Below are 100502 nucleotides of genomic sequence, written 5' to 3'. Positions count from 1 at the left end.
GCCCGACTCAAGCGCCACCGCGGCGTGGCCACCCGCTACGACAAGCTGGCCGTCCGGTTCCAGGCCGTCCTGACCATCACCATCATCTGCGAATGGCTCTGACCGGGCTTATGAAACACGCCTTAGGTGCATGTACTCGAGCTGCTCGAGCGACGTGATGCCGAGCAGCGAGTCGCCGGCGGCGAGGCGGTCGTCCAGGAAGGTGAAGGGGCGCTGCGGATCCATCGACACAAGCCAGAGGGACAGCTTCGCCATCTCCACGGCCATCGGGTTGATGTCTACTCCGTACAGGCAGTGCTCGATGATCTGCCGTCGCGCCTCGATCACCAGCGGATCCTCATCCGGGTCCACCGGCCGATCGACCCGGCGCTGCTGGTAACGACGAATCCGCTCGTCGTTCTCCCGCGTCCAAGCCTCGACAAGGTGGTTGCCGAGGTAGCGGGCCGCTGCGACCAGGAAGGCAGCGGAACCCATAGCAATGTCTGCCACTTTGAGCGACAGGATCTGCTCGCTCGTCTTTGGCTTCCATTGGTTTGTGTCTGCCGTCTGCAACGGCCCCGGCTCATACACGAGTGGTTCCAGCGCGCCCTCGACAACGTCCTCGGCTAGCTTCCGGGGGGTGTAGTGGGTGCCGGTGTTGCGACGCAAGGCCGACTCGGTGACGAAGAGAGCCCCGGGCAGGATCACCACGGGGAGGCCCCGCAGGTCCTCGCGGAGGATCCCGGAGAAGGGCAGTAGCCGCTCGGAGAGCTCGTAGTCGCCGCCGGTGACGGCGAGCAGCTTCTTGCGGGCCTCCTCGCGCTCCACCCCGTCGATCGGTGCCAGCTTTTTGATCAGCGCCGCAACCGACCCGATCTTCGAGTCCTTGTACTTCTCGGCGAGCGCCTTGGCCAGCGCCGGCACGTCGAGATTCCGCTCGCGCAGCGCCTCCAGGTCGGCGAGCGCGACCTCCTCCTCCAGCCCCTCCTTGCCGATCAGCCCGACGGTCACGTCCTGGGCCCGAAAGCCCTCGAAGGAGAGCAGACCCTCGTAGACGTACCCGATCTGCTCGACGTCGAGGGTGCGGAAGCTGACCGTGCGGCGCTCCCGCGACCGGCCGGTGCCGACCTCGACGTACTGCACCGAGCGCAGCATGTGCAGCACGGTCCGGTCGTCGATGGTGAGTGGCATCCACGGCGTCGCGTCGGGGTCGAAGAGCGAGCCGTCGTGGCCGTGCAGCTTCAGGCGGGGGTGGTCGATGCCGTGGTAGACGGCGTTGAACAAGGCCAGCAGCCGGTGCCAGGCGGCGGAGCTGTGCTCCAGGTCCTCCTCGCTGCCCTCGGTGACCCGCTGCTCCAACTCTTCGCAGAGCCGCCCCGCCGAGTACGCCGTCGCGTAGAGCTCGTTGTCGGCGGGGAGCAGCTTGCGTTCCTCGGCGAAAAGCAGAAAGACGATCCGCATCATCACCGCGACCGCGCCGCGGTAGACCTCGTGCGCCTCGACGTCCGCGAGGCCGCGCCCGCCCAGCTCCCGCTCGCGTACATCGATCCTGCCGATGGCGGCGACGAGCAGCTCGACGGCCTGGCGGACCTGGACGCCGAGCGCCTCGGTGATCTCCTCCTGGCTACCCAGGCTGTCCCGCAGCAGCGGCACCAGCCGCTCGCCCTCGGACACACCGAAGAACCGGCGGCGAGACAGCAGCGACACGAACGCCCGCACCACGTCGCGTTCGGCCGCCTCCGGCCAGGAGACGGTATCGAAGGTGGCGGTGGTGGTGACGCCGCCACGGGGCGCCCAGACAAGCGTCCACCAGCGGCCGTCGGTGACGAGGCCCAGTTCGATGTTGTGGTGCCGGCACAGGTGGGCGAGCCGGTCGACCGGGGTCGCGGCCCAGGTGGAGTCCTTGATCCGCGCGGTCGGCTGCTGGCCGGGCGGGCAGATCAGGCCGAGCAGCCGTACGGAGTCCGGCTTGACCTCCTCCCCCGGCTCGACCAGCACGAACGACGGCCGCAGCTCGGTGTCGTGCTCGGCAACGGTGTAGGCGAGCGAGTCGAGGCCGTCCACGTGCAGCGTGTCGCCCCAGCCGAGCAGCTCGCCCAGCACGTACCCGATCCAGGCCTGCTGCCCCGCGACGGTGTCGGCCTGCCAGGTGGTGTGCTCCTGGCGCAGCCGCTCCCGGGCCTTCTTGTCGAGGGCGTCGAGGGTGGGCCAGGTGCGGCGCAGCACCGGCAGGCTGAGGAACGGGCCGTTGACGTCGACCAAGCTGAGCCAGTTGCGGTGCTGCTCCGCGCCGTCGGGGGCGGGGCGGTGGAAGGTGCGGCTCATCGGGTGGCCTCCCGCTTCGGTACGACGAAGACCACGGCGACCGGGAACCGGTGGGGCTTCGGGTCGCGGTAGCGGGCGGCGACGGCGTTGAGTTCGCGGTCGCGCTCGGCTTCGAGGGCCGACAAGCGTTCCTCCCAGGATTGGCGGTCCTTGCGGTACTGGGCGAGTTCTTCCTTGCTCTTGCTGGCCTCGGCCAGGCTGAACAAGGTTTCCTCGGCGTCGTCCTCGGCGAGGGCGCCGCGCAGGGTTGCGGCGAACTGGTCGAGGTTGTCTCGGATGCGCTGTTGCTCGGCTTCCTGCCGCTGCTTGAGCTTGCGGTCCAACGCCTCCTGCCGCGTGTTGGTGCGCCAGTCGATGGCGGCGAGCAGGCCGTCGGCGACCCGGGGCCAGCGCTCGGTGAGCCGCCTTTCCACGATCGGCGAGGCGGGCGTGCCGGTGGTGAGCGCCCGGTCGAGGATGCTGCCGAGGGTGCTGAGGTTCTCCAGGCGGCGGAAGCGGCCCTGCTCGGGCGCCCAGCCGCCGGCGTAGAGGACCTCCTCGTGCAGCCGGACGCCGTCTGCGCCGACCAGCACGAACCGGGAGTACGCCCCGACCAGCACGTCTTCCAGCGACGGGTCGTCGCTGACGACGGCGGTGACTCGGTGCAGGCCGATGTCGGGGTTGGAGACGGCGGCGCGCAGCAGCCGGGTGGACATGGCGACCAGGGGGTGGTTGAGGTGGGCAAGGACGATGCCGTCGCGGTCCTCCTTGGCCACCTGCGGGTCGAAGGTGACCGGGAGCTGGCGGGGCGGCTCGTCGTCGTCCTGCAGCTTGGCTGTGAGGCCAGCGCCGGCGCGCTGCCAGGAGCCGGTTAGCGGCGGCACGTTGTAGAGGCCGTCGAGCAGGTGCTTGTCGTCTGTGTGCCGTTCAAGTCGCTGCTGACGGGCGAGCACCAAGGCGGTGTCGACAACCCGCTTGACGGCCGGCGGGGTGATGCCGAGCTCTTCGACGGTCTTATCGAGGTCAGCGCGGAGCCGGCGGACCTGTTCGCGGAGGTTGGACTCGGTGGGGAGGCTGCCGCCGGTCTTGCCCCTGCCGGCCTTGTCGATGTCGACGCTGACTTGCTCGCCGAGCATCCGGCGCTGGACAGCGTCGGAGAGGACGGCGTTGACGGAGCCGAGGTCCTCCTCCATCCGCGCGACCTTCGTGGCGACGCGGGACAGGAATTCCAGGTCGGCCTCGAACGAGTCGACGGGCTTGCCGAAGCCGGTGCCGACGAAGTGCTGGACCTCCGGGTTGACCGTCTGCCCGTACCGGTCGATTCGGCCGATCCGCTGCTCAAGCTTGTTGGGGTTGAACGGGATGTCGTAGTTGACCAGCCGGTGGCAGTGGTTTTGCAGGTCGATGCCCTCGCTGGCGGCATCGGTGGCGAGCAGGATGCGTACCGGCCGGTCGGTGGGGTCGGCCTGGAAGGCAAGACGGATCTGTTCCCGCTCGTCGGTTGGGGTGCCGCCGTGCAGCAGCGCGAGTCCGTCGCCGCCGAGGCCCTCCTGCCGGAGCAGGTCCGCGAGCCACAGCTGGGTGTCGCGGTACTCGGTGAAGACGACGACGCGCTCGTTGGTCCAGTGCCGGCCGTCGGGCTTGCAGATCGCGGTCAGGTAGTTAATCAGTTCGCGGGCCTTGGCGTCGGGCTGCGCCTCCTTGGCCTCGGCCCAGTCGAGCATCTTCTCCAGCAGGGCCGTCTCGTCTGAGGTCGGGTCGGGCTGCATGGGCCGGACCCGGTTGAGGGCGTCGTCCTCGGCCTCAGCGAGCTGCTCGTCGTCGTAGGTGGCGAGGTCGTCCATGAACTCGTCCATCCACTCCGGCACGTCGTCGCCGGCAGTCAGGGTGGGCGAGCCCTTCTTTGTGGCGAGGGTGTCGAGGTAGACACGGACGGTGTGGGCGAAGGCCGCGGGGCTGGAGAAGAGCCGCTTCTTGAGCAGCAGGGTCACCAGGTCGGTGGCCTTGCGGCCGCGCTGCGAGTTGAGCCGCTTGCGGCGCAGCTCGGCGAACTCAGTGAGCAGGGAATGAATCTGCCGCTCGTCCTCCGGGTAGGCGACCGGGATCGCCGATGCCTTCCGCTCTACGAAACGGGGGGTGCCGTCCGGGTTCTCGATGTCGCGCTTCAGTCGGCGTACGACGGTGTCCTTGACCGCGGCCTGGTCGGGCTTGACGCCACGGGCGAACCGCTGGTTGTCGAGGATCTCCAGCAGGGCGGTGAAAGAGGCCTGGTAGCCGTTGTGCGGAGTGGCGGACAGGAACAGCCGGTGGGTGAAGTGCGGGGCGATCCGCCGGATCAGCTTGGTCTGCTGGGAGTCGACGGCGTAGACCTGCTTCGGGGCGGCCGGGGCGACGTGGTGGGCCTCGTCGAGGATGAGCAGGTCGAACGTTCGCGGGTAGGTCGGCCCGTCGGCGGGCAGGACCTCGTCGAGTAGCCGTTGTGCCTTCTGGCCGCGCAGCCAGGGCAGGCTGACGATGCTCAGCGGGTAGACCTCGAACGGGTTCGCTGCCGAGCCGTGGGTGCGTCGTACGGCGGCAGAGCGTTCGGCGTCAATGATGGTGAACTCGAGGCCAAACTTCTCGGCCATTTCGTCACGCCACTTCAGGGTGAGGCCGGCCGGACAGATGATCATGATGCGGCGGGCGCGGTGGCGCAGGAGCAGCTCCTGGGCGACCAGGCCGGCCTCGATGGTCTTGCCGAGGCCGACGTCGTCGGCGAGCAGAAGGTTGACCCGGGGAGCGTCGACGGCGCGGGCGACCGGTTCGAGCTGGTAGTCCTCGATCGCCACGCCGGAGCGGAATGGTGCCTGCAATGTCTTGACGTCGGCGGAAGTCACCGCGGACCAGCGGACCGCATCGAGGAAGGCGGCGAGCCGCTGCGGCGGGTCGAACTTGCCGTCGACCACGTCGGGCAGCGAGCCGCTGGGAAGCACCTGCCGGCCGGGCTCAACCTCCCAGATGACATCGAGGGTGTGGCCGTAGCGGCCGTCCTCGACGCTCTGCAGGCTGACCAGGCTGCTGTGCTCGCCCTGCTGGATGTCGCTGACCACCCATCGCTGGCCGCGTACCGCGACCAGGTTGCCGATGGCCGGTTTCGCCGCTGAAACGGTCGGCACGGTCCCCCCTTGTTGCGTTGCCCCACCAATGCCGGTGGGCAGATTACGTGCGCGACTGATGCGCACGGTTCCACCGAACGGCCTGTTTGTTCGGTTCACACCGCCACGTTCGGTAGCAGAGCGATAACTGTCTCACTCGTGGAGATGTGGATCACGGCTTGCGTGGCTGGCACCCCTCACGCGCCGAGGTCCTCAGCTGGGGTTGAGCGGAACAGCGTTTTAAGGCGGTGCGTCGTCCTGGGAAGGTCGACAGCTTGAGTTCGCCGTTCGCTGACGGCCGGTTCCATGGTCACTGCTTCGGGTTGACGGGAAGGAGCGAGCCGCCCGCGAGGCCGTCGATGGCCAACTGCACCACGTCGGCACTAACCAAAGCCGCGTGTCGGATGGTCGACTCCAGCGTCTCCAAGCGTTGAAACGCTGCTCCGTACTCTCGCTGCTCGGGCAGTGGCAGCCGCCGCACCTGGGCCCGGCGGATGTCAAAGCGCATCGACCCTGACAAGCTCGCTGCTTGCCGTTGATTGGCTGACGTGCGCAGCTGCCCTGCTAGGAACCACGGGTCCAGCGCGGCTGGATTGGGACGTAGCAGGTAGAGGTTCGGACCAAGCAGTCCCTTCTCGTCGTCGATCACCCGGGTCGCCAGCTGACGGACGGCGACAGGCACGACCACGTCGCCGGCAACGAGTTCGACTTGCTGGCTCAGTCGTTGGCTGCCGTCGCCCGACGGTCCCGAACCCTCCACCACGTCATCCGCGCTGAGTACCGGCAGACCGCCGGCTCCATCTGCCGCTGAGGTGTCTCCAGCATCAGTGGTCGACCGGATCGGACCGATGAGTTCCAGCGCCCCTGTTCGGACCAGTTCGGTGACTGACGTGTGCAGGACGGAGGTGTCCCCGGCCGCCGGCGTGACCTGGGGCATCAGTGCGGGCAACCCGCCGACGAGAGCGTTCAGTTGTTCCATGAGGCGCAGGTACTGCTCACGAGTCTGCTCGCCCCCCAAGGCGAATTGCCGGCGAGCGGGCGTCACGTCCGACTCGCCTTCCTCGGCGACCAGGTCGACGATCGGCACCGCGCGGGCGAACCCGATCTCCTCGACCTCCGCATCGTGTGCGGCGTTGAACGACCGCCAGAGGTCAAGAACGCGCGCTGGCAGCTCCGTAACGGCAATCTCGGCAGCGTCGACCAGCAGTACTTTGACCGGGGATGGCGCGTCTGCGGCGGGTCGCCGCAGCACCCACAAGTGCAGTGGCACACCGTGCGGTGCGGCCATTCCGCTGGGCAGAGCGATGACAGCACGGAGCGCACCACCTCGTAGCAGGCGAGAACGGATGCGCCGGCCGGCGCGCCGACCCGCGGCCGCCGGTGGCATGAGCAGGACGGCGTGCCCGCCGGGTCGCAGGTGACTCAGGGCGTGCTGCACCCACGCCAGTTCCGGTTCGGTCCGCGGAGGTAGGCCGTACTCCCAGCGGGGGTCGTAGCCGAGTTCCTCGTGGCCCCAGTTGGTGACGCCGAACGGTGGATGGCAGACAACGGCGTCGAAGGTGCGGCCGGCGAACGCGTCGGCGCGTAGTGAGTCGCCGGCGCCGACCTCGCCGGGCACGTCGCGCAGCGCAAGCCACAGGCCGGCGAGCCGGGCGAGATCCTCGTCGAGTTCCTGCCCGTCCGCCTCGATGCAGCCCGCACGGGCGGCGGCGCGCAGGGTTGCGCCGGAGCCGGCGGCCGGGTCGAGGACAGTACCACCGGGTACGTCGGCGAGCCCAACCATCAGGTCGGCGAGGTCGTCGGGGGTGGCGAACTGACGGCCGGGACCGGGTGCGGAGAAACGCTGCCACAGCTCGTCGAACGCTGCTTGCGGGCCGAGTTCGTCGGTGAGCGCGTCGACGTCGGGCAGGAGCGGTTTCAGATGTGGGTCCGCCGTTCGGCGCTGGCCGTGTTGCCGGGCGAGCAGCAGTTCGCCGACGGCGGCGAGACCGGCGGCCGAGGTTTCGCTGGCCGCGGCGACGCGCCGCCACAGCCGATCGGCGGTGGCGAGTTCGGGGAGTTTGCCCTGTCCGCGTAGCCATCGCTCAACCTGCGTCAGATCGAACTCTGGACTGGCCGACGTGCCGCCCACGGGGGCGGGGAAGTCGGCGTACCGCTTGCGCCAGTTGCTGACCGCGGCGCGGCCTACCCCGGCGAGCCGGGCGATTTCTGCGGCCGTGATGGTCGGGTTCACCTGCACCTCCGTAGTGTGTCACACCTGTCAACCATGATGCGTGTTGACAGTGTTCACGGATGATGCTCTCATTGACCCCGCCACGTTCACAACGGAGGAAAACACGATGCGCAAGACCACGACCCTCGCCCTGATCGCCACCGCCGTCGTCGCCCTGGGCTGCGGCGCCGGCGCCACCGACAACACGAGCAGCTCCAGCAACGACGACGGCGGGGCCAAGGGCGAGGAGAAGGCGGCGAAGACCGCCAAGATCGGCCAGCCGGTCCGCGACGGGAAGTTCGAGTTCACCGTCAAGTCGTCCAAGTGCGGCGCCACCAAGGTCGGCAGCGACCTGATCGGCGACAAGGCGCAGGGCCAGTTCTGCCTGATCACCATCAACGTGAAGAACATCGGCAAGGAGCCGCAGACCCTCGACGGCAGCAGCCAGAAGGCCTACACCGCCGACGGCACCGAGTACTCCTCCGACACGGAAGCCGGTCTCTACGCCAACAAGGACCAGAGCACCTTCTTCGAAGAGATCAACCCCGGCAACCAGGTGACCGGTGTGTTCGTCTTCGACATTCCGAAGAAGGTGAAGCTCGCCAAGCTCGAGCTCCACGACTCGATGTTCTCCGGTGGGGTCGAGGTCTCCCTCAGCTGATCAACCGCTCGACGGGGCGGGCGCACACCGCCCGCCCCTCCAGCTCCGCACTCAATCCTGCCTATCCGAGGAGACTGTCATGTCCGTGCCGAGCAACCCCAGTCCGCCCGACGAACCCACTCATCAGCCCGGGGTACCGCACGTGCCGTCGCCCCCTCCCGGCGGTCCGATCGTGCCCCCGCAGGCCGCCGATTTCACCGTCGCGCCCACCGCGACCGGCCCCGCCAAGAAGTCCAATACTCGTGCCTTCATCGTCGGCGGCGTCGCCCTCGTCATCGCTCTCTGCTGCGGCGGGGCCGTCATCGGCGCCTTCAGCGGGGACGACGACACCGACCCGAAGGCCGCAGCCTCGGCCGGTCCCAGCACTGCCGCGCCCACCACCGCGGCTCCGACGACCGCAGCGCCGACCACCGCCGCGCCCACGTCCGCTGCGCCTGCCACGACGGAGCCCGCACCCACCACCGCCGCGCCGACGCCGAAGCCGAAGGTCATCAAGGGACGCGGCGACGATGTCGTGCGGGTCGGCGACCTGACCGACCTGTCCGTCGTCAAGTTCACGTGTAAGTGCACGAGCAACACGGTGTTGTCCAGCGACGGAGACGGGCTCCTCGTGAACGAGATCGGCTCCTACAGCGGAAAACGGTGGATCAACCTGGAAGACGGTGCGCTGACCACCGAGTTTGAGATCGAGGCGTCTGGATCGTGGACGCTGACGGTGGGAACGGTGGAGCAGCTGGCCACCAAGGCCCCGACCGGGAAGGCCTCGGGCAAGGGCGATGACGTGCTGGTGCTGGGCGGAGACGCCAGCGCCGCGAAAATCACCCACCGCAGGGGCGATTCCAACTTCGTCGTCTACGCCTACTCCCTCGACACCGGTGAGGGTGGCCTGCTGATCAACGAGATCGGCGCCTACTCCGGCGTACGGCCGCTGTCCGCACCGGCTCTCGTCGAGATCACCGCCGACGGCAACTGGACGATCACCCCGGCCTGAGCCGACCACCACATCAGCGTCGAAGCATCGCCGTACCTGACCTGTCCGCGGCCGCCACACCAGGCGCCCGCTACTCCCCCGGTTACTACCTTCAGGAGACGTCGTGCGTCCCGACGAGTTCCTTCACGTCCTGAACCTGCTCCCCGCTTCCCTGCACGAGCGCACCCTCGCCCTCCGCACCTACATCAGGCCGCGCCGCTGCGAAACCTGCACCTCGATCGGCCACGCCGTACGGCTGGCGCTGACCGCCGCGAACTACGACGAGCTGGGCTCGGCGACGCAGCTGCTCGACACCGCCGAGCAGCTCGCCAACGAGCACGACCTGGCCTGCCGACCGCAGGACCAGCCGAACCGCGGTCAGGTGGGCCGCTGGGCGGCGGCGTCCGGCCCGCTGGTCGGGGCGACCGACGCCAGCTGGAAGAAACGCGCCGGCGGGATCGGGTACGTCGTCAGCGACGGTCGCTACGGCCTGCGAAGCCGCCACCCGAGCCGCGTCGACCCGACCGGCACCTCGGGGGTGCTGGTCAGCGAGCTGCGGGCGGTCGAGTTCCTGCTCACCGCGTACGACACGCCCCCGGCCGGCATGACGGTGCTGGTGGACAGCGTGCCGGCGCTGGCCTACCTGCACCGCTGGCAGCGCGGCGAGATCGAGACGATGCCGGCCGGCTACGACCTGCGCCCCCGGTACTCCGGTCTCAAGCCCACCCTGGTCCGGCTCGCCGAGCTGGTCGTCGGCCGGCCGGACCTGACGTTCACGCACGTCAAGGCACATGCCCACCACTGCCTCAACGAGGCGGCCGACAGCCTGGCGCACATGGCGCGCCGCCGGGTCGAGGAGCCGTTCGATGTACGCCAGCGGGCTCATGCCCTGGTCGAGGCGTTCCTGCGCGACTGGCACGCCCTGGCCGCCTGACCACCGAACCTCACCGCGAGATCGCCCAACCGCCAGCCGCCCAACAGCGCGCACATCCCGCACACCCTCCCCCACCTCACGTCAGCGGAGGCCCTGATGAACCGCACCGACCCCCTGGTCGAGCTGATCTTCAACCGGCTCGCCGACGACGACGTCCCCACCGATACCGCCGAGCTGGTCCTCGCCGCGCTCTGCGGCGAGGCCGACCTGGCCGCCGCGCTCAACGGCGACACGACGGACCTGAACCTGTCCGCTCCGGCGGCGGCCGAGCCGCCGGCTCAGATCTGGCTCTCCTCGATCACCGTCGCCGGGTTCCGCGGGGTCGGTCCGGAGCGCACCCTCCCGATCGGCCCGGGGCCCGGGATCACCCTGGTCGTGGGCCGGAACGGGTCGGGCAAGTCGAGCTTCGCGGAGGCCGTCGAGCTGGCGTTGACCGGTGACAGCGCCCGCTGGGCGGACCGCAACAGTGTGTGGCGTACGGGGTGGCGCAACCTGCACAGCCCGGACCCGTGCTGGATCGACGTGCAGCTGCGGGTCGACGGCATCGCGAAGCCGATCACGGTGTCCCGGTCGTGGCCGCTCGACGCGGGCCTCGCCGACGCGGAGGTGACCGTCGCCAGTGAGCGGGGCCGGCACGCGGACCTGGCCGAGCTGGGGTTGGCGCGCCCGTTGACCCTGTACCGGCCGTTCCTCACCGCCGCGGAGCTGGGACGGCTCACCGCCGGCACGCAGAGCCAGCTCTTCGACGCCATCTCCGCGATCCTCGGTCTGGAGGCGATCACTGACGCCGACCAGCGGCTGATGGCCGCCACCCGGCCCGTCGACACGGCCATCAAGGAGGTACGCGCGCAGCGCGTCGCCCTCGCCGCCCGCCTGGCAGAGGTGGACGACGACCGAGCTCAACGGGTCGCCATCCTGTTGAAGGGGCGTAGCGCGGTGGACCTGGACGCGCTGACTGCGATCCTCGACGAGCCGGACGAAGCCACCGCCGACGCGCCTCTGCGGCTGTGCCGGACGGTGGCCGACATGCCCCTGCCGGCCCCGGAGTCGGTCACCAGCCTCGCCACCCAGCTCGTCAACGCCGCCACCGAAGCCCGACGGCACGACGGCGGGCGGTCGCGGGCCGCGCTGCGCAGCGCGGAGCTGCTGCGCCTGGCCATCGAGCACCACGACGACACCGGCGACGGCCCCTGCCCGGTCTGCTCCGCCGGCATCCTCGACCAGGATTGGCGTACGGCAGCTGCCGCCTCCCTCACCCACTTGCGGGACCGCAGCCTCGCCGCGCAGACCGCGAACGCCCGCCTCGACGCGCTGCTCAAGCAAACGCGATACCTGATCGACGACGTGATGGTGCCCGACGGTGACGTCGCGGAGGTGCCGCTGGACACGCTGCGGCAGGCGGTCGCCGACCTGCAGCGCGCACCGGGCGAGCCGGCCAAGCTGGCAGCGCACCTCACCGACCAGTACCCGAAGGTCGTGGAAGCGGCGCGGCGCGCCCGCACACAGGCCGAGGAGGTCCTGCGGCAGCGCGACACCGGCTGGCGGCAAGCCGCCGCTGACCTGCGGGCCTGGATGGACACCGCCGCCCACCTGCCGCAGCAGGAGACGACCCTCGCGCGGGTGAAGGCGGCCCGGGGCTGGCTGAAGACCACCGGGGCGCAGCTGCGCAACGAGCGGCTGGCGCCGTTCGCGGAGCACTCGCAGCGGATCTGGGCGCAGCTGCGCCAGGAGAGCAACGTCGAACTTGGCGCGATGACGCTGGAGGGCAGCAACACCCGCCGGAAGGTGGTCTTCCCGGTCAGCGTCGACGGCGCCGACAACGGCACCGCGCTCGGCGTGATGAGCCAGGGCGAGATGCACGCCCTCGGCCTGGCGACGTTCCTCCCCCGCGGCTGTGCCGCAGAGAGCCCGTTCCGGTTCATCGTCGTCGACGACCCAGTGCAGAGCATGGACCCGGCCAAGGTCGACGGCCTCGCCCGGGTGCTCGCCGAACTGGCCGAACAGCGACAGGTGGTGGTGTTCACCCACGACACGCGGCTGCCCGACGCGATCCGTCGCCTCGACCTGGGAAAGGCGCGAATCGTCGAGGTGACCCGCGCGGAACGGTCGGTGGTGACCCTGCGCACCGCCTCCGACCCGGCCAGCCGCTACATCGACGACGCGTACGCCCTGGCCCGCAACGACGACATCTCACCCGAGGTACGCGGACCGGTGGTCGCTGAGCTGTGCCGCTCCGCAGTGGAAGCCACCTGCCACCGGGCCGTCTGGCGGACCCGAGTCGGGCGGGGCGTGCCACACGCAGACATCGAGAGAGCCATCGAAGACGCCTCCCGCCGGCTCACCACGATCGTCGCGCTCGCCGTATTCGACGACGTCGACCGCGGCGGTGATGTGCTCGGCTGGCTGGACCGCCGACACGGGTCACGAGCCGTCGACGCGTACAAAGCGTGCCGCGAAGGGGTCCACGGGGCGTACCTGGCGGACCTTCCCGCCCTCGTCGCCGACGCCCGCTTCCTCGTCAAGGCGCTGTCGTGACCGCGCCGACGCCGCAGCGCTGCCTGGCGGCGGCCGACCAGCTGCTGCGGGGCGCCGGCGCGCTCGGCGCCACCGCGGTGACCGCCGGGTGGTGGCCGCGAGCCTGCGCCTGCCTGATCCGGATCGCCCTCGAAGGCGGCATCGACGCCTACTGGCAGCAGGTCAAGCCGGCCGTCGCCGCCTGCCGGCAGGGCCGCGCGAAGCAGCTGATGCTACGCGGCCGCCTCGGCCCCGGTGCTGACACCGCGCGGCGGGTGGCCTTCGCGTGGGCGACCCTGTCTGCCGCCGCGCACCACCACTGCTACGAACTGGCGCCCACAGCGGCGGAGCTGCGTCGCCTGCACACGGAGGTGGCCGCCCTGCTCACCCACCTCCAGCGACCACCCGGTCATGCACGAGCCGGTAGCGCTGAAATCTGACACATGCCGATACTTCCTGTCAGAGTGACAATAACTCTAAGGTTCATCCATGTCCGACGATGACTGGAGCGCGCCGGCCGTCCTCCTCGCGGTTGACCTCGTCATTTTCACGCTGCGCGAATCGCGCCTTCAGGTGCTGTTGATCGAACGCGGCATTGAGCCCTACCAAGGCGCTCTCGCCCTTCCAGGCGGCTTCCTCAACCAGGCGGAGGAAGACCTCATGACCGCTGCCCATCGGGAGCTTGCCGAAGAAGCAGGCCTGGCGACAGATCAGCTGCACCTCGAGCAACTCGGCGCGTACGGCACCCCTGGCCGCGATCCGAGAGGGCGGGTTGTTTCGGTCGCTTACCTGGCCATCGCCCCTCGACTGCCTGAACCGATCGCCGGCACTGACGCGTCAGACGCGGGCTGGACACCAGTGGAACAAGCACTCTCGGGCGAAAGTCTGCTGGCCTTCGACCACGGGCAGATCCTGACTGACGGCCTTGAGCGGGCTCGGGAGAAGTTGGAGCGCTCCGCGATCGCCACAGCCTTCTGCGGTCCGACCTTCACGATCTCCGAGCTTCAAGACGTCTACGAGGCGGTTTGGGGCGTGCCGCTCGACCCGCGGAACTTCTACCGGAAGGTGCAGAGCGTGGAGGGCTTCATCGTCCCCGCCGGCCCAACCCGGAAGACGGAAGGTGGGCGTCCCGCTCGGTTGTTCCGACCCGGTCCCCGCACGACGCTGCATCCCCCGATGGCCAGACCATCCACCGCAACACGAAAGGAGACGGCGTGAGCAGGAACAGCGGTCTCGTCGTGATCCTCACGGCGCTGAACCTTGAGTATGAAGCGGTCCGTGACCGGTTAACCGACCTGCGGTTGCACCGACACGCGGCCGGCACCCGTTTCGAGGTCGGTCGGATCAGCCAGAGCGACTGCCAGGTCGCGCTGGCTCTCGTCGGCAAGGGCAATCACCCGGCCGCAGTGCTCGCCGAGCGGGCAATGGCGGAGTTCTCCCCGGCCGCCGTGCTGTTCGTCGGAGTAGCCGGTGGCTTGTGGCCCAACATCCAGCTCGGTGACGTCGTCGTCGCCAGCAAGATTTATGCCTATCACGGGGGCACCAGCGAGAACGATGGCATGAAGGCACGGCCGAAGGCGTGGGAGATCCCGCACGAGGCCGACCAGATCGCCCATCACGTCGACAGGTCCAACGACTGGCGACGCGGTCTACCCGCCGATTCCACTCCCACCGTCCACTTCGGGCCCATTGCGGCCGGGGAGGTTGTGCAGGACTCGGCGATCTCCGAGCAGGCCCGCTGGATACGGCAGCACTACAACGACGCCGTGGCGATCGAGATGGAAGGGGCGGGCGTCGCCCAGGCGGGTCACCTCAACCGCGCCCTGCCCGTGGTCGTCGTCCGTGGCATCAGTGACCGTGCCGACGGCAGCAAGGCAACCACTGACGGACGCAACTGGCAGCCGAAGGCCGCACGCCACGCTGCCGCATTTGCTGCCGCGCTGGCACCGGAGCTGGCCACCGAAGTCACGAGGAGCCGCTCAGGCACTGCAGGCCGAGACAGGAGGATGCCAATGAACATGAGCAACCAGAACATCGCCACCGGCAACGCACGCGTGGGGGTGCAGGCCGGGCAGATCCACGGGAACGTGACTGTAGGCGCAGACCCGAACCGGCCCATTGGCCTGGCCGCCAGCATCGCCGACCTGCGGGACCTTCTCAAGCAGGCCCACCTCGACGGTCATCTGGACGAAGAGACGTATGCGGCGGCCGAGTCGGAACTGGACGAGGCAACCGACTGCGTCAGGGACGGCTCCGCGGGCAAGAAGAGTCGGCTGCTGGTCGTGCTCAAACGGTTGCGGGGTTTGGTGGCCGACGTCTCTGAGTTGGCAGTCCGGCTAGCAGCGATCATCGCCGCGGTGAAAGGAATGCCATGACGACTCCGACCGTCACCAACGTAGCTCAGGGCGACGCCCATGTTGACTTGCAGGCAGGCGTCGTCCACGGGGACATCAACTTTTACCGGCTCTCCCCGAACGCGACCCCTGAGGAGCAATTCGACGAGGCCGTCAAATATCTCCGCGCGCGAGTTCGTGACGAGGCGCGGACCTTGATCGAGAAGGCATTCGCCGGCGGCTGCCGCTCCACGAAGGTCCAGTTCTTCCGAATGATCGCATTGTTGAGCGGGCGCACCCTGCGACAACTCGGGGCGGAGGAGTTGGATCGCCTCGAAGCAATCTACGCGAGCCTGCCTGACCTCGATGAGCAGGACGAATGGGCGGCGGGCCTGCAGGTCATCATCCACTTGCTGGCCCCCGACAGCACCACGGATCCAGACCTCATGATCAAGGAGATCGACGCGTTGCGCCAAATCCAACGCGACTGGATCTACGGGCACCTTGAGGCGCTGCTCGAAGGCACGATGCAGGACGAGATGTGGAAAGCGTCGGTCACCCTAGCGCGGGCGCGGCGGACGGCGAATGACCGAGCGACCCGAGTCTGGAAGTTCTTCCACCCCAAACCGGCCCAACCTCGGGTGCAGCAGGTGCGGCCGTCCGTTGTTCCCTTGAGGGACTGGCTACGCGCTGGCGTCGGCGCGGTCCTCTTCACCTTGGCCGTCGTCCAGCTGACGTTGTTGGCTATGGCTGGCGGCGAACTCGCTCCCGCCTTCGGCCTGCTCGCTGGCCTGGGCGGCCTGGCCGCTTTCTGCGTCGGTGGAGCGGATCGGCACTATCGAAGGGCCAGGCTTCGGGCAAAGGACGCGGAGCTGCTTCCGCCTCGCCAGCGTCGCGAAGCCCCACCGGACGGCTTCGCACGAGACGTAGACCGGCAATTCGACCGCTACTTCGGCCGGTACGTCCCGCGCGGAACCGAACGCACCTACTGGCTTCAGCAGACTGCGGGGATCCGTCGACGGCTCCGCGACGAGGTAGTAGAGCTCTACCGTGAACAGCGCATCCACGCCGATCGCGTCGCCTGGCTCGTCCGATACCTCGTGAGCGATGTCCGCAAGCAATGGGAAGAGAACACACTAACGGCGTACCGCCACCAGCTGCGCGTCCCAGCCAAGTCCACAATCCTCCACCTCGGCGGACTGATCTCTTGCGTCGCCAGCACCTACTGGGTCCTTCGCGCCGCCGTACAGAGCGCTCCCCTGCCCGGCACAGCATGGTTTCTCCTCGCGGTGGTGTCCGCGGTACCGGCGCTGCGCTCGTCATTCCGGATCGTCGCCGAACGACGGCGCGTGGCCGCCGAAGCGGCGGAACGAGCCGAGGAGGACATAGCTCGATGGGCGGCGTACGAGCGATGGCAGCGCAAGCTGTCCGACAAGCCGTCGGACATCCAGATGGCCACCTGGCTGGAGAGCGACCGCAAAGTCCTGGTCGACGCGATTATGCAGAAATACCGGCTTCGACCGAGCCAGGTGATCGCCCATACCTTCCTCGAGGCACCGGCCAACTCCTGTAGACGCGCACGGTACCCGCGCGGTCCGTGGCGCTATTCCCGGTACCAGTTACTGCTATTTCTGCTCACCGACGACGGGGTGCGGCAGGTCAACATCGACCTCGACTTCGAGACCGCCGAGAGCCGCACAACGCAACGGCTGAACTATCGCTTCGACGCCGTCGCCGCTGTCCGCATCGACGGGATCGCCGCCCAACGACAGACTTTCGAGTTGACGCTCGTCAACGGTGATCCCATCACGATCCCTGTGAGCGAGTCCAGCGACGAGACGCTCGAGCCCGACGAGGAGCGAACCAAGATCACAGAACTGTCGCTGGACGCCGCCGGCCTCAACCACACCTTGCACGTGCTCGAGGGAATCGCGGCGGAGGGCAAGGAGTGGATCAGACATCGACGCCGCCGAGCGGACGAAAGGCTCAGCAACCTGGCCAGCAACAGGCACGGGCCTGCTGACTAAGGAGATCGATCTCAGCCGAGTCGTTGCGTCCAACCAAGTCGCGTGAGTCCATCTGCTCGCGGTTGTGGCTTGACTCAGTCGGGTCAACGCCCCAGTCAGTCCACCCGACCACGGGACCGTCCACGGCACCCGAGCACCCGTCGAGCACCAACACACGCCCGTAGATGGAGCTGCCATGGCGCATCACTCACTGCTCGGCGGGCTGCAAGGGTTAGGTACAGGTGCAGCGCCCGCCGAATCTGGTCCGGGGTGGGGATGGGCGCGCCGGTCTTGGCGGCGGTCTCGATCAGGTCGCCGGTCTTGACGGTGGTGTGCGCGTCGGTGGGGTCGGAGACGGCGAGCGCAGCGCGGATGCGGTCCAGGACGGCGTCTGCGTCGGCCTGGGTGGCGTAGGGGCCATGGCGGAGCGGGCGGCGGGTGCCGTCGGCTAGGACGGGGATTTCGATTTGCCAGTGCCAGTAGCCGTGGGTGCGGGACCAGCCGCCGCCGGGCCGGCGAAGCTGGGGACAGAAGCGTCCCAGTCGCCGGCCCGTGACGCTGTCGCGGCAGCCGCAGCGTTTGAAGGTGGATCCCTTCACTCATCGTCTCCTGGATGCTTCGTATGGTGAAGCCAGCGGTGTCGGGTGGAATCCGCTGGTGGCGGGGTCATCGCATCCACGCTCACCTTCGCGTCGGCATCAAGTCGTCGGTGGTCGTCTGTCGGAGCAGGGTCCTCGACCAGCAGGAGCTGGAGAAGGCGGGCGACCGGGACGATGATGCGGCTGCCGGCCCGGATCAGCGGTAGAGGGAACTGGTCGGTGGCGGCGAGGCGGTACGCCTGGGATCGGCTGATCCCGAGCACCGACGCGGTGGCGAGGGTGGTGGTCACGCCGAGGGCACGGATGCGCTCGATCGTCCACACCTCCCCGCCGCCGGGCGCGGTGGTGGTGCTGTCGGTCGTGGTGCGGGTGGTCTGGTCAGCGGGGTTCGTTGGGCTGTTCATGATCAGGGTTCTCCTGGTTATGAGATGGATGGCTGTGCGGTAGGAGCGGGGTAGCCCCGTCTGGGTCGACCGGCGCAGGGGTGGCTGCTCCGCCACCGTTGCGCCGCTCTGGTGACAGAGGCGGTGGCGTCGGGTTGGTCGGTACGGCCGGGCTCGCGATCAGCTCAGGTGCTGCCGACGACTCGACCTTGAGGGTCTTGAGCAGTTCGGATATTCGGGTGTTGGACACGGTGTGACCGGCTGCGCGGAGGGCTTCGGCGAGCGCCGCCCGGGTCAGTGCCTGCCCGTCCGCAGCGAGCCGGTCCCGGACCTTTCGCGCCGCTGGCAGTAACTCGGCCACAGCGCGGGACGGCTGTGGGGACGGTCCCCGGTCCGCTCGCCGCCGCCGTTCCCGTCCGCCCCCGTGACGACGAGCATCCGATGAGCGGACGGTCCGGTTGCTGGACCGATCCCCCGTAGTGACGGCGGGCCCCACGGTCTCGTCCGGTCCGCTGTCCGGACGGGTCCGTCCGGCCTCATCCGGTTGGCAGTCCACAACCGCCACGTCAGGGGCGGGCATGGCGGTACTGGTCCGGCCGAGGGCGATCTTGACCATGACGAGGAACCCAAGTGCGGGTGCAGCGGCAGCGACCCACCCGATGAGCGAGGGTTCGGCCTCGACGACCTGCGCTGCCAGGGACAGGGTGACCGCGCACGCCAGCACGGTGGCGGGGAACACGGTGGAGGTGTGGGCGCGTTTGCGCCGGCGCAGTTCCAGGCCGGAGGCGATGGACATCAGCTCTAGGACGATCGCGTCGGCCCAGGCCAGCCAGCCGGGTTGGCCGTGCGCGGCGGCCAGGTTGTGCACGTGGGTGAAGCTGGCCGCCCCTGCTGCGCCGCCGATGGCCAGCATGATGACGACCTGGACGACACCCTCCACGCGGCTGCCACGCGGACTGCCGTCCGGGTCAGGGACCGGCGCTGTCGTGGCCCATCACCTCCTCAACCCTGACCGGCGTTCCGGTCCCGTCCGCCAGCGGTAGGCGGCAGGACCGGATAGCGGACCGACCTGGCGTCGGACAACAGTCGGGACGGGGACCGGAATTCGGTCTCGGACCGCCCGACGCGGACGCCGGGCCGAGAAGTGGTTCGCCGCTGTGGGAGCGGACGACTGGTGCTCTCACGGATCTGTCAGCGCCGACCGCGCTGCTCACGACAGATCCGTGACAGACGCCGGCCGTTGATCTCCGCTCCGCCGCGGAGGTACTGTCCACGGCCGTTGTGCCGTCGCCGATCACGCGGCCTCACCCGCCCGGCTGGGAGACATCAACGGCATATCCGGCCAGGTCGGCCAGCCGCAGCCGCCGCCCTTCCCTGCCGGCCATCGCCCACACCGCCTCTGCCGGGCGGAGGCCCGTCGTCGCGGCGTGGTCGCGGGCCCCGGTGGCGACCGGCACCGCCAGCGGCACGTCGGCCAGCACGCGGCGTAGGTTGCGCTCGCGGGCGGCCGAATGCAGCCAGAACAGCACCGGCCACGCCCGCTCGATCGTGCCGAACAGCTCTTGATAGCCGTCCACCTTGCCGGCCAGGATCGACAACTGCTCGGCGCCGGTGTCGTACTCGACGAAGAACGGCACCTCGACATCGTTCTCGACCCACCGGCCGTAGCCGTCCGGGCGCACCCGCGGCTGATACGCCCGCACCAGCCCCGGATCCTGCCGGCTGGTGAACGTCCCGGCGCGCTGGCATACCGCCTCCGGCAACCACTCCATCAAGCCGGCACCCGGATGAGTACGGGCGTGCCCGGCCAGGTCGGTGAAGAAGCCGTTCACCCCGAGGCGGTGAGTGAGGCTGCGGGTCGAGGTCCAGCGCCGCCGCTCCGCCCGGGCGTGGTCGCGCCGTGGTGGGCGTTCGTCCCGGCTGGCCGCGACGACCTCAGCGCCGAGCTGATCTATCACGTAGTGGTACGGGTACGAGCCACCGTCGGCCCGCTGTGGCCGGAACCGGGCCACCATCCGCAGCCGGTGCAGGGTTCGCAGACGCCGCTGGCAGAAGTCCAACGACGGGAACAGGGCGTTCGCGAGCTGGAACGACGTCAATACGCCGTGGTCGTACAACCAGCCCAGCAGCACACGGTCACGGCCGGTCAGCTGGGACTGGACCCGAAGGACCGGATCATCCACCGGCTACCACCTCCTTCCCCGGTAGGAAGCCCCAGGGGGAGAGACCCGAGACCAGGCAGGGTCTGTCGCAGGACAAGCAGACGGCGCTGACAGACGCGCTGACCTGCGGTGTGAGAGGAAACAGGGGGTCGGTTCGGGGGTCCGGCTGAAGACTGACGTCAACGCTGACGCCAAGCCCGACCCCCGAACGACGATCAAGCTGGAACTCGTCACTGCCAATACCAATGGCAGTCGGTGAAGGTGTCGGCGAAAGCACGAGAACTCCTTGGTTGAGGTGGGGTTGTGGTGCTGATGGCGTGGGCGGGTCACCACAGCGCCGCCGAAGGGAAAAGGGCCGGTGAGAGGCATCCTCGGCACCGCCCCTGCCGCGCTCGGGGTCAGCGGCGCATGACTGCCCACCGCCGGGAGCAGCAGCCGAACGAATGGCCTTGGGGCAAGCGCGTGGAGGTAACCGTTGGCGGGGTGGGGGCTAGCCTCTGGGTGATGTCCGACCCTGCACCGCGTCCGTTGCTGTTCCTCGACGTGGACGGCACCCTCATCCCGTTTGGCACACCCCGGGCGGCTCAGCCGGGCACGTCGCATAGCCACTCCGAGGCACCGGCTCTACCGGCAAGTGCCCATCCCCTGCTGTACAAAGTCGATCCGGAACACGGCCGCCGGCTGGAGGCCCTCCCGTGTGATCTCGTGTGGGCGACGACCTGGATGAGCGACGCGAACGACGTACTCGCACCCCTGCTCGGGCTACCGCCTCTGCCCGTTGTGGACTGGCCCGACGCCGACGAGGTGGGCGTCCTGCACTGGAAGACCCGTGGGCTGGTCGAATGGGCGCAGGGACGCCCCTTCGTCTGGGTCGACGACGAGATCTCCCACGCCGATCAACAGTGGGTATCGACTAATTACCCCGGCCCGACCCTGCTGCATCGGGTCGATCCACATCGCGGCCTGACCGAGCAGGACTTCGCTGCCATCGAAAGCTGGCTCGTGCAGGCGCGGTAGGGCCAGCTTCCAGCCGTCGCGGGTGCTGCGCTGGACGGCTGCCTGCCATTGGGGACCGTCGCTGGTGAGGTCTCGCACCAGGCCGCTGACGTCGGACGCGGCCCGGAAATCGTGACGTGTGCGGTCAGGATCCGACCTCGATGAGGCGACGCCTGCCACTCTCGCCCGGTGCCTGCCATACCTGATCGTCCGGCCAGTGGCGGTACAACAACTGCTGCGTGGTCGTGGCGACAGCGTTCCGCAGCGGCTCGCGGAGCAGGTCGGCCCGCAGTCGTTCCTCCCGCTCGGCGTCCTGAGCGATCAGCAGAACGGCCCCGACCGGCACCAGCCGGTCCGCACGCCGGTAGCCGCCCAACAGTCCACCCAGCCCTGACACCGGCCGCTCGTGCTCGGCGACAACGTCGCCGATCGGCCCACGGTCGACGTGTACCAGGAACCGCAGGCACCGACCGTCCTGCAGCCATACGCCGTAGCCGTCGGCCCGCAACTGTGCGAGGTCATGCTGGCGCAACAACGCCGAGGTCTCCATCGTCGCCAGCCACTGGAACAGCTCGCACCGCCCCTGGTTGCGTCGCGACACCTCGACCAACGGCAGAAACAGCAGGGCATCCGCCGCGTTGGAGGGCCGCTGACCCAACTGCAACGGAACCGGCCGCCCCGACGCCGTCAAGGCGCACCGGAGCACCTCCGCCCCCTCGACCGTGATCCCGTACCACCAGGTATGGGTCCGGTCCTCCGCCGAGCGCTCGCGGCGCACCAGTCCCGCCTCGTGCAGCCACACCAGATCCCGGTGAGCCGTCAGCCGCGACACCGCACAGACAAGCGTCACGTCCAGCGTCGACGCGGAACCATGCTGCGCCAGGTACGACAGGATCCGCCACCGCCGCGGAGACAACCGCCGCGTGGCACCCTGCTCACCCATCCCCCGATGATCCCTCCGAGTGCCGACAGTCCGACACCCCGTTCCCGGCAACCGCAACAGAGAGTATTCAATGCGCCAACTGGGATACCGAAATTCAGGACCACCGTGACCGGAAACGGCGCTCGCCGCGGGCCGCTGGGCGACGCGTCAGCGGGCCGTGCGAGCACCCACATATCCAAACCGTGGTTTTGGGGTCGTTTTTGGGGATCACTGTTCAGTGAATCAGCCGAATGGCTGAGTACAGAAAACGCAGTACGGTCAAATCGAGCCGCCAATAGTTGATCTCCACGATTAGCGCCATACTGCGGCGCCGATCTTCCAGAAGCACGCGACAAGCCTCGTCCCGACTCGGCGATGACGCCCCACGCACCGAAGCGCCTGTTACTGAACGTAACAACGTCAGCGGGTCATTCCTGCGTCTTCCCTCGGCAACGAGCTATGCGCCAAGGGCCTATCCAGGTAGACGACCGGACGAGCCGTGGACGGTGTCTGTGACGAACTGGCCACTCGCTCGATCTCGCGGCTGTTGCCTCAACCACAGCCGCAGCCGGTAGCGGCGTCAGTGGTCGTGGCCGCGCGCCGCGTCGGCGCGGACGTCGATGCTCAGGGCGTCGATGGCCATCCGGGTCAGCTCGGGAAGCTGCTCCTCGGTGAGGGCGACGCCCTGTAAGTTGTCCAGTGATGCCGCGAAGGCGTGCAGTCGACTGCCCCGCAGGTCAGCGCCGTCGAGACGGCATGAGTCCAGTTCCAGATCGCTGAGGTCGCACGACCGCAACACAACACCGGAGAGCCGGCAGGATGACCAGGTGCCGTGGACGAGGGTGCAGTCGATGAGAGCCACCGAACCGGCGGCGCTAACACGGTTCAGGGTGGCGTAGTCGAACCGGCAGTTGTCGAACAGGACGTCTTTCAGGCGAACGTCGATGAGTCGGGCTCCAGTGAAGCGGGAGCCGGTGACCGAGCACCGCTCAAAGCTGACGCCGGTCAGGGCCGCTCCGGACAGGTCCGTCTGGACGATTTCGCAGCCGTAGAGGACACCGCCCTCCCAGGCGATCTCACCGAGATCCGCTCCGGTGATCCGGCAGCCTCGGATACTCCAGTCGGCGATCTGTCGACCTCGCCAGGAAGCGCCCTGCACGAGGCCGTCGTGAAGGTCGTCGTCGGGTAGGTCGCTGACTTGGTCAAGGTCTTCCGGGTCGAGGTCGGGCAGGAGGATCGTCACGTCGCCCACGGTGGTCGTACGCATGTCTTTCCAACCTGTTCGGGCGCGGGGTGGGCACGCCACCCCGCACGTCGACTCGAGCCGCCGGTCGGCGGGCTACTTCTTCTTGTTCCAGTTGTCCCAGCCGGGGCGGCTGTCGAACTTCCCCTTGTTGTCCCAGACGGGTCGGTTGTCGAACTTCGCCGCGTCGATCGGCGCTACCGCGCGCTGCGGGTCGACGCCGAGGAGGGCGAGGCGGTCCGGCGGTGCGTCGAGAAGCGCAGCGAGGGCGTTGGTCATGATGGTCCTCCTTGAGGGGTGAGGTGATCCGCGGCGGCGCGGATCAGGGCTTGCCGGGTGGCGCTACCGCGGCGGCCAGCACCAGGCCAACGACGTCTACGACCGAATCACCTGGAACTTCGTCCGCTACATCGTCAGCTACCGGCACACCATGCGACCTCGCGTCCGAAGCCTGCTCCGTGATCACCGGCCACACGTCCAGCTGATCACTCTCACCAGTCGACGCCACGCCGACAGGTTCCTCGACCGCGTACGACGGGAAATGCAGCCGGACATCTGACCCATGGGTCCATGACGACAGCCAGGCATCCAAGAGGACGACGGCCGGGTCCAACGGCTCCCGAGCACCCACCGAGCGACCACCCACCGCCCGCATACGCGAAAAGGCCCCGACCCGGTGTGAACCACCAGGTCAGGGCCTTGCTCGTTGGATCGTTGACGATCTTTTGCAGCCCGACGTTGCCCCAGTTGTGGTCGTGATAGCCGACACCGGTCGTCTCGTGCCGCTCCCCGTCGATCGTGTACGAGCCCCGCACGGCTCCTTGTGGCACCGAGGGCAGCCAGTTGAACTCGAGGTCGCGAGCCGCGCCGAACAGCATGTGCCCGGTGGCCGGACGCCAGGCCGGGACCTCGGAGTTGAGCGTGAAGTCGATCTGTATGAGCCTGGGTGAGCTGGGCCAGAGCCCATCACCGAGTCGCCGCTGGGGAGTAGTTGCCGCGAGCGAGGAGTTCGGCTAGGTGGACGCCCTGACGGCCGGCGAGGTGGTCGGCCTGGGTGCGGCAGGAGAAGCCGTCCGCGAGGTAGACGGTGTCCGGCCCAGCATTGCGCAGGGCGGGCAGCAGGGCGTTCTCGGCGACGGCGACGGACGTGTCGTAGTGGCCGGCCTCCATGCCGAAGTTGCCGGCCAGGCCGCAGCACCCGGTCAGCCGGGTCACGGACGCGCCTGCCCGGGCCAGGAGCGCGGCGTCGGCTTCCCAGCCCATGACCGAGTGGTGGTGGCAGTGCGGCTGCGCGACGACCTCGACGCCCGTTAGCGACGGCGGGGTCCAACCGGGGCCGGGGCCCAGTGGAGCGGGGGCGGTGAGCAGCTCGGCGAGGGTGTGGGTGCCGGCGGCGAGGATCCGGGCGCGGGCGTCGTCTGGGAGGAGGTCGACCATGTCTGAGCGCAGCACGGCGGTGCACGAGGGTTCGACGCCCACGATGGGAATCCCGTCGGTGGCGTAGGGCGCCAGGACGGCGAGTAGGTGGGTCAGGCGTTTCTTGGCCCCGTCCAACTGGCCGGTGGAGATCCAGGTGAGCCCGCAGCAGGCGGACTCCTCGGGCACGATCACGGTGTACCCGGCTTCCTGCAGTACGGCGGCTGTGGCCCGCGCCCCGGCTGGATCCAGCGTGTCGGAGAACGTGTCCGCCCACAGCACCACCGGCCGCAGCGGAGAGGACGACGCGGGCTTGGCGGCGAGCGCCGGGCTATCCGGCGTGGTCGCGCGGCCCTGCTTCTTGAACCAGGCGGAGAAGCGTTCCTCGGCGAAGGTGACGATCTGCCGGCGGGGGTCCATCCCGCCCGCCGCGAGCATCGCCTTCGCGATGGGGCGGATCCTGAGCACTGTGTTGGTCAGCCTGGCCAGGGCCGGGATCTTGGTGACCAGAGAGGACCAGCGGGGCAGCTGGCCGAGGATGTAGTGGTTGCGCGGACGCACCTTGCCCGTGTAGGCGCGGTGGAGGACTTCGGATTTGTAGCGGGCCATGTCGGTGCCGGTGGGGCAGTCCGTCGAGCAGGCCTTGCATGACAAGCACAGGTCGAGGGAGTCGAGCACCGCCGGGGAGCGCCAGTCGGTGACCAGCGAGCCGTTGGTCAGCTCCTGCAGCACCCGCGCGCGGCCGCGGGTGACGTCCTTCTCGTCCCGGGTCGCCTGGTAGCTCGGGCACATGAACCCGCCCGCGCTGGAGTTGTCGGCCCGGCACTTGCCCACCCCGGTGCAGCGGTGGACCGCGCGGGTGAAGTCCCCGCCGTCGTCGGCGAAGGCGAACCCGTGCCGGGGCGAGGTCGGGCGGGCGGCGGGCCGGCGCAGGTCCGAGTCCAGAAGCCGCGGGTCCACGACGATCCCCGGGTTCAGCAGGTTCTCCGGGTCGAATAGCGCTTTGACCTGGCCGAACAGGCCGATCACCTCGGGGGTGTACATGCGTGTCAGCAGCTCCGAACGAGCCCGCCCGTCTCCGTGTTCGCCGGAGAGTGACCCGCCGTAGGCGGCGATGAGGCCCGCGGACGCTTCGAGGAAGGCCCGGGAGGGCCCGATCCCGGCAGGTGTCTCCAGCGGTAGGTCCAGGCGAACGTGCACGCACCCGTCCCCGAAGTGCCCGTACAGCAGCCCGTCCACGCCACGGTCCGCCATCAGCGCGGTGAAGTCGCGCAGGTAGTCCCCGAGCCGTTCAGGCGGAACGGCGGCGTCCTCCCAGCCCGGCCACGCCGGCGCCCCGTTCGGGGTTCGCCCGCCCAGACCGGCGCCGTCGGCCCGGATGCGCCACAGCGCCGCCGCCTCAGCCCCTGCGGGGACCACCCGCACCGCGTCGGTGCCGGCGTCAGCGGCCAGCGCGTACGCCCGGGTCAGCACGTCGTCAACGCCCTCACCAGCTTCGGCGCCGACTTCTACGAGCAGCCATCCGCCACCGGCGGGCAGCTGTGGCACCGCGGCCGCTCCGCGGTGGCGGCGTACGACCTCGACGAGGCGGGCGTCCATGCCCTCGATCGCCAAGGGCCGGTGGGTCAGAAGCGCGGGTACCGCGTCGGCGGCCGTAGGCATGTCCGGGTATCCGAGCGCGACGACGACCGGGGCGGCCGGCACGGGTACGAGGTTCACCGTGGCCTGCAGGACCGTGACCAGGGTGCCTTCGGTGCCCACGAGCATCTTGGCCAGGTCGCGGCCGTGCTCGGGAAGGAGGTGCTCGAGGGAGTAGCCGGAGACCTGGCGGCCGAAGCGGCCCAGCTCGGTGCGGATCGTCGCCAGGTTCGCGTGCACCAGGGCGTCCAGGCCCGCGACCGCGTCCAGCGCGCCGGCGCCGGCGCCGGCGTGGAATCGGTGCCCGGCACCGTCGGCGACATCGAGCGAGATGATGTTGTCGGCGGTGCGCCCGTAGGCGACGGCGTGGGGGCCGCACGCGTTGTTTCCGATCATCCCGCCCAGCGTCGCCCGGTTCTGCGTCGAGGGGTCGGGGCCGAAGCGCAGCCCGTGGGGGGCGGCTGCGGCCTGCAGGGAGGACATCACCACCCCTGGCTGGACCACGGCGGTGCGGGCGTCGGGGTCGAGCGCGATGATCCGGTTCATGTGCCGGGAGAAGTCGAGGACCATGCCGGTGCCGACTGCGTTGCCTGCCACCGACGTACCCGCGCCGCGGGCGGTGACCGGCACTGTGAGGCGGCGGGCCACGTCCAGGGCGGCTAGCACGTCGTCGTTGTCTCGCGGGGCCACCACTACCCGCGGGGGCACCCGGTAGTTCGACGCGTCGGTGGAGTACTCGGCCCGGCGGCGTTCGGAGTCGTCGACATCCCCGTCGACTGCCTTCCGTAGTGCCGCAACGAGGTCATCGCTGAGCCCCGGTGCGCGCACCGATTTCATTGCTGCCCTCCCTCGTTGACATGCGGGCGGCGCATCCGACGGCACCAGTCGTTGCCCGTGACCGATGCGTATGCCGCTGTCGCGCCGCGCTCACCCGGAAACGGACGTGGTTGTTGTACCGACCGGACCCGTCGCGGGGGGTCCGGTCGACACGATGGCGGCTGCTGCTTGTCAGCCCTTGATCGCGGTGGCGATCCATTGCGAGGGAATGATGTCGGCGAACGTGGGCGTGGTGGGCACCAGGCCGGTCTGTCGGTGGAAGTCCGCCGAGACGTTGTAGGCGGCCTCGGTGGGGGTCGGGGCGTCGGGGATCTCCGCCTGCAGGACCGGTACGAGTGCCTGAACCGTCTGGGCGTTCATCGTCTTCTGGTACTGCTGCAGCAGTTCGGTGGCCTTTGCCGGGTCGCCGTTGATGGTCTGCTCGGCCTTGGCGATGGCGCGCAGGAACGCGCCGACCGCCTTGCCCTTTCGGTCGATGACGTCCTGGGTGGTGAAGACGACACCGTGGATGGCGTCCTTGAGAGCGGGGACGTCACCGCGAGCGGGTGAGATGTAGACGCGGCCGACTCCGGTGGCCACGGCCTGCTGCCCGATCGGCTGGAAGAACGACAGGGCGTCGACTCGGCCGGCCTTCAGCGCACCGATCGCGGCGGACGCGTCGGCGCCGAGGTTGACCAGGGTCGCATCGTTCTTGGGGTCGAGGTTGGCCTGCTTGAACAGGTAGTTCACCAGTGCCTCGGTGCCGCTGCCCGGCCCGGTCATGCCGATCTTCTTGCCGCGCAGGGCCTGGATCCGCTCGTTCAGCGGCGCCGAGTCGCCGGCGGTCGGGATCTTCGATCCGGCGATGATGTCGACGTAGTAGGCGTCGACGAGGGAGCCGACCACCCGCGCCTTGTTGTTGATCTTGTACAGGTTGAACGCGTCGGTCATCACACCGCCGGCAACGTCGATGCTGCCGGACTGGACCGCCGCGGCGAGTTTGGCGCCCGTACCGAGCCGAGGCCGCTCTCCCAGGGTGAGCCCTTCGGCCTTGAAGTAGCCCTCGTGTTCGGCGACGAACAGCGGGAAGAACGCGACGGAGTCGCTGATCTGTCCCACGTTGAGGCGCATGGCGTCGGCGCCGGTGGCCGGCTCGCTGCCGCCCTTGTTGGCACAGCCGGCGGCGAGCAGCGTTGCCGAGACGGCGACGACGGCCCCGAGACGGCGCAATACGGATGTTCTACTGCGGGACATGGTGGACTCTTTCGACTGGGGGACGGGTGAGAAGCTGTCGCGCGTCTGACCGGGCACCGGCTGTCAGACCTCGGCGTCCAGGGGCTTCCAGCGGTTGGCCCGCTTGCCCAGGAGGTTGACGATCGCGTTCAGGACGGCGGCGATGACGCTGAGCACGACGAGGGTGGCGAACACCCCGTCGGTGTCGAACTTCGCGGACGAATCGCTGATCAGATACCCGAGGCCACGGTTGGATGCCACGAGCTCGCCGATGACCGCGCCGATCAGCGCGTACGGGATGGAGACCCGCAGTCCGGTCAGCAGACCGGTCATCGAGGCGGGCAGGACGACCTTGAAGGCGATGTCCCGACGGGTGCCGTTCATCAGCCGTACGGCGTCGACCAGCGCGCGGTCGACTTCGTGCACACCGGCTGCCGTGTTCAGGAAGACCAGGAAGAACACGGTGACGGCGGCGAGCAGCACCTTCATGTCGGTGCCGATGCCGAACCAGACGATGAACAGCGGCGCCAGGGCGACCTTCGGGATGGCGTAGAGCGCCATCAGGAACGGGTCCAGGATGTCCCAGACCACTCGGACGGAGGCGATCAGGTAGGCCAACGCGGCGCCGGACAGCGCACCGACGAGGAAGCCGAGCACGATCTCCTGCACGGTGATCCAGGTGTTCGACCACAGCGTGCCGTCGGCGACCCAATCGCCGAGCCGGGTGGCGATGCCGTTCGGGCTGCTGACGAACTGCGGGTCGAGGACGGGACCCGACAGGGCCTGCCAGACCACCAGCAGGACGACGAGCAGACCGATCCGCCACCCCCAGATCAGGGTTTTGCGGCCGTGCCGCTGGCGCCAGGTGCGCCGGGACGTCTCCCGCAGGGGACCCGCAGGCCTGGCGGCCGAGCCCACTTGCGGGGTCGTGGTAGCGCTCATCGTGCCCCCTCCTTCAGCGCCGCGGACAGCCGCCGGTGCAGTTCGACGAAGTGTGGGTCGACCCGGATGTCGTCGGGATCGCGCGGCCGGGGCAAATCCACCGGCTGGTCGAGCAGGATCGTTCCGACCGGCCCGAGCACCACGACGCGGTCGGCGAGGATCAGCGCCTCCTCGATGTCGTGGGTGACGAAGACGACGGTGCGCCCGCTGCCGGACCACAACCGCAGCAGTTCGCCCTGCAGTTCGGTGCGCAGTTGGGCGTCGAGCGCTCCGAACGGCTCGTCGAGCAGCAGCGTCTCCGGGTCGGCACAGAGCATCCGGGCCAGGCTGGCGCGTCGGCGCATGCCACCGGACAGCTCGCGTGGGTAGTGCCGCTCGAAGCCGTCCAGGCCGACGAGCTTGATCAGCTCGGCGGCGACCGCAGCCCGTTCCTTCTTGCTCTCGCCGCGCAGCTCGCGGGGCATCTGCACGTTGCGGGCGACGTCACGCCACGGCATCAGCGTGTCGTGTTGGGTCAGGTAGCCGACCTGCGTGTTGGGTCCGCGCATCGGCTTGCCGTCGTACGTGATCTGCCCGCTGGTCGGCGGGGTCAGCCCGGCGAGGAGGTTGAGCAGGGTCGACTTGCCGCAACCGCTGCGTCCCAGCAGCACCAGGAAGGACCCCTGTTCGACGGTCAGGTCGACGCCGCGCAGCGCGATCAGTTCCTCGTCGTCCTTGCGGAAGTGCTTGGACAGTCCCTGCACCTCGATGACGGCGGCGCTCATGCTGTCACCGCCGACGTTGCCGCCGCGACGCGGCGGGTGTTCGTCACTGCCATCACGTGTACCTCGTCCTCGGTGAACCCGGCCTCCAGCAGACGGTCGGCCAGCAGCGCGAGGCCGTCCTCCACTGGGGGGTTGAACGGCTGGCCGAGGTCGGAGGAGAGCAGCGAGTGCTCGGGGCCGACCTGGCGGATGTGGTCGAACAGGGTGTCCCAGCTGACCTTTCCGGTGTACGGGGTGGTGAAGCAGCGTTCCAGCAGCGCGCCCCGCTCGGCCAGGTGCCGCTGCACCTGCACCGACAGTCGCTGGGAGGTGAACTCCGGGTGCGTGACGACTATGCGCCGCACCCCGAGGTCGGCTGCCGCGTCGACGACCGTGGTGATCTCGTCGCCGGACAGGTGTCCGGTGGCCAGCACCATGTCGTGCTTGGCGATGACGCTCAGCACCTCCCGGAGCGCCGGCACGATCGCGCCGTCGGAGTCGACGACGTCGATCGCCGGGGCCATGATGCCCTGCTCGGCCAGGTCGGCCTGCAGTTGCGCCCACATCGGCGGGGTGGCGCCCTCCGGCTCGCAGGCCTGGCACTCCCGCTGGTTGGCGCAGTCCACGGTGGGCAGCCAGACGATCCGCGCGCCTTGGCGGCCCGCGATCTCCACTGCCACCGGGTTGAGCCCGCCTACCGAGCCGTTCAACGTGAGAGCGCCGAGCACGTCGACGCCGGGCACGGCATTGCGCACCACTTCGGCCCGCTCGGCGGTGGGCACGTAGTGGGATTTCAGTACGAAGCCCGCCAGGCCGACCTCGGCGAACCGACGCGCCAACGAGACGTCGTCGATGCGCCGGCGCATCACGTCCGGCGCGACGTGGATGTGCGTGTCGTACGCCCCGGCGACGAGTTCACGGGCTCGGGCCGAGGGGGTGGGGTGGTCACTCACGGGAGCCTCCAAGGGGAATCAGGACATCGCCCCGCGACGTGGCACCGCGGTGGCCGGTCGAGCTGTGATGTGGTGGATTCACGATTCAGAAGTGGACGAGGTGGGGTGGAGACGCGCGGTGCTGCGCGTGGGCGGACGTCATCTCGCGCAGGGTGTCCGCGACGTGGGAGAGGTGGTAGCGCATCGCGGCCTCGGCCGCGTCCGGGTCAGCCGCCTCGATGGCGTCGACGATCCGGGTGTGCTCGACGAGGGACCGGGCGGACCGTCCGGGTACGAGCACCGTGCGGTACTGGAAACGCACCATCTGTGCCTTGAGCCCGGCGATGAGTCGAGTGGCCGTGGAATGCCGCGACGACTCGATGATCTTCGCGTGCATCCGGGCGTTGCCGTCCGAGTACGCCAGCAGGTCGCCCGCCTTCAGGCAGGCCGACATCTGCGCGAGCGTCTCGCGCATGAACGCGACCTCCGCCGGTGTGGCCTTCTCAGCGGCCTCGCGGGCGGCGAGTGCCTCGAGCGCGCCGCGCGCCTGGGTGATCTCCAGGGCCTCGGCCTCGGTCACCATCCGCACCCGGGCCCCGCGGTTCGGCTCATGGACCACGAGCCCCTCCTGCTCGAGTCGGGCGAGCACGGTGCGCACCGCGGTGCGGCCTACCCCGAGCGTGACGGCCAGGTCGACCTCGACCAGCCGCTGGTTGGGCATCAGCCGCCCCCTGACGATGTCCTCGCGCAGTCTCGCGTACGCCTCGTCGGCGGCCGTCGGCCCGCGGCCGTTGCTGCCGACGGTCGTCGACACCGGCGGTGGCATGGCGTCCACGACGGCTCCTTTCATCGGCTGCGGGATCGAGCGGGCAGACGCGGTTCTCAACGGTTCCTGGCCTTCAGCGCCGCATCCAGTCGCGGGTAGACCCGGCGGGCGTTGCGCTCGAGGACCTTCTCCCGGTCTCCCGGCGCCAGGTGCAGCGCGTCCACGTACCGCAGGGTGTCGTCGAAGTGGTGGCCGGTCTGCGGATCGATGCCCCGGACCGCGCCGACCATCTCGGAGCCGAACAGGATGTTGTCGACGCCGATGACGCGGAAGAGCAGGTCGATGCCGGGCTGGTGGTACACGCAGGTGTCGAAGAAGACGTTGTCCATGACCGACTCGTCCAACGCGGGGCGGTTGAGCATGTCCGCGAGCCCTCGGAAGCGACCCCAGTGGTAGGGCACCGCTCCCCCACCGTGCGGGATGACGAAACGCAGGTCTGGGAAGTCCTTGAAGAGGTCCGACTGCAGGAACTGCATGAACGCTGTGGTATCGGCGTTGAGGTAGTGCGACCCGGTGGCGTGGAAGTTGGCGTTGGTCACCGCGGAGACGTGCACCATCGCCGGCACCTGCAGCTCTACCATCGCCTCGTAGAAGGGATACCAGCTGCGGTCGGTCAGCGGCGGGGACGTCCAGTGGCCACCGCTTGTGTCGGGGTTGAGGTTGCATCCCACGAACCCGAGCTCCAGCACGCAGCGTCGCAGCTCGGCCACCGAGTGCGAGATGGGGACTCCGGGCGACTGCGGGAGCTGGCAGACTCCGATGAAGTTCTCCGGGTACAGCTCGACCACGCGCGCGATGAGGTCGTTGGAGACCTGTGCCCAGCGGCTGCTGACGGCCTCGTCACCGACGTGATGGCCCATGGCTGAGGCGCGCGGCGAGAAGATGGTCAGGTCGATCCCGCGCTCGGCCATGAGTCGCAGCTGGCTTCCCTCGATCGTCTCGCGGATCTCGTCGTCCGAGATGCCGGGGTAGGCCGGCGGTTCTTCGCCGGCACTGAAGGCCGCCTGCTGCGCCGCTCGCCACGACGTGTGCGCCTGCGGCGCGGTCGTGTAGTGGCCATGGCAGTCGATGATCACGTGTCCCAGGGCTCCTTGGGGTCGGCTGATCGGAAGAACCAGCTCCGCTCACCGGCAGGCGATGTGATCCGGGGCTCATGGCCTCCCGCGTCACGCTCGCGAATGCCGCTCGGCAACTGTGACCGTAACCACCACACAACATCGTCGCAATAGATGTCGAGCAGATTGTCGACAATATTTTGACCACGGCCTCCACAGAGGCCATATACTCATCCGCGACTGAGGAGGTCCGGTTTGGCCAAGACCCCGCGTGAGGGTGCCGCTGCCACGAGACTGGCGGCCGACGCACTACGCGCCGCGCTGATGAACGGCGATCTCGCGCCCGGACAGCGGCTGGTGGAGGCAGAGCTCGCCGAGTCGTTCAGCGTCAGCCGCGCCAGTCTCCGCACCGCGCTGTTCGACCTGACCGCCGAGGGACTGGTCGAACGCATCCCGAACCGTGGCGCCCGCGTACGGGTCGTGTCCGTGGCCGAGGCGGTGGCGATCACCGAGTGCCGCATGGTCCTCGAGGGCCTCTGTGCCGCCAAGGCAGCCGAACGGGTCACCGACGAGCAGATCGCCGTACTGACCGATCTCGGCGACAAGATGCAGCGTGCTGTCGCCGAGGGTGATCCGATGAAGTACTCAGCGCTCAACCGGGAACTCCACCGCCTCGTACGCGAATACGCGGCACAACCGGTGGCCTCGGGGCTGCTCGACCGGCTCAACGGTCAGCTCGTCCGCCACCAGTTCCGGCTCGCGCTGCGCGCCGGCCGCCCACAGGTGTCCCTCCGAGAACACCTCGCGATCATCGACGGAATCGCACGCCGTGACCCCGCCGACGCCGAGGCCGCCACCCGCGCACACCTGAGCAGCGTCATCACGGCACTGCAGGAGGCCGACACCGAGTAGAGCCGGGCGGACCACTCTCCGCCCGGCCGACGCCGGCGGGCTATCGGCCACCGTTGTCGCGTAGATCGATGAGCAGGTCACGCGTCGCCGCACTGATCCGCGCCGGGACCCCCAGCTCCTCGAGCTGCTCGGCGGCAGCGGTCATCTCGTCCGCGCGCCGGCGGGCGTGCTGGTGGGTCCCGTCGATCAGCCGATCGATAGTGCGCTGGTCGAAGCCGGCCAGCTCGGTGCTGATGTTGTCGCGCAGCCAGTCGGCGCAACCTGCGGCCTCCGCGGCGGCCACCGCTTCCACCACCGCCGCGGCCAGTCCCTTGTAGAAGACGCTACGGAGCAGCTTGCGCGAGATGGCCGCGCCCGCCGGCCCCGGCTGAATCGCCACCTCCGCGCCGAAGCCGGACAGGATGGCCGCGTACCGGTCGGCGGCGGCGCCGGACACCAACATGGGGGTACGCAACCCCTTGCCCGGCACCGGCGCCATCAGCGCGACGTCGACGACCGGGATGGACGCCCCGGCCGCCTCCGCGAGCGCCGCCTTCAGACCCGGCGAAGCGGTGTTGAGGTCGGCCCAGACCGTCCCCGGCCGCACGGACGGCAACGCGTGGCGCAGCGCGTACATCGCGTCGTGGGAGCTGTTGACACTGAGCACCAGATCGGCGTCGCGCACCGCGTCGGCCTCGTCGGCCCGGACGGCGACGCCTTCGGCGGCCGGCACCTTCGGGTCGTAGCCCCGCACGTCGGCGCCGGCCGCCACCAGATCGCGGGCGATCTCCGAGCCGGCCTCCCCCAGCCCGAGGACGGCGATGCGGACGACCGTGCCGGCCTCCGGGCGATCAGTCTTCTGCAGCGGGGGCATGTGGTCTCCACATCGTCGATGAACGCACGGATCACAGGGGGCACGTCAGCGGGGAAAGGCGATGCCCTCGAAGAGCTTGCGGGCGGTGCGTACGACACCTGAGCGGACGACCCGCGGTGGGGAGACGCCGGCGTCGACCGTCACGTCCACCAGCAAGTGGCCGGTCGGGTGCTCCACGTCGACCTGCGAACGGTCGGCCGGCCAGTCCGCGGTGAGCTCGTGACCGACCGCGCCCGGCAGCAGCATGCCGGTGACCACGCTGACCGCGGCCAGCACACCGATCGAGGTGTGCGGCTGGACGGGGATGAAGGACCGGGTGCAGACCTGGCCACCGTCGCGTGCGGCGGCGACCAGCGCCGTCTTCGGTACGGAGGACCGGCTCACGTCCCCGAGACCCATGAGGGCACCAGCCTTGACACGAAGGGCGTCGATGCGCTCGAGCAGCGCGGCGTCGGCGGCCAACTGCTCGTGCGTCTCATAGCCGGTCAGGCCGAGCGACTCGGCCCGCGCCACGACCAACGGCATGCCGTTGTCGACACAGGTCACCTCGACGCCGTCGATCGAGTCCCGGAGCCTGCCGGTCGGCAGCAGACTTCCGGTCGCTGAGCCCGCCGTGTCACTGAAAGCGAGAACGATCGGCGCGGCGGTGCCGGGAACCCCAGCGATCGCAAGATCGCCACGATACTCGGGACGACCACCCGGGGTCGGGAAGGTAGCCACCGCGACGCTGTCGGAGTTGACCATCCGAATCCGTACGCTGGTCTCGTCCGGGCCTGCCGCAACCAGTCCGCGTTCGACGGCGAAGGGCCCCACGCCGGCCAGAATGTTGCCGCAGTTCTGACGGTCGCTGACCGTCGCGCTATCGACGCCGAGCTGGAGGAACAGGTAGTCGACGTCCACATCCGGGTTCGCCGACCGACTCACGACCGCGACCTTGCTGGTGAGCGAGGTGCCCCCGCCGAGGCCGTCAATCTGGCGCGGATCGGGGCTGCCCATCAGCCGCAGCAGCAGTTCGTCCCGCTCGGCCGTGTCGGCCGGCAGGTCGGCAGCCTCGAAGTACAGGCCACGCGAGGTGCCGCCACGCATCATGGTGCAGCGCACCCCGGTGTCGTCGTAGCTCACCGCTCACCCTTGACGTACTCGTCGTAGGAGACGTACTCGATGCCGAAGTCGTTGAGCTTGTCACGGAGCCCGTAGCGGTCCAGGCCCAGCTCGCCCTGCTCGAACGCCGCGCGGCTGGCGGCCTCCTTATCCGTCCGGGCCTGCGCGGCGGTCAGCGCCCGCGGCACGTCGGCCCTGGCTACCACCATGACGCCGTCGTCGTCAGCGACGATCACATCACCGGGGTGCACCGTCTGCCCGCCGAGGACTATCGGCACGTTCACCGACCCGGCCGTGGCCTTGACCGAGCCCTGCGCGCTGACCGCCCGCGACCACGCCGGGAACCCCATCTCACGCAGCTCCGCGACGTCGCGCACCCCGCTGGCGAGCACCACGCCACGGACGCCCCGCTTGGCCAGGGCGGTGGCGAACAGCTCACCGAACAGTCCGTCAGTCGAGGGCGAGTTGGTCGCGACCACCAGGACGTCACCGGGCCGGCACTGCTCCACCGCGACGTGGATCATCAAGTTGTCCCCGGGCCAGCACAGCACGGTGACGGCAGTGCCACCGATGCGCGCACCCGGCCACGCGGGCCGGAACTCGGGGCCCAGGTAGCCGACGCGGCCGAGCGCCTCGTGCACGGTGGCGACACCGTACCCGCCGAGACGCTCCGCATCACCGACGTCGGCGCGCGGTGGATCGGTGACGACGACAGTCCTCATGCGGAAATCTCCTTCTAGTAGGAAGGTCAGGCGCTCGTTTGTCGGGGCAGCGGCCAACTCGGCTCAGGTGGGTCCGGAGCGCCGCCTCCGCGTCAGCTCGCCTGCCTGGAGGTCCGGGGCGTGGTCGCCATATCGGCCTCGATCAGCCGCTGGCCCGCGATGAGCTTGGTGATCGCTTCGCACAACGACACCTGGTCTGCCTGTCGGCCGGCCACTTCGCCGCTGGCGATCCTCTCCATGGCTTACCCCCAACAGATCTTGCGCCGACGCTAGGCGGCTGGCGACAAGATTGTCAACACTTCTGTTGAAAGTCGCCGGACCAGGGCCAACGCCACCCTGCCGGAAGGAAGCCCGGACGGCTGGTCATGACCATCTCCCGCCACCACTGCCCGTGCAGGGCGCTCGTGCGGTGGCGCGTAGACCTCCGGAGGCTGCTCTGCCCGGCGGCCATGACCTACATCGCCGTGCGGATCGGCCCCTCCTCGGCGAGCTTCCGACTTGTGCAGGTGCGCAAAGTGGTCCTTGTGTCGGGGGCGACACCGCAGTGAGGGTGATCAAATCCCGTGCCGCAAGGAGTCGGCCGGGCGCTGGACCACCTTGCAGGAGCAACAGATGCGCAGAGTCAAGGCACCACCCGCCCTCGCCATCCTGGCGGCGGCCGCCCTCCTCGGCACCACCGCCCAGGCCGCGAACGCCGCGCCGGCGAGCACTACGACGGACGCGGAGGCGTCGGTCCCGGCCACCGTGGCACCCGCTACGGACACCCCTGCACTCGTGGACGACCTGGCCGAGCCGGTCGACGCCACGATCGCAGCGGACAAGGCCGCCAAGGCCCACCTCACGGGCCACAAGGACCGCTACAAGATCGCCGACCCGGCCGGCACGCTCACCACGGCGGGCGTCGACACCCGGGGCGAGCGGGAGACGGTCCGGCTCAACCAGAAGTACAAGGGCCTGCCCGTGTTCGGCGGCCAGTACGTGGTGCGCATGGAGAAGAAGGCCGGCAAGCGCGCGGTGACCGGCACGTCGGGCAGCTACTTCACCGACCTCGACGTCGACACGACGCGCCCGACGATGCCCGCCGACGTCGCGATCGCCCGAGCTGTCGAGGACGTACGCAAGAGCCTGCACCCCGGCGCCGCCGTCGTGGCCGGCGCGCCGCGGCCCGGCACGGCCCGCGCCGACCTCACCGGCACCGACCAGGGGCTCGTGGTCATGCCGACCGGCACCGGCGTGCTCGCGCGGCGCGTGCTCGTCAAGGGCAAGGACGTCGCCACGGGCCAGCCCGTGCTCCGCGATGTGTACGTGGGCGCGACGAACGGGGTGACGCTGCTCAGCGTCAGCCGGATCAAGTCCTTCGCCTCCGCGCAGCAGGCCGCCGCCCTGGCCGCCGGCGGGACCGCCGTCGCGCCACGGACCGTGCCGGCGCCGTCCGCGTCGGGCAGCGGCACGACCCCGGTCGTCGGTGAGGGCAAGAGCCTGCACGGCGCCACCGTGCCGGTCCCGCTCGTCCGGACCGACGACACGGACTCGTACCTCATGATCGACCAGACCCACAGCCTCCCGGACGGCCGGACGGTGCCGATCACCACCTGGGACGCCCGGGGCCGGGACTACTACGACCTGCTCGACGGCCAACTGCCCGAGGGCGTCGGGCCGTTCGCGTCGCCGTCGAGCACGCTCGGTGCGGACCTCACCGACGCCGGCGCCGTGGACGCGGCCTGGGACGCCGCGAAGGTGTTCGAGTGGTTCCAGACGAAGCTCGGGCGTAACAGCCTGGACGACAACGGCATGGCGATCAACTCGATCGTCGGCATCACCTACGGCGGCTACCCGTGGGTCAACGCCTACTGGGACGGCACCCGGATGGTGTACGGCAGCGGCGACGACGAGTACCTGCCGCTGGCCGCCGACCCGGATGTCGTGGGCCACGAGATGACGCACGGTGTGGTGGAGAACTCCGCCAGCCTCGTCTACGCCGGCCAGCCGGGCGCGCTCAACGAGGCGATCGCCGACTACTTCGGCAACGCCATCGACCTCGACGCGGCGGGCACGCCGATGACCGACCCCGAGGCGAGCCTGATCGGCGGCGACCTCTGCCGCACCCTGGCGCCCACCAGGTGCGCCCTGCGCAATCTCGACGACGGCGCCACCACGGCGGACTTCCAGCACCTCATGGACACGCCGCAGATGGACGACGGTGGCGTGCACCTCAACTCGACGATCGTGTCCGGGGCGCTGTGGGACCTGCGTCAGGCGTTCGGCGGCCCGGTCGCCGACAAGATCGTCTACCGGGCGCTCACCGACTACCTCACGCCCATGTCCGACTTCGTGGACGCCCGCGAGGCCGTGCTCGCCTCCGCCAAGTCCTCGGGGCTGAGCAACAAGGACCTCAAGGTGGTACGGGCGGCGTTCGACTCGCGCGGGATCACCGAGAAGTGGAAGGCGAACCTCTACGGCAAGAAGACCGACCTCCTCGTCGACCGGCTCAACACCGGAATGTACGTCGACATGACGGCGAGCATGGCCGGCGGCTGGTTCGCCGTACCGCGGTCGAACGCGAACCGCACCGAGCCGACGTCGATCTGGGTGGGCCGCACCGACGGCAAGGGCGCGCCGTACCGGATCTCCCCGAACGACGGGAACCCGCACAGCTTCCCGCACACCGACGGCAAGCGGGTCGTGTGGCTGTCGATCGAGGCGGACCAGAACTCTCCGACGTGGGAGACCGACCGCATCCTGTCGGCGCCCATCGGCGGCGGCTACGTGGAGGAGCTGTACCGCTCCCCGTACCGGATCAACGGCCTGGGCTTCGACGGCACCGTCGTGACGTGGAGCCAGTACGACCCGGAGCAGGGCTACCGCGACGTCGTGCGCTACCTGCAGGGCCGCTCGCGGACCGTCCACACCCTCGCGCACCCCGACTGGGTCGGGAACGCGACGGCACCGAGCGTCAAGAACGGAAAGATCTCCTACGTCCGGTACGAGGACTACGCGCAGCCCGACGCCGACGGCAACCGGTGGTCGCTGGGTGTCGAGGTGTACGACCTCGCGACGGGGAAGACGACCTTCGCCGGCGGTGACCCCGGTGCCGAGACGATGAGCTACCCCCAGGTGTCCGGCACCGGCGTCGCCTGGGTCATCAACCGGGACTACGGCAGGTTGGTCGACGGTCAGTGGAACCAGGGGACGTTCAACGACTCCGTACGGCTCTTCGACTTCGCCACGCGCACGAGCCACCTGCTCTTCGAGGAGAACTCGCCGCAGGCGATCCGCGCCGACGTCCTCACGCTGTCCGACACGACGCTCACCGTCACCGAGGAGGCCCCGTACGACCTCTGGCTCTCCACCGGCGGCTACCCGGACAACGCACTCAACCCGAAGCTCAAGCAGTACACGTTCGACGGAAAGTACGTCGGCCCGGCCTCCTGCAGCCCGGGCGCGCAGATGTTCGCAACCGCTGGCGCGGGGCGCGAGGTGATCTTCATGGACTCGTCGGCAGGTGGTTTCGGCTTGGCGTACGCGAAGGGAGCCAAGTCCTGCGCGTGATCCCCGGCTAGGGAGACGCCATGCACGACGGCGCGCCGGGACCTCCTTCTGAGAGGCCCCGGCGCGTCGTTGTGTTCGGGATATGTCCTCACCGACTCTTCAGCCACCCTCGCTCCGCCGCCAGCAGCGCGATTTGGAACCGAGTCCGGGCACCGAGCAGGGAACCCGCATCGCTCACGTGCTTCTGCACGGTACGGCGGCTCACCTTGAGCACGCGGGCGATCGCCTCGTCCTTCATCCCGGTCGCCATCATGTGCAGGATCTCCCGTGTACGCAGGTCCGGCTCCACAATCGTCGGACTGCCCTCCGGGGCCGGCCCATCGTGTCGGCTCGCCAGCGACACCGGGTCGGCGCGCTCCCACACGCTCTCGAAGAGCGCCACCAGCGCCACCACCAGCGCGGGCGAGTGCACCACCAATGAACCCGCCGCCGGGCGGTCCCCGCGCACCGGCAGCAGAGCCGCCGCCCGGTCGAACACCACCAACTTCACCGGCAGCCGGGCCGCCAGCCGCAGTTCCCCGCCCTGACCCGTCCCGCGCAGCGCCGTCTTGAGCGACACTGCATCGGTGAAGCCCTCCGTCTCGTACACCGACCGCATCCGCACCCCGGGTGCCACTGCCGACTCCCCGACGGACGCCTGCGAGGCCGTCACGTACGGCGGCTTGGCCAGATGCAGCACCTCAACTGAACTCCCCTTCAGCAGCTGACCGTAGCGCGCCGGCACCTCATCCTCGCGCTCCAGCACCTCCACCAGGTGCGCAACGCGCGGCCCGGACACCGCCTCGTACACCTCGTGAAGCCGATCCACGAGGCCCTCGACGCGGGCCAGTTCGGCTCGCCGCCGGGCCAGCAGGGCGCTGAGCGACGACCTCGGGGGGCCGGCCACCCATCGCGGCGCCGTGCCGTCGATCTGCAGCACCAGTGCGGAGTCCGCGAGGTGCCGTAGTGCTTGTTCCGCCTCCGCCAGGGACACCCCGACCGCCGCCGCCACGTCGGTGACGTCCGCCGACCGCACGGCCACCAGGTGCTCCAACACCCGCCCGGCGAGTGGATCCAGACCGGCTACCGCCCACAGGCTGCCTACAGCTTCGTCCATACGTTCTGACACTCCTGTGGTCTGAGCGCGCTCCGCGTTGGCGGACACCATCGGTGTGGTGGTCAGGCCGCCAGGGTGCCTCGTAGTCGGCGGGAACGCGGCGGCCCAGGCTGCTCGGCCGGTGCAAGTTGTATCAGCCGTCTGGCAACTGAGGACGCCCGTACCCGCCAATGGCCGTCGCCGACGAGTTCGCAGAGCGTGGCCTGGGCCGGCACGTGGTCCTCGAGCGCGCTTCGCTCGGCGTCGGGCAGCAGCCCGGCGAGCTGGTCGCTCGCGGCATTCACCCGGCCTGGCAGGTGAGCCGGTTCACGACCTCGCCTGCTCGGCGAAACCGGGGACGGCACCCTCGGCCATCTTGAGTCGGGTCCAGACGTTCATGTTGATGACGATCCCGATGATCTCGAGGATCTCCTCCTGGGAGAAGTGCTCGGCGAGCGCGTCGTGCCGGGCACCGAAATCGTCGGCGACGGTCGCATCCGCGACGCGAGTGAGCGCCTCGGTGTAGGCGAGGGCAGCGCGGGCCGCGTCGTCGTGGAAGTCGGTCTCCCACCAGGTGGTCAGGGTATCGATCACCGGTCGGGCGATGCCGGCGTCGCGAGCCGCCTCGTAGTGGAGGTTGAGACAGTAGGTGCAGTTGTTGATTTGAGACACCCGCAGGCGCAGGAGCTGGGCAAGCCGGCGGTCGATACGCAGGTGAGCCTGATAGCCGAAGGTGTCGGCGCCGTGGCGGGCGAGCTTGGTCAGGTCCTCGTTGGCCGAGCTGTCGGCCCGCCGCTTGGTGATACTCACATCGGTCATCTCGTCGCTCCTGTCGCGTCGGCGATCTCGCAGCGAAACTACCTGCCTCATCAGAACCATCCCGCTGATTGCGCGTGAGGGCCTCCTCGGGATGACCTTCTGATCCACCGCCCGACATCGATGATCGACATTGACAGGTGTCGATAGCTTTCATGGTGGTCGATATATAGACCACCCCGGTCCAGCCCGGGCCGGCGCCAACAGGGCCGCGTCCCTACGTCGTATCGAAGGAGAAGCGTTGAGCAGGAGAGCTATCCGTCGACCCCTCACGGTCGCCGCAGCGGCGTTCGCACTCGTCGCCACCGGCGCACTCGTCGCCCCGTCACCCGCCTCGGCTCACTGGAGTTGTGGACGAGCGGCTCCGCCGGACCTCGACACCACCGGCGGCCACCACACCGTCTTCACCGCGAACCTGCGCGTCGGCTCCAGCCTCCGCTGCCTGGACGTCGGCGACGTGTACATGTCCGAGTCACTCGACTACCACTGCTACGCCCTCGACATCAACGGGCTCGACACCTGGACCTACGTGGTCAGCGTGCAGACGAAGGCCCGGGGCTGGATCCGCGATGACGGGCTGAACGACAACGGATCCCGGGTGTGGTGTCCCGGCCAGACCCAGGTCTGAGGCTGACGGCGAGAGGTTCCGACTGACGTCGGGCCATCAGCGAATCGGCTAGCGGGGCCACTGGGCGCCGGCGATCACGTCGACGTCCGGTGGCCTCTCAGTGTTTCCGACAGGTGGAACGGACACCACTCGGGCAGACGCTTCGGGCACCACTCGGCGCGCCTTCTCAGTCGGTGCCTGGTCGAGGGTCAGTGCCCCCCCTGCCGACCTCCATCGAGCCGATACTCTGGCGCTTGTGCGTGATCAGGGCCTGCGGGACACCGGAGTGGTGACGATCTGGCATGCCGATCAGGGGTGGGGAGTTGTTGCCCTCGATCATGTTGACCTGACGGTGTGGGTGCACTTCAGCCACATCGTCGCAGGGCCGAACGAGTTCCGGAGCCTGACACCGGGTCAGCAGGTGCGATGCCACTACGAAGTCCCGGGACAAGACGGTTACCCGGCCCGAGCGGTCGAAGTCACCAACCTCTGAGCCGCCGGCCGGCACAACGTGTTCGCGACGTTGTCGGGAACTACCTGTCGATCATGGGATCGGTCCTCAGACTGGTGCCGAGTGCAAATGTCGATCTTCCGCACCAGCAGGCCGAGCTTCCACGGCCGTCACCACAGGTGGTGCCCGTCCCGGGCTAGACCGCAGCAAGAATCCGCGCCAGCTCCGTCGGCCGGGTCACCATCGGCCAGTGCCCGGAGTCGATGTCAACCAGGTCGACGTGCTTCGCCCGGGCCAGCTCGGGAACGTCGCCCCCGGCGATCCACTCCCGCGCCTGGGCCGGCGTGAACTCGGGGCACACCACCACGACAGGTACGTCGAACCGCCGCTCATCCCTAAGCCGTACGACGCCCCTGGCCACTCCCTCCGGAACCGGGACCGCGGCAGCCTCGAACGCCCGCCGCGCCGACTCGTCCAGATCGGCTGCGTCCGCGCCTTCGAACGGGCCCCAGCCCGGGAACGGCATGACGCCGTCGGTGATCTCGAAGAAGTCCGCGTACGGCTGCCCGTCGCCGGTTGGGAACCCGCCGATCAGCACCACCTTCACGACCCGCTCGGGCCGCGCGTCGGCCGCCATCCAGGCCAGGGTGCCGGCTGCGGAGTGGCCCACCACCACCGACCGGCCGGGCCCCGCATCCACGGCGGCGAGCACCGCGGTCACCTGGTCCGCGAGCGTCGCCGACAGGTTCCCGTCACCCTGACCCGGCAGGGTAACCGACACCGCAGGGCGGCCGCTCTTCTCGAGCTCTGACGCGACGCCGGTCCACGCCGACGCGCCGAGCCACAGGCCGCCCAGGAGCACGATCTGTTCTGCAGTCATCGGGTCAACCTAGAGGCAGTTCCGGACGGTCTGCTTCCGGTATTCTGGTCGTCGTGCCAGCCGGTCCGAGCCCTACCGCCCGGGCGCTACGCGCGCTCGAGTTCCTGTATGAACGTCCCGGCGCGACTGCCGAACAACTCGCCTCGCTCCTGGGCGTGACGGAACGCGCTGCGCGGCGCTACGTCGGGATTCTTCGCGAGGCCGGCATCCCGGTCGAGTCGACGCGCGGGCCGTACGGGGGCTACCGGCTGGGCCGCGGTACCCGGCTGCCGCCGGTGGTCTTCAGTCAGGAGCAGGCCCTCGGCCTGGTCATGGCCGTGCTCGACGGGCAGCCGAACGCCATCGACGCCGACGACCTGGTCGGCTCGGCGCTCGGCAAGGTCATCCGGGCGCTCCCGGAGAGCGTCGGACGGCAGGCGGCGGCGCTACGGACGTACGCTGCGGCCACCCCCGACCGGCATTCAGCCCGCCCCGATCCCGCCACCACAAGCGCCCTGATCGCCGCCGTCGCCGACCGGCGCCGCGTCGTGCTCACCTACCGAGGTGAGAGCGGTGAGGAGTGGGACGCCGAGGTCGACCCGTGGGCGGTCGTGGTGCGGTACGGACGCTGGTACCTGCTGTGTCACTCGCACCGCGCGGACGCCGTCCGCACATACCGGGTCGACCGGGTCCGGGCCGTACGGCAGACCCCGGACGTCTTCACGCCGCCCGAAGACCTGGATCCGGTCGCCGCGCTGGAGGAGCACCTCGGCGCGGGCTGGAAGTACCCGACCCGGGTGGTGTTCCACGCGCCGTGGGAGCAGGTGGCGCCGTGGATCCGGCCGCCGATGGGCCGTCTCCAGCCCGACGGCGACCGATGCGTGCTGGTCGGCAGCACCGGAAACCCGGCGATGTACGCGCAGGAGTGGCTGGCCGCCGTCCCGTTCGACTTCTCGGTGGAGGAAGGCCCCGAACTCCGTGCCGCCGTGGCGGCGGTCGCGGCCCGTTTCGGCGCGGCAGTCTCGCCGTCGCCGTGACTCGGGCGCTGGTATCGGGCCTGGCGGTGATGACGATGTCCACCCAACGTCGGCCTCAGACGGTTGATGGAACCACTCTGGCTGACCGAGGATGCACGTCTCGATCGCCGGCCTGTGAGAAGGCTCGTCCCGGTGAGTCGAGCAGCACCGGCAGGCCCGTCCCCACACCGATCAGGGAGCGTGAGTGGGGAATCGGTCGGGGTGTCGGTCAGTCAGGTGCCGAGACGACCGGGGGCAGGTCGACGACCATCGCGGAGTAGGACAGCCCGGAGCCGAATCCGACCATCAACGCGGCGCCGTCCGGAGCCTCGCCACCGCCGTACAGAAGCGTCTCCATCGCCAGCGGAATCGAGGCCGCCGACGTATTGCCCGCCGTCGCCACATCCTTCGCCACCACCACCGACTCGGGCAGCCCGAGCTCGGCCGCGAGCCGGTCGATGATGCGCAGGTTGGCCTGGTGCGGGATGAAGGCAGCCAGGTCAGCCACCTGGATTCCCGCCGCCGCGACCGCTCGACCGGCCAGTTCGGCGATCTCCTCGATCGCCCAGCGGAAGACCTCCCGCCCGGACATCCGCATGGTCGGCCAGTAGTCAGGCTTGTCCCGGGCGGCGAGCCAGGAGTCCTGATGGCCGATGAGGCCACTCTTCGCGCCGTCCGAACCCCAGACCGTCGGACCGATGCCGGGTCGCTCGGCCGGGCCGACCACCACCGCCCCGGCAGCATCGCCGAACAGGAACGCGGTGGACCGGTCCGTCGGGTCGATGATGTCGCTCATCCGCTCGGTACCGACCACCAGGACGTGACGCGCGGTGGCGGCGCGCACCAGGGAGTCCGCCACGGCGAGCGCGTGACAGAAGCCCGCGCAGGCGGCACCGACGTCCAGCGCCGCCGCCCGGGTCGCACCGACACCGTGGGCGACCTGCGGCCCGGCGGGCGGCGACTGATAGAGGTACGACATCGACGCGACCAGAACCGTGTCGACCTCCTCGGCCGGGACGCCGCCGCGGTCCAGGGCCTGACGTCCGGCGGCCACCCCCATTTCGATCACGGTCTCGTCGGGTCCGGCGAATCGCCGGCTGACGATGCCCGAGCGCCGCTGGATCCACTCGTCGCTCGACTGGATCGGTTCGCAGATCGCGGAGTTCGGTACGACCCTCGCCGGCCGGTAGGCGCCGACGCCGAGGATGCGGGCGCCGGCCGGGCCACGCGTGGACAGCTCAGCCGGCATGCGTTTCTCCGGGCAGGTTCGGCAGCCGCTTCAGTCCACCGGCGGGGTGACGCTGACGGCAGGCCCGCCGTCGGAGCTTGCCGCTGACGGCCCTGGAGATCACTTCCGGCCGGACGACACGACCTCGTGTGGTCCGGCCTCGTGGGTCCGGCCGAGCGCCGCCCGCACCCTGCCACGGCGCGGAGTCGGCGGCGAACCGCCAGACGTGCGCCGGCTTCACCTCGATGATCAGCGCCGGGCCCTTTCCATCCGGTGCGTGCACTGCGAACGCCGCGACATGACTGGGGCGCGCGACGGGCACCGCCCGCTCGGCCGTCGCCGCGACGTCGGCCGGGTGGTGGTTGCAACCGTTGATGATCACAAGTCCCTTCAGCCGGGAGGTCAGGCACAGCACACCATCGTGCGGAAAGCCTATATCGCCCCTAGGCAGCCAACCCCGCGAACTGGCTGGTGTTCCCGCCCGGGAAGAAGCGGCGGACCAGCCGCTGCCGGGCCAGCGGCGTGGTGATCATCGGTTCCAGAGCCCCACCGCCTTGCGTGGCGCCGTCAGGGCGAGGTTTGCCAGGTCGAGGGATGCGCATCTCGCGCAGCCGGTGGACCGGCTGCGTCACTGCTTGAGCCAACTGAAGCGTGCGCCACTTCTACAAGATCCCGTTGGCGGCGGAGGCCGTGATCGACTCCGGGCCGCTGCCGCTGCCGGACTGTACGGTCACGAGGTGGACCGCGCGCAGTTGATCGCTCTGCTGGACCACCAGGATGACGCGTACCAAGCATGTCGTGCCGCCTTGACGGGCGGGTCACCCTTCAAGATCTTCGACGGATCGCTGCCGGCGAGCCACTTCGCTGACATCTACCGTGTACGAGAAATCCACACACGAGAGAAGGGCATCCCGACTGTTGGCTTCGCGCAGGCCGTCGAGGCGCTGTACGCCTTAGGTGAGCAGCCGTTGCAGGTCGGAAACGTCGAGCTGGCGGAGCCTCCGTACTACTTCCAGCTCTTCTTCTCAGCCGAAACGTCTGCCGTAGTTGCGTGCATCGGCGCCGACCAGCAGCACCACTCCCGGCGGTAGGCGCATCGCCCACGCTGCCTTCTGGTCCGGAGCTCGAGAGAGTGGAGCCCTGCGGCAGCGGACGATCTCATCCGGATTGGGTTCAATGGTTAAGCACCGTCGAATGCATCAAGCGCCAGTCCAGGCGGCCGCCATGCCGCATTCTGCCGTCACAGTCCCGATTCCGTCTGCGGCTAGCTCTCGCTTCGACCAACATCGAATCGGTCCAGTTCGGTCGAGGCGAGTCGTCGCACGCTCGGGTCGGCGTCGTTGGCATACCGGCGGAGGATGCTCCGTGCGGTGTCGTTTGCGAGACCTCGCACTACGACTGCGATCCGCTGACGGACCATCGGGGCTGGGTCGTCTGTCAGCTCGATCAGGATCTGCGCGAAGTGGGATCGCCTGGTGCCGCTGCTGGCGAGCCCGCTGATGGTGGCTGCGCGGACCGCAGCCTCGTCGTCTCGGGCGAGCGCTGTCAGTTGCAGCGTCACGCGCGGATCGGAGTCGGCAGCTCTCGCGAGCGCTTTGGCGGCCTGAACCCGCAGATCAGGATCTTCGTCGGCGGCCAGCGTCAGCAGCGTGTCGACCGCCGCCTCTCCACCGATCGAGCCGAGGGCCTCGATAGAGCGCTCGCGGACGTGCCGGTCGGGGTCTTGCAGAAGGCGCAGCAGAACCGGTGTCGCTGCGTCGCTGCCGATGCGGCCGAGTGCGTACGCCGCCATCGTTCGGACGCCGACGCTCTGGTCGTCGGCGAGCGCGGCAAGCGGCGCGACGGCCTCCGCGCGGCCGGTGGCGGCGCTGAGACTGCTCGCCGCTGCCACTCGCACCTGCTCGTCCACGTCACCCAGGGCCGTGACGAGAACCTCGAATGCTCGGTCATTGGTGGCCGGGTCAGGGAGGGAGCCGATCGCCATGGATCGGACCTTCGAGTCCGAGTCGGCCGATGCGGCGGTCAGCAGCTCAATATCCTGTGCTTCGGCCACAAACCCGAGCGCCCAGAGCCCCACGCGGCGAAGTTCGGGAGTGTCCCCCGTGACGCACTCGAGCACAGTGCGTCGGCCAGCTGCGCGATGAGCGTGCAGCAGCTCAATGATCTCGGCTCGCAGGCTGTCCTGGTCATCACCAAGATCACGGGCGGAGGCGTGCAGTAGCACCGGCAGTGCCGCCACGCCGTCGATGCCGGCCAATACTCCGGCGATCAGGTCGCGGCCGTAGAAGTTTTCCTCATCGAGGAACCGATTCAGTGCCTCGACCAGCTGGGGCACGACGGTGATGTCGCCGGATGTCGCCAATGCGCTGACGGTTGGGGCGATGTCGTCGTAGTCGTCCTCCAGCTCGACGGCGTGGCGGATCACGGCCTCTAACGCTCCCCGACTGTCGATCATGCGCGCACCATGCCACATCCCAGCCTCGAACGAGCCCACGGGTCAGATGACGTCGCCCGGTCTCTGCCACTGCCCGACCCGCACGCCTCCTCCCCCACCTCACGCCAACGGAGGCGCTGATGTCCATACACCCCCTGGTCGAACGAGCCACTCCACAGCCGGCCGGGCAGCAGTCCCGTCGAGCCGGCGAGGAGGGCCCCGTCGACCCTGCCCACCGCGGGCTCCCCGATCACACGGACCGGGGAGCACCCACGGTGGCTGCGGCCGTCAGCCCTGGCGACGGTTCCACGGGCCGGTCACCGCGTACGTGATGCCCGGGTTGTAGACGTTGAAGAACATGGTCCGGCCGTCGGCGGAGAACGACGCGCCGGCCAGCTCGCCGTACGCCGGGTCCTCGGCGGTGCCGACGTTGACCCGGTTACGGGCGAAGACGAACACCTCGCCGCCGGCGGTAGTACCGAGGATGTGCTGGTCCCCGACTCCGTCCTCGCACATCATCAGGCCCCCGTACGGGGACATGCAGATGTTGTCCGGGGCGTCGAACTCCGGGTTCTCCGGTGCCGGGGTGGGCCGGGTGAAGATGGTCTCCAGGCGCAGCGTCTTGGCTCGGGGGTTGTACCGCCAGACCTGGCCGTCGTGGTCGCGGGCCGAGCCCAGCTCACGCCGGGCGAACGACGAGACGAAGTAGGCGCAGCGGTCCTTCTCCCCCCACCAGGCGCCCTCGATCTTGTACCCGCCGGTGATCGGCTTGTCGTAGTCCTGAGCACGGACCGACTCCGTCGACGCGAGCGGGTCCGGCACGTCAAGCCACTCGATGCCGGAGAAGGACGCGCCCGCCTCGGTCACCACGGACAGGTCCGGCAGGTCCGGGACGTGCAGAGCCTGCAGCACGCCACCTGCCCGCAGGCTTCCGTGACCGCGCAGCGGCCGGTTCGGCAGGAAGCGGTAGAAGCTGCCGAGCGGCGCCACGAACGCGTCCTCGGTCTCGTAGACGATGCCGGTGCGCGGGTCGACCGCGACTGCCTCGTGCTGGAACCGGCCCATCGCGGTCAGCGGCGTCGGATGGGTGTTGCGCGCATCGCTGTACGGGTCGACCTCGAAGATGAAGCCGTGGTCCTTCGTGTATCCGTTCGTGCCCGCCTTGTCTTCGGTCTCCTCGCAGGTCAGCCAGGTGCGCCACGGGGTGGGGCCGCCGGAGCAGTTGATGGCTGTGCCGCCGAGGCTGACGTGCTCGGAGGCGGCGCGTCCTGATGCCTTGACGATGATCGTGCTGGTCCCGCCCCCGGCGGCCGGGTCGTACGTGCGTTGCGGCGGGGCAACGACCCTGATTCTCGCGGTCGGGGAGCACTCGTGGTTGCGGACCAGGCGGGTGCCGCGCGCCTTGTCGGCGAAGGCACCCATACCGTCGAACCGGCTCGGCACGATGCCGCCGTCCGGCCGGACGGTGCCTTCACGGGACAGCACCGAGTAGCGGAAGCCCACCGGCAGGTCGAGCATGCCGGCCGGGTCGGGTACGAGCGGGCCGTACCCGACCTCCGGGCCGGACACCCCCAGCGCGGGTGCCGCGGTGAACAGGGCGTCGACCGAACCGGCCACGGCCACGGTGAGGCCGGCGCCGGCCGAGCGGGACAGGAACTGGCGGCGAGACAAAGACACGGACGAACCTCCTAGACGTCACGGCCCGCTCCGGCCGGAGTGGACATCGACCCGAGCCGATCGATCCACTACGTCACATCCCGCCGCACCCGTCAAGATATCGACCGGATTTGATCGCCACGTCGATACGGCGTCCCACTCCCCCACCGCCAGAAAGGCGCTTCAGCCGCCCCGGCAGCCGTCACAGCGAAGCCGTAGTCCGGCTCGGCGAGCCGGGGCAGCACACGACGAACGCCGTCGGGATCCTGCGTGCCACCGAATGTGATCGCCTCGCTGGTGAGCATGGGCGGACTGCGACATGATCGGATGCGGTAGGCCCGCCCACTAACGTGGGTGCGGTGGCAGCAGAGGCGGCGGGAGCCTTTCGTCGGACAGCGATCGAGCGATCAGATCAGCGCGTCGCCTGGGAACGGGCGGACCAGGCCTTCTTCGCTGCCGGCGCGTGTCACATCCTCGCCTGGGTCTGTCGAGACTCGTACTCGGACCGATCGATCGAGGTGGCGGCGGTGCGCTTGGCCGGCGAACTGCAAGTCGTCCACGCCTACGCGGTCTGGGAGGGCTGGGCGTTCGACCATTCGGGCTGGAATCCGGAGCCGCAGTTGCTGGCTGTCAACGCAGCATTCGAGGGCCGGCCGCTGGAGCGCGTCAAGATCACTGTCGATCTCGCTGAATTCTGTGCGGAGCACTACCACCGCAGGCCAGACCAGTACTGGCGTGACCCGCTTCCACGTGCGCGTGATTATCTGAGCCGATACATCCCGCCGTGGGCGTAGGACCCGGCAGCGACGGACGACGTCCTGCCGCTCCGGAATTGGCTGGCCCCGTGATCCGCGACCGCTTCCCTCAACTCGGCCCGAGCGGACGGCCGGCTTTCTGGGTCTCGCGGGTGCGGCCCCTGACGCTCGCTCGGCGACGGATCCGGCTACCCGAGTCAGGCGGCTGCCGGGGGCTGCCAGTCCGCGTAGCGGGCCATCCCACGAAGGGCGGTGTGGGCGGGGGTGAGTCGTAGCAGGGTGTTGCGGGCCGCCACCGCGAGCGGGTTGCGCAGCTGCTGACCGTAGCGGCCGGTCCGGTAGGCCGCCCGGGCGATGGCCTGACTGCGTGGGCGGCGCTGCCCGTCGTACGCGGCCAGCGCGGCAGGCAGCCCCTCGTCGGCCCCACCGGCGCAGACCGCACCCAGCACCACGGCGTCCTCGATGGCCTGGCCGGCGCCCTGGCCCAGGTTCGGGGTCATGGCGTGGGCGGCGTCGCCGAGCAGCACCACCCGCCCCCGCACATACGACGGCAGTGCAGCGGCCAGGTGGAGGATGTCGTTGCGCAGCACCGCCTCCGGTGCAGTCGCGGCGAGCAGCGCCGGGATCGGGTCGTGCCAGGTACCGAAGAGCTTCCGGCAGGTCGCCAGCTCGTCGGCGGTGTGCCCGCCCGGCGGCGCGTTGACAGCGCCGAACCAGTAGACCCGGCCGTCGCCGAGCGGCACCATTCCGAACTCGGCCCCCCGGCCCCAGGTGATGGCCGACGGGACCGGCTCCGGCCACTCGATAGCCGCCCGCCACGCGGTCGACCCGGCGTACGCCGGTGGTGGCGCCTGCTGCCAGAGTCGGGCGCGTACGACGCTGTGCACGCCGTCGGCTCCGACCACCAGGTCCGCGCGGACGGCGTCCGGCGTGCCGTCGCGGCGGTACCGGACCTCGGCGTCGGCGGGACCGGTGACCACGTCGATCACCTCGGCGCCGACGTGCAGCGCGCTCGTGGGCAACGCCTCGCGCAGGAGCCGGTGCAGGGTGGCCCGGTGGATGCCCAGCGCCGTGGTGCCGAGCAACCGGGTCATCACCTCGCCGTCCACCCGGGACAGCCACCGCCCGGTCGACGTGCGGATCCCGCCGGGCGTCTCGCTGTGACCGCTGCGGCGTACGGCCGGGCCGAGGCCGAGCGCGTCGAGGCCGCGCATCGCGTTCGCCATCAGGGTCAGCCCGGCGCCGACCTCGCGCAGCTCCGGCGCGCGCTCCAGAACGGTGACCCGCCAGCCACGCCGGTGCAGAGCCAGTGCGGCGCTGAGCCCGCCGATTCCACCACCGACGACCACTGCGTGCGAGCCCGTCATCGCCACCGCCCCGTCATCGTGACGCCGGAAGTGCGACGCCGCGGAACAACTCGGCGACGGCCGGCGGGAGGCAGTCCTCGATCCGCACCGCGTACGGCGGGTCTCGCACCGGGCGCAGCAGGAATGTTGCCTCCTGGACCCAGGGACCACCACCCCAGCAGCCTGGTGAGCGGGGACATCGCCCGATGGTAGACGATCAGTGAGGTCGATCCGGTCGGCGTCGGCGTGCTTGTCCATGTCTACGAGCCCGGCTTCACGCAGTTCGCCGAACTTCGGAGTAGTCTGCGTCCGCCTGTTGGCAATGGTCCGCAGGAAGCCCCACGAACCCAGGGAGATTCCGATGCCGGAGCCTGAGCCCGTTCAAGACGCCCACGCCGAGGAGACCGATACGCCAATTACGGCCGAGAGCGAGACCGAGACCGAGACCGACGCTGCCGTTTACGCGAATCGGGCTGCCCGACGCGGGAAGGGCAAGGTCGCTTCGCCTCAACCGTATGGGAAGGGTCAGCGCCTCGGCGGCCGGGGCTCGGTTCAGAGCCCGCGCCAGTGGGGCAACCGCCGAAGCGGCTGATCCGAGACCGGTGCGGTCGGTACTCGTGGTAGCGCGTGACCTGTTCGACGGCAGTCGCCAGCGCGGGATTGTTATCCCGTAGAGGCACTCGTGCCGTACCGGGCGCCCCGTCTCTCCGCGTACGGGTTGGCCTCGGCCTTGCCGCGAGGTACACAGGATGTCGATGCTGTAGAAGCCGGAACGCGTGGCACTTCACGTCGCGATCACGGATCCCTCTACGCGAGGGCGACAGAGGGCAGCGCCCGGTCTGGGACATCGTCTCGCGGTGCCTTTCAGCGCCGGCCACGGCCGGCGGAGTCGAGAGTCATTCTCCGCGCTGCCTATGGCGCCCCTCACATTCAAGGGCGAGCTACCCTTCCATCGCCCGCTTGAGCGCCACGAAATGGGCCCCGGTCTACCGTCGTGACGCCATGAACCAAAGCCGGAGAGGCATCACCATGAGCAAACCCATCGATTACGACGCGCCGCGCCGACCCGCGGTCGAGGTTGAGGACGACAGCCTGGAGGAGCTCAAGGCGCGCAGCTCGGCGCCGCAGTCGGCGACAGTCGACGTCGACGAGGCCGACGCCGCCGAGAACTTCGAGCTGCCCGGCGCGGACCTGTCGGGCGAGGAACTGACCGTGGCGGTCGTGCCGATGCAGTCGGACGAGTTTCGATGCACTCGCTGCTTCCTGGTGCACCATCGCAGTCAGCTCGCCGCGCGGCCCGACGGCCGGGAGGTCTGCCAGGAGTGCTCCTGACGTCCCTTGTCAGGCCACCACTTCCCGCTACCCCGGTCGACCACCCAGCCGTGCGCCGGCAAGGATCTCCGCGCACGCCCGACCCGGACAACGGCGCAGGTTGTGAACGAGAGTGTGGAGACCCGACCGGGCCGGTACAGGAGGCATCCGCGCAGCGCCACGTATCCCATTTGTGAGCGGATGTCCGGCGAGCGCATTCGCGGGCCGATCTGCGTCGCGTCGTGATGCCTAACGAGTTGTCGGCTGCCGGTCGGCTTCATCCTCGACACGGAACGGAGTGCGCAGGCGGGTCATCGCAGCCGAACTCACGTCGACGGCCGGTGTCTGGTCGAAAGTCGCATTCGCTTCCGGTGCTTCGCGGAACAAATTAGAGTCATCAGCGGTTTCATGATTCAAGAGCTGCTCCAAGTTTGCGCGCCGACGCGCGTCCCACCCGCTCGCACAGGCGAGCCGGGTATCGAAAATGAGCGGGGCGGAAGCCGGCCGCTCGCCGGGGGCATTGGATCCGTTTCGCTTCGCCCCTTCGAACCCTAACCCGGAAGAGCCGTCGTGTGCGGCCCGGCCGGGGTACGGGTAGATTGATCAACGAGTCCGCCGGTCTGCGACCGCGGCCTGCACCTGATGTCGACCACCACGCGCCGCGACCAACCGGTCAGCGCCGTGCAGGGCGACCCCTTCCACGTTCGGAGACTCCCATGGCGGCACGCCGCCCCAGCAAGACACCCCTTGTCACACCCACCTCCTTCGCCGACCTCGGCGTGCCCGGCCGGTTGGTCGCCGCGCTCGAGCAGGTGGGCATCAGCACGCCGTTCCCGATCCAGGCCGCGACGCTGCCGGATTCACTCGCCGGACGCGACGTGCTGGGTCGTGGCCGAACGGGATCGGGCAAGACGTACGCCTTCGCCATCCCGGTCCTCGCCCGGCTCTCGTCCGCCACGTCCCCGCGGCTGCCCGGCCGCCCGCGCTCGCTCATCCTGGCGCCGACTCGAGAGCTGGCGACCCAGATCGAAGCGACGATCGCTCCGCTGGCCGCCACGCTGTCGCTGCGTACCCTGACGATCTTCGGTGGGGTGAGCGCGCGGCCGCAGGTCAGCGCACTGCGCGCCGGGGTCGACATCCTCATCGCCTGTCCCGGACGGCTCGCCGACCACGTTTCGAACGGCGACGCGATCCTCGACGCCGTCGAGGTCACCGTGCTCGACGAGGCGGACCACATGGCCGACCTGGGCTTCCTGCCGGTCGTACGGCGATTGCTCGACAAGACACCGCCCCGCTCCCAGCGACTGCTCTTCTCGGCGACGCTCGACGCGGGCGTCGACGTCCTCGTCCGGCGGTACCTCTCCAACCCCGTCACCCACAGCGTCGACTCGGCGAAGTCCCCGGTCTCCGCGATGACCCACCACGTGCTCCAGGTGCGTCACGATGACCGGCTCCCCGTCCTGATCGACCTGACAGCCGCCCCGGGACGAACGCTCGTATTCACCCGCACCAAGCGAGGCGCCAAGAAGCTGACCAGTCAACTGGTCGCTTCGGGCGTACCCGCCGTGGAGCTGCACGGCAACCTGGCGCAGAACGCTCGTACCCGCAATCTGGCGGCGTTCTCCGCCGGCGACGCCCGCGCGCTTGTCGCGACCGACATCGCGGCGCGCGGTATCCACGTCGACGATGTCACTCTCGTGATCCACGCCGACCCGCCGGCAGAGCACAAGGCATACCTGCACCGCTCGGGGCGGACCGCGCGCGCCGGAGCGAGCGGCACCGTCGTCACCCTGATGACCGACGACCAGGTCAGCGACGTGCGCGCCCTCACCCGCCAGGCCGGCATCAACCCGACGATCACCCGGCTTCGGCCCGGCGACTCGCTGCTCACCGAACTCGCCCCGGGCGAGCGCCGCTTCGTGACGCCTCCCGCAGCGACGGCGGCGCCACAGCACGAACGAGGCCACAGCGGCGGCAGGCGGCGCGCGAATCCGCGCACCGCGACGAGCGGATCGACCGCCGGCACAACGCGCGGCAGAGGCGGGGAGAGTCGCCGGGCGAGTGCCGGGCAGACGACGTCCGCGCCACGGGGCGCGGCGGCGTTCTCTGCCGGCTCGCGGGTTGGTAGCCGGCGGGGTCAGCGCTAACAGCGAAGACACCACGCGCCCGTGCTAACGTCAGCGGGTTGCAATCTTCGGTTTGTCGCATACTTTGCCAGCGCCTGGTGGGTATTCAACCCGCCAGGCGCTTTTTGTTCTGCCGGTTCTTTCGGACCAGCAGCGGTGGCAACCGAGGAAAATACGTGGCTCCAACCGTTACTCAAGGAGAAGACATGGCACTCGGCACAGTCAAGTGGTTCAACGCGGACAAGGGATTCGGCTTCATCGCGCAGGATGGTGGCGGCGCTGACGTCTTCGCCCACTACTCGGCCATCTCATCGAGCGGGTTCCGCAGCCTGGAAGAGAACCAGCGGGTCGAGTTCGACGTCGAGCAGGGCCAGAAGGGCCTTCAGGCCGCGAACATCCGCCTGGTCTGACGTTGACTCCGCCGAGCCGTGGCGACGAGGCCTCAACCGTCGCCACGGCGGTGGCTGAGACCACGGACCAACGATCGCCGCTCCGTTCCGACATCCCGGCCCTTCCCGGCCTCGAACCCCTGCTGGTGCAAGCGCTCTCCGCCCCCGAACCCGCGGCCGGTACCGGCAGCATCGACCGGCTGTGGCTGGCCCAAGTGCCGCTGGTGCCGGAGGTGCGAATGGTCACGGCCCAGGACGCAATCGTCCTCTGGGCACGACTCGAAGCCGAGGCGGGGCACGTCCTCCCGCCGCCGTACTGGGCGTCAGCTTGGAGCGGCGGGCAGGGGCTCGCGCGTTACATCCTCGATCACCCGGACACCGTGGCCGGTTGCCGCGTCCTCGACGTCGCATCCGGCTCCGGACTCGTCGCGATCGCCGCGGCGATCGCCGGCGCCGCCAAGGTCACCGCCAACGACATCGACCCCTACGCGATCGCGGCAATCAACACCAACGCCCACGCCAACGACGTCGAGTTGATTCTGTCGTCGAATGACCTGCTCGACGGCGACGCCGACGGCGTGGATGTGGTGTTGGCCGGTGATGCGCTCTATCACCCGGCTGTGGCGGCCCGGATGCTGCCGTTCCTCGCCCGCGTCTCCGCGAGCGGCACTCGGGTCCTGGTCGGCGATCCGGACCGGGGCCACCTGGCCCATGACTGGCTGGAACGGCTGGCGACCTACGAGGTGCCGACGAGCGGTGCTCCGGAAGACGCACAGCTTCACCGGACGAGCGTGCTCACACCACGACGCGACAAGGTGGACGACCGGTGCCTACCGGCCCGCACTGTCGATGCCGTCCGTCCCGGCTGTTGCCGCGCTGCGCTCCAGACAAGCGGGCGGGCCCGCAGTGGTGTCCGCGGCCCCGCCCGGTCCTGATGCCGCCGGTAGCGGTCAGCGTTGCTTGAAGAGCTGGCCGCGTACGGCGCCGTCGGGGAATTCGGCGGTGTGCAGGTTGGCGTAGTAGTCCGACGGGTGCTCGGCGATCTCCTCGACGAGCGCGGAGTCGAGGCCGGTGGCGGTACCGGAGATGGCCACGATCGTCGAGGGGACGGCGGTGGCGAACAGCGGGACAGCCACCGGACCGTTGGCGCCGAATCGTCCCTTGTGAAGGTGGCCGAGGGTCGGCTTGATGCCCGTCCAGGCGAACGAGTAGTCGATCCGGGTGTTGCGGGCCTTGACGAAGGCGACCGCCCGTCCGGTCGGGTCACCGCCGGCGGGCCCGTCGGGCACCGCAACCTCCTGGTCGCCGGAGAGGAACGCCTGCTCCACTGCGCCGTTCTTCAGCAGACCGAGCAGGTCGGCGGGCCGATTGAGTTCGCTCAGTTGGCCGCGTACCGCGCCGGCGGGGAATTCCTCGGTGTGCAGGTTGAGGTAGAAGTGCTCCGGGTCGGCGCGGATCGCGTCGGCGGTGGCCGGATCGTCGACGGTCACGACGCCGGAGGCCGCCGTCGCCGTGGCGGGCATCGGGGTGGCGAACAGTGACACTTTGACCGGGCCGTTGACCTTGTCGTCGCCCTCGTGGATGTGACCCACCGTCGGGGCGCTGATCTTCTCCCAGGAGAGGGCGAATGTGATCCGGTCGCCCTGCACCCGGACGAGGCCGGTGGCGCGGCCGTCGCGGTCACCGAGGATCCGCCCCGCTACCGCCGGCTGGCCCGGCGCCTGCACCAGGTTGAGGCCGTTCATGTCCGCCCCGAAGTAGAGCGGCTTGAGCTCGGCTCGCTGAAGGGCGGCTGACCTGTCCGCCGTGGCATCCGGCGCACCGTGCCCCATGTCGGCCATGTCGTGGTCCATCGGCGGCGTCGTGGTGCTCGCGTGCGGGCCGGCCGATGGCGTGGCCGCCGTCGCCTGACTTCCCGCAGCCGCGGCGAGAGACAGACCGAGCGCCAGGCTCGACACGACGAGAAGCGGAGCTCGCATGGGGCGTGTCCTTTCGAGGAGTACGTGCCGTGCGGGGTCTGCGTGGCACGACGCATCGCGGACACGAGCCGACGAGGTGTTCGGTTCATTTCAGCTTTTGCGTGACGGAGGTGAACCGCGAGACGCGTTCACTCGTGTAGACGGCGACTCCATACGTCGACGGCTCGAAGGAGACTCCCGTGCGTACTCCGATGATCATCTTCGGAGTGGCTCTGATCGCCACCACCGCCGCGTGCGGCAGCACGTCCGGACCCGCCGACCAGGGCGCGCCCGTCACCGTGGGAGGCGGGAGCGTCGGGGATCAGAGCGCGGTACGCGTCCAGGTGGAGGAGTCGAGCCTGGGGCCCATCCTCACCGACCAGGACGGCCGAACCCTGTACGCGTTCCTCAACGACAAGGGCGGCGCGAGCAGCTGCACCGACGAGTGCATCGCCACCTGGCCGGCACTGATCAGCCGTGTGCCCGCTACGACCGGAACGGGCGCCAGCCCGGAGCTGCTCTCACAGACCAGCCGGGCGGAGGGGACCAGCCAGGCCACGTACGGCGAATGGCCGCTCTACTACTACGTCGGCGACGTCGGCCCGGGGGATGTCGACGGGCAGGGTGTCGAGAACGTGTGGTTCGTCGTCGACGCCGACGGGAAGCTCGTCAAGACGATGCCCTAGCCGCACTCCGCGTTCGCCGCAACCTCGGCAGCCGAGTGGACGCGAGGATGGTGATCGACCGAACGTCGGTCACCAATCGTCGGCGACGGGCACCGTGTCATCCCGAGAACGATTGACGGCGCCCGTCACCACCGGCCACGTAGCCCCGCGACCGGCGTTCCCGCAAAATGGCAGGAACGCCCGGTTCAGGAGCCGGTGACGGCCGCGGAGATGACGGAGAAGAGAGCCCCGGCGAGCAGGATCAGCCCGGTGGGCGCGCCGACGACGGCACTGACCGTGAGCTTGCGAGCACGGGCGATCGGGATCGCGACGAGCGAGGCGACGGTGATGAGCGCGGCGACCACGTGGATCATCGGGTAGCCGATCAGGGCGGCGACCGGGAAGAGGTGCACGCCCACGACGAAGGCGATCCACACCGAGATCAGGTCGCTCCGACGGCGGACGGCGAGCAGGACGGATCCGAGGGCGGCGGCGCCGAACTCGATGGCGACCACGATGCCGAACGCGCGGCTGGTGTCCTCGTCGAAGGCGGTGCCGTCGTTCCAGTGCCGCCAGGTCAGCAGGCCACCGGCGATCGCCGTGAGAATGCTGGTTATCGAGCCGGCCGCCAGGAACCCCCGCCATCTGCGGGGCGGCGCCTCTTGCGCCCACCCGAACCAGCTCGAAGCGAAGAAACCGAAGATCACGGCAGTTGCCGCGAGGTCACGCACGTGCTCGGCGATCACGCCACCCCCGTTTGTCCGTTGAGGACGATCCCCGGCACCTTAGTACTCCAGCGACACATCACGATCTTAGGGGGCGCCTGGTGACGCTCGGTGAATGCGTCACCGGTGACCGGGGTGATGCTCGCCCCGCTGGCGCGGTGCCGTGCAGGTGGGCGATGCCGAAGGCGGGGTGTCGGTCACGTCCTCGTCGCCGAGTTCGGCGCCCCGGCTGCTGCGGGGCGCGTCGTAGCCGGCATTTAGGCTGACGCCGTGAGCATGAACGGCAACTGGCTGCGCGTTTCCCCCGACGAGCTGGAACGCGCCAGGACCGACCTCGACTGGGCCCACGGAATCGCCACGGCGGCGCAGGATGACAACTCCGAACGCTGGACCGCCACCGACAAGGCCTGGAACGGCCTCGACTTCCTGCTCGACCGGCTCGGCTTCGACGTTCCGCTGGTCCTCGGCGCGGAGAGCTTCGTGGAGTTGCCGGACGTCGAACCCGACAGCGAGGAGATGTTCGACTTCCTGGAGAACCTCGAGGACGACTGGGGCTACGGCCCGCCCTCCTACCTCACGCCGGGCCAGGTAGCGGCCGCGGCCGCGCAGTTGGCCGGGCTCACCGAGGACGACCTCATCCGCGGCGTCGATCCGCAGGAGCTGAACCGGGCCGAGGTCTACCCCGGTGGGTGGGAACGACCCGGCGAGCTGGAACGGGTGGCCCACTACCTGCCCGACGTCCGAAGCTTCTTCGGCGCAGCCGCCAAGGACGGCGACGCGGTGATCTGCTGGCTCGACTGAACCGCCGATTCACCGTCCCGATGCCGCCCTCTGGTCCAGCACCACGACCCCAGGTCGGACAAAAATCCCCGACCACGCGGCGGCAACACGGCTAACCTCTCCGCCGTGACGGGACACGACATACGACTGGAGCAGGAACACGACCACGCGGCGGTGCGAGAGGTGCACACCCGCGCGTTCGGCGACCCGGACCGGGTGCCGGACCTGGTCGACGACCTCCGGACCGCCCGCGCATCGTTGCCGCCGCTGTCACTGGTGGCCACCGTCGACGACGCCGAGGGCGAACGGGTCGTCGGGCACGTGATGCTCAGCGGTTGCCGCCTGGACGCCCTGGAGCGGCTGGTGGCCGTGTACACGCTGTCGCCGCTGGGCGTCCTGCCGGAGTTCCAGCGCACCGGCATCGGCACCGCGTTGATCAGCGAAGCCTTGTCCGCCGCCGACGCCCAGGGCGTACCGCTGGTGTTCCTGGAGGGGGCGCCCGGCTACTACAGCAAGCGGGGTTTCGACAACGCCGACCGGCTGGGCTTCCGGCCGCCGACGCTGCGGTACCCGCCGGGCGCGTACCAGGTCGCCCGGCTGTCGGCGTACGAGGACTGGATGCTCGGCACCCTTGTCTACTCCGACGTCTTCTGGGAGCACGACTGCGTCGGCCTGCGCGGCGAACGGCTCCAGCGAGTCGGAGGCCGCTGACCCGTCGGGGCCGCGGTGCGCGACGCAGCGGCCCCGCGCTGGCGAGCAGAGAGCGTCACTCGTATCCCATGGCCGGGATGACCTCGCCGAGTGCTTCTTCGACGAACGCGCGGGTCTCCTCGCCGAACTGGTCGTTGCGGTTCGTCAGCTTGTGCGCCTCGAACGCCGAGCGAGTAGCGAAGTCGTCGACGCCGAGCCGTTCGAACAGGGCACGGCGCTGCCCGGGCCAGTCGGCCGCGAGGTCCTCGGCTTTCACCTCGATGTAACGCCCGCCCGTCAGGTCGGCGGTGTTCTTCCAGGTGAGCCACCGGTGGTAGATCGGTACGAGGTAGGCGAGCGCCCCGTCGACGGTGGGCGGCGCCCAGGGCTGGGCCAGGTGGGAGGCGAGCACTGAGACCGGGTGACGCTTGATGTGCACGATGGTCGCCTCGGGGACCAACTCCCAGAGGAAGTCCATGCACAGCAGGTTGAACGGTGTCTTCTCACACCAGGTCGACTTGCCCGCGTCGGCGGCTGCCCCGCCGAACAGGGTGTCGATCAGGCCCCGCAGAATCCCGAGCAGTTCGCCCCGGTCGCCGAAGTACCTCGGGACCACCCGTCGGCGGCTCGGCGGCGCGAACGGCCCGGCAGGTCGGTCGGCGTTCCCGAAACCTTCCGGGGGCGCGGGTTCGTCGAAGCTGTACGCGATCAGCTGCGGCCAGAGCCCCTGCACCGCGTCCCGGTAGCGCCGCTCCCCGACCAGCTCGGGAACGGTCTTGCCGCGATCGTCGCGCCGGCCCGGCACTCGGACGGTGAGGAAGTCGCTCAGCCGGTGCAAGGCGTCCTCACCGACGGTGGGGTCGTACCGATTGGTGAGCGCGTCGGCCAGGTCCCGCAGGCCACCGGGGTCGACGAGGAACCGGGTCTCCATCGGAATCCGATGGATCAGCGGGTGCTCACCGATGATGTCGGCGATCCGCGACGTTCCCGAACGACCCGTACCCGCGACGAAGATCGGTGAGGGCGAAGGCATGGCGAGCAGTCAAGCCCTGGGACCGACGCCTGTGCAAGCCGTTTAGCCCGTTCCGGCAAGTGCGGCTCGGTCCACCTCTGGCGGCCGCAGGAGGCAGCGGAGCCAGTGGATTCACGTCGAGGTGGCCGCGCTGCGTCTCCGGCGATCCGGCGGGCAACGCTTCGTCAACTTGACACTAGCGCCAACAGGTTTGCTGTGGAAACCTATTGGCGCGACTACGGCATCCCGCACAGGGCCGCCGCGTCGAGATCAACTACCTGCCCACCCGACTCGACCTGACCGGAGGACCGATGACAACCGAACTGACCCGCCGCCGCCTGCTCACCACCGCGCTCGCCACAGGTGTCGCCATACCGCTCGGCGCCCGGTGGGCAGCCCCCGCGCAGGCCGCTTCCGGTCCGGCACGGCTCACGTTGCCCGCACCCACCGGGCCGCACCGGGTCGGCACCGTCCCACTGCACCTGGTCGACGGATCCCGCCCGGACCCGATCGCCGGCCCGGGACACCACCGCGAACTCATGATCAGCGTCTGGTATCCCGCCGGCCGGGACGCCCGGCGTCATCCGGTGGCGCCGTGGCTGCCCGCCGCGCCGATGGCTGCGCTGCTCGCGGCCAACGGGTTCGACGCCGACGTCGTGGGGGCGCCCCTCACCGCCGGCCACGAAGGCGCTCCGGTGCTCAAGGCAGCGGGTCGGCGACCCGTGGTCGTCTTCTCCCACGGCGCCGGCGGCCACCGCTCCGAAACCACAATCGTCGTGCAGGAACTCGTCAGCCACGGCTACGTGGCCGTCACGGTCGACCACCCGCACGGCTCGTTCGGCGAGTCCCCCGACGGCGCCCCCACGGTCCCTGACGGTGACGTGTCGATCACCCCGTGGGACCACGCCCACGACATCCAGTTCGTCCTCGACCGCATCGAGGACCTCGCCGCCGGCCGCAACCCCGACACCCAGTGCCGTCCGCTGCCGGCCGGCCTGGGCGCCACGATCGACCCGCGCCGCATCGGCATGTTCGGCTGGTCGAAGGGCGGCACCGCGACCGCCCTCGTCATGAACGCCGACCCGCGCGTGCGCGCCGGACTCAGCCTCGACGCTCCGATGCTGTCGCAACCACCCGTCGCCGATCTCGACCGGCCCTTCATGCTGATGACCGCCGTCTTCACCCCCGGCGCCGAAGAGTCCGGCGTCGCGGAATTCTGGCCGCTCCTGCAGGGGTGGCGGCGCCAGGTGCACGTCGACGGCGCGACCCACGGGGCGTACTGCGACAGCCAATGGCTGGTCCCGCAACTGGCGTCGATCATCGGGATGAGCGACGACGACCTCGCTGGCTGGATCGGCACCCTCGACCCGTTCCGGGCGGTACGCATCCAGCAGGCCTACCCGCTCGCCTTCTTCGAGCAGCACCTACATCACCGGCGGCAGCGCCTGCTCAACGGCCCGAGCCCGACCTTTCCGGAGGTCCAATTCGTCCGCTGACCCACTCTCATCCAGGGGCCGAGCGGGTCTGGCCTCGATCCAACGTTCGTGTCCCGGCTTGTGTGGGTCCTGCTGGCGCTCCCCAAGAAGACCTGTAGCCCCCGGCGGCCCACCTCGCCTAGCGATGGGAAGTATCGATCATGGCCACGGTCTCCGTCGAAGTCACCCTCGACCTGCCCGCGCACCTCGTATGGGAAGCCATCGCCGACGTCGGCGCGGTCCACCGGCGACTGCTGCCCGGCCGGGTGGCCGATGCCCGGATCGAGGGTGACCTCCGCATCCTCACGATGCCGGACGGGGCGCAGGTCCGGGAACTCATCCTGGCGGTCGACCACCGCATCCGCAGAATGGCGTACGCGGTGGTCGAGGGGCAGCGACTGCCGCTGACCTACCACCACGCGGCGTTCCAGGTGCTCGACGAGGGCGACCACAGTCGACTCGTCTGGCTGACCGATGTCCTCCCCCACGCGATGGCCGACGCGGTGCGGGCCCGGGTCGAGCGGGGGATCGAGGAGATGAGAGACGTCCTGGAGCTCAACGAATCCGAACGTTAGGCATACGTGGCCCCGAACAGGTGGACTTCGGGGCCACGTTCGAACTCCGGGTGCGCTGCGGCGGGCGCGGTGATCACCGGCACGAACACGCGCCGAGTACGGCCCGCGGAGCGGCCTTCAGGTCCTCGTTGACAGCCGCGGCGCGCAGCTACCGCCCGGACATCGACGGAGAGGTCATCGACGTCGCTTTGCCGCGTCGAGCAGGGCGGGCGGCGTGTCGTTCTTCTCATGGGCGGCAAGGTCGACGCCGGGAGCGACGATCGCGTCGATCGCGTCGAGCACGTCGGCGGAGAGCACGGTGTCCGCGGCGGCGAGTTGGGAGTGCAGGTGCTCCAGCGTGCGGGGGCCGATGATCGCGCTGGTCACGGCGGGATGTGCGGTGACGAATCCGAGCGCGAGCTGGATCATGGTGAGGCCGGCTTCGTCGGCGACCGTGGCGAGCTGCTCGACCGCGTCGAGCTTCGCCCGGTTGGCCGGGACCGAGAGGTCGAAGCGCTGCCGCATGAAGCCCGAGCGGTTCGTGCTGATCTCCCGTCCGGCGCGGATCGCGCCGGAGAGCCACCCCGACGCCAGGGGGCTCCAGGCGAGCACGCCCATGCCGTACTCCTGGGTCACGGGCAGCACGTGGGTCTCGATCCCCCTCTGCAGGATCGAGTAGTTGGGCTGTTCGGTGACGTACCGGCTCAGCTGGTTCTCCCGGGCGGCCCACTGCGCCTGCACGACGCGGTGGGCGGGGAAGGTCGACGAGCCGAAGTAGCGGATCTTTCCCGCCCGCTGCAGGTCGGTCAGCGCCGAGAGGGTCTCCTCGTCGCTGGTGCTCGGGTCCCACCGGTGCATCTGGTAGAGATCGACGTGGTCGACGCCGAGTCGGCGCAGGCTGTCGTCCAACGCGGTGACCAACCAGCGGCGTGAACCGCCCCGATTGTTGCGGGCGTCGCCCATCGGCAGGCTCGCCTTCGTAGCGAGCACAAGGTCGTCGCGGTGGCCGGCGATGGCCTTGCCGACCATCTCCTCGGACTGGCCGCCGCTGTACACGTCGGCGGTGTCGATCAGGTTGATCCCCGCGTCGAGGGCGGCGCCGACGATGGCGGTGACGTCCTCCTGGGTGGTGTTGCCGATCTTGCCGAAGTTCATGGCGCCGAGTACGAGGGAGCTGACCTGGACGCCGGTGCGGCCCAAGGTGCGGTACTGCATGAGGGTTCCTCCCGAAGGGTGGAGCGAGTTCGTGGTGCGCCTGGTCTTGGCTCACCGGTTCGTGACATCATGAACAAGTGGAACGCTGTTCCGTTAAGACGATACGGAACATGGTTCCGCTTAACCAGGGTGAGTGACGGAGGTAACGGCGCAGTGACCGACACCGAAAGCGGATCAGCGCAACCGGCCCCGCAGAAGCGGGCCGACGCCCGACGCAACCAGCAGCGCCTGCTGGACGCGGCCGCCGCGGCGTTCATCACCTCCGGTGTCGACGCGCCCGTACGCGACATCGCCACCAAGGCCGGCGTCGGCGTGGGGACGATCTACCGCCACTTCCCGACCCGGGCAGACCTCATCGTCGCCGTCTACCGGCACCAGGTCGAGGCGTGCGCCGAGGCCGGCCCGACGCTGCTGGCGGAGAGCAGCACACCGCACACCGCACTGGCGCGTTGGATCGACCTCTTCGTCGACTTCCTGGTCACCAAGCACGGCCTCGCCGAGGCGTTGCAGTCCGACGACGCCGCCTTCGAGAATCTGCACCCCTACTTCCTCGACCGCCTCGTCCCCGTCTGCGCCCAGCTCCTCGACACGGCCGCCACGGCCGGCGAGATCGTTCGCGACCTGGATGCCTACGAACTGCTGCGTGGTGTCGGCAATCTCTGTATCGGCGCGGGCAACGACAGCCGCTACGACGCGCGTCGCCTGGTCGCACTCCTCATCGCGGGACTGCGGCTGCGCTAATACGCAAACCAGCTCTCGGGTCCGCGTGGGGGACGTAGGCGGCAACTGATGTCAGTCGTTGATGGCACACTGCCCTCTGGCTCAAGGACATCACGAGGGAGAGTGACAGGTGCCGAGCATGTCTGGCGAAGTCGACGACTTCATGGCGACCCTCGCTCACCCCCTGAAGTCGGGTGTCGAGGAGCTCAGGTCGGCAATCCTGGCGTCGAACACCGAGATCTCGGAGCACGTGAAATGGAACGCTCCGAGTTTTCGATTCGGTGGAGACGACCGAGTGACCTTCCGGCTTCGACCCGGTGACCGTGTCCAACTCATCTTCCACCGAGGGGCGAAGGTCCGATCGGACGTCGCCGAGTTCACCTTCCAAGATCCCACTGGGCTGATCACCTGGCTGGCACCCGATCGCGGTGTCGTGACGTTCCCGGACCTGAAGACCATGCAGTCTCAACAGCCTGCCGTGGTCTCCCTCGTGAACCAATGGGTCCGGGCATAGTGCTACGCCCACCCTGGCGGGTCAGGTTGAGATCCCCGTCGGGGCCCGCAACTCGCAGCCAGGCCTTTCGCCCTCTGTAGTGGGTCAGCTCCTCCTGACGCTCACCGTGAACGCACCCCCGTTCAGACGTTGAGGTATGCCAGAACGGCGAGGACGCGGCGGTTGTCATCGTCGGAGGGCGGCATGTCCAGCTTGGTGAGAATGTTGTTGATGTGCTTGCTCACGGCCTTTTCAGTGATGCGGAGTTTGGCCGCGATCGCGGCGTTGGAGCGACCTTCAGCCATCTCGCCGAGCACCTCACGCTCCCGCGCGGTGAGCACCGCCAGCGGCTCCCGGCGGGCGAGTAACTGCGAGATCACCTCGGGGTCCATGGCGGTGCCACCGCCGGCGACCCGGCGGACGGCGTCGACGAACTCGCCGACGTTGGACACACGATCCTTGAGGAGGTAGCCCACACCACCGTCCGGGGTGCTGAGCAGTTCGCGGGCGTACAGGGGCTCGACGTGCTGGGAAAGCATGAGGATCGGCAGGCCGGGCATCTGGGTCCGGGCCGCGATCGCGGCCTGCAGGCCCTCGTCGGTGAAGGTCGGGGGGAGGCGGACGTCGATGACCGCCACCTGGGGCCTGTGTGTGATCAGGGCGGGCAGCAGAGCCGGGCCGTTGTCAACGGCCGCGACGACGTCGAAGTCGAAGGCCTGCAGGAGCCGGGTCAGCCCGTCACGGAGGAGGGCATGGTCCTCGGCGATGACAACGCGCACGGCAACTCCATGGTGATGACGGTGGGTCCCCCGGGCGGGCTCGACAGTGCGATCGTGCCATCGAACGCGGCGAGGCGGCGTTCGACACCGCGCAGACCGGTGCCGGCGGCGGGGTCGGCGCCTCCCGTGCCGTCGTCGGTGACCACCATGCTCAACGCACCGTTCGAATGGTGGATCGACACCGCTCCGGTGCGGGCGCGGCTGTGCCGGATCATGTTGGCCAGCGCCTCGGCGACTGCGAAGTACGCCGCGGACTCGACGGGTGTGTCCGGCCGCCCCGGCAGATCGATGTCAACCGTGATCGGCACCGGCAGGCTGAGCGCTAGCGCACGGACCGCGCCACCGAGTCCCCGTTCGGCGAGCACCGGTGGGTGAATGCCGCGGACGAGGTGCCTCAGCTCGTCCAGCGCCGCGACGCCGGACTCACGCGCCTCGGCGAGCAGCTTGTGGGCCTCGGCCGGGTTTCGGTCGATGAGTGTGTCGGCCAGGCCGATCACCATGCTCAGCGCAACCAGACGGGCCTGGACGCCGTCGTGCAGGTCGCGTTCGATGCGGCGCAACTCGGCCGCTTGCGCGTCCACCGTGTCGGCGCGCGTGACCGTCAGCTGCGTGACGCGCAGCCGGAGTTCGGCGGCCCTGGTGGGCGCGAGGAAGAGCCGGGCGAAGTGGGCGTCGACGCGCCGCAGCCACGGCGCCGCCCACAGGCCGGCGGCGAGGATGACGACGCCTTGCGGTAGGCAGAGCAAGCCGGCACTGACCGTGTCGATGGACCAGATGGCGCCATAGCCGTACCACCCGGCCCCGTGCCAGATCCACAACGGGGTCAGCGTCAGACCCACGAGCCCATACAACGGCACGACCACACCGATCGTCCCGAGGGTGAACCCGACGATCGCGCCCGGCGCGAGCCAGGCAAGGTCGCGCCAGGTGGCCGGGTCCGTCACCGTCCACCGGAAGCGCCGCCAGCCACCGGCCATGGCTCGTTCCGGGGGCGGAAGGTACGGACGGGTCACCAGGACACCGGCCCGCGAGGCACCTCTGCGCTCGAGATCGGCGCGCATCCGGACCAGCGTCATCGTCCACGGCACCAGCGCGAGGCCGAGGAACGGCACCGGCGCCAGGGCCAACGCGACAAGTGACACGGCGAGCAGCGGCAGGTTGGTGAGCGCCAGGCCGATCGCGGCCAGGCCGCCCAGCCCCGAGCGCACACCGCGCCGGACCCATCGGCCCGTCCGTTCACCAGCCCCGGCCATGTTCACCTGTCATATTGTGCCCGTCGGGGCGCGGCTCGATGGTGGTGCCAGCACCACCTCGCCGGAGGGCGTAGCGCTCCTGACGATTGACGCGTCAGGCGGTGTGATCGAGCCATGACGATCACCATGGCGCCGTCGCGGACAACGACCGGCAGTGACTTCGCCGTCCTGTCCCGCCAGATCAGCGGCGCGGGGCTGATGCAGCGCCGGCCCGCCTACTACATCGCCCGGCTGAGCGTGGTCACGCTCATGTTGCTCGGCGGCTGGACCGCTTTCGTCGTCATCGGCTCGTCCTGGTGGCAGCTGGTGACCGCCGCGTTCCTCGCCGTGACCTTCACCCAGGTCGCGCTCGTGGCGCACGACCTGGCACACCGCCAGGTGTTCCGCACCAAACGTCCCAGCGAGATCGCCGGGCGGCTCGCCGGGAACCTCGGTGTCGGGATGAGCTACGGCTGGTGGATGGACAAGCACACCCGTCACCACAACAATCCCAATCACGACGACCTCGACCCTGATGTCGCGCCCGAAGTGCTCATCTGGGCCACCGAGTCGGCCATCGGCCGGCGCGGGCTGAAGGGTTTCATCACCCGGCACCAGGCCGCGCTGTTCTTCCCGCTGCTCACCCTCCTCGCCATCGACCTGAAGGTGTCGAGCATCAAGTCCTTGCGCAACGGCACGGTGAAGCGCCGCGGGCTGGAGAGCATCCTGCTGATCCTGCACGCCGTCGGCTACCTCTCGGCACTGCTGATTGTGCTCTCGCCACTGCAGGCGATCGCGTTCCTGGTCGTTCACCAGGCGCTGTTCGGCGTCTACCTCGGCATGACATTCGCACCCAATCACAAGGGCATGCCGCATCCGACCGGCGACGAGGACTACCTGCGCAAGCAGGTGCTGACCTCCCGCAACGTCCGCGGCGGCTGGCTGACCGACGCGGCGCTGGGCGGCCTGAACTACCAGATCGAACACCACCTGTTCCCTGGCATGCCGACCCCCAACCTGCGCAAGGCCCAGCCGATGGTGCAGGCATACTGCGCGGAGATCGGCGTCGCCTACGAGCAGACCAGCCTCGTCACCTCCTACCGCCAAGCCCTGCAGTATCTGCACCAGGTGGGCGCGCCGGCCCGCGCCGAACACGCCGCACGCCGGCGGCGGGAGCGCGAGTCGATGCCGTCGGCCAGGTAACGAGACCGCGCTCTTCGATGGGCAGCGTAGTTCGAAGCGGTGTGCCGAAGGGCGGCAGCGTGACGACCAGCGCACGGCGGGCCGGACTACGTCTGATCGAGGCCGTCGGGGGTAAGCGCGGCGGCAGCATCCGGTTCGCGCAGTAACAGGAGGCACCGTGACCCTCACCGCGCCCACCGCCACCATCGGCCTCGACACCGCCGCCGAGGTGGCCGCCCAGCTACGAGTGGATTCGATCCGCTCCAGCACCAGTGCCGGGTCCGGGCACCCGACCTCCAGCATGTCCGCGGCCGACCTGTTCGCCGTACTGGCGACCCGGCACCTGCGCTATGACTGGGATGACCCCCGCTCGTCGGCGAACGACCACCTCATCCTGTCCAAGGGTCACGCCTCCCCACTGCTGTACTCGCTGTTCAAGGCGGTCGGGGTGATCTCCGACGACGAGCTGATGCAGGGCTACCGCCGGCTCGGGCAACGCCTGCAGGGCCACCCCACGCCCGCCCTGCCCTGGGTCGACGTCGCCACCGGCTCACTCGGCCAGGGCCTGCCCGACGGCGTCGGCGTCGCCCTCGCCGGGAAGTACCTCGACAAGCAGCCCTACCGGGTGTGGGTGCTCTGCGGCGACAGCGAGATGGCGGAGGGCTCCATCTGGGAGGCGTTCGACAAGGCCTCCTACTACCAGCTCGCCAACCTGGTGACCATGGTCGACGTCAACCGGCTCGGCCAGCGCGGCCCCACCGACCTGGGCTGGGACGTCGACGCGTACGCGCGCCGGGCCGAGGCGTTCGGCGCCCGGGTGCTCGTCGTCGACGGCCACGACCTGGCCGCCATCGACAACGCGATGGCCACCGCCGCGGACCCGAGCGGCGACCGGCCCACCGTGATCATGGCCAAAACGGTCAAGGGACGCGGCTTCTCCGAGGTGGAGGACAGCAACGACTGGCACGGCAAGCCGTTCCCGCCGGACATGGCGGAGCGGGCCGTCCGCGAACTCGGCGGCGAGCGCAATCTGAAGGTGCGGGGCCCGCAGCCCGAACCGTCAGCCGTCGACGGTTCCAGCCCCACCAGTGACGCGGCGGCCCGCCCCGTCACGACCCAACCGACCGAACCGCCGACGCCCGCCCGATACGACCTGGGCCAGAAGGTGCCCACCCGCAAGGCGTACGGCGACGCCCTGGTCGTGCTCGGCGCCCAGAACCCGCGCGTCGTCGCGCTCGACGGCGAGGTCAGCAACTCGACGTACGCCTTCGAGTTCGCCCGTGCCCATCCCGGGCGGTACTTCGAGATGTTCATCGCCGAGCAGCAGATGGTGGCCGCGGCGACCGGGCTCGCGGTCCGCGGTTACCACCCCTTCGCGTCCACCTTCGCCGCGTTCCTGACCCGGGCGTACGACTTCATCCGGATGGGCGCCGTCTCCGGGGTCGATCTGAGCCTGGTCGGTTCGCACGCCGGCGTCGAGATCGGCCCCGACGGCCCCTCCCAGATGGGTCTCGAAGATCTCGCCATGATGCGCGCGGTCAACGGCTCGACGGTGCTCTATCCCAGCGACGCGACCAGCACGGTGGCCCTCACCCAGATCATGGCCGTCCTTCCGGGCATCAGCTACCTGCGCACCACCCGCGGCAAGTACCCGGTGCTCTACCCCGAGGGGGAGAGCTTCCCGATCGGCGGGTCCAAGACCCTGCGCTCCTCCGACCAGGACCAGGTGACGCTCATCGGCGCCGGCGTCACCCTGCACGCCTGTCTCGCGGCCGCCGACGCCCTGGCCGGTGAGGGGATCCGGGCCACGGTCATCGACTGCTACTCGATCAAACCGATCGACGACGAGGCCATCGCCGAGGCCGCGGCCACCACCGGACGGATCGTGGTCGCCGAGGACCACCGCGCCGAGGGCGGCCTCGGCTCGGCCGTCAAGGACAGCCTCGTCGCCGGCGGGCGGGCCACGCCGTCCCTCGCCCATCTCGCCGTACGCGGCATGCCCGGCTCCGGGTCGAGCAAGGAGCAGCTCGCCTGGGCGGGCATCGACGCCGACCACATCGCCTCCGCCGCCCGGAACCTGCTGCACGGCTGACGCGATCCTTCCTCGCCTGGACACGAACCTCCTGGCGCGTACCGGTCCGATCTCCAGGGTCGGAGCGTCTACCGGGGCGAGGCCGGCTGCGCCGCGCGTTCTCAATCTGCGAGCGCCGGCTCGATGGGCCGCGACGGGAGGAAGCGGACAGAATTGGGTGGCCCTGCCAGCCCGCCCCGCTCTAGCGTGTGACTGGACATTTCTCCTCCGCCCCATTCAGGAGAGGACTTCACCCCGCGTGACGCCGCCTGCTCTGTAGACCTGACACCTTCTCCGCGCATCGGTCGCCGACTCACCGTCGGCTCATTTCCCATGCCCTTCGTCAGATCTTCAGAGAGATCATGTCTACGCGTCCTCATATCGTTCTGTCCTGGTCCCTCCGGCGCAGGGGCCTTCCCCTGCTCGACCCGCTGATCGCCCGTCGCAATCGGTTCGACCTGCGGTGGGACTCGTGCCGGGGCCTGCTCGCCCCGTCTCCTCCCGGAAGCCCCTGGCCCGTCCAGGTTCCGGTCATCTTCGACGACCCGGTGCCCCACCCACTACTCACGTCCCTGCCCGAACGGTTCGTCGCTCAGGCATCCGGACATCAGCCGCGGGGAGACTGCTCGCGGCGTCGAGATCGGCACTCCGCTGAACCGCGGAACTCTGCGGGACCACGCGTTCGTCCTGCGGTGAGCCGCCGCCGCGGACCCGAGCCGTGGAGAGGGGCAAGGTGGCCTTGCCCCGAACCGCATCACGCGGCGGTCCGCGCCCGGGCGCTCATGACCGGGCGCGAACGAGGGTGTCACTGCCGGCCCGGTACCGGCGACGACGGTGAACGCCCGGCGAGCATCTGTCCCCGACGGTGCTCGCCGGGCCTCGGCGCTGGTCACGTTGCGTCGGTCAGCCCCGGTCCGGGCAGGCCCGAACTGCGCACAGATCAGTGTGTTCGGGCCTCCCAGACCGGCTGCTCTGGCTCGTCGTTGTGCACGATGACGTCGACGTGATCGGTCGGGCGGACCGCAGCGAAGTAGAACTGTTGGGAGGGGATGTACCGTTCGCGCCAGCGCCGCTCGACTTCGGCCCGGGATGACACCTGGCGCTCCCGGATCACCGCACGATCCACGGTCTTCTCGAGCGCGGTGGAGACGAAGACGCGCAGATCCCACCGATCAATCAGTTCCGGGCGCATGAGGAAGACGCCGTCGAAGACCAGCACGGCGTCGGCGGGAGCAGTCGTGACCGGCGGCGATTGCACAGTATCCGTTGTGCGGTCGTAGACCGCGGATTGGAAGCGCCGGTCTCCGCCGGGGCCGAGCGGATCGAGCAGAACCCGGTTCAATGCGTCGTAGTCGTGGGTGTCGTGGTAGCAGCCTTCGGCCGAGTACTCGCCGCGCGGATAGCGCTGCGGCCGGGCGAAGAGGAAATCGTCGATAGTCGCGCGGATGACGTCGCGGCCCTGCGCGCGGAGTACGGCGGCCAACTCGTCGGCGAGTGTGGTCTTGCCTGCGGCCGGCGGTCCGTCGATGGCAACCCGCGTCGGGTGCGCGACCGTGACGGACCCGACTGCCTCAGCCAGTCGGCGGAGCACCTCGTCGCGGGCGCCCTGGTCCATGTCCTGCCTCCTGGTCTCGCGAAGGTCGCCGTGTCGAGCCGACCTTATGCGCGCCGGCGGCGGCGGCCTCCGCCCCGAGAATCTCGGACCGCAGGTGATGCAGATTCCGGGCATTATGCCCGGAATTGACCCTACGATGAGGCTCTTCTTGGAGGTGAAGGACCGTGCCGGCGTATATCGCGTTGCTGAACTGGACCGATCAGGGGATCCGAGGTTACAAGGACACCGCGAAGCGCGCCGAGGCGTTCGCCGCAGCGACGCAGAGGGTCGGGGCGAATCTCCTGGACATCTACTGGACCGTCGGTCCGTACGACCTCGTGGCCGTCGTCGAGGCGCCCGACGACGAGACCGCCAGTGCGGCGCTCCTGCAGCTGGGCGGGGCGGGCAACGTCCGTACCACGACCCTGCGGGCCTTCGGTCGAGAGGAGATGGATCGCATCATCGCCAAGGCCGCCGGCTGAGTCTGCCATGCAACGAGAGGTTGGCGTCAGGCCGACCAGGCAGCCTGCGGATCCAGGCCGCCGCAGAGAGCGGTGAGGCCCCGCCTTGGACGCGGGGTGCGGACGCCAGGAACGTGTCGTGGCGTCCGCACCTCGGGGCGGTCAGCGTCGGGTGTTCACGTAGTGGCACGCGGAGGGCTGCTTCAGCTTCCCGTTCCGCAGCTCGACGGGGACAGGCCGCGCATTGGAGGGCAGGTCGATGCCGGCCCGCACGAACGCCTCGTTGAAGACGAGGTGCCGCATGGACTCACGCCGGTGCGTGTAGGCCAGGTGGATCATGCCGTCGCCGGTCTGCATCAGATAGGGGTACGAGAACTCGGCACCGGGCTCGGACTCGACGTCGACGTGCCTCGTCCAGGTCTTGCCCTGATCGGTGGAGAGGGAGAGCCGCAGGATGTTCCGGCCCGAGGTGATCGGGTTGTGAGCCAGCACGAGATTGCCGTCGGCGAGCTTGATCAGGGCCACTCGGGCGTTGTTGTTCGGCAGCCCCGTCGACTCCGCCGTGGTCCAGGTGCGACCGTAGTCGAACGACTCGGTCCGGTAGATGGCCTGGTCGCGGGTGCGAAGGTAGGCCAGCAGGTGCCCGGGTTCGAGTTCGACGGTGGCCGGCTGGATCGCGCCGTTCGGTGAGGTGGGCCAGTCCGCGTCGTTGTCGGACGGGTACGGCACCCAGGTGGAGTAGTTGTCGCTCGGGATGTACCAGCCGGACGCCCACCGCGTCTCGCTGTAGATGGGGACGAGGACCTCTCCGTTGGACATGCGGAACGGTTGGGTGCCGAAGAGCCAGCCCCACTCCTCGCGGATCTGTTCCGGGTCGCTCCACGTACGGCCGTTGTCCGTCGAGCGGATGAGGCGCAGGTCGGCCTCGGTCCATCCGTCTCCACGAATGGTGGAGAAGAAGAGGTAGGTGGTGTCGTCGTCGGCCCAGAGCACCGCGTTTCCGTCCGGCTGGTCCGGCTCGTCGAAGATCACTCGCGGTTCGGTCCAGGTCCTGGATCCGACCGGAAGTCGACTCATGTAGGTGGCCACGTCATCGGCCTTCTCCTGGGTGCCGGCGTAGAAGGCGTAGAGGAGGTCACCGTTCGGCGCCTTCTCGATCGACGCGACGTGGACGCCGGGGTAGTCCGGGTCCTGCGGGTGGATGTCCTGGCGGCAGGCGTAGGCGCGAAACGCGTCGCTGTGCCCGGGTGGCTCCGCGCGTGCCACTCCGGCTACCGGTAGCGCCAGCACTGCGGCGAGGCCGGGAACCAGCACTCGGCGCAGCGCGGTCAGGTGTGCGATCACGATCTCTCCTCTGGTCCAGTCTGGAGATACGGGCGGCGGGCGGTCCGTGACCATCGGGGGTGGCGCCCGTGTTCGTACCCGTCTCCTGCGCCGGCTCGGGTGCAAAGCGCCCCCATTCGAGTGATCAGGTTCCGCGGCGGGCCGCCCCTGCGGTCGAGGACGGCGATCGGCAGGTCACGGACGATCCCGGGAGGGGCGCAACCAGCTCGCCGCCCGCGGATACGCGCGGACGCCTGCTCCACAAAGGGGTGCGGAAGCCTGTTTTCGTTAACCGTCTACTGTTAACAGTAGGTTGCCAGGGGCAAGGATCGATGTCAACGGCCTTCGATCCAGATCGAGCGCACCCGGTCGACGAACCTCCGCCGCACCGCGACACCAGACCTGCGGCTCGTCCAGGAGTGGCCGGTTCCCGGCCGCGGTGATTCGGGCAGATCACGCGACGGAGCTCGCGGTCCTGGGCATGAGTGCACACTCGACCACCACGCGGGTGGGGCGCGCCGGCCGGACGTCCGTCGTACATGCCGCGTGACCTGCGCGGACGAGATTTCGACAGATGCAGGACGCCTTCGGTGGAGATCGAAGGAGGTCTTGCAGGAAGCTTCGTATACAACATACGCTCCCCGAAGTCGCCGACCGAACGTCTTCGTGGCGGGCACCTCGGCCATCGCCGACTCCGAGGTCTTCGACGACTGGCCGCATCAGCCGGAAACCCGCCCGCGTCACCGGCCAGCCGGCGGTCCCGACACGTCATGCCCTACTCACCGAAGGAGCTCGTGACCATGCATCTCCACGTCCATCGACCGCGACGATCACGATCACGGAACTGGCTGTCCGGTACCGCAGCGCTGGCGCTCGTCGCCTCGCTCGGGTTCGCCTCCCCGGCGGCCGGCGCCCCGCAGCAGCCGACCGGACAGCGTCCGGTGTTCGAGAACGGCCGAGCCCAGCCGGTCTACGCCGGTGAAGAGATCATCACCCAGAACGTCTGGGTCGAGGTCAAGGACATGGACACCGACCGGGACGGCGCCGATGACCGCATCCGGGTGCAGATCCGGCGGCCGGCATCGACCGACCAGGGCGTCCAGCTGCCGATCATCATGCAGGCCAGCCCCTACTGGGGCGAAGGCGGGGAGTTCCTGAACAACGACGTCGAGGTCCCGCTCTACGCGCCGAAGCGGCCGGGCTACGCCAAGCCGCCGGATCCCGGCCCGTTCCCGTACTTCCCGCGGCCGGAGAAGCCGTACGACGGCACCGAACCGCCGCACCAGACGATCAACGGCGGGACGTACCAGAACGAGTTCCTGCAGCGCGGCTTCATCTTCGCCCACGCCCAGATGCTCGGTACGGGCAGCTCGACCGGATGCCCCACCGGGGGCGGTCCCGACGAGCACAACTCGCTCAAGGCGGTCATCGACTGGTTCAACGGCCGGGCCGACGCGTACGACATCGACGGCAACCGGGTGAAGGCCGACTGGACCACCGGCAAGGTCGGGATGATCGGCACCTCCTACGACGGCACCCTACCGATCGGGGTGGCCACGACCGGTGTGAAGGAGCTGCGGGCGATCGTGCCCATCGCGGCGATCTCCAGCTACTACGACTACCGCCGGATGAACGGCGCGCCGATCTCGACCAACACCAACGTCGGGGGCGACCAGAACTCCAACCACAACTCCAACCTCTCCCGGAAGTACCCCGAGGTGTGTGACTACACCAAGGAGCAGGTCCGGCGGGGTCAGGACCGGCTCACCGGCGAGTACAACGAGTGGTGGCACGAGCGCAACTACCTGCCGAACATCGGCAAGATCGCCGGCGGCGTCCTGGTGCAGCACGGCCTGAACGACCAGAACGTGAAGCTCCGCAACGCCGCCCAGCTCGTCGACGCGCTGGAGGAGAACGACATCCCGCACCAGGTGTGGCTGCACCAAGGCGGGCACGGCGACCGGGCGCTCTCGAACAACCGGGCAGCCTGGCTGGACCTGCTCAACCGCTGGTGGACGTACTGGCTGCACGGGGTACAGAACGACGTGCTGGACGAGCCCGCGGCAGTGGTCGAGCGGGAAGACGGCACCTGGACGCCGTACGACAGCTGGCCCGCGCCCGGCTCGGCCTCCACGCCGCTCTTCCTCGGCGCGAGTGGCGACAACACCACTGGCAAGCTCTCGCTGACCCGCAACGTCAAGGGCAAGCCGGTCACCGAGAGCTTCACCGACGACATGACGATCGACGCGACCACCTTCGCCAGCGCGGAACAGTCGCCGAACCGCCTCGCCTACCGCACCGCGCCGCTCACCAAGCCCGTCCACCTCAGCGGGACGGTGCACCTGTCGACCCGGATGTCGATCGACGCTCGGGCCGCGATCGTCAGCGCGATGCTGGTCGAGTACCCGAAGTCGGGCAACCCGAAGATCATCGCGCGGGGCTGGTCGGACCCGTTGAAGCGGTTCGGCCTGGATCGCAGCTACGGCATCAAGCCGGGAGCCCCGTTCGAGCACGACTTCGACCTGCAGCCGCACGACTACGTGTTCAGCGAAGGTAGCCAGATCGGGCTCGTCGTGTACTCCAGCGACCGGGTCTTCACCCTCCGGCCACCGCCGGGCACGAAGCTGAACCTGTACACGCACCACAGCCAGACCAGGGTCGACCTTCCGATCGTCGGCGGCGCGTCCGCCCTCAGGTCCGCCCTCGGCGGCAGGTAGGACCCGGTTGCCTCGGCCCGGTCCGGGTGGCGGGTCTCCGCCACCCGGACCGCGGACCGGGCGCTCCTGGAGGCGGGCAGTCAGAGCAGGTCGGCGACGTCGGCTTCGAGCGCGCGGCGGTCCTCGGGGGAGATCGGGTCGAGTGGGGCGCGCAGCCCGCTGGCGGGCAGGCCGCGCAGTTCGAGGACCGCCTTCAGGTGGGCGAGGTTGCCCTGTCCGGTGGCGGCGACGGCGCGGCGTGCGCGCTCCCGGGCGACCGTCAGCGCCGCCGTGTCCCCGGAGCGCAGGGAGTCGCGTACCTCGAGGAAGGGCGCCGGCAGCGCGGAGCTGACGCCGGAGACCACACCCGCCGCCCCGAGGTCGACCACCTCGGCGAACTCCGCGTCGGCCCCCGAGTAGACCGGAACCGCCCGGCCGTCGAGCGCGGCGAGGTACCGGCCGACGACGGCGCTGCCGGCACCACTGATCTTCACTCCGGCGAGGCCCGTGTCGACCAGCCGGGCCAGCAGGGCGGGCGTCACCGACGTGGTCGTCCGCGCCTCGAAGAGGTACCCGTAGACGGGTACGCCGGCGGCCCGCGCGACCAGGGTCTCGTAGTACGAGAGCAGGGCCGACTCGGTGGCGGCGTAGTAGTGCGGGGTGAGCGCCGCGAGACGCCGGGCGCCGCGCTCCACGGCGGCCTCGGTGAGACCGGCCGCCTGGTGGCGGGACGCCGCGCCGACGTGCCAGTACGTCCGGTCCGGACCGAAGGCGTCACTGGCGGCGGCGCAGACGGCCAGCCGCTCGTCGTCGGTGAGAGTGGTGAACTCGCCCGTCGTTCCGGCGACGAAGACGCCGTCCAGGGGCGCCTGCGCCAGCTGCGCGTAGGCCGCCTTGGTCGCGCCGAGGTCCAGGACACCCTCCGAGTCGAAGAGGGTGGGCACGGCGCTGATCAGGTTGGCGTCGGGGTAGGTGCTCATCGATTGCTCCGGTTCGAAGGGGTGAGAAGGGCGAGCGCGATCCGGCGGCGCTGCCAGGTGTAGGTGACGGCGAGCCCGCCGCGGGTCCGGACGAGGCACGGGTAGGAGAACTCGTTGGCGCCGGTGGTGGTGACGCCCGCGTCGGCCGGCTGGTAGGTCTCGTCCCCGGCGTGGTCCCGCGATTCCTCAAGCGTCACCCAGGGCTCCCAGGTGGTGCCGTCGTCGGTCGAGGACGAGATCAGCAGCGGCGCACGCGACGCCCAGTCGCCGCTGGTCGGGTTGTGGGCGAGGTACACCGTGCCGTCACGGGTGCAGAGGCTGATGCCGGAGTTGTTGTTGGGGACGTCGCTCAACACACCGGCGGACCAGGTCTCCCCGTCGTCGTCGCTGCGGGAGGAGACGAGCCGGCCGGCCGTGCTGCGGGCGAGCAGACGGATCTGCCCCGTGCCGGCCCGCCACAGCGCGGGCTGGATGATCCCCGCGCCCGGGAAGGTGTCGTGGTCGATGGCGATGTCGTCGGTACGCCGCCACGACCGGCCGTCGTCGTCGCTGATGTCGACGAAACAGTCCCACCGCGGCGTCCCCGCCCACGTCTCGGTGGAGGCGCCGGCGAGCAGTCGGCCGGACGGCAGGCGAACCGGTGGCGTGCGTACCGGTCCACGTCCGCCCGGCGGGTCAGGGGCGAGGGGGCGCGGCGTCGACCAGGTCCGGCCGGCGTCCACTGAGGTGGCGTGAAACGTCCGCCACGCGGAAATGGTCTCGCCCACCTTGAAGAACAGGCGCAGCGCGCCGGACTCCTGCCGGTGCAGCACCGGGTTCCAGCACGGCGCCAGGTCGCCGCTGACCACCCGGGGTGCGGTCCACTCACCACCGGCCCGAACGCTGAGCCAGATCCGCGAGTCGGCGGCTCCTTCGTGCTCACCCTGGAACCAGGCGACCACGAAGGAGCCGGATACCTGGCAGAGCGTGCTGCCGTGGCACTGGCCGGGCACATCCCGTACGACGAAGTGCTTTTCGATCAACTGCCGACCCCGGCGGGCTGCCGCGGCTCCGGCGTACCCGGTGGGGACGGGCGTTTCCGCGCCTTCATCCGGGAGCGGATGCGGGGCACGGCGATGGCCAGGACCGCGGCGACGAGGAGGACGACGGCGATCGGACTGGTGTAGATCGTCTCCAGTCCGCCGAGCTCCATCGAACGACGAAAGTTACGTTCCGCCAGGGGTCCGAGGATGAGGCCGAGGACGATCGGTCCGGCGGGGATACCGAATCTGCGCAGCAGCAGGCCGACGACGCCGAAGAGGAGCATGAGGCCGACGTCGAAGACGCTGTTGTTGACCGCGTACGTGCCGACGATGCAGAAGGTGACGATGACGACCCACAGGAAGCGGGTGGGTAGCTCGAGCAGTTTGGCGACTCCCCGCATCCGAAGGAGGCTGAGGCCGAGGGTCAGCAGCGTCGCGAAGATCAGAATGCCCGAGATCGAGTAGACCAGGTCCGGGTGCTGCGAGAAGAGGCTGGGACCGGGCTGGATACCCCAAATGATCATCGAGCCGAGCATCACGGCCATCACCGAGTCCCCCGGGACACCGAGGGCGAGCGTGGTCAGCACAGACCCGCCCACGCCGGCGTTCGACGACGAGTCCGCGGCGGTCAGCCCCTCCAGCGAACCCTTGCCGAAGAGTTCGGGCTCCTTGGAGACCCGTCGCGCCTGGTCCCAGGCGACGATGCCGCCGATGTCACCACCGGCCGCCGGCAGGATGCCGACGATGGTGCCGACCGCCGATCCCACCGCGACGGGCTTGATCATGGACCGGTTCTCGGCCTTGTTCGGCCACCAACGGCCGAAGCTGCGCACCGCCTCCTGCTGGGCGTGCCCGCGTTCGACCATCTGGCTGAACACCTCGGTGATGCCGAACAGGCCGATGATGACCGCGATGAACGGGATGCCCTCGACGAGTTGCGGGATGCCGAAGGTGAAGCGGTCGGAGCCGTCGAGGGGGTCGCGGCCGATGGTGCCGAGGGCGAGGCCGAAGAGACCCGCGAGAAGACCCTTGACGATCTTGCCGCCCGAGACCTCGATCATCATGGTCAGCCCGAAGACCACGAGAGCGAACATCTCCGGCGACCCGAACTCGAGCGCCAGGTTGCTGAGCGGGACGGCCGCGGCCATCAGGACCGCGATACCCACCAGCCCGCCGATCGCCGAGGCGTACGCCGACGCGGTGAGCGCGATGCCCGCTTTGCCCTGGCGGGCGAGCGCGTAGCCGTCGAAGGTGGTCGCGATGGAGGCGGGGGTGCCGGGGGTGTTGATGAGGATCGCCGGGATGCGGTCGCCGAACTGCGCGGCGACGAGGATGGTCAGGAGCACCGCCAGGCCGGGCAGCGGATCCATGGTCAGAGTGAAGGCGCTGGCGAGGGCGACCGCCATGGTGGCGCTGATGCCGGGGAAGGCGCCGACGAGCATGCCGATCGCGGCCCCGGCGAGGATGCACAGCGCGATCTGAGGGGTGAACAGAGCGCCGAAGCCGTCGAGGAGAGCGTTCATACCGGAACCCTCAGGAGGAGCGCGAACAGGGCGTAGAGCACCACCGTGATGCCGGCGGGAAAGAGGATCAGGTCCTTGATGCCGCGGCCGCCCGCGATCCAGGTGAGGGCGGCCACGAAGACCATCCCGGAGACCAGGAAGTGGATGTAATACCAGAGCAGGCCGAAGGCGAGGGTGGCCAGGACGAAGCCGGCCACCCGCAGCACGCCGACCCGGGTGGCCGGCTCCACGTCGTCGCGCTTGGGGGTGGCGAGAAACGCGAGGACGATCTGCAGCACCGACAGGGCGATGATTCCGGTGCCCAGCGCCTCGGGCCAGATGCGGGGACTGACGGCGAGGGCACGGTCAGGCAGCTCGATCGCGCGGGCGAGCACGAGGATCACGACGCCCAGCGCCAGGAAGACGGCTCCCACTGCTGCCTCGCGCCACGGCGAGGCAGCAGTCCGGTCACCCTCGGGGGTCGGGTGAGCGGCGGTCATTTCTGGTAGATCTCACCGAAGCGCTGGAACTCCGCCTGCGTGAACGCGGTGGCGTCCTTCGGTGAGGTCGCCATCGGAGTGTTGCCCGCCTTGGTCATCACGTCGGTGAAGGTCGCCGAGGAGGCTGCCTTGTGCACGGCGTCGGCGAGTCGCTGCTTGACCTCGGCCGGCAGGTTCGCGGGGGCGCCCATGAGGCCCCAGCCACCGATGACGACGTCGACGCCGAGTTCCTTCCCGGTCGGCACGTCGGGCAGTGCGGCAACCCGCTCCGGGGCCAGCACGGCGAGGACCCGCAGTCGGCCGTCCTTGGCGGCGGCACCGGACTCACTCACACCCGCCATGACGGCCTTGACCTCGCCGGACACTCCGGCCGCCACGGCCGGTGCACCACCGTCATACGGGACGGGCTTGAAGGTGACCCCCGCCGACTCCCCGAGAGCGAGGGTCGCCGCCTCCCAGATGGCCCCGGCCCCGGAGTTCGCGACGGTGATCGTGCCCGGAGCGGCCTTGGCCGCGGCGACGAACTCCGCGAGCGTCTGGTAAGGACTCTCCGCCGGGACCGAGAGGGTCGCAGGCGCGTTCATGACCTGACCGAGGATGGTGTACTGGTCGGGCTTGATGTCGGCGCCCTGGTGCCCGAGCATCGCCACCTCGACGGGAATGAACCCGATGCTGTACCCGTCCGCCGGTCGGTCCTTGAGGTAGGTGAGGCCGACACGGCCCCCGCCGCCCGTACGGTTCTCCACCACGATCGACTTTCCGAGGTCGGACTCCAGCTCCTTGGCGAGCGTCCGGGCGGTCAGGTCCGAACCACCTCCGGCTCCCGCATGGACGATGAGGGTGAGGTCCTTCGACGGGTAGTTCGCGGAGGAGGTCTCTCCCCCGCCGCCACGGTTGGCACAAGCGGTGACTGCGAGACTCGTGGCGACGGCCAGCGCGGCTATCGCGACCCTTCTTGATCTCATGAGTCGTTCTCTTTCTGCAGGGGTGGTGGGGGGACGGCGGACTGCAGCCGCGAACAGGTCGTCTGCAGGTGACGGTGCAGTTCGACCTTGACTTCGGCGACCTTGCCCGCGGCGATCAGCCCGGCGAGGTCGCGGTGCTCCCGCGCCGACGGCGCGAGGTCGTCCATGCGCTTGCCGGAGGCGTACAGCAGGCCCTCGATGGTGGGACGGAACTGGTTCCACAGGACGCCGAGCCGGGTCAGGCCGGCGGCGTCGAAGAAGGCACTGTGGAAGCGGATGTCCGCCGCCGTGAAGTCCGTCGAGCTGCGGTCGGCGACCGCCGCGTCCATGTCGGCGAGCGCCGCGTCCAGATCACGGGCGAGGTCGGCTCGCCCGGCGGCGATGGCCCGCTCGACCGCCAGCAGCTCGAAGGACTCGCGCAGCGCCATCAGCTCGTCGATGTCAGCCGCGGTGAGCGAGCGGGTCGCGACGTTCCTGCCGGTGCCGGCGACCAGCCCCTCCGCGCGCAGGATCTTGATGGCGTCCCGGACCGGGCCTCGGCTGACCCGGAACGACTCGGCCAACTCCTCCTCGACGAGGCGGGTGCCGGCGGCGAGTTCGCCCATGATGATGCGGCGGCGCAGCTCGCCGGCGAGCCGCTCCCCAAGGGACTCCACCCTGATCGGACTGACGTTCAGCACTGGACCTCCCGGTAACTGTTAACAGTTAACACTTGACTTCGATGACGGTCAACGGTTGACAACGGCATGGTCTCCAATGCCCGCCACTGCGCCCCGCACCCGCAACGCCGCGCGATTCCGGGCCAGCCCGCGAGCGGGGCAGCGAAACCGAAGCCCTCCTAGCCGCACATGGGACGACAACATCGAACGCCAGTACTCCCTTGTGGACATCGCGGTCGTCCGTGGCGAGCTTGGCTCGAATGCGTTACCTCAGCGCTACGGAACGGTTGCTCACCGGCGAGATCGTCCCTTAGGCTCCGGGTCGCGAGACCCACGCACAGGCCCTCGCGAGCGGCACCCCTGTTCGATCCTGTTGGATTCGTGCCTGGACAGGAGGGAGGTCCACTCCCCCACGCCGGCCCTCTCAGCCGACTTCCCGCCGGCATGGACAACGCGACCGCGGACAGGCCGAACACCCGCACCTGCCGACACAGGCGACTCCCTGCCGTCAGTCACCTCCGGCTCCCGCCCCGCCCCGTGCCTGCCGGTTCGGCCTCCGCCGATCGAACCCAGGCGCAGAAGGGAAGACCCATGCGCGCGCACAGCTCGCGGCACCGGTTCCTCGTCCGCTGCGTCGTACCACTGCTCGCCGCCGCCGCGGCCGCGGTGCTGCCCACCTCCGCCACGGCTTCGCAGACCGCCACCACCTGGTCCGTCAGGGGGCCGTCACCGGCCGCTCCGGTATCGGCGACGGTGGCGCTCAACTCCGCCGGCGGCTTGACGCTCGCCGTCGCCCACAAGGGAACGACCGTGCTCGCGCCCGCCGCGATCGGCCTCGAGACCACGGCCGCCGACCTGACGAACGGTCTGACGTTCCTCCGCCGCACCGACCGGATCGTGACCGAGAACTACGTCATGACGACCGGGAAGCAGCGCGCCCGGCACGCCAGGATGGCGGAGTCGACGCTCTCGTTCGCCGGCGCCGAGGGCACGCGGATGGATCTCGTGCTCCGCGTCTCGGGCGACGGGGTGGCGTACCGGTACGTCCTGCCCGACACCGACGGCCTCACCGTCACGCGGGAGGCATCGTCGTACGCCCCACCCGCCGACGCGCCCGCGTGGCTGCTGCCGTACACCGCGAACTACGAGGCGACCCGGGTCGAGACGACCGCCGGCGCCGCCGCGGCGGGCGACTTCGGCTTCCCGGCGCTGTTCGACGTGGACGGCACCTACGTCCTGCTCACCGAGTCGGACGTCGACGGCCGGTACTCGGGTGGCCGCCTGACTCACCAGGCGGGATCGGGGACCTACACGATCAAGCTCGCCGACGCGGAAATCACCTCACCGGGCCCGTTGGCCACGCCCTGGCGTACCGCGATCGTGGGCGACCTGGCCACGGTGACCGCCTCGACGCTGGTCGACGACCTGGCGCCGGCATCGAAGCTGACCGACACCTCATGGATCCGCCCGGGCACGGTCGCCTGGTCGTGGCTCTCCGAGCATGCCAGCCCGCGCGACCCGGTACGCCAGAAGCAGTACGTCGACTTCGCCGCCCGCAACGGCTGGTCCTACATCCTGATCGACGAGGGTTGGGACCGCAGCTGGGTGCCGGACGTGGTGCGCTACGCGCGCGCCCGAGGCGTCGAGGTGCTGCTCTGGTTCCACTGGACGGCGCTGGACACCGCGCAGGAGCGCGACGCCACCCTCTCGCTGGTGAAGTCCTGGGGCGTCGCCGGGGTGAAGGTCGACTTCATGGACTCGGACTCCCAGGCCCGGTTCCAGTGGTACGACGACATCCTCCGCAAGACGGCGGAGATGCGGCTCATGGTCAACTTCCACGGCGCGACCATCCCCCGCGGAATCCAGCGGACCTGGCCACACGTCATGACGCTCGAGGCGATCCGCGGCGCGGAGCAGTTCCGTACCCGGGCCGCGACCAACACGATGTTCCCGTTCACCCGCAACATCGTCGGCGGCATGGACTACACCCCGGTCGCCTTCGTCGTCTCCGACCGCGACACCACGGACGCGCACGAGGTGGCGACGTTCCTGGTCTACGAGTCGGGCTGGCAGCACGCCGCGGACAAGCCCGAGAACTACGACTCGCGGCCCGAGGCGCTGCGGACGCTGAATCAGCTCCCCACGACGTGGGACGAGACGCGACTGCTCGGCGGACGCCCCGGGCAGGAGGCCTACCTCGCCCGACGGGCAGGCGAGCGGTGGTACGTCGGTGGGATCTCGGCCGTACCCGCGAAGACGTTCGAGACGCCGCTGACGTTTCTCGGCAAGGGCCGATGGCTCGTGGAGACCCTCCGCGACGGTCCGCACGGCCTGGTCCGGGAGGCCCGCGTCGCCGACTCGGACGACGCACTGTCGGTGCCCGTGGCGACCAACGGCGGGTTCGTCACGGTGATCTGCGAATACACCAAGGGAATGTCGACCTGTGACCAGCCGGTACGGCGGGTGCCCCAGACGGATCTCATGGTGACCCCCGCCCAGGCGGAGACGCGACCGGGTAGCACCATCGACGTACGCGGCACCTTCACCCTCCCCGCGGGCGGGCCGATCCGCGATGTGCAGCTGCGGGTGCTCCCGCCTGCGGGCTGGACGGCCGGCGGCGCGACGGTCTCGGCGAAGCACATCCGGGCCGGCGAATCAATCAGCGGCGCGTGGACCGTCACCGCCGCGACGAACGCGGACCCCGGGTACGTGGACGTCCCCGTCGTCGCCACCTACCGCTTCCCGGACGATCCGCAGCGCCGCCCGGTCCACGTCGAGCAGGCAGTACGAGTGTTCGTGCCGCCGCCGAATCCGAGCGGAGCGGCGTACGTCAGCGACCTGCCGTTCCTGAGCGAGAGCAACGGATGGGGACCCGTCGAGCGGGACCGGTCCAACGGGGAGATGGACGCCGGCGACGGGCTGCCCCTGACCATCGCCGGCCGGGCCTTCGCCAAGGGCATCGGCACTCACGCGCCGAGCGAGGTCACCGTGTGGCTGGGCGGCACGTGCAGCCAACTGCAGGCCGAGGTGGGCATCGACGACGAGGTAACCGAGTCCGGCTCGGTCGCGTTCCAGCTCTTCGGCGACGGCCGGCAACTCGCCGACACCGGGGTCGTCCGGCGCGCCGACGGGGCGCGCCCGCTCGCCGTCGACGTCGGCGGAGTGCGCATGCTGACCTTGAAGGTCACCGACGGTGGAGACGGTAAGAACTTCGACCACGCCGACTGGGCCGACGCCCGGGTGACCTGCGCGTAAGCGGCGACGGCTGAGCCGCCGTGCCTGGCGAAGGGCCAGGCCGGGGATCCGTTCGGCCGCTACTTGGTACTACCGCATAGCGGTACTCGGTGTTACCGTATAGTGGTACTCGGTACCACGAGGTACCAGGGAGATCGCAGAGGAGCCGCGATGGACGGCCTGACGGAGATGCTGAAGGGCACGCTCGAAGGCTGCGTGCTCGAAATCATCGGCGGCGAGGAGACCTACGGGTACGCCATCACGCGCCGACTGAACGAGCTCGGCTTCACCGACGTCGTCGAGGGAACGGTCTACACCATCCTGCTGCGGCTGGAGCGCAACGGACTCGTCCAGGTGACCAAACGGCCGTCCGAGGTGGGGCCGCCGCGCAAGTTCTACGTACTCAACGACGCCGGGCGTGAGGAACTCGCGGCGTTCTGGGCCAAATGGCAGTACGTCTCATCACGCATCGACAGTCTGAAGGAGGGCCCCAGATGAACTTCTGGGAGACCATCACGGGCAGCGATCTCACCAGGGACTGGAAGGCGTTCGAAGCCCGGGCAGCGGCACTGCCGGCCGACTACCAGGCCGCGTGGAACCAGATCGTCGGCAACCTCTTCGCCTACGGGAACTTCACCGGTCGCAACCTGATGCCGATCCTCGACGCCGCCCTCGGGCTGCTCGAGGAAGCAGCGGCAGACGGGCAGAGCGTCCACGAGGTGCTCGGCGACGACATCCCCGGCTTCTGTGCGGCGTTGGCCGGCGGCGAGGGGGCCCGAACCTATCGCGACCGGTGGCGCGAGCAGTTGAACCGGAACGTCGCAAGGAAACTGCGTCGGCTGGGAGGTTGACATGGGCATCCAGGACATGATCGAGGGCAAGAAGCAGTGGCGGGCGCACGTGGCTCGGGTCAAGGCGCTCCCGCCGGACTACCAGATCGTCTACAAGGAGATGCAGCGCTACCTGTTCAAGGTCGGACCGACCGACCTCGCCGGCGAAGACCTGCTCCCCGGGATCGTCGACTTCTTCGAGGAGGGCGCCGCGGCCGGCAAGGGAGTGCTGCAACTCATCGGCAGCGACGTCGCCGCCTTCTGCGACGACCTGATCAAGGAATCGCCCACCTACGCGGACGTCTACCAGAAGTCCCTCAACGGCAACCCCGGCACCGACGAGAAGTAAGACCGCCGCCCCGAGCGGCGTCGGCGTGAGACCCGAAGGCCTCCTGGTCGCCGGAGCCGTCGCTGGACGGCTCCACCGGACAACCAGGAGGCCTTCGTCGTCACGTCCGACCGCGCCGACTCGTTCCGGCGGGCAGCAGACAGCCGTTTCGTCAGCGCCGGTGGGGCAGCCTCAGCGGGAAGGTGCCGGGGCCGACGTCGCTGAGCGTCGTGGTATTCGCCGCCAGGTACCGGTCCAGGTACGGCGAGCGATCACCCTGGGTCGGCACGTCGAACCGCGGGTCCTGCACGTCGAGAGCGAGCCGCGCGTCGGAGACCTTGATGGTCTGCCCGGAAGGAACGTCCCGCCAGCCGGATGCGCTCACGGTCCCAATCTGCACGCCCAGCCGGTGCCCCCGCTCGAAGGTCCAGTCCGTCGCCTTCAGCTCGACCGAGGTCGTCCGGCCGCCGCCCAGCAGCGCGGCGTTCTCGTCGAACATCGTCGCCGTGCCGTCCGGGGCGACGTCCCAGAGCCGTACCAGCACGTTGCCCTGACCGGTGGTCCTCAACGTGACCTCCGGCGTGGCCGTGATCCGCACCTGCTGCGTGACGGGCGTGGACCAGCTCCAGTAACTGTTGCCGACCGTGCCGGCGAGGTTCGGCCCCGTCTGGGCCTGCGGACCCGCCGTCGGCGCGGCCTCGAGGTCCCAGCCCTTGGCCTGCGGCGTCGCCATCAGCCGGCCCGCGCTCTGCGTGGCGCCGTCGTCGTCGACGTACTTCCCGGACGACAGCCGCACCTGGTAGGAACTGCTCGCCTTCGGCCAGGTCGCCTGCGCCCGCCAGTTGGCGAGGCTGTCCTCGACCGCGAACGCCGGGTCGACCACCGAGGGCTTGATGCCGCGCAGGTACTGGTCGTAGAACCTCATCACCTCGTCGAACCAGCCCGCCCGACCCATCTTGAGCCGACCCTCGGCGTCGGTGTCGTTACCGCGGACGTGCTCCCACTGGCCGAGCCAGCCGCGCTCCGGACCCTTGTGGTTGTCGAGGTACTGCTCCATGTCCTCGGGCTTGGTGTTGTCCTCGATGAAGCCCGACGTGACGAAGAGCGGTGTGTGGGTCCCGACCGCGCGAGCGGCGAAGTCGCGGGCCCGCCAGAACGGCGACGTCGGATCGGGATCCTGCGTGTCGGTCATGTTGTTGCTCAGGCACTCGGGGTGGCTCGCCTCGTACGCGGCGTTCGCCTTGTACCGATCGCTGTCATCGGCCAGCGGCGCCATCGTCGCGATCGAGCCGTACCCGCGCGGGCTGCTGGTCGCGTTAGAACGCGGCACCCCATTGCTGAACAGGTAGTTGTACCTGTTCCACGTCGGCTCCTGGGCGACGATCGCGCGCAGCGGCTTGAGCTTGAGGACATTGGCCGCCAGGCCGGTGTTGGCGTCGTACGACTTGCCGTACATGCCCACCTTGCCGGTCGACCAGGGCCGGCTCGCCGCCCACTCGACGGCCGCCTTGACGTCGGCCTGCTCCCCCGGGCCGAGGAAGTCCAGGCAACCGGTGCTCCCACCGAAGCCACGCAGGTCGACCATGACGAAGGTGTACCCGCGCGCCATCAGGTCGGCGCCGTCGATGAAGTCCTGGAAACGCGCCGACGGCCCAACCCGGTCCCACCCCTCGGGGTCGGTCTGCCCGGCGTGCGCGAAGTACGGGCCCACCGACAGGATCACCGGCGTCTTCACGTGCGCCGGCAGGTGCGCCGGGCGCAGCACGTCGGCGTGCAACTCGACCCCACTGCCATCGGAGGACGGGAAGTACGCCTCCGTCCACGCCGCCCCCTCCGGCACCCGTGGGTTCTCCTCGTGCGTGATCGGCGCATCAGCTCCGACGGCGATCGGCGCAGCCTGCGCCGCCGCGGGTGACCCACCCGCACCGACGGTCGTGATGACGGCCAGCGCACCGGCCGCCGAGACGACCGACACCTTCCTGCGAAGGTTCATCTACCCTCCCCGTGCTCAGCTCCAGACGATGATCCGCCCGGCTAGCCATCGAGGCTAACGGATCTCTACGGCTGTGTCTCCCTTCGACCAACGGTCTGCTGTCGTTCGTTGTCAGGCGCACCGTGACAGGGCTGGACCGACCCGGTGGTGGGGCTAACCCCAGGTCAGGCTTCGGGTTCACCGGCTGGTGAGGCCATCGACGCTCTTCGTACGGTCGAAACACAGTCAACCTTCCCGAGAGGAGCTCCAAGTGAGCGCACGTTCCGCAGCCCGGAGGGCAGTCAGGTGGCGGAGGGTCGTCGCCGCTGTGACGGCCGGCGCGGTGCTGGCCGCCGCGGTCGGCGGTGCGGCCGGGGCCGCCGCGCCGCAGGCCCCGGATCAGCGGTCCACGGCCACGGTGCTGCAACACGGCCTCGACGATCTGCACGACCTCGGCGTATCCGGAACGCAGGGCCTGGTCCGCGACGGACACCGGGTGACCGTGGCCCGCAGCGGGGTAGCCGACGTGGAGACCGGCGCGCCGATGCCGAACGACGGGTACTTCCGAATCGGCAGCGAGACGAAGACGTTCGTGTCGGTCGTGCTGCTGCAACTCGTCGGTGAGGGCCGGCTCAGGCTGGACGACCCGATCGAACGATGGTTGCCCGGTGTCGTCAACGGCAACGGCAACGACGGCCGGCACGTCACCGTGCGCCAGCTCCTGCAGCACACCAGCGGCCTCTACGACCCCACCGGCGACCTCGACGCGCTGCGGTCGGCCGAGGATTTCCTGGCGCACCGCTTCGACCACTACACCGAGGCGCAGCTGGTGGCGATGGCGATGCAGCACGAGCCGCTCTTCCCCGCCGGCACGCACTGGAGCTACTCGAACACCAACTACCTCGTGGCCGGGATGCTGATCGAGAAAGTCACCGGAGACCGGTGGCACACCGAGGTACGCGCCCGGATCCTGAAGCCGCTGCGCCTGACCGACACGTTCTACCCCGGCGACCGGCCGACCCTGCCCCGGCCGCACGCCGAGGCGTACCAGCAGTTCGCGCCGGGCGAGCCACTGGTCGACACGACCGTCTTCAATCCGACCGCGGCGGCCTCGGCCGGCGGCCTGGTCAGCACCACCACCGACCTGGCCCGCTTCTGGCAGGCGCTGGGGCGCGGCCAGCTGTTGCGGCCGGCACAGCTGGCCGAGCTGCACCAGACCGTGCTGGCCGAGACGGTCCAGGGCGTCCGCTCCGGCATCGCCTACGGGCTGGGCATCATGTGGATCCCCAACCGCTGCGGCGGCTACTGGGCCCACTTCGGTGACATGCCCGGGGTCAGCACCCTCAACGCGGTCTCGCCGGACGGGCGCCGCTCGGCGGTCTTCTACCGGGCGACCGTGCTGGCCGACCCGGAGCGGGCCTCGGCGGTGATGCAGCGGGAGATGGAGCTGTTGGACGACCTGATCTGCGACTGACGGCCCTCCGGGGAGAGCGCGACGCACGCCCGTTCGGCGGTGCCGAGGATGTTCGTGGCACCGCCGACCGGGCGTGCGATGTGTCGGTCGCGCGCTGCCAGGCACCGTTGGTGGCGGTCCCATCGCAGACAGGCCGCGCCGGCTCCCGCACGGTGACCGCCGAGGCAGTCCTCGCCAACCGCGTCGACCTCCGCGGATACCCCCACCGGCTGCTCTCCGTCGTGTCCCACCGCGGAATCGGCGGCGACCAGGTCACCCAAGCCCTGGCGGCTGCCGAGGTGCCCGAGTCGTTCGGCTGGGAACTCGTGACCGTCTCCGAGTTCGCCAGTAGCAGGCTGGTGCACGCCGTCCTCCGTCGCAGATGACGAAGGCACACCCGGAGCGGGTCCGCGAGGGTTCCTCGTCGGGTTCTCGCCGGTGAGCCCGACGGTCAGGCGGCGCGCACCATCCGGCGGCCGAGCGTCACGATGAGGCCCACCAGCACGCTGGCCAGCACCTCCACTGCGATCTTGATGAGGATTGCGCTCATGTTGATTCACTTTCGGGTGGATTTGTAGCGGTCCACCGAAAGCTAAACGCGGCCGGCCAACAGCAGGTGTACAGCCGACGACCGTTGGCCGCCGCGCCGGTTCACACCGGCTTGCCGTCCCCTGGTCACGACGGGGTCCGGTGTCCGGGCGGACGGCAGGCGGGTGAGTCGGCACGCCGGTTCAGCTGACTTCCCACCGATCAGAGGGTGCGCTGATACTCCTCCCAGGTGCGCTTGGGGCTGACCACCGGGCCGTCGTCGGCGCCCCGATTCGCCAGTCCGTTGCGGCCGAGGTAGTAGTCGCCGGCCTGGTTGCGCGCACCGGTGGACTGGTCGGTGTCGGCGAGCGCGATGGCGTGGATGTGATACCCCCAGTCCCCCTGGGCGGGCGTGCGCAGCCAGGCGGCGAAGCCCACCGTACGCAGCCGGCGCAGCACCTCCGTGCGGGTGGCCGAGGAGAGCCCGCTGACCGACAGGTCGAGCGCACCACCGCCGTCGTGGGTACCCGCCGAAGCGTCCACACCCGAGTTGTACGAGCCCTGCGTGATGCTGAGCTGCCAGCCGAGCAGACGTTCGGCCTCGAACAGCATCGCTCTGGTGCGGGTGTTGACCTGCACACCACGCAGGCTCACCACACTGCCGGGCGAGAGCACCTTGACCACGCCGTAGCGCTGCTCGCCGAGCAGCCGCAGCGACGTCACCCCGGGCAGCCCGGTCGCGTCGAGCCCGGTGTAGCCGAGCGACCGCTGGTACGCGGCGTACGCGGCGACCGTGCTGGTGCCGAAGTGCCCGTCGACATAGGTCGAGGACAACAGGCCCTTGGCCTGCAGCGCCCGCTCCACCAGCAGCACGCTCTCCTTGGCGCCGTCGGTGAGCGCGGTGTCCGGCCGACGCGGATCGATCTGCGCCGCCTTGATGAGCGCCTCCATGTCGACCTGCGGCAAGGCCGCTGCGGCGGGACGGGCCAATGGTCCGGCAGCGACGACCGCCGCACCGGCACCAACGAGTAGACGCCTTCTGGTGATCACTTGTCCTCCATCCAGAGCTCGCCGCGGGCGGCGTGGCCCCCGGGCCACCACCCTCCACGCACCCCGCACATGTCGACAATCTTCGAACTGCCCGCACATCGTGACATTAAATTTCATCGATGTGAAGCTTCGCGCATTCGTTCGGCGCGGCCCTGCCGCCGCAGCCATCCGGCCCGGCGATGCCGATCAGCCTGCTCGTGCGCGGCGCCTCGAAGCTGACCTAGGCGCGGCGGCGCAGGATGGTCTCGGTCTGCTCGTCGGCGGGGAAGAACAGCTCAACGGAGAGGTCGGAGAGGGTGACGTCGACCGCGGTCCCGAACGTGCTCAGCAGGCTGAACATGGACAGCTCCTCGCCGCCGAGCTCCAGCCGCCAGGACAGCACCGGATCGTCCACCTTCTCTGAGGGGAGGTTGCTCCAGGTGCGCCGCTCCGGGATGGCGGGCCAGGTGGCGATCTCCTCGGCAAGCTCGGTGAGGCTCGGATCCTGGGTCCGCACGGCCGCCCGATCGAGCCGGCGCAGCAGGTACGCGGACCACTGCGGGAAGTTGCGGGTACGGCCGGCCAGCCCGTCCGGGTGCAGGGCCGTACGGAAGATGTTGGTCGGCACCCCGCGCACCTGCTCGGGGATGCCGGCGACGAGCCGGCGCGCGGCGCGGTTGCTGAGCTGCACGTTCCACTGCCGGTCGATGGCGAGGCCGGGGTACGGGTCGTGCGTGTCCAGGAGCGCCTGCACCGAGGCCCGGATGCGGGACAGCTCCGGCCCGCTCAGCGAGGTCTCCGGATAACGGGGGGCGTACCCGGCCGCCAGCAGCCAGTCGTTGCGCTCCCGCAGCGGCAGGTCCAGATGCTGGGCGATCTTCATCAGCAGGCCGGCGCTCGGCTTCGACTTGCCCAGCTCGACGAAGCTCAGGTGGCGGGGTGAGATGCCGATCTCGTACGCCAGGTCCAGCTGGCTGCGCCGGGCCAGTCCCCGTTGCCGGCGGATCAGGTCTCCGACCTTCGCAGCTCTCACGGAACGTCACGATAGCCGGGTGGCGGGCGTCGAAACGAGTACCTGCCAGGTATTCGCGTCCGCTACCTCCGGGCGGGCAGGATGGCGGCACGCCCAAGCCCGAACGCCCCTCCTCGACGGCACCTACGACGGCCCACCAGCGAATCCGGGCCGCACGGTCGTGATCTGCGGCGTCCGGGCGTCCGGGCGGTTATCGGATGAGCCGGCACAGACAGGAAAAGAAGGTGCAACGGTGACCGCCACTGTCCTTCAGCTGCTACGCAACCGCAAGCAAGAGTCGAGCCTTCCCGGTCGGCGCAACGACGACGCGCGCCTGGTCCTACTGATCGAAGGCGGCAGCTCCCGTGGCGCCTACTCGAGCGGCATGACGATCGCCATCGAACAGCTCGGGCTGCTACCCCTCTTCGACGCCGTCTACGGCAGTTCCATGGGAGCGCTGAACGCCGCGTGGCTGCTCTGCGGCCGCGCCGAGAGCAGCAAGCACGCCTGGTGGGATCCGATCATCATGCGTACGACCATCAACCCCACGCGGGCGCTGCGCCGGCAACCGATCGTCGACACCCAGTTCCTCATCCACACCGTGTACACCGAGATCCTGCCGCTGGGGTTCCAGGAGATCCTCGACAGCCCGGTCGAGTTCCACCCGATCGCCACCGACGCGCTCACCGGCCAACCCGTCGACCTGCACCAGCAGATCCACGACCGGTCCAGCCTGCAGGCGGCGCTGCGCGCGTCGACGGCGATGCCGCTGCTCGCCGGCGAACCGGTCGAGGTCGACGGCCGGCTCTTCGTCGACGCCGGGTTGAGCGAGGCGGTCCCGGTGCGGACGGCCCTCGCGCAGCAGGCCACCCACGTCGTCGCGCTGCGCACCCGCCGTACCGACGAGATCGCATCGGCCCCGTCCCGCGCGGAACGCCTGCTGATGTCCCGGTGGTTCGCCCGACGCGCCCCGGGCGCCACCGAGACGTGGTTGCGCCGCGAAGCCATGCGAGCCGAGGAGGAGCAGTTGCTGGCGTCGCACCCGGCGACCCTGCAGATCCGCCCACCGCTGGGCAGCGCGAAGATCGGCCGTACCGAGCGACGCCCGCACCTGCTCCGCGCGGCAGTGGAGACCGGCCGGCAGGCCGCGTTCGACGAGCTGAGCCGCCTCGAAAGCGCCTCGATCGCCTACGCCCCGAGGTGACCCGGCGCGGCGCTGCTCGCCTCGGCGGTCCACCGCCGGTCCTGGCCAGCAGGGGCAGGTTTGTCGGCGAACCTGACCGAACGGGACCCGGTTGCGGACATGATGAAGGAGGTTTCCGCGACACAGAAAGCGGGGCGGTCGTGAACGACGGATTGGTGACCAAGCGCAGCCCACACGACGTCGGCGAGACGATCTCCGCGCTGCGGACGGCGGCGGAGCGGATGGGCGCCGTGGTGGCGACGGTGGTCGATCACGCGGCAGCCGCCCGCAAAGCCGGGCTGGACATGCCCGAGACACAGGTGATCATCTTCGGGAACCCGCAGGTGGGCACGCCGCTCATGCAGGTCAACCCCGAGCTCGCCATCGACCTGCCGATCCGAGTCATGGTGCGCGACGACGGACAGCCCGGCTCGCTGGTCACCTGGCAGGACTCCGCCTACCTGGCCCAGCGGTACGGACTCGGTGAGGACCAGACCAAGCCCCTGAACGCCCAGCGCCTCGTCCAGTCCGTCACGGAAGCCGGCTCATGACGGCGACGAGGAGACGACCGGCTCGGTAGCGGGCGACGTGACGTACGCCCGGCACCGCTCCGGCCGGAGCCGCTCGAAGCAGGGGTTCCCCTTCTGACGCGGACGTGCGACGACCGCCTTCACCCGGTCAGCGCGACGGCCGGAGCGCTGCGTACCGCACTCCCGTGGCCTGTTCGGACAGTTCCCAGAGGCGGCGGCCATTCTCGGGGTCGGTCGCGGCCGGCGACAGTTCGCCGGTCACCGGGTGTCCGCGTAACTCGCCCGGCCCGTCGGGAACGATGAGTTGGCCTGAGCGGGCGTCGGGGTCGGTTGCGGCGAACAGTTGAGGCAGGGCGCCACGGTCGGCGGGTTGCGCCAGCAGCGGGTTGCCGAGCCTGCCCAGCAGGAGGCGCCACCCCGCGGTGGTGGCACTGAACTGTAGGTTCGTGGCGGTGTAGCCGGGGTGGGCGAGGATGCTGCGAAGGGGGCTGCCCACATCGCGGAGACGACGATGCAGCTCCGAGCCGAAGATGGCGTTGGCCAGTTTGGACGAGTTGTAGACACCCATCGGCGAGTACCGCCGGGCGGTGTTCGAGGGCGGCTGGGCCCGACGGTGGTTGACCGAGGTCACGGTGACCACACGCGGGTCCCGGCCGGCCAGCAACAGGTCGAGCAGGAGACCGGTGAGGGCGAAGTGCCCGAGGTGGTTGGTGGCGAATTGCAGCTCATGGCCTTGAGGAGTGCGGACGTACGGGGTGGCCATCGTCCCGGCGTTGTTGACCAACACGTCCACCCGGTCGTGTGACGCGTGCATCCGATCGGCGAAGTCCCGGACCGAGTCGAGGTCGGCCAGGTCGAGCCGGCGCACCTCCCAGCCCGCACCGTGGGCGCCGGCGAGGGAGGTGGCTGCCGCACGGCCCTTCTCCTCGTCGCGTACGGCCAGCACCACGTGAGCGCCACGCGTGACGAGGGCCCGGGTGGTGACCAGGCCGAGCCCGCTACTCGCGCCGGTGACGACGAAGGTGCGTCCACTCAGGTCCGGAATGCGGTCCGCGGTCCAGCAATCAGCAGCCATACGCTCCACGGTGCCGTTGGTGGCACTGAGTGTCAAGACATGCGCAGAATGCCAGAATAGGCATGAGGTAGCATCGGCGCATGGCACCGAGGTCGGACACCACGCTGGCCGAACGCAAACGGCAGCTCGTCGCCGAGGAACTGCGCAACGCCGCCCTGATGCTGCTGGCCACCCGCGGCTTCGACGCGGTCACCGTCGACGACATCGTCGCGGCCGCCGGCATGTCTCGGCGCACCTTCTTCCGCTACTTCGCCTCCAAGGAAGACGTCGTCGTCCGCTTCATCGCCGACATGGGGACGGACGTCGTCGCCGAGCTCGCCGCCCGACCGAAAGACGAACCACCATCGGTCGCGCTGCGTCATGCCATCTGGCGACCACTCGCCGGCTGCGCCGACCAACCCGACCACGCCGAACGATCGCGAATCGTCGTCCGACTCATCCTGGACACGCCAGCCCTGCACGCCCGCTGGCTCGAACGCCAGATCCACTGGCGCGCCGGGCTGACCGCCGAACTCGCCGCCCGCAACGGCCTCGACCCCGACACCGACCCCTACCCGCACCTGGCCGCGGGCATGGCCATGCTGGCCCTGGACGCCGTGCTCCAGCAATGGCAGCCCGGCGACGACGAACAACGCCTGGCCGAGTTGACCGACCACGCGTTCGCCGTCGTAGCGCCGGCGCTCGACCGTCCCTCCGTCGGAGCGCCCGGGCGGGTCATCGATTCACCTGGCCGACGCCAGGTGCGATGAATCGCCGCAACGGCAAGGCGACAAGCAGCGCAACGGCAATCAGAAAGGCGCTGGCCCACACCGGACCGAGGTCACCAGCACCGGTCCCGAGGGTCGCCGCCGCAACGACGGGGCCGCCGGCAGCACCGACGTTGAGCGCCGCGGTCGCATACGAACCTCCCATGGTCGGAGCGTCCGCTGCCTCGTAGAGCACCCTGGCGATCAGGGTGCTGCCCAACGCGAACGAGAGCGTGCCCTGCACGAACGCGAGGAGCAGAAGCGCCACTGGCTGAACAGCAAGGCCCGCCAACGCCACCCAGCCGAGCAACAGCAACGGGCCACCCACCGCGATCACGACGCCGGGATGCTGATCGGCGAGCCGCCCCCCGAGATTGACGCCCGCGAAGGACCCGATACCGAAGAGCACCAGCACTACCGGTACCCACAGCTCACGCAGACCGGCGGTGCCGGTGACGATCGGAGCGAGGAAGGTGAACGTGGCGAAGGTGGCGGCGTTCACGAGAGCACCGAGCAACATGACCAGGACCAGCCTGGGCATCGCGAGCTGGGCGAGTTCAGCACGAAGAGACAGCCGAGCCGAAATACCCCGAGGGGCCGTCCCGGCACGCGAAGGTATGCCTCTCACCACACCGTAGGCGGCGGGAAGGGACAGCAGCGCGATCGCCCAGAAGGTTGCGCGCCAGCCGAGCACCGCGCCCAACACCGCACCGCCAGGAACGCCGGCGACAACGGCCACCGTCGTACCCGAGAGCAGCACGGCCAGTGCGCGCCCCTTCTGATCAGAGGCCACGAGCGTGGCCGCCGTGCTCAGCGCCACCGCCAGGAAGCCCGAGTTGGCCAGGGCGGCGACCATCCGGGTGATCAGCAGAACCGCGAAGCTCGTCGTGAGAGCGCCCGCGACATGGGCCACGGTGAAGACCAGCAGAAAGCCCAGCAGGCTGATCCGGGCGGACCACCGGCGGGCAAACGCGGCCATCAGCGGCGCGCCGACGATCATCCCGGCGGCGAACGCCGAGGTCAGAAGGCCGGCGCTGCCGACCGACACATCGAGACTTCGGGCGATGTCCGGCACCAGGCCGGCGAGCATGAATTCCGAGGTGCCCATGGCGAAGACGGCCACGGCGAGCAGATAGAGCGGCAGAGGCATCAGAAACTCCGAGGTGAGAGAGAACGAGGAGACGTCTCGTCACCGCGGCCAGCGCCCACGGGTGCACGCGGGATCCCGCCAGCAACAACTGGCAGGGAGCGGGCTAAGAACTCAGTGGTTCAGGGAGCTGACGGCGTGACCGAAAGCCCCCACCCTGGATGCCTCAGGGCTCGACATGCCGCCGACATTACTCGGAACCGCCGGTCATCGCGCAACCCCACCCGGCCTGAGCAACGCCGCGTGCGGCGCCGGCCTCGGGAGGCCGACGCCGCACGGACGTCAGAACGGCCACTGATCGCGGGACCCCGCCTCGATGAGCGGAATCATCGCGAACGCCGCGTCGGAGAGACCACCGAACGTGTGCCGGTTCCCCACCGTCGGCGTGTGACCGATCCGGTAGCCGGCCAGGTTCCAGGTGTAGACCGGAACCTGCGCGGGCACCGCGGCCGTCGCGTCCGCCGAGCCGTGCCAGTGCGCCTGCTCGTCGGTGAGGATGACCACCCGATCGTGCCGGTCGTAGTGCGCCCGAACCGCCTTCTCGGTCTCCGTCCCACCGCCGTAGAAGAAGCCGCCCTCCTTGAACCGGCGCACCGCCGCCAGCACCGACTCCCCCGCCACCGTGGGGAAGACCCTGCTGGCGTTGGAGAACGACACCACCGTCGCGTCGTGCGCACGGGCGGCCAGCGCAAGGCCGAACACCGTGGCCGCGTCCCAGCAACGCAGTGTCCCGTCCTTACTGAACGCACTGTGCATCGACCCCGACGTGTCGATCAGGATCAGGGTCCGCGCGTCCAGGGCCGGCACGTTCACCAGCGCCTGCTGCAACGCCTTCTCCAGCGGGTACGCCCACCGCAGGCTCGGCGCCGCGTTGTACGCCGACAGGAAACGCATCGGCAGCACCCGCGACCTCGCGACCTCACCCGGGTCGGAGAGCCTCGCCCCGATCGTCTCGGCGACGGCGTCGTCGACCCCGGCCTGGTCGAAGTTGCGCAGGTTGCGCAGCAGCGCCAGGTAGCCCATGGTCGGGATGATCGCCTCCCACGCCGGCGCGTCCATCGCGGCCTGCCGCCAGCCGGCGAGGGCCTCCCAGGTCATCCCGGCCGCGCCGAGCACCGCCGGGTCGACGGGCTCGCGGCGCTGCTCGACTGGCAGCGCCATCAGCTCGGCCCGGGCCGCCAGCATCCGCAGCGACACCGGCAGCGGGTTGTCGCGCTTGTGACGCCGGTCCAGCGCGTGCCGGAACAGGTCGCCCTGCTGCTCGTCCCTCGCCGTCGGGTGGGTCAGGTCGATGACGTCACCGAACCGCACCGCGCTGCCCTCGGAGTCGTACTTGAGCAGGTTGCGCTCGGAATACAGCCGCACGACGGCGTCGGCGATGCCCCGCTTGACCGGCTTCGGCAGCGCTCGCCCATGACGCCCCAGCCAGTAGGCCAGCGCCTCCCCCGGCTCGTCGGCACGCTGCAACGCCGCGTCCACGATCGCCCGGGATCCCGGCACGCCCGCCGCCACCTGGGCGCGAGCGCCCTCCAGGGCCGCCACCACCGCCGCCGACCGCAGCATCGCACCGGTACGCAGCCACGGCACGAACCGTGCGAACCACTCGGGGTCGGCGACCGCCACGGCCGCGACCAACTCCCGGAACCGCGCATCCCGGCCGGCGGCGCCCTCGTAGAAGGCGTCCTCACCGACCATGTTCGACACACCCAGCAGGAAGAGCTCGGTGCGTGGCTCGCGGGTGAACCCCGGTGCGCCCTCGGCGGTCACGATCCCGTCGGTCTCGTGCCGATCCTGGCGCAGCTTGACGTTGAACTTGGCCATCATTTCCCCCCATGCCCGTCGAAGACGGGAAGACGCCACCACGGCGCACACCCGAGACCAGAGGTCGGCGACGGACTAGGTCCTGTCTCGAAGTGCGTGTAGCCACTCGTTGATGGCGGTGACGTGGATGGTGGCTTCGTAGCGGACGGCCAGCTTGTCGTATCGGGTGGCCAGGCCGCGATGGCGTTTGAGCCGGTTGATG

General features: G+C 69.6%; 87 protein-coding genes and 4 pseudogenes. 41 read left to right on the top strand and 50 right to left on the bottom strand.

What is annotated here, in order from left to right:
* Positions 1-102 (top strand): annotated as a pseudogene (locus D7044_RS30680) (IS5 family transposase); the annotation flags it as partial.
* Positions 103-108: 6 nt separating this feature from the next.
* On the opposite strand, the gene D7044_RS30675 reads toward D7044_RS30680, so the two are convergent.
* The 3 genes from D7044_RS30675 to D7044_RS30665 all read right to left on the bottom strand — a co-directional run bounded on the left by D7044_RS30675 (position 109) and on the right by D7044_RS30665 (position 7650).
* Positions 109-2304: a hypothetical protein gene (locus D7044_RS30675; RefSeq protein ID WP_199716834.1), complete on the bottom strand. Its 2196-nt coding sequence runs from the start codon at positions 2302-2304 to the stop codon at positions 109-111.
* Complete coding sequence (gene drmD / locus D7044_RS30670; protein WP_120690970.1) at positions 2301-5438, bottom strand: DISARM system SNF2-like helicase DrmD; 3138 nt, start codon at positions 5436-5438, stop codon at positions 2301-2303. The genes D7044_RS30675 and drmD overlap by 4 nt, the downstream gene beginning before the upstream one ends.
* A gap of 289 nt (positions 5439-5727) precedes the next feature.
* On the bottom strand, positions 5728-7650 hold the full coding sequence (locus D7044_RS30665; RefSeq protein ID WP_233565180.1) for an N-6 DNA methylase: 1923 nt from the start codon (positions 7648-7650) through the stop codon (positions 5728-5730).
* A gap of 106 nt (positions 7651-7756) precedes the next feature.
* On the opposite strand from D7044_RS30665, the gene D7044_RS30660 reads away from it, so the two are divergent.
* From D7044_RS30660 to D7044_RS30625, 8 genes are all read left to right on the top strand, one after another.
* On the top strand, positions 7757-8290 hold the full coding sequence (locus D7044_RS30660; RefSeq protein ID WP_120690969.1) for a DUF4352 domain-containing protein: 534 nt from the start codon (positions 7757-7759) through the stop codon (positions 8288-8290).
* A 79-nt stretch (positions 8291-8369) separates the two neighbouring features.
* Entirely contained in the window at positions 8370-9281 is a 912-nt protein-coding gene (locus tag D7044_RS30655) for a hypothetical protein (RefSeq protein WP_147434746.1), read from the top strand.
* Positions 9282-9384: 103 nt separating this feature from the next.
* Positions 9385-10194, top strand: coding sequence for a ribonuclease HI (locus tag D7044_RS30650; RefSeq protein ID WP_120690967.1), 810 nt, complete (start codon positions 9385-9387; stop codon positions 10192-10194).
* A 96-nt stretch (positions 10195-10290) separates the two neighbouring features.
* Positions 10291-12729: an AAA family ATPase gene (locus D7044_RS30645; RefSeq protein WP_120690966.1), complete on the top strand. Its 2439-nt coding sequence runs from the start codon at positions 10291-10293 to the stop codon at positions 12727-12729.
* Positions 12726-13148 carry a hypothetical protein gene (locus tag D7044_RS30640; protein ID WP_199716832.1) on the top strand — a complete coding sequence of 141 codons (423 nt, stop codon included), beginning with the start codon at positions 12726-12728 and terminating at the stop codon, positions 13146-13148. The genes D7044_RS30645 and D7044_RS30640 overlap by 4 nt, the downstream gene beginning before the upstream one ends.
* A gap of 49 nt (positions 13149-13197) precedes the next feature.
* Entirely contained in the window at positions 13198-13926 is a 729-nt protein-coding gene (locus D7044_RS30635; protein WP_120690965.1) for an NUDIX hydrolase, read from the top strand.
* On the top strand, positions 13923-15083 hold the full coding sequence (locus D7044_RS30630) for a 5'-methylthioadenosine/S-adenosylhomocysteine nucleosidase family protein (RefSeq protein ID WP_120690964.1): 1161 nt from the start codon (positions 13923-13925) through the stop codon (positions 15081-15083). The genes D7044_RS30635 and D7044_RS30630 overlap by 4 nt, the downstream gene beginning before the upstream one ends.
* Positions 15080-17068: a hypothetical protein gene (locus tag D7044_RS30625; protein WP_120690963.1), complete on the top strand. Its 1989-nt coding sequence runs from the start codon at positions 15080-15082 to the stop codon at positions 17066-17068. Before D7044_RS30630 ends, D7044_RS30625 begins: the two co-directional genes overlap by 4 nt.
* Positions 17069-17277: 209 nt before the next feature.
* Here the strand turns inward: D7044_RS30625 and D7044_RS30620 are convergent.
* The 4 genes and pseudogenes from D7044_RS30620 to D7044_RS30605 form a co-directional block, all read right to left on the bottom strand.
* Positions 17278-17646: pseudogene (locus tag D7044_RS30620) on the bottom strand (site-specific integrase); the annotation flags it as partial.
* Positions 17643-18050: a hypothetical protein gene (locus D7044_RS30615; RefSeq protein ID WP_120690962.1), complete on the bottom strand. Its 408-nt coding sequence runs from the start codon at positions 18048-18050 to the stop codon at positions 17643-17645. The pseudogene D7044_RS30620 and the gene D7044_RS30615, both read right to left, overlap by 4 nt.
* Complete coding sequence (locus tag D7044_RS30610) at positions 18025-18942, bottom strand: DUF2637 domain-containing protein (protein ID WP_120690977.1); 918 nt, start codon at positions 18940-18942, stop codon at positions 18025-18027. The genes D7044_RS30615 and D7044_RS30610 overlap by 26 nt, the downstream gene beginning before the upstream one ends.
* A gap of 391 nt (positions 18943-19333) precedes the next feature.
* The gene (locus D7044_RS30605; RefSeq protein WP_120690961.1) at positions 19334-20212 is read right to left on the bottom strand and encodes a replication-relaxation family protein; all 879 of its coding nucleotides are present in this window, start codon (positions 20210-20212) and stop codon (positions 19334-19336) included.
* Positions 20213-20695: 483 nt separating this feature from the next.
* Here D7044_RS30605 and D7044_RS30600 point away from each other — a divergent pair, with 483 nt between their 5' ends.
* Entirely contained in the window at positions 20696-21208 is a 513-nt protein-coding gene (locus D7044_RS30600; RefSeq protein ID WP_120690976.1) for an HAD domain-containing protein, read from the top strand.
* Between the two features lie 124 nt (positions 21209-21332).
* On the opposite strand, the gene D7044_RS32740 is transcribed toward D7044_RS30600, so the two are convergent.
* The 10 genes from D7044_RS32740 to D7044_RS30545 all read right to left on the bottom strand — a co-directional run bounded on the left by D7044_RS32740 (position 21333) and on the right by D7044_RS30545 (position 32974).
* Positions 21333-22130, bottom strand: a complete 798-nt coding sequence (locus D7044_RS32740) for a DeoR family transcriptional regulator (RefSeq protein ID WP_199716831.1) — start codon at positions 22128-22130, stop codon at positions 21333-21335.
* A gap of 559 nt (positions 22131-22689) precedes the next feature.
* Positions 22690-23376 carry a pentapeptide repeat-containing protein gene (locus tag D7044_RS30585; protein ID WP_120690959.1) on the bottom strand — a complete coding sequence of 229 codons (687 nt, stop codon included), beginning with the start codon at positions 23374-23376 and terminating at the stop codon, positions 22690-22692.
* Positions 23377-23448: 72 nt separating this feature from the next.
* Positions 23449-23631 carry a multiple cyclophane-containing RiPP AmcA gene (gene amcA, locus D7044_RS30580; RefSeq protein ID WP_120690958.1) on the bottom strand — a complete coding sequence of 61 codons (183 nt, stop codon included), beginning with the start codon at positions 23629-23631 and terminating at the stop codon, positions 23449-23451.
* Positions 23632-24318: 687 nt separating this feature from the next.
* The gene (locus D7044_RS30575) at positions 24319-27243 is read right to left on the bottom strand and encodes an FAD-binding and (Fe-S)-binding domain-containing protein (RefSeq protein ID WP_120690957.1); all 2925 of its coding nucleotides are present in this window, start codon (positions 27241-27243) and stop codon (positions 24319-24321) included.
* A 171-nt stretch (positions 27244-27414) separates the two neighbouring features.
* Entirely contained in the window at positions 27415-28452 is a 1038-nt protein-coding gene (locus D7044_RS30570; RefSeq protein ID WP_199716830.1) for an ABC transporter substrate-binding protein, read from the bottom strand.
* Between the two features lie 87 nt (positions 28453-28539).
* Complete coding sequence (locus tag D7044_RS30565) at positions 28540-29397, bottom strand: ABC transporter permease (RefSeq protein ID WP_120690955.1); 858 nt, start codon at positions 29395-29397, stop codon at positions 28540-28542.
* Positions 29394-30161, bottom strand: coding sequence for an ABC transporter ATP-binding protein (locus D7044_RS30560; RefSeq protein WP_120680993.1), 768 nt, complete (start codon positions 30159-30161; stop codon positions 29394-29396). The genes D7044_RS30565 and D7044_RS30560 overlap by 4 nt, the downstream gene beginning before the upstream one ends.
* Entirely contained in the window at positions 30158-31093 is a 936-nt protein-coding gene (locus D7044_RS30555; RefSeq protein ID WP_120690954.1) for a DUF6282 family protein, read from the bottom strand. The genes D7044_RS30560 and D7044_RS30555 overlap by 4 nt, the downstream gene beginning before the upstream one ends.
* Positions 31094-31178: 85 nt before the next feature.
* Complete coding sequence (locus tag D7044_RS30550; RefSeq protein WP_120690975.1) at positions 31179-31898, bottom strand: GntR family transcriptional regulator; 720 nt, start codon at positions 31896-31898, stop codon at positions 31179-31181.
* 56 nt (positions 31899-31954) lie between these two features.
* Positions 31955-32974, bottom strand: coding sequence for an amidohydrolase family protein (locus D7044_RS30545; protein WP_120680989.1), 1020 nt, complete (start codon positions 32972-32974; stop codon positions 31955-31957).
* Between the two features lie 234 nt (positions 32975-33208).
* On the opposite strand from D7044_RS30545, the gene D7044_RS30540 reads away from it, so the two are divergent.
* Positions 33209-33865 (top strand): GntR family transcriptional regulator, encoded by a 657-nt coding sequence (locus D7044_RS30540; protein WP_120690953.1) that lies wholly within the window; start codon positions 33209-33211, stop codon positions 33863-33865.
* A gap of 40 nt (positions 33866-33905) precedes the next feature.
* Here D7044_RS30540 and D7044_RS30535 read toward each other — a convergent pair whose 3' ends face one another.
* The 4 genes from D7044_RS30535 to D7044_RS32510 all read right to left on the bottom strand — a co-directional run bounded on the left by D7044_RS30535 (position 33906) and on the right by D7044_RS32510 (position 36780).
* On the bottom strand, positions 33906-34718 hold the full coding sequence (locus D7044_RS30535; protein ID WP_120690952.1) for an NAD(P)-dependent oxidoreductase: 813 nt from the start codon (positions 34716-34718) through the stop codon (positions 33906-33908).
* A 45-nt stretch (positions 34719-34763) separates the two neighbouring features.
* Positions 34764-35840, bottom strand: coding sequence for a 4-oxalomesaconate tautomerase (locus D7044_RS30530; protein WP_120690951.1), 1077 nt, complete (start codon positions 35838-35840; stop codon positions 34764-34766).
* Positions 35837-36541 carry a 4-carboxy-4-hydroxy-2-oxoadipate aldolase/oxaloacetate decarboxylase gene (locus tag D7044_RS30525; RefSeq protein ID WP_120690950.1) on the bottom strand — a complete coding sequence of 235 codons (705 nt, stop codon included), beginning with the start codon at positions 36539-36541 and terminating at the stop codon, positions 35837-35839. Before D7044_RS30525 ends, D7044_RS30530 begins: the two co-directional genes overlap by 4 nt.
* Before the next feature lie 92 nt (positions 36542-36633).
* Positions 36634-36780, bottom strand: a complete 147-nt coding sequence (locus D7044_RS32510; RefSeq protein WP_158609378.1) for a hypothetical protein — start codon at positions 36778-36780, stop codon at positions 36634-36636.
* 373 nt (positions 36781-37153) lie between these two features.
* Here D7044_RS32510 and D7044_RS30515 point away from each other — a divergent pair, with 373 nt between their 5' ends.
* Positions 37154-40090, top strand: coding sequence for a M4 family metallopeptidase (locus tag D7044_RS30515; RefSeq protein WP_120690948.1), 2937 nt, complete (start codon positions 37154-37156; stop codon positions 40088-40090).
* Positions 40091-40178: 88 nt separating this feature from the next.
* Here the strand turns inward: D7044_RS30515 and D7044_RS30510 are convergent, their stop codons facing one another.
* Both D7044_RS30510 and D7044_RS30505 read right to left on the bottom strand, forming a co-directional pair.
* A complete protein-coding gene (locus D7044_RS30510) occupies positions 40179-41186 on the bottom strand; it encodes a helix-turn-helix transcriptional regulator (RefSeq protein WP_120690947.1) in 1008 nt (335 codons plus the stop codon).
* Between the two features lie 306 nt (positions 41187-41492).
* On the bottom strand, positions 41493-41984 hold the full coding sequence (locus tag D7044_RS30505) for a carboxymuconolactone decarboxylase family protein (protein ID WP_120690946.1): 492 nt from the start codon (positions 41982-41984) through the stop codon (positions 41493-41495).
* Between the two features lie 238 nt (positions 41985-42222).
* On the opposite strand from D7044_RS30505, the gene D7044_RS30500 reads away from it, so the two are divergent.
* The gene (locus D7044_RS30500; protein ID WP_233563335.1) at positions 42223-42609 is read left to right on the top strand and encodes a hypothetical protein; all 387 of its coding nucleotides are present in this window, start codon (positions 42223-42225) and stop codon (positions 42607-42609) included.
* A 235-nt stretch (positions 42610-42844) separates the two neighbouring features.
* Positions 42845-43081: a cold shock domain-containing protein gene (locus D7044_RS30495; protein WP_199716829.1), complete on the top strand. Its 237-nt coding sequence runs from the start codon at positions 42845-42847 to the stop codon at positions 43079-43081.
* A 154-nt stretch (positions 43082-43235) separates the two neighbouring features.
* On the opposite strand, the gene D7044_RS30490 is transcribed toward D7044_RS30495, so the two are convergent.
* Complete coding sequence (locus tag D7044_RS30490; RefSeq protein ID WP_120690945.1) at positions 43236-43919, bottom strand: alpha/beta fold hydrolase; 684 nt, start codon at positions 43917-43919, stop codon at positions 43236-43238.
* Positions 43920-43972: 53 nt separating this feature from the next.
* Between D7044_RS30490 and D7044_RS30485 the strand changes: the two genes are divergently transcribed.
* On the top strand, positions 43973-44935 hold the full coding sequence (locus tag D7044_RS30485; protein WP_120690944.1) for a helix-turn-helix transcriptional regulator: 963 nt from the start codon (positions 43973-43975) through the stop codon (positions 44933-44935).
* Positions 44936-45143: 208 nt separating this feature from the next.
* On the opposite strand, the gene D7044_RS30480 is transcribed toward D7044_RS30485, so the two are convergent.
* Both D7044_RS30480 and D7044_RS30475 read right to left on the bottom strand, forming a co-directional pair.
* The gene (locus tag D7044_RS30480) at positions 45144-46163 is read right to left on the bottom strand and encodes a beta-ketoacyl-ACP synthase III (protein WP_120690943.1); all 1020 of its coding nucleotides are present in this window, start codon (positions 46161-46163) and stop codon (positions 45144-45146) included.
* The gene (locus tag D7044_RS30475) at positions 46153-46557 is read right to left on the bottom strand and encodes a hypothetical protein (RefSeq protein ID WP_120680967.1); all 405 of its coding nucleotides are present in this window, start codon (positions 46555-46557) and stop codon (positions 46153-46155) included. Before D7044_RS30475 ends, D7044_RS30480 begins: the two co-directional genes overlap by 11 nt.
* 322 nt (positions 46558-46879) lie before the next feature.
* Here D7044_RS30475 and D7044_RS30470 point away from each other — a divergent pair, with 322 nt between their 5' ends.
* Complete coding sequence (locus tag D7044_RS30470; RefSeq protein ID WP_120690942.1) at positions 46880-47233, top strand: hypothetical protein; 354 nt, start codon at positions 46880-46882, stop codon at positions 47231-47233.
* A 173-nt stretch (positions 47234-47406) separates the two neighbouring features.
* Here the strand turns inward: D7044_RS30470 and D7044_RS30465 are convergent, their stop codons facing one another.
* On the bottom strand, positions 47407-48597 hold the full coding sequence (locus D7044_RS30465) for a HEAT repeat domain-containing protein (RefSeq protein WP_158610046.1): 1191 nt from the start codon (positions 48595-48597) through the stop codon (positions 47407-47409).
* Positions 48598-48864: 267 nt separating this feature from the next.
* Positions 48865-50253: an alkaline phosphatase PhoX gene (locus D7044_RS30460; protein WP_199716828.1), complete on the bottom strand. Its 1389-nt coding sequence runs from the start codon at positions 50251-50253 to the stop codon at positions 48865-48867.
* A 338-nt stretch (positions 50254-50591) separates the two neighbouring features.
* On the opposite strand from D7044_RS30460, the gene D7044_RS30455 reads away from it, so the two are divergent.
* Positions 50592-51026: a hypothetical protein gene (locus D7044_RS30455; protein ID WP_120681145.1), complete on the top strand. Its 435-nt coding sequence runs from the start codon at positions 50592-50594 to the stop codon at positions 51024-51026.
* 158 nt (positions 51027-51184) lie between these two features.
* Here D7044_RS30455 and D7044_RS30450 read toward each other — a convergent pair whose 3' ends face one another.
* Positions 51185-52354, bottom strand: coding sequence for an FAD-dependent oxidoreductase (locus tag D7044_RS30450; RefSeq protein ID WP_120681143.1), 1170 nt, complete (start codon positions 52352-52354; stop codon positions 51185-51187).
* Positions 52355-53362: 1008 nt separating this feature from the next.
* On the opposite strand from D7044_RS30450, the gene D7044_RS30445 reads away from it, so the two are divergent.
* The 4 genes and pseudogenes from D7044_RS30445 to D7044_RS33480 all read left to right on the top strand — a co-directional run.
* Positions 53363-53665: a DUF4193 domain-containing protein gene (locus D7044_RS30445; RefSeq protein WP_120680961.1), complete on the top strand. Its 303-nt coding sequence runs from the start codon at positions 53363-53365 to the stop codon at positions 53663-53665.
* Positions 53666-54360: 695 nt separating this feature from the next.
* Positions 54361-55791: a DEAD/DEAH box helicase gene (locus D7044_RS30440; protein WP_120680959.1), complete on the top strand. Its 1431-nt coding sequence runs from the start codon at positions 54361-54363 to the stop codon at positions 55789-55791.
* Between the two features lie 185 nt (positions 55792-55976).
* Complete coding sequence (locus D7044_RS30435) at positions 55977-56180, top strand: cold-shock protein (protein ID WP_120680957.1); 204 nt, start codon at positions 55977-55979, stop codon at positions 56178-56180.
* A 218-nt stretch (positions 56181-56398) separates the two neighbouring features.
* Positions 56399-56962: pseudogene (locus D7044_RS33480) on the top strand (class I SAM-dependent methyltransferase); the annotation flags it as partial.
* A gap of 147 nt (positions 56963-57109) precedes the next feature.
* On the opposite strand, the gene D7044_RS30425 reads toward D7044_RS33480, so the two are convergent.
* Entirely contained in the window at positions 57110-58138 is a 1029-nt protein-coding gene (locus D7044_RS30425) for a CHRD domain-containing protein (protein ID WP_120680955.1), read from the bottom strand.
* A gap of 179 nt (positions 58139-58317) precedes the next feature.
* Here D7044_RS30425 and D7044_RS30420 point away from each other — a divergent pair, with 179 nt between their 5' ends.
* Positions 58318-58803: a COG4315 family predicted lipoprotein gene (locus tag D7044_RS30420; protein WP_147434745.1), complete on the top strand. Its 486-nt coding sequence runs from the start codon at positions 58318-58320 to the stop codon at positions 58801-58803.
* Between the two features lie 185 nt (positions 58804-58988).
* On the opposite strand, the gene D7044_RS30415 is transcribed toward D7044_RS30420, so the two are convergent.
* Positions 58989-59528 carry a hypothetical protein gene (locus D7044_RS30415; protein ID WP_120680951.1) on the bottom strand — a complete coding sequence of 180 codons (540 nt, stop codon included), beginning with the start codon at positions 59526-59528 and terminating at the stop codon, positions 58989-58991.
* A 255-nt stretch (positions 59529-59783) separates the two neighbouring features.
* Between D7044_RS30415 and D7044_RS30410 the strand changes: the two genes are divergently transcribed.
* Both D7044_RS30410 and D7044_RS30405 read left to right on the top strand, forming a co-directional pair.
* Complete coding sequence (locus D7044_RS30410; RefSeq protein ID WP_120680949.1) at positions 59784-60308, top strand: DUF1877 family protein; 525 nt, start codon at positions 59784-59786, stop codon at positions 60306-60308.
* Between the two features lie 105 nt (positions 60309-60413).
* Positions 60414-60998, top strand: a complete 585-nt coding sequence (locus D7044_RS30405) for a GNAT family N-acetyltransferase (protein ID WP_233563332.1) — start codon at positions 60414-60416, stop codon at positions 60996-60998.
* Between the two features lie 55 nt (positions 60999-61053).
* Here D7044_RS30405 and D7044_RS30400 read toward each other — a convergent pair whose 3' ends face one another.
* Complete coding sequence (locus D7044_RS30400) at positions 61054-62010, bottom strand: sulfotransferase family protein (RefSeq protein WP_233563330.1); 957 nt, start codon at positions 62008-62010, stop codon at positions 61054-61056.
* A 290-nt stretch (positions 62011-62300) separates the two neighbouring features.
* Here D7044_RS30400 and D7044_RS30395 point away from each other — a divergent pair, with 290 nt between their 5' ends.
* Together D7044_RS30395 and D7044_RS30390 are read left to right on the top strand one after the other, a co-directional pair.
* Positions 62301-63485, top strand: coding sequence for an alpha/beta hydrolase family protein (locus D7044_RS30395; protein WP_120681137.1), 1185 nt, complete (start codon positions 62301-62303; stop codon positions 63483-63485).
* Positions 63486-63625: 140 nt separating this feature from the next.
* A complete protein-coding gene (locus D7044_RS30390; protein ID WP_120680946.1) occupies positions 63626-64039 on the top strand; it encodes an SRPBCC family protein in 414 nt (137 codons plus the stop codon).
* 174 nt (positions 64040-64213) lie between these two features.
* Here D7044_RS30390 and D7044_RS30385 read toward each other — a convergent pair whose 3' ends face one another.
* Entirely contained in the window at positions 64214-65233 is a 1020-nt protein-coding gene (locus tag D7044_RS30385; protein ID WP_120690940.1) for an aldo/keto reductase, read from the bottom strand.
* A 153-nt stretch (positions 65234-65386) separates the two neighbouring features.
* On the opposite strand from D7044_RS30385, the gene D7044_RS30380 reads away from it, so the two are divergent.
* Together D7044_RS30380 and D7044_RS30375 are read left to right on the top strand one after the other, a co-directional pair.
* Positions 65387-65974: a TetR/AcrR family transcriptional regulator gene (locus D7044_RS30380; protein WP_199716827.1), complete on the top strand. Its 588-nt coding sequence runs from the start codon at positions 65387-65389 to the stop codon at positions 65972-65974.
* A 118-nt stretch (positions 65975-66092) separates the two neighbouring features.
* Positions 66093-66467: a DUF1801 domain-containing protein gene (locus tag D7044_RS30375; RefSeq protein WP_233565177.1), complete on the top strand. Its 375-nt coding sequence runs from the start codon at positions 66093-66095 to the stop codon at positions 66465-66467.
* A 122-nt stretch (positions 66468-66589) separates the two neighbouring features.
* Here the strand turns inward: D7044_RS30375 and D7044_RS30370 are convergent, their stop codons facing one another.
* Positions 66590-67225: a LuxR C-terminal-related transcriptional regulator gene (locus D7044_RS30370; RefSeq protein ID WP_120681133.1), complete on the bottom strand. Its 636-nt coding sequence runs from the start codon at positions 67223-67225 to the stop codon at positions 66590-66592.
* Entirely contained in the window at positions 67177-68478 is a 1302-nt protein-coding gene (locus tag D7044_RS30365) for a sensor histidine kinase (protein ID WP_120690973.1), read from the bottom strand. The genes D7044_RS30370 and D7044_RS30365 overlap by 49 nt, the downstream gene beginning before the upstream one ends.
* 126 nt (positions 68479-68604) lie before the next feature.
* Between D7044_RS30365 and D7044_RS30360 the strand changes: the two genes are divergently transcribed.
* On the top strand, positions 68605-69660 hold the full coding sequence (locus tag D7044_RS30360) for a fatty acid desaturase family protein (RefSeq protein WP_233565176.1): 1056 nt from the start codon (positions 68605-68607) through the stop codon (positions 69658-69660).
* A 157-nt stretch (positions 69661-69817) separates the two neighbouring features.
* Positions 69818-71731, top strand: coding sequence for a transketolase (locus tag D7044_RS30355; protein ID WP_120680936.1), 1914 nt, complete (start codon positions 69818-69820; stop codon positions 71729-71731).
* 919 nt (positions 71732-72650) lie between these two features.
* On the opposite strand, the gene D7044_RS30350 is transcribed toward D7044_RS30355, so the two are convergent.
* Positions 72651-73325 (bottom strand): cytidylate kinase family protein, encoded by a 675-nt coding sequence (locus D7044_RS30350; RefSeq protein ID WP_120690936.1) that lies wholly within the window; start codon positions 73323-73325, stop codon positions 72651-72653.
* 164 nt (positions 73326-73489) lie between these two features.
* Between D7044_RS30350 and D7044_RS30345 the strand changes: the two genes are divergently transcribed.
* The gene (locus D7044_RS30345) at positions 73490-73786 is read left to right on the top strand and encodes a GYD domain-containing protein (RefSeq protein ID WP_120680933.1); all 297 of its coding nucleotides are present in this window, start codon (positions 73490-73492) and stop codon (positions 73784-73786) included.
* Positions 73787-73927: 141 nt separating this feature from the next.
* Here D7044_RS30345 and D7044_RS30340 read toward each other — a convergent pair whose 3' ends face one another.
* Entirely contained in the window at positions 73928-75109 is a 1182-nt protein-coding gene (locus tag D7044_RS30340) for a sialidase family protein (protein WP_158609376.1), read from the bottom strand.
* Between the two features lie 779 nt (positions 75110-75888).
* On the opposite strand from D7044_RS30340, the gene D7044_RS30335 reads away from it, so the two are divergent.
* Positions 75889-77805 (top strand): Xaa-Pro dipeptidyl-peptidase, encoded by a 1917-nt coding sequence (locus D7044_RS30335; RefSeq protein WP_233565182.1) that lies wholly within the window; start codon positions 75889-75891, stop codon positions 77803-77805.
* 80 nt (positions 77806-77885) lie between these two features.
* Here D7044_RS30335 and D7044_RS30330 read toward each other — a convergent pair whose 3' ends face one another.
* The 6 genes from D7044_RS30330 to D7044_RS30305 form a co-directional block, all read right to left on the bottom strand.
* Positions 77886-78764: a dihydrodipicolinate synthase family protein gene (locus D7044_RS30330; RefSeq protein ID WP_120690933.1), complete on the bottom strand. Its 879-nt coding sequence runs from the start codon at positions 78762-78764 to the stop codon at positions 77886-77888.
* The gene (locus D7044_RS30325) at positions 78761-79786 is read right to left on the bottom strand and encodes a sialidase family protein (protein WP_120690932.1); all 1026 of its coding nucleotides are present in this window, start codon (positions 79784-79786) and stop codon (positions 78761-78763) included. Before D7044_RS30325 ends, D7044_RS30330 begins: the two co-directional genes overlap by 4 nt.
* Positions 79783-81309 carry a tripartite tricarboxylate transporter permease gene (locus tag D7044_RS30320; RefSeq protein WP_120690931.1) on the bottom strand — a complete coding sequence of 509 codons (1527 nt, stop codon included), beginning with the start codon at positions 81307-81309 and terminating at the stop codon, positions 79783-79785. The genes D7044_RS30325 and D7044_RS30320 overlap by 4 nt, the downstream gene beginning before the upstream one ends.
* Entirely contained in the window at positions 81306-81722 is a 417-nt protein-coding gene (locus D7044_RS30315) for a tripartite tricarboxylate transporter TctB family protein (protein ID WP_158610044.1), read from the bottom strand. The genes D7044_RS30320 and D7044_RS30315 overlap by 4 nt, the downstream gene beginning before the upstream one ends.
* Positions 81723-81784: 62 nt before the next feature.
* The gene (locus D7044_RS30310; RefSeq protein WP_120690929.1) at positions 81785-82753 is read right to left on the bottom strand and encodes a tripartite tricarboxylate transporter substrate binding protein; all 969 of its coding nucleotides are present in this window, start codon (positions 82751-82753) and stop codon (positions 81785-81787) included.
* Complete coding sequence (locus tag D7044_RS30305) at positions 82750-83433, bottom strand: GntR family transcriptional regulator (protein ID WP_120690928.1); 684 nt, start codon at positions 83431-83433, stop codon at positions 82750-82752. Before D7044_RS30305 ends, D7044_RS30310 begins: the two co-directional genes overlap by 4 nt.
* Before the next feature lie 570 nt (positions 83434-84003).
* On the opposite strand from D7044_RS30305, the gene D7044_RS30300 reads away from it, so the two are divergent.
* From D7044_RS30300 to D7044_RS30285, 4 genes are all read left to right on the top strand, one after another.
* A complete protein-coding gene (locus D7044_RS30300) occupies positions 84004-86667 on the top strand; it encodes a glycoside hydrolase family 97 catalytic domain-containing protein (RefSeq protein ID WP_120690927.1) in 2664 nt (887 codons plus the stop codon).
* A 150-nt stretch (positions 86668-86817) separates the two neighbouring features.
* The gene (locus D7044_RS30295) at positions 86818-87144 is read left to right on the top strand and encodes a PadR family transcriptional regulator (RefSeq protein WP_120680915.1); all 327 of its coding nucleotides are present in this window, start codon (positions 86818-86820) and stop codon (positions 87142-87144) included.
* Positions 87141-87497 carry a DUF1048 domain-containing protein gene (locus D7044_RS30290; RefSeq protein WP_120680913.1) on the top strand — a complete coding sequence of 119 codons (357 nt, stop codon included), beginning with the start codon at positions 87141-87143 and terminating at the stop codon, positions 87495-87497. The genes D7044_RS30295 and D7044_RS30290 overlap by 4 nt, the downstream gene beginning before the upstream one ends.
* A 1-nt stretch (position 87498) precedes the next feature.
* Positions 87499-87825: a DUF1048 domain-containing protein gene (locus D7044_RS30285; RefSeq protein ID WP_120690926.1), complete on the top strand. Its 327-nt coding sequence runs from the start codon at positions 87499-87501 to the stop codon at positions 87823-87825.
* A 151-nt stretch (positions 87826-87976) separates the two neighbouring features.
* Here the strand turns inward: D7044_RS30285 and D7044_RS30280 are convergent, their stop codons facing one another.
* Positions 87977-89797 carry a CocE/NonD family hydrolase gene (locus D7044_RS30280; protein ID WP_120690925.1) on the bottom strand — a complete coding sequence of 607 codons (1821 nt, stop codon included), beginning with the start codon at positions 89795-89797 and terminating at the stop codon, positions 87977-87979.
* A gap of 307 nt (positions 89798-90104) precedes the next feature.
* Between D7044_RS30280 and D7044_RS30275 the strand changes: the two genes are divergently transcribed.
* On the top strand, positions 90105-91250 hold the full coding sequence (locus D7044_RS30275; RefSeq protein WP_233565175.1) for a serine hydrolase domain-containing protein: 1146 nt from the start codon (positions 90105-90107) through the stop codon (positions 91248-91250).
* A 152-nt stretch (positions 91251-91402) separates the two neighbouring features.
* Positions 91403-91615 (top strand): transcriptional regulator, encoded by a 213-nt coding sequence (locus tag D7044_RS30270; RefSeq protein WP_233565174.1) that lies wholly within the window; start codon positions 91403-91405, stop codon positions 91613-91615.
* Positions 91616-91979: 364 nt separating this feature from the next.
* Here D7044_RS30270 and D7044_RS30265 read toward each other — a convergent pair whose 3' ends face one another.
* Both D7044_RS30265 and D7044_RS30260 read right to left on the bottom strand, forming a co-directional pair.
* Positions 91980-92723, bottom strand: a complete 744-nt coding sequence (locus tag D7044_RS30265) for a peptidoglycan-binding domain-containing protein (protein WP_233563327.1) — start codon at positions 92721-92723, stop codon at positions 91980-91982.
* A 304-nt stretch (positions 92724-93027) separates the two neighbouring features.
* Entirely contained in the window at positions 93028-93819 is a 792-nt protein-coding gene (locus D7044_RS30260; RefSeq protein ID WP_120690923.1) for a helix-turn-helix domain-containing protein, read from the bottom strand.
* A gap of 232 nt (positions 93820-94051) precedes the next feature.
* Between D7044_RS30260 and D7044_RS30255 the strand changes: the two genes are divergently transcribed.
* Positions 94052-95002, top strand: coding sequence for a patatin-like phospholipase family protein (locus tag D7044_RS30255; protein WP_120690922.1), 951 nt, complete (start codon positions 94052-94054; stop codon positions 95000-95002).
* Positions 95003-95157: 155 nt separating this feature from the next.
* Entirely contained in the window at positions 95158-95532 is a 375-nt protein-coding gene (locus D7044_RS30250) for a DUF302 domain-containing protein (protein ID WP_147437430.1), read from the top strand.
* A gap of 127 nt (positions 95533-95659) precedes the next feature.
* On the opposite strand, the gene D7044_RS30245 is transcribed toward D7044_RS30250, so the two are convergent.
* Positions 95660-96586 (bottom strand): oxidoreductase, encoded by a 927-nt coding sequence (locus tag D7044_RS30245; RefSeq protein WP_120680897.1) that lies wholly within the window; start codon positions 96584-96586, stop codon positions 95660-95662.
* Positions 96587-96666: 80 nt separating this feature from the next.
* On the opposite strand from D7044_RS30245, the gene D7044_RS30240 reads away from it, so the two are divergent.
* Entirely contained in the window at positions 96667-97335 is a 669-nt protein-coding gene (locus D7044_RS30240) for an acyl-CoA-like ligand-binding transcription factor (RefSeq protein WP_120690921.1), read from the top strand.
* On the opposite strand, the gene D7044_RS30235 is transcribed toward D7044_RS30240, so the two are convergent.
* The 3 genes and pseudogenes from D7044_RS30235 to D7044_RS30225 all read right to left on the bottom strand — a co-directional run.
* Positions 97301-98482 (bottom strand): Cmx/CmrA family chloramphenicol efflux MFS transporter, encoded by a 1182-nt coding sequence (locus D7044_RS30235; protein WP_120690920.1) that lies wholly within the window; start codon positions 98480-98482, stop codon positions 97301-97303. The two genes, D7044_RS30240 and D7044_RS30235, sit on opposite strands and share 35 nt — an antisense overlap.
* Positions 98483-98761: 279 nt before the next feature.
* Complete coding sequence (locus D7044_RS33345) at positions 98762-100300, bottom strand: TROVE domain-containing protein (protein ID WP_120690971.1); 1539 nt, start codon at positions 100298-100300, stop codon at positions 98762-98764.
* 75 nt (positions 100301-100375) lie between these two features.
* Positions 100376-100502, bottom strand: a pseudogene (locus D7044_RS30225) (IS5 family transposase); the annotation flags it as partial.

The organism is Micromonospora musae, from assembly GCF_003626635.1.
GTDB lineage: Bacteria > Actinomycetota > Actinomycetes > Mycobacteriales > Micromonosporaceae > Micromonospora > Micromonospora musae.
The sequence above is the reverse complement of the archived record's forward strand: the minus strand, read 5'-3'. Positions and strand labels throughout refer to the sequence as shown.

Bases quoted from the DNA above. Each gene is read 5' to 3' on its own strand.
- D7044_RS30675 (WP_199716834.1), bottom strand. From the start codon at position 2,304: ATGAGCCGCACCTTCCACCGCCCCGCCCCCGACGGCGCGGAGCAGCAC.
- D7044_RS30400 (WP_233563330.1), bottom strand. From the start codon at position 62,010: ATGCCTTCGCCCTCACCGATCTTCGTCGCGGGTACGGGTCGTTCGGGA.
- D7044_RS30235 (WP_120690920.1), bottom strand. From the start codon at position 98,482: ATGCCTCTGCCGCTCTATCTGCTCGCCGTGGCCGTCTTCGCCATGGGC.
- D7044_RS30480 (WP_120690943.1), bottom strand. From the start codon at position 46,163: ATGCCGGCTGAGCTGTCCACGCGTGGCCCGGCCGGCGCCCGCATCCTC.
- D7044_RS30240 (WP_120690921.1), top strand. From the start codon at position 96,667: ATGGCACCGAGGTCGGACACCACGCTGGCCGAACGCAAACGGCAGCTC.
- D7044_RS30375 (WP_233565177.1), top strand. From the start codon at position 66,093: ATGTCTGGCGAAGTCGACGACTTCATGGCGACCCTCGCTCACCCCCTG.
- D7044_RS30565 (WP_120690955.1), bottom strand. From the start codon at position 29,397: ATGAGCGCTACCACGACCCCGCAAGTGGGCTCGGCCGCCAGGCCTGCG.
- amcA (WP_120690958.1), bottom strand. From the start codon at position 23,631: ATGACCAACGCCCTCGCTGCGCTTCTCGACGCACCGCCGGACCGCCTC.
- D7044_RS30290 (WP_120680913.1), top strand. From the start codon at position 87,141: ATGAACTTCTGGGAGACCATCACGGGCAGCGATCTCACCAGGGACTGG.
- D7044_RS30395 (WP_120681137.1), top strand. From the start codon at position 62,301: ATGACAACCGAACTGACCCGCCGCCGCCTGCTCACCACCGCGCTCGCC.
- D7044_RS30435 (WP_120680957.1), top strand. From the start codon at position 55,977: ATGGCACTCGGCACAGTCAAGTGGTTCAACGCGGACAAGGGATTCGGC.
- D7044_RS30350 (WP_120690936.1), bottom strand. From the start codon at position 73,325: ATGGACCAGGGCGCCCGCGACGAGGTGCTCCGCCGACTGGCTGAGGCA.
- D7044_RS30450 (WP_120681143.1), bottom strand. From the start codon at position 52,354: ATGACGGGCTCGCACGCAGTGGTCGTCGGTGGTGGAATCGGCGGGCTC.
- D7044_RS32740 (WP_199716831.1), bottom strand. From the start codon at position 22,130: ATGGGTGAGCAGGGTGCCACGCGGCGGTTGTCTCCGCGGCGGTGGCGG.
- D7044_RS30295 (WP_120680915.1), top strand. From the start codon at position 86,818: ATGGACGGCCTGACGGAGATGCTGAAGGGCACGCTCGAAGGCTGCGTG.
- D7044_RS30560 (WP_120680993.1), bottom strand. From the start codon at position 30,161: ATGAGCGCCGCCGTCATCGAGGTGCAGGGACTGTCCAAGCACTTCCGC.
- D7044_RS30425 (WP_120680955.1), bottom strand. From the start codon at position 58,138: ATGCGAGCTCCGCTTCTCGTCGTGTCGAGCCTGGCGCTCGGTCTGTCT.
- D7044_RS30635 (WP_120690965.1), top strand. From the start codon at position 13,198: ATGTCCGACGATGACTGGAGCGCGCCGGCCGTCCTCCTCGCGGTTGAC.
- D7044_RS32510 (WP_158609378.1), bottom strand. From the start codon at position 36,780: ATGGAGAGGATCGCCAGCGGCGAAGTGGCCGGCCGACAGGCAGACCAG.
- D7044_RS30610 (WP_120690977.1), bottom strand. From the start codon at position 18,942: ATGCTGGCCATCGGCGGCGCAGCAGGGGCGGCCAGCTTCACCCACGTG.
- D7044_RS30510 (WP_120690947.1), bottom strand. From the start codon at position 41,186: ATGGACGAAGCTGTAGGCAGCCTGTGGGCGGTAGCCGGTCTGGATCCA.
- D7044_RS30505 (WP_120690946.1), bottom strand. From the start codon at position 41,984: ATGACCGATGTGAGTATCACCAAGCGGCGGGCCGACAGCTCGGCCAAC.
- D7044_RS30300 (WP_120690927.1), top strand. From the start codon at position 84,004: ATGCGCGCGCACAGCTCGCGGCACCGGTTCCTCGTCCGCTGCGTCGTA.
- D7044_RS30440 (WP_120680959.1), top strand. From the start codon at position 54,361: ATGGCGGCACGCCGCCCCAGCAAGACACCCCTTGTCACACCCACCTCC.
- D7044_RS30330 (WP_120690933.1), bottom strand. From the start codon at position 78,764: ATGAGCACCTACCCCGACGCCAACCTGATCAGCGCCGTGCCCACCCTC.
- D7044_RS30615 (WP_120690962.1), bottom strand. From the start codon at position 18,050: ATGAACAGCCCAACGAACCCCGCTGACCAGACCACCCGCACCACGACC.
- D7044_RS30490 (WP_120690945.1), bottom strand. From the start codon at position 43,919: ATGACTGCAGAACAGATCGTGCTCCTGGGCGGCCTGTGGCTCGGCGCG.
- D7044_RS30335 (WP_233565182.1), top strand. From the start codon at position 75,889: ATGCATCTCCACGTCCATCGACCGCGACGATCACGATCACGGAACTGG.
- D7044_RS30525 (WP_120690950.1), bottom strand. From the start codon at position 36,541: ATGAGGACTGTCGTCGTCACCGATCCACCGCGCGCCGACGTCGGTGAT.
- D7044_RS30285 (WP_120690926.1), top strand. From the start codon at position 87,499: ATGGGCATCCAGGACATGATCGAGGGCAAGAAGCAGTGGCGGGCGCAC.
- D7044_RS30585 (WP_120690959.1), bottom strand. From the start codon at position 23,376: ATGCGTACGACCACCGTGGGCGACGTGACGATCCTCCTGCCCGACCTC.
- D7044_RS30465 (WP_158610046.1), bottom strand. From the start codon at position 48,597: ATGATCGACAGTCGGGGAGCGTTAGAGGCCGTGATCCGCCACGCCGTC.
- D7044_RS30365 (WP_120690973.1), bottom strand. From the start codon at position 68,478: ATGGCCGGGGCTGGTGAACGGACGGGCCGATGGGTCCGGCGCGGTGTG.
- D7044_RS30535 (WP_120690952.1), bottom strand. From the start codon at position 34,718: ATGCCCCCGCTGCAGAAGACTGATCGCCCGGAGGCCGGCACGGTCGTC.
- D7044_RS30410 (WP_120680949.1), top strand. From the start codon at position 59,784: ATGAACGGCAACTGGCTGCGCGTTTCCCCCGACGAGCTGGAACGCGCC.
- D7044_RS30280 (WP_120690925.1), bottom strand. From the start codon at position 89,797: ATGAACCTTCGCAGGAAGGTGTCGGTCGTCTCGGCGGCCGGTGCGCTG.
- D7044_RS30550 (WP_120690975.1), bottom strand. From the start codon at position 31,898: ATGCCACCGCCGGTGTCGACGACCGTCGGCAGCAACGGCCGCGGGCCG.
- D7044_RS30245 (WP_120680897.1), bottom strand. From the start codon at position 96,586: ATGGCTGCTGATTGCTGGACCGCGGACCGCATTCCGGACCTGAGTGGA.
- D7044_RS30575 (WP_120690957.1), bottom strand. From the start codon at position 27,243: ATGAAATCGGTGCGCGCACCGGGGCTCAGCGATGACCTCGTTGCGGCA.
- D7044_RS30645 (WP_120690966.1), top strand. From the start codon at position 10,291: ATGAACCGCACCGACCCCCTGGTCGAGCTGATCTTCAACCGGCTCGCC.
- D7044_RS30310 (WP_120690929.1), bottom strand. From the start codon at position 82,753: ATGAGATCAAGAAGGGTCGCGATAGCCGCGCTGGCCGTCGCCACGAGT.
- D7044_RS30625 (WP_120690963.1), top strand. From the start codon at position 15,080: ATGACGACTCCGACCGTCACCAACGTAGCTCAGGGCGACGCCCATGTT.
- D7044_RS30320 (WP_120690931.1), bottom strand. From the start codon at position 81,309: ATGAACGCTCTCCTCGACGGCTTCGGCGCTCTGTTCACCCCTCAGATC.
- D7044_RS30385 (WP_120690940.1), bottom strand. From the start codon at position 65,233: ATGCAGTACCGCACCTTGGGCCGCACCGGCGTCCAGGTCAGCTCCCTC.
- D7044_RS30390 (WP_120680946.1), top strand. From the start codon at position 63,626: ATGGCCACGGTCTCCGTCGAAGTCACCCTCGACCTGCCCGCGCACCTC.
- D7044_RS30600 (WP_120690976.1), top strand. From the start codon at position 20,696: ATGTCCGACCCTGCACCGCGTCCGTTGCTGTTCCTCGACGTGGACGGC.
- D7044_RS30445 (WP_120680961.1), top strand. From the start codon at position 53,363: ATGAGCAAACCCATCGATTACGACGCGCCGCGCCGACCCGCGGTCGAG.
- D7044_RS30360 (WP_233565176.1), top strand. From the start codon at position 68,605: ATGGCGCCGTCGCGGACAACGACCGGCAGTGACTTCGCCGTCCTGTCC.
- D7044_RS33345 (WP_120690971.1), bottom strand. From the start codon at position 100,300: ATGGCCAAGTTCAACGTCAAGCTGCGCCAGGATCGGCACGAGACCGAC.
- D7044_RS30515 (WP_120690948.1), top strand. From the start codon at position 37,154: ATGCGCAGAGTCAAGGCACCACCCGCCCTCGCCATCCTGGCGGCGGCC.
- D7044_RS30655 (WP_147434746.1), top strand. From the start codon at position 8,370: ATGTCCGTGCCGAGCAACCCCAGTCCGCCCGACGAACCCACTCATCAG.
- D7044_RS30660 (WP_120690969.1), top strand. From the start codon at position 7,757: ATGCGCAAGACCACGACCCTCGCCCTGATCGCCACCGCCGTCGTCGCC.